The organism is Micromonospora sp. NPDC049175 (assembly GCF_043197345.1).
GTDB lineage: Bacteria > Actinomycetota > Actinomycetes > Mycobacteriales > Micromonosporaceae > Micromonospora.
This window is the reverse complement of record NZ_JBICSY010000001.1, coordinates 115,343-230,685: the sequence shown is the minus strand read 5'-3', so window position 1 is coordinate 230,685 and position 115,343 is coordinate 115,343. Positions and strand designations below refer to the sequence as shown.

The 115,343-nt window shown below is 71.6% G+C and carries 95 protein-coding genes and 1 riboswitch (2 of these 96 running past the window's edge); of the genes, 58 read left to right on the top strand and 37 right to left on the bottom strand.

Annotation, left to right across the window (positions count from 1 at the left end):
• From ACGFH8_RS00945 to ACGFH8_RS00920, 6 genes are all read left to right on the top strand, one after another.
• Positions 1-652: the 3' portion of a carbohydrate ABC transporter permease gene (locus tag ACGFH8_RS00945; RefSeq protein WP_393361405.1), read on the top strand. It extends 296 nt beyond the left edge of the window; the window shows 652 of its 948 coding nt (coding positions 297-948); the start codon falls outside the window, past its left edge; its stop codon occupies positions 650-652.
• Positions 649-1,479, top strand: coding sequence for a carbohydrate ABC transporter permease (locus tag ACGFH8_RS00940; RefSeq protein WP_357369443.1), 831 nt, complete (start codon positions 649-651; stop codon positions 1,477-1,479). The genes ACGFH8_RS00945 and ACGFH8_RS00940 overlap by 4 nt, the downstream gene beginning before the upstream one ends.
• Before the next feature lie 8 nt (positions 1,480-1,487).
• Positions 1,488-2,669, top strand: coding sequence for a mandelate racemase/muconate lactonizing enzyme family protein (locus tag ACGFH8_RS00935; protein ID WP_393361401.1), 1,182 nt, complete (start codon positions 1,488-1,490; stop codon positions 2,667-2,669).
• Positions 2,666-3,877: a fumarylacetoacetate hydrolase family protein gene (locus tag ACGFH8_RS00930; RefSeq protein ID WP_393361398.1), complete on the top strand. Its 1,212-nt coding sequence runs from the start codon at positions 2,666-2,668 to the stop codon at positions 3,875-3,877. Before ACGFH8_RS00935 ends, ACGFH8_RS00930 begins: the two co-directional genes overlap by 4 nt.
• Before the next feature lie 2 nt (positions 3,878-3,879).
• On the top strand, positions 3,880-5,391 hold the full coding sequence (locus tag ACGFH8_RS00925) for an aldehyde dehydrogenase (NADP(+)) (protein WP_393364411.1): 1,512 nt from the start codon (positions 3,880-3,882) through the stop codon (positions 5,389-5,391).
• A gap of 87 nt (positions 5,392-5,478) precedes the next feature.
• Positions 5,479-7,053, top strand: a complete 1,575-nt coding sequence (locus ACGFH8_RS00920; protein WP_393361395.1) for an alpha/beta hydrolase-fold protein — start codon at positions 5,479-5,481, stop codon at positions 7,051-7,053.
• Positions 7,054-7,148: 95 nt separating this feature from the next.
• Here the strand turns inward: ACGFH8_RS00920 and ACGFH8_RS00915 are convergent, their stop codons facing one another.
• Positions 7,149-8,672: an alpha-N-arabinofuranosidase gene (locus ACGFH8_RS00915; RefSeq protein WP_393361392.1), complete on the bottom strand. Its 1,524-nt coding sequence runs from the start codon at positions 8,670-8,672 to the stop codon at positions 7,149-7,151.
• 691 nt (positions 8,673-9,363) lie between these two features.
• Here ACGFH8_RS00915 and ACGFH8_RS00910 point away from each other — a divergent pair.
• The 6 genes from ACGFH8_RS00910 to ACGFH8_RS00885 all read left to right on the top strand — a co-directional run bounded on the left by ACGFH8_RS00910 (position 9,364) and on the right by ACGFH8_RS00885 (position 17,855).
• Complete coding sequence (locus ACGFH8_RS00910; protein WP_393361389.1) at positions 9,364-10,386, top strand: LacI family DNA-binding transcriptional regulator; 1,023 nt, start codon at positions 9,364-9,366, stop codon at positions 10,384-10,386.
• Positions 10,387-10,534: 148 nt separating this feature from the next.
• Entirely contained in the window at positions 10,535-12,718 is a 2,184-nt protein-coding gene (locus tag ACGFH8_RS00905; RefSeq protein WP_393361386.1) for an alpha/beta hydrolase, read from the top strand.
• A gap of 102 nt (positions 12,719-12,820) precedes the next feature.
• On the top strand, positions 12,821-14,161 hold the full coding sequence (locus ACGFH8_RS00900) for an ABC transporter substrate-binding protein (RefSeq protein WP_393361383.1): 1,341 nt from the start codon (positions 12,821-12,823) through the stop codon (positions 14,159-14,161).
• Positions 14,162-14,240: 79 nt separating this feature from the next.
• Complete coding sequence (locus tag ACGFH8_RS00895; protein WP_393361380.1) at positions 14,241-15,182, top strand: carbohydrate ABC transporter permease; 942 nt, start codon at positions 14,241-14,243, stop codon at positions 15,180-15,182.
• On the top strand, positions 15,182-16,066 hold the full coding sequence (locus ACGFH8_RS00890) for a carbohydrate ABC transporter permease (protein WP_393361377.1): 885 nt from the start codon (positions 15,182-15,184) through the stop codon (positions 16,064-16,066). The genes ACGFH8_RS00895 and ACGFH8_RS00890 overlap by 1 nt, the downstream gene beginning before the upstream one ends.
• Before the next feature lie 61 nt (positions 16,067-16,127).
• Complete coding sequence (locus tag ACGFH8_RS00885) at positions 16,128-17,855, top strand: IlvD/Edd family dehydratase (RefSeq protein WP_393361374.1); 1,728 nt, start codon at positions 16,128-16,130, stop codon at positions 17,853-17,855.
• A 46-nt stretch (positions 17,856-17,901) separates the two neighbouring features.
• Here ACGFH8_RS00885 and ACGFH8_RS00880 read toward each other — a convergent pair whose 3' ends face one another.
• The 3 genes from ACGFH8_RS00880 to ACGFH8_RS00870 all read right to left on the bottom strand — a co-directional run bounded on the left by ACGFH8_RS00880 (position 17,902) and on the right by ACGFH8_RS00870 (position 22,944).
• A complete protein-coding gene (locus tag ACGFH8_RS00880) occupies positions 17,902-18,333 on the bottom strand; it encodes a hypothetical protein (RefSeq protein WP_393361371.1) in 432 nt (143 codons plus the stop codon).
• A gap of 171 nt (positions 18,334-18,504) precedes the next feature.
• A complete protein-coding gene (locus tag ACGFH8_RS00875; protein WP_393361368.1) occupies positions 18,505-20,073 on the bottom strand; it encodes an alpha/beta hydrolase in 1,569 nt (522 codons plus the stop codon).
• Positions 20,074-20,151: 78 nt separating this feature from the next.
• Complete coding sequence (locus ACGFH8_RS00870) at positions 20,152-22,944, bottom strand: BTAD domain-containing putative transcriptional regulator (protein WP_393361365.1); 2,793 nt, start codon at positions 22,942-22,944, stop codon at positions 20,152-20,154.
• 261 nt (positions 22,945-23,205) lie between these two features.
• On the opposite strand from ACGFH8_RS00870, the gene ACGFH8_RS00865 reads away from it, so the two are divergent.
• The 3 genes from ACGFH8_RS00865 to ACGFH8_RS00855 are packed head-to-tail and all read left to right on the top strand — an operon-like array spanning position 23,206 to position 25,320.
• Positions 23,206-24,024, top strand: a complete 819-nt coding sequence (locus ACGFH8_RS00865; RefSeq protein ID WP_393364408.1) for an SAM-dependent methyltransferase — start codon at positions 23,206-23,208, stop codon at positions 24,022-24,024.
• A 52-nt stretch (positions 24,025-24,076) separates the two neighbouring features.
• Positions 24,077-24,400 carry a divalent-cation tolerance protein CutA gene (gene cutA / locus ACGFH8_RS00860; RefSeq protein ID WP_393361362.1) on the top strand — a complete coding sequence of 108 codons (324 nt, stop codon included), beginning with the start codon at positions 24,077-24,079 and terminating at the stop codon, positions 24,398-24,400.
• Positions 24,401-24,435: 35 nt separating this feature from the next.
• Positions 24,436-25,320 carry a pyridoxal-phosphate dependent enzyme gene (locus ACGFH8_RS00855; protein ID WP_393361359.1) on the top strand — a complete coding sequence of 295 codons (885 nt, stop codon included), beginning with the start codon at positions 24,436-24,438 and terminating at the stop codon, positions 25,318-25,320.
• Positions 25,321-25,383: 63 nt separating this feature from the next.
• On the opposite strand, the gene ACGFH8_RS00850 is transcribed toward ACGFH8_RS00855, so the two are convergent.
• A complete protein-coding gene (locus tag ACGFH8_RS00850) occupies positions 25,384-26,229 on the bottom strand; it encodes an NAD(P)H-binding protein (RefSeq protein WP_393361356.1) in 846 nt (281 codons plus the stop codon).
• 98 nt (positions 26,230-26,327) lie between these two features.
• On the opposite strand from ACGFH8_RS00850, the gene ACGFH8_RS00845 reads away from it, so the two are divergent.
• From ACGFH8_RS00845 to ACGFH8_RS00800, 10 genes are all read left to right on the top strand, one after another.
• Positions 26,328-26,795, top strand: coding sequence for a MarR family winged helix-turn-helix transcriptional regulator (locus ACGFH8_RS00845; RefSeq protein ID WP_393361353.1), 468 nt, complete (start codon positions 26,328-26,330; stop codon positions 26,793-26,795).
• A 99-nt stretch (positions 26,796-26,894) separates the two neighbouring features.
• Positions 26,895-28,082: an MFS transporter gene (locus tag ACGFH8_RS00840; protein ID WP_393361350.1), complete on the top strand. Its 1,188-nt coding sequence runs from the start codon at positions 26,895-26,897 to the stop codon at positions 28,080-28,082.
• 63 nt (positions 28,083-28,145) lie between these two features.
• Entirely contained in the window at positions 28,146-28,775 is a 630-nt protein-coding gene (locus ACGFH8_RS00835) for a VOC family protein (protein WP_393361347.1), read from the top strand.
• A 303-nt stretch (positions 28,776-29,078) separates the two neighbouring features.
• Entirely contained in the window at positions 29,079-29,903 is an 825-nt protein-coding gene (locus tag ACGFH8_RS00830) for a BTAD domain-containing putative transcriptional regulator (protein ID WP_393361344.1), read from the top strand.
• 33 nt (positions 29,904-29,936) lie between these two features.
• Positions 29,937-33,326: a type 2 lanthipeptide synthetase LanM family protein gene (locus tag ACGFH8_RS00825; protein WP_393361341.1), complete on the top strand. Its 3,390-nt coding sequence runs from the start codon at positions 29,937-29,939 to the stop codon at positions 33,324-33,326.
• Positions 33,327-33,399: 73 nt separating this feature from the next.
• Positions 33,400-33,651 (top strand): mersacidin/lichenicidin family type 2 lantibiotic, encoded by a 252-nt coding sequence (locus tag ACGFH8_RS00820; protein ID WP_357177187.1) that lies wholly within the window; start codon positions 33,400-33,402, stop codon positions 33,649-33,651.
• A gap of 89 nt (positions 33,652-33,740) precedes the next feature.
• Positions 33,741-34,019 carry a mersacidin/lichenicidin family type 2 lantibiotic gene (locus tag ACGFH8_RS00815; RefSeq protein WP_393361338.1) on the top strand — a complete coding sequence of 93 codons (279 nt, stop codon included), beginning with the start codon at positions 33,741-33,743 and terminating at the stop codon, positions 34,017-34,019.
• Between the two features lie 92 nt (positions 34,020-34,111).
• The gene (locus tag ACGFH8_RS00810) at positions 34,112-37,450 is read left to right on the top strand and encodes a type 2 lanthipeptide synthetase LanM family protein (protein WP_393361335.1); all 3,339 of its coding nucleotides are present in this window, start codon (positions 34,112-34,114) and stop codon (positions 37,448-37,450) included.
• Positions 37,443-37,937 carry a hypothetical protein gene (locus tag ACGFH8_RS00805; RefSeq protein ID WP_393361332.1) on the top strand — a complete coding sequence of 165 codons (495 nt, stop codon included), beginning with the start codon at positions 37,443-37,445 and terminating at the stop codon, positions 37,935-37,937. Before ACGFH8_RS00810 ends, ACGFH8_RS00805 begins: the two co-directional genes overlap by 8 nt.
• Positions 37,934-40,108, top strand: coding sequence for a peptidase domain-containing ABC transporter (locus tag ACGFH8_RS00800; protein WP_393361329.1), 2,175 nt, complete (start codon positions 37,934-37,936; stop codon positions 40,106-40,108). Before ACGFH8_RS00805 ends, ACGFH8_RS00800 begins: the two co-directional genes overlap by 4 nt.
• 15 nt (positions 40,109-40,123) lie before the next feature.
• Here ACGFH8_RS00800 and ACGFH8_RS00795 read toward each other — a convergent pair whose 3' ends face one another.
• The gene (locus ACGFH8_RS00795) at positions 40,124-42,934 is read right to left on the bottom strand and encodes a BTAD domain-containing putative transcriptional regulator (protein WP_393364405.1); all 2,811 of its coding nucleotides are present in this window, start codon (positions 42,932-42,934) and stop codon (positions 40,124-40,126) included.
• Positions 42,935-43,162: 228 nt separating this feature from the next.
• Between ACGFH8_RS00795 and ACGFH8_RS00790 the strand changes: the two genes are divergently transcribed.
• Genes ACGFH8_RS00790 through ACGFH8_RS00775 form a run of 4 tightly spaced genes read left to right on the top strand, consistent with a single transcriptional unit; the run spans position 43,163 to position 46,772 of the window.
• Positions 43,163-44,029: an ABC transporter permease gene (locus tag ACGFH8_RS00790; RefSeq protein WP_393361326.1), complete on the top strand. Its 867-nt coding sequence runs from the start codon at positions 43,163-43,165 to the stop codon at positions 44,027-44,029.
• Positions 44,030-44,064: 35 nt separating this feature from the next.
• Positions 44,065-45,111 (top strand): ABC transporter substrate-binding protein, encoded by a 1,047-nt coding sequence (locus tag ACGFH8_RS00785; protein ID WP_393361323.1) that lies wholly within the window; start codon positions 44,065-44,067, stop codon positions 45,109-45,111.
• Positions 45,095-45,874 carry an ABC transporter ATP-binding protein gene (locus ACGFH8_RS00780; protein ID WP_393361320.1) on the top strand — a complete coding sequence of 260 codons (780 nt, stop codon included), beginning with the start codon at positions 45,095-45,097 and terminating at the stop codon, positions 45,872-45,874. The genes ACGFH8_RS00785 and ACGFH8_RS00780 overlap by 17 nt, the downstream gene beginning before the upstream one ends.
• A gap of 16 nt (positions 45,875-45,890) precedes the next feature.
• Complete coding sequence (locus tag ACGFH8_RS00775) at positions 45,891-46,772, top strand: TauD/TfdA dioxygenase family protein (RefSeq protein ID WP_393361317.1); 882 nt, start codon at positions 45,891-45,893, stop codon at positions 46,770-46,772.
• Positions 46,773-46,847: 75 nt separating this feature from the next.
• Here the strand turns inward: ACGFH8_RS00775 and ACGFH8_RS00770 are convergent, their stop codons facing one another.
• Complete coding sequence (locus tag ACGFH8_RS00770; protein ID WP_393361314.1) at positions 46,848-47,456, bottom strand: TetR-like C-terminal domain-containing protein; 609 nt, start codon at positions 47,454-47,456, stop codon at positions 46,848-46,850.
• A gap of 115 nt (positions 47,457-47,571) precedes the next feature.
• Here ACGFH8_RS00770 and ACGFH8_RS00765 point away from each other — a divergent pair, with 115 nt between their 5' ends.
• Positions 47,572-48,582: an aldo/keto reductase gene (locus ACGFH8_RS00765; RefSeq protein ID WP_393361311.1), complete on the top strand. Its 1,011-nt coding sequence runs from the start codon at positions 47,572-47,574 to the stop codon at positions 48,580-48,582.
• An 8-nt stretch (positions 48,583-48,590) separates the two neighbouring features.
• On the opposite strand, the gene ACGFH8_RS00760 is transcribed toward ACGFH8_RS00765, so the two are convergent.
• Complete coding sequence (locus ACGFH8_RS00760) at positions 48,591-49,418, bottom strand: hypothetical protein (RefSeq protein ID WP_393361308.1); 828 nt, start codon at positions 49,416-49,418, stop codon at positions 48,591-48,593.
• The gene (locus ACGFH8_RS00755; protein ID WP_393361305.1) at positions 49,418-51,010 is read right to left on the bottom strand and encodes a LuxR C-terminal-related transcriptional regulator; all 1,593 of its coding nucleotides are present in this window, start codon (positions 51,008-51,010) and stop codon (positions 49,418-49,420) included. The genes ACGFH8_RS00760 and ACGFH8_RS00755 overlap by 1 nt, the downstream gene beginning before the upstream one ends.
• 199 nt (positions 51,011-51,209) lie before the next feature.
• Between ACGFH8_RS00755 and ACGFH8_RS00750 the strand changes: the two genes are divergently transcribed.
• The gene (locus tag ACGFH8_RS00750) at positions 51,210-51,470 is read left to right on the top strand and encodes a hypothetical protein (RefSeq protein ID WP_393361302.1); all 261 of its coding nucleotides are present in this window, start codon (positions 51,210-51,212) and stop codon (positions 51,468-51,470) included.
• Between the two features lie 13 nt (positions 51,471-51,483).
• Entirely contained in the window at positions 51,484-52,617 is a 1,134-nt protein-coding gene (locus ACGFH8_RS00745; protein WP_393361299.1) for a cupin domain-containing protein, read from the top strand.
• A gap of 9 nt (positions 52,618-52,626) precedes the next feature.
• Here the strand turns inward: ACGFH8_RS00745 and ACGFH8_RS00740 are convergent, their stop codons facing one another.
• The 5 genes from ACGFH8_RS00740 to ACGFH8_RS00720 all read right to left on the bottom strand — a co-directional run bounded on the left by ACGFH8_RS00740 (position 52,627) and on the right by ACGFH8_RS00720 (position 58,863).
• Positions 52,627-54,090, bottom strand: a complete 1,464-nt coding sequence (locus ACGFH8_RS00740; RefSeq protein WP_393361296.1) for a PepSY-associated TM helix domain-containing protein — start codon at positions 54,088-54,090, stop codon at positions 52,627-52,629.
• A gap of 201 nt (positions 54,091-54,291) precedes the next feature.
• A complete protein-coding gene (locus ACGFH8_RS00735; RefSeq protein WP_393361293.1) occupies positions 54,292-54,888 on the bottom strand; it encodes a copper resistance protein CopC in 597 nt (198 codons plus the stop codon).
• A complete protein-coding gene (locus tag ACGFH8_RS00730) occupies positions 54,885-56,099 on the bottom strand; it encodes a Dyp-type peroxidase (RefSeq protein WP_393364402.1) in 1,215 nt (404 codons plus the stop codon). Before ACGFH8_RS00730 ends, ACGFH8_RS00735 begins: the two co-directional genes overlap by 4 nt.
• Before the next feature lie 23 nt (positions 56,100-56,122).
• Positions 56,123-56,722, bottom strand: a complete 600-nt coding sequence (locus tag ACGFH8_RS00725) for a copper chaperone PCu(A)C (RefSeq protein WP_393361290.1) — start codon at positions 56,720-56,722, stop codon at positions 56,123-56,125.
• Positions 56,723-56,787: 65 nt separating this feature from the next.
• Entirely contained in the window at positions 56,788-58,863 is a 2,076-nt protein-coding gene (locus ACGFH8_RS00720; RefSeq protein WP_393361287.1) for a copper resistance protein CopC, read from the bottom strand.
• Between the two features lie 130 nt (positions 58,864-58,993).
• Positions 58,994-59,208: riboswitch (cobalamin riboswitch) on the top strand.
• 195 nt (positions 59,209-59,403) lie between these two features.
• On the opposite strand from ACGFH8_RS00720, the gene ACGFH8_RS00715 reads away from it, so the two are divergent.
• Together ACGFH8_RS00715 and ACGFH8_RS00710 are read left to right on the top strand one after the other, a co-directional pair.
• Positions 59,404-59,850 (top strand): acyl-CoA thioesterase, encoded by a 447-nt coding sequence (locus ACGFH8_RS00715; RefSeq protein WP_231396807.1) that lies wholly within the window; start codon positions 59,404-59,406, stop codon positions 59,848-59,850.
• A gap of 106 nt (positions 59,851-59,956) precedes the next feature.
• Entirely contained in the window at positions 59,957-60,949 is a 993-nt protein-coding gene (locus ACGFH8_RS00710; protein ID WP_393361284.1) for a zinc-dependent alcohol dehydrogenase family protein, read from the top strand.
• A gap of 28 nt (positions 60,950-60,977) precedes the next feature.
• Here the strand turns inward: ACGFH8_RS00710 and ACGFH8_RS00705 are convergent, their stop codons facing one another.
• Together ACGFH8_RS00705 and ACGFH8_RS00700 are read right to left on the bottom strand one after the other, a co-directional pair.
• Complete coding sequence (locus ACGFH8_RS00705; RefSeq protein ID WP_393361281.1) at positions 60,978-62,201, bottom strand: MFS transporter; 1,224 nt, start codon at positions 62,199-62,201, stop codon at positions 60,978-60,980.
• Between the two features lie 22 nt (positions 62,202-62,223).
• Positions 62,224-62,790, bottom strand: a complete 567-nt coding sequence (locus tag ACGFH8_RS00700) for a helix-turn-helix domain-containing protein (RefSeq protein ID WP_393361278.1) — start codon at positions 62,788-62,790, stop codon at positions 62,224-62,226.
• A 93-nt stretch (positions 62,791-62,883) separates the two neighbouring features.
• Here ACGFH8_RS00700 and ACGFH8_RS00695 point away from each other — a divergent pair, with 93 nt between their 5' ends.
• The 3 genes from ACGFH8_RS00695 (at position 62,884) to ACGFH8_RS00685 (ending at position 68,256) form a co-directional block, all read left to right on the top strand.
• Positions 62,884-63,798: an alpha/beta hydrolase gene (locus tag ACGFH8_RS00695; protein ID WP_393361275.1), complete on the top strand. Its 915-nt coding sequence runs from the start codon at positions 62,884-62,886 to the stop codon at positions 63,796-63,798.
• A 72-nt stretch (positions 63,799-63,870) separates the two neighbouring features.
• Positions 63,871-64,722: a CPBP family intramembrane glutamic endopeptidase gene (locus tag ACGFH8_RS00690; protein ID WP_393361272.1), complete on the top strand. Its 852-nt coding sequence runs from the start codon at positions 63,871-63,873 to the stop codon at positions 64,720-64,722.
• 360 nt (positions 64,723-65,082) lie between these two features.
• A complete protein-coding gene (locus tag ACGFH8_RS00685) occupies positions 65,083-68,256 on the top strand; it encodes a BTAD domain-containing putative transcriptional regulator (RefSeq protein WP_393361269.1) in 3,174 nt (1,057 codons plus the stop codon).
• 25 nt (positions 68,257-68,281) lie between these two features.
• Here the strand turns inward: ACGFH8_RS00685 and ACGFH8_RS00680 are convergent, their stop codons facing one another.
• The 3 genes from ACGFH8_RS00680 to ACGFH8_RS00670 all read right to left on the bottom strand — a co-directional run bounded on the left by ACGFH8_RS00680 (position 68,282) and on the right by ACGFH8_RS00670 (position 70,551).
• Positions 68,282-69,265: a TauD/TfdA family dioxygenase gene (locus tag ACGFH8_RS00680; protein WP_393361266.1), complete on the bottom strand. Its 984-nt coding sequence runs from the start codon at positions 69,263-69,265 to the stop codon at positions 68,282-68,284.
• 115 nt (positions 69,266-69,380) lie between these two features.
• The gene (locus ACGFH8_RS00675) at positions 69,381-70,154 is read right to left on the bottom strand and encodes a TSUP family transporter (protein WP_393361263.1); all 774 of its coding nucleotides are present in this window, start codon (positions 70,152-70,154) and stop codon (positions 69,381-69,383) included.
• Between the two features lie 85 nt (positions 70,155-70,239).
• Entirely contained in the window at positions 70,240-70,551 is a 312-nt protein-coding gene (locus ACGFH8_RS00670) for a hypothetical protein (protein ID WP_393361260.1), read from the bottom strand.
• A gap of 302 nt (positions 70,552-70,853) precedes the next feature.
• On the opposite strand from ACGFH8_RS00670, the gene ACGFH8_RS00665 reads away from it, so the two are divergent.
• The 7 genes from ACGFH8_RS00665 to ACGFH8_RS00635 all read left to right on the top strand — a co-directional run bounded on the left by ACGFH8_RS00665 (position 70,854) and on the right by ACGFH8_RS00635 (position 79,506).
• Complete coding sequence (locus tag ACGFH8_RS00665; RefSeq protein ID WP_393364398.1) at positions 70,854-71,690, top strand: alpha/beta fold hydrolase; 837 nt, start codon at positions 70,854-70,856, stop codon at positions 71,688-71,690.
• Positions 71,683-72,297, top strand: a complete 615-nt coding sequence (locus ACGFH8_RS00660) for a TetR/AcrR family transcriptional regulator (RefSeq protein WP_393361257.1) — start codon at positions 71,683-71,685, stop codon at positions 72,295-72,297. Before ACGFH8_RS00665 ends, ACGFH8_RS00660 begins: the two co-directional genes overlap by 8 nt.
• Positions 72,297-73,520: a low temperature requirement protein A gene (locus ACGFH8_RS00655; protein WP_393361254.1), complete on the top strand. Its 1,224-nt coding sequence runs from the start codon at positions 72,297-72,299 to the stop codon at positions 73,518-73,520. The genes ACGFH8_RS00660 and ACGFH8_RS00655 overlap by 1 nt, the downstream gene beginning before the upstream one ends.
• A gap of 74 nt (positions 73,521-73,594) precedes the next feature.
• The gene (locus ACGFH8_RS00650; RefSeq protein ID WP_393361251.1) at positions 73,595-74,311 is read left to right on the top strand and encodes a DUF998 domain-containing protein; all 717 of its coding nucleotides are present in this window, start codon (positions 73,595-73,597) and stop codon (positions 74,309-74,311) included.
• A gap of 385 nt (positions 74,312-74,696) precedes the next feature.
• Positions 74,697-77,786, top strand: a complete 3,090-nt coding sequence (locus ACGFH8_RS00645; protein WP_393361248.1) for a S8 family serine peptidase — start codon at positions 74,697-74,699, stop codon at positions 77,784-77,786.
• A gap of 185 nt (positions 77,787-77,971) precedes the next feature.
• The gene (locus ACGFH8_RS00640) at positions 77,972-78,904 is read left to right on the top strand and encodes a helix-turn-helix transcriptional regulator (protein WP_393361245.1); all 933 of its coding nucleotides are present in this window, start codon (positions 77,972-77,974) and stop codon (positions 78,902-78,904) included.
• Complete coding sequence (locus ACGFH8_RS00635) at positions 78,901-79,506, top strand: short chain dehydrogenase (RefSeq protein ID WP_393361242.1); 606 nt, start codon at positions 78,901-78,903, stop codon at positions 79,504-79,506. The genes ACGFH8_RS00640 and ACGFH8_RS00635 overlap by 4 nt, the downstream gene beginning before the upstream one ends.
• Before the next feature lie 26 nt (positions 79,507-79,532).
• Here the strand turns inward: ACGFH8_RS00635 and ACGFH8_RS00630 are convergent, their stop codons facing one another.
• Together ACGFH8_RS00630 and ACGFH8_RS00625 are read right to left on the bottom strand one after the other, a co-directional pair.
• Positions 79,533-79,973 carry a hypothetical protein gene (locus ACGFH8_RS00630; RefSeq protein ID WP_393361239.1) on the bottom strand — a complete coding sequence of 147 codons (441 nt, stop codon included), beginning with the start codon at positions 79,971-79,973 and terminating at the stop codon, positions 79,533-79,535.
• A gap of 128 nt (positions 79,974-80,101) precedes the next feature.
• Positions 80,102-80,584: an SUKH-3 domain-containing protein gene (locus tag ACGFH8_RS00625; RefSeq protein WP_393361236.1), complete on the bottom strand. Its 483-nt coding sequence runs from the start codon at positions 80,582-80,584 to the stop codon at positions 80,102-80,104.
• A gap of 103 nt (positions 80,585-80,687) precedes the next feature.
• Here ACGFH8_RS00625 and ACGFH8_RS00620 point away from each other — a divergent pair, with 103 nt between their 5' ends.
• Positions 80,688-81,647 carry a GNAT family N-acetyltransferase gene (locus ACGFH8_RS00620; RefSeq protein ID WP_393361233.1) on the top strand — a complete coding sequence of 320 codons (960 nt, stop codon included), beginning with the start codon at positions 80,688-80,690 and terminating at the stop codon, positions 81,645-81,647.
• Positions 81,648-81,711: 64 nt separating this feature from the next.
• On the opposite strand, the gene ACGFH8_RS00615 is transcribed toward ACGFH8_RS00620, so the two are convergent.
• The 4 genes from ACGFH8_RS00615 to ACGFH8_RS00600 form a co-directional block, all read right to left on the bottom strand.
• Entirely contained in the window at positions 81,712-82,422 is a 711-nt protein-coding gene (locus tag ACGFH8_RS00615) for a siderophore-interacting protein (RefSeq protein WP_393361230.1), read from the bottom strand.
• Between the two features lie 120 nt (positions 82,423-82,542).
• Entirely contained in the window at positions 82,543-83,151 is a 609-nt protein-coding gene (locus ACGFH8_RS00610) for a lactate utilization protein C (protein ID WP_393361227.1), read from the bottom strand.
• Positions 83,148-84,527 carry a LutB/LldF family L-lactate oxidation iron-sulfur protein gene (locus ACGFH8_RS00605; protein WP_393361224.1) on the bottom strand — a complete coding sequence of 460 codons (1,380 nt, stop codon included), beginning with the start codon at positions 84,525-84,527 and terminating at the stop codon, positions 83,148-83,150. Before ACGFH8_RS00605 ends, ACGFH8_RS00610 begins: the two co-directional genes overlap by 4 nt.
• A 62-nt stretch (positions 84,528-84,589) precedes the next feature.
• Complete coding sequence (locus ACGFH8_RS00600) at positions 84,590-85,300, bottom strand: (Fe-S)-binding protein (protein ID WP_393361221.1); 711 nt, start codon at positions 85,298-85,300, stop codon at positions 84,590-84,592.
• 107 nt (positions 85,301-85,407) lie between these two features.
• On the opposite strand from ACGFH8_RS00600, the gene ACGFH8_RS00595 reads away from it, so the two are divergent.
• The 4 genes from ACGFH8_RS00595 (at position 85,408) to ACGFH8_RS00580 (ending at position 89,182) form a co-directional block, all read left to right on the top strand.
• Complete coding sequence (locus ACGFH8_RS00595) at positions 85,408-86,247, top strand: fumarylacetoacetate hydrolase family protein (RefSeq protein ID WP_393361217.1); 840 nt, start codon at positions 85,408-85,410, stop codon at positions 86,245-86,247.
• Positions 86,248-86,295: 48 nt separating this feature from the next.
• Positions 86,296-87,093, top strand: coding sequence for an SDR family NAD(P)-dependent oxidoreductase (locus ACGFH8_RS00590; RefSeq protein ID WP_393361214.1), 798 nt, complete (start codon positions 86,296-86,298; stop codon positions 87,091-87,093).
• Between the two features lie 31 nt (positions 87,094-87,124).
• Entirely contained in the window at positions 87,125-88,033 is a 909-nt protein-coding gene (locus tag ACGFH8_RS00585; protein ID WP_393361211.1) for a hypothetical protein, read from the top strand.
• Between the two features lie 201 nt (positions 88,034-88,234).
• On the top strand, positions 88,235-89,182 hold the full coding sequence (locus tag ACGFH8_RS00580; protein ID WP_393361208.1) for a metallophosphoesterase: 948 nt from the start codon (positions 88,235-88,237) through the stop codon (positions 89,180-89,182).
• Between the two features lie 53 nt (positions 89,183-89,235).
• Here ACGFH8_RS00580 and ACGFH8_RS00575 read toward each other — a convergent pair whose 3' ends face one another.
• From ACGFH8_RS00575 to ACGFH8_RS00550, 6 genes are all read right to left on the bottom strand, one after another.
• On the bottom strand, positions 89,236-91,059 hold the full coding sequence (locus tag ACGFH8_RS00575; RefSeq protein WP_393361205.1) for a sensor histidine kinase: 1,824 nt from the start codon (positions 91,057-91,059) through the stop codon (positions 89,236-89,238).
• Entirely contained in the window at positions 91,056-91,757 is a 702-nt protein-coding gene (locus ACGFH8_RS00570; protein WP_393361203.1) for a response regulator, read from the bottom strand. Before ACGFH8_RS00570 ends, ACGFH8_RS00575 begins: the two co-directional genes overlap by 4 nt.
• A gap of 73 nt (positions 91,758-91,830) precedes the next feature.
• A complete protein-coding gene (locus ACGFH8_RS00565) occupies positions 91,831-93,060 on the bottom strand; it encodes an ABC transporter permease (protein WP_393361200.1) in 1,230 nt (409 codons plus the stop codon).
• Entirely contained in the window at positions 93,057-93,746 is a 690-nt protein-coding gene (locus ACGFH8_RS00560; protein WP_393361197.1) for an ABC transporter ATP-binding protein, read from the bottom strand. Before ACGFH8_RS00560 ends, ACGFH8_RS00565 begins: the two co-directional genes overlap by 4 nt.
• The gene (locus ACGFH8_RS00555; RefSeq protein WP_393361194.1) at positions 93,743-94,975 is read right to left on the bottom strand and encodes an efflux RND transporter periplasmic adaptor subunit; all 1,233 of its coding nucleotides are present in this window, start codon (positions 94,973-94,975) and stop codon (positions 93,743-93,745) included. Before ACGFH8_RS00555 ends, ACGFH8_RS00560 begins: the two co-directional genes overlap by 4 nt.
• A gap of 6 nt (positions 94,976-94,981) precedes the next feature.
• Positions 94,982-95,566, bottom strand: coding sequence for a hypothetical protein (locus ACGFH8_RS00550; RefSeq protein WP_393361191.1), 585 nt, complete (start codon positions 95,564-95,566; stop codon positions 94,982-94,984).
• A gap of 186 nt (positions 95,567-95,752) precedes the next feature.
• Between ACGFH8_RS00550 and ACGFH8_RS00545 the strand changes: the two genes are divergently transcribed.
• Positions 95,753-96,331, top strand: coding sequence for a sigma-70 family RNA polymerase sigma factor (locus ACGFH8_RS00545; RefSeq protein ID WP_393361189.1), 579 nt, complete (start codon positions 95,753-95,755; stop codon positions 96,329-96,331).
• A 47-nt stretch (positions 96,332-96,378) separates the two neighbouring features.
• Here the strand turns inward: ACGFH8_RS00545 and ACGFH8_RS00540 are convergent, their stop codons facing one another.
• From ACGFH8_RS00540 to ACGFH8_RS00530, 3 genes are all read right to left on the bottom strand, one after another.
• On the bottom strand, positions 96,379-99,738 hold the full coding sequence (locus ACGFH8_RS00540) for a hypothetical protein (RefSeq protein WP_393361186.1): 3,360 nt from the start codon (positions 99,736-99,738) through the stop codon (positions 96,379-96,381).
• A gap of 70 nt (positions 99,739-99,808) precedes the next feature.
• The gene (locus ACGFH8_RS00535; RefSeq protein WP_393361183.1) at positions 99,809-100,657 is read right to left on the bottom strand and encodes a hypothetical protein; all 849 of its coding nucleotides are present in this window, start codon (positions 100,655-100,657) and stop codon (positions 99,809-99,811) included.
• On the bottom strand, positions 100,654-101,169 hold the full coding sequence (locus ACGFH8_RS00530) for an RNA polymerase sigma factor (protein WP_393361181.1): 516 nt from the start codon (positions 101,167-101,169) through the stop codon (positions 100,654-100,656). Before ACGFH8_RS00530 ends, ACGFH8_RS00535 begins: the two co-directional genes overlap by 4 nt.
• A 141-nt stretch (positions 101,170-101,310) precedes the next feature.
• Between ACGFH8_RS00530 and ACGFH8_RS00525 the strand changes: the two genes are divergently transcribed.
• A complete protein-coding gene (locus ACGFH8_RS00525; protein WP_393361178.1) occupies positions 101,311-101,433 on the top strand; it encodes a hypothetical protein in 123 nt (40 codons plus the stop codon).
• Positions 101,434-101,466: 33 nt separating this feature from the next.
• Here ACGFH8_RS00525 and ACGFH8_RS00520 read toward each other — a convergent pair whose 3' ends face one another.
• Positions 101,467-106,929 carry a carboxyl transferase domain-containing protein gene (locus ACGFH8_RS00520; RefSeq protein ID WP_393361175.1) on the bottom strand — a complete coding sequence of 1,821 codons (5,463 nt, stop codon included), beginning with the start codon at positions 106,927-106,929 and terminating at the stop codon, positions 101,467-101,469.
• Between the two features lie 328 nt (positions 106,930-107,257).
• Between ACGFH8_RS00520 and ACGFH8_RS00515 the strand changes: the two genes are divergently transcribed.
• On the top strand, positions 107,258-108,508 hold the full coding sequence (locus ACGFH8_RS00515; protein WP_393361172.1) for a phosphodiester glycosidase family protein: 1,251 nt from the start codon (positions 107,258-107,260) through the stop codon (positions 108,506-108,508).
• 94 nt (positions 108,509-108,602) lie between these two features.
• Complete coding sequence (locus ACGFH8_RS00510) at positions 108,603-108,872, top strand: hypothetical protein (protein WP_393361168.1); 270 nt, start codon at positions 108,603-108,605, stop codon at positions 108,870-108,872.
• Here the strand turns inward: ACGFH8_RS00510 and ACGFH8_RS00505 are convergent.
• Complete coding sequence (locus ACGFH8_RS00505; RefSeq protein WP_393361165.1) at positions 108,800-109,873, bottom strand: hypothetical protein; 1,074 nt, start codon at positions 109,871-109,873, stop codon at positions 108,800-108,802. The two genes, ACGFH8_RS00510 and ACGFH8_RS00505, sit on opposite strands and share 73 nt — an antisense overlap.
• 317 nt (positions 109,874-110,190) lie before the next feature.
• On the opposite strand from ACGFH8_RS00505, the gene ACGFH8_RS00500 reads away from it, so the two are divergent.
• On the top strand, positions 110,191-111,012 hold the full coding sequence (locus ACGFH8_RS00500) for a cellulose binding domain-containing protein (protein ID WP_393361162.1): 822 nt from the start codon (positions 110,191-110,193) through the stop codon (positions 111,010-111,012).
• 55 nt (positions 111,013-111,067) lie between these two features.
• Here the strand turns inward: ACGFH8_RS00500 and ACGFH8_RS00495 are convergent, their stop codons facing one another.
• Entirely contained in the window at positions 111,068-111,865 is a 798-nt protein-coding gene (locus tag ACGFH8_RS00495) for an SAM-dependent methyltransferase (protein ID WP_393361159.1), read from the bottom strand.
• A gap of 371 nt (positions 111,866-112,236) precedes the next feature.
• Here ACGFH8_RS00495 and ACGFH8_RS00490 point away from each other — a divergent pair, with 371 nt between their 5' ends.
• The 4 genes from ACGFH8_RS00490 to ACGFH8_RS00475 all read left to right on the top strand — a co-directional run.
• Positions 112,237-113,091, top strand: coding sequence for a DUF1684 domain-containing protein (locus tag ACGFH8_RS00490; RefSeq protein ID WP_393361156.1), 855 nt, complete (start codon positions 112,237-112,239; stop codon positions 113,089-113,091).
• A 34-nt stretch (positions 113,092-113,125) separates the two neighbouring features.
• On the top strand, positions 113,126-113,659 hold the full coding sequence (locus ACGFH8_RS00485; RefSeq protein ID WP_393361153.1) for a flavin reductase family protein: 534 nt from the start codon (positions 113,126-113,128) through the stop codon (positions 113,657-113,659).
• Between the two features lie 35 nt (positions 113,660-113,694).
• Positions 113,695-114,603: a zinc-binding dehydrogenase gene (locus tag ACGFH8_RS00480; RefSeq protein WP_393361150.1), complete on the top strand. Its 909-nt coding sequence runs from the start codon at positions 113,695-113,697 to the stop codon at positions 114,601-114,603.
• A gap of 395 nt (positions 114,604-114,998) precedes the next feature.
• On the top strand, positions 114,999-115,343 hold the start of the coding sequence (locus ACGFH8_RS00475; RefSeq protein WP_393361147.1) for an ABC transporter substrate-binding protein. 1,299 nt of this gene lie beyond the right edge of the window; only the first 345 of its 1,644 coding nucleotides appear in the window; it begins with the start codon at positions 114,999-115,001; its stop codon lies beyond the right edge, outside the window.

Here is a 115,343-nt window from a genome sequence, read left to right as displayed (position 1 = left end):
CGTGGTCGCGATCGGCGCCGGGCTCGGCGTCGCGCTCCTGCTCAACGGGAAGTTCCGGGGCCGTGGTGTGGCGCGGGCGCTGATCACCGTCCCGTGGGCCGCTCCCGGCATCGCCGTCGCGCTCATCGCCACCTGGATGCTCAACGCCCAGTACGGGATCGTGAACCGGTTCCTCGACGCGGTGGGACTCGGTGTCCCGGGCGGCGCGATCCTGGACAGCTCGCGCTACGCGCTCCCGGCGGTGCTCGCGACGACCATCTGGCAGCTGTTCCCGTTCACCTCGGTGGTGCTGCTCTCCGCGCTGCAGTCCGTACCGCAGGATCTCAACGAGGCCGCGACCGTGGACGGCGCGGGGCGATGGGCCACCTTCCGCGCCGTCACCTGGCAGGTCATCAAGCCCACCGTGGGGCTCCTGGCGCTGCTGATGACGATCTGGTCGCTGCGGCGGTTCGAGCTGATCTGGCTGATGACCAAGGGCGGGCCGGTCGGCGCCACCGAGACGCTCGTCATCGACCTCTACTCACAGGCGTTCGACTCGAAGGAACTCGGCTCGGCGGCCGCCATCGGGATGGTCGGCGTCGTCATCTCACTCATCGTCGTCATCGGCAGCCGACTGGTCGCCCGTGCCGTGGAGAAGGAGCACGCCCGATGAGGCGCTTCCGTTTCGGTGTCACCGCACGGATCGTCGCCGTGCTCGTCGTACTCGGTGTCGCGGTGTTCCCGCTGTACTGGATGTTCGTCACGGCGCTGTCGAGCAACAGCGACCTCTTCGCCGAGCAGCCCCGGCTCACGCCGGACCTCGGCCAGTTCGGGGTGTTCGTCGACGCGCTGGCCGAGGGCAAGGCGGCCGGGTGGCTGTTGAACAGCCTGATCATCGCCGTGGGCACGATGGTCCTCTCGGTCGGCCTGGGCATCCCGCTCGGCTACGCGCTGTCCCGGTTCTCGTTCGGGGGCAAGGCCGTGCTGACCGTCGTGCTGCTGTTCACCCAGATGTTGCCCGAGGCGCTCATGGTCGTGCCGCTGTTCGCGCTGTTCCGCCGGTTCGAGTTGCTCGACTCGTTGACCGGCCTCATCCTCGTGAACTCCGCCTTCGTCCTGCCGATCGTGGCGCTGATTCTCAAGGGGGCGATCGACGGCATCCCGAAGGAGTTGGAGGAGGCGGCGCGCGCCGACGGCGCGCGGCCCTTCACCACCCTGACCCGGATCAACGTGCCGCTGATCGCGCCGTCGATCGCGGCGACCGCGGTCATCGCGTTCTTCCACGCCTGGAACGAGTACGTGTTCGCGGTGACGTTCATCTTCAACCCGGACCTGCAGCCGGCCTCCGTGGGCATCGCGAACTTCATCGGTGAGCTGGGTACGCCGATCCAGACGGTGATGGCCGTCGCCTTCCTGTTCACGCTGCCCGCCGTCGCCTTCTACCTGCTGGTGCAGAAGTACGTGGTGTCCGGCATGACCGCCGGCGCGGTGAAGGGTTGAGCCGAAAAATGAAGATCGTCTCCATCGACACGCTTGTGGTCGACTTCTACCGCACGAACCTCGTCATCGTGCGCGTGCACACCGACGCGGGGATCATCGGGCTCGGTGAGGCCACCCTGGAAGGGAAGGAACGGGCCGTCCAGGGCGCCATCGCCGAGCTGGCCGAGGCGGTCGTGGGTCTGGACCCCACCCGAATCTCGAAGATCCTCTACGACCTGGCGCGGGACTGGTACTGGCGTGGCGGGCCGGTCATCATGACCGCGTTGAGCTCGCTGGAGATGGCCCTGTGGGACATCTCGGCGCGCGACCTCGGCGTCCCGGTCTCGCGGCTGCTTGGCGGTGCGACCCGCGACCGGGTGCGCGCGTACGCCAACGGCTGGTTCTCCGGCGCCGTCACGCCGGAGGACTACGCGGCCGCCGCGCGCCGGACCGTGGAATCCGGCTTCCGCGGCCTCAAGTGGGACCCGTTCGAAAACTACGACCTCACCATCAGCACCGCGCAGTTGGATCGGGTGCTCGCCCAGATCGACGCCGTCCGGGGCGCGGTGGGCCGGGACGTCGAGCTGTTCGTCGAGGGGCACGGCCGCTTCGACGTCCGCCACGCGATAAAGGTCGCGAAGGAGATCGCCCAGTTCGACCCGGTGTGGTTCGAGGAGCCGTGCCCGCCGGACAACCTCGACGCGCTCGTCGACATCCGTCGCGCGTCGCCGGTACCGATCGCGGCGGGGGAGCGGTGGTACGGCCGACAGGGCTTCGCGCCCGCGCTGGCCCGCCAGGCCGTCGACTTCGTCCAACCCGATGTGACACACGCCGGCGGGATCGCCGAGTTGGCCTTCATCGCGACGCTCGCGGCGACCAGCTACGTGGGGTTCGCGCCGCACAACCCGAGCGGCCCCCTCAGCACGGCCGCGACGCTGCAACTCGGGGCGACGCTGCCCAGCTTCCGGTACCTGGAGATCATGGCGACGGACGTGCCGTGGCGACCCGAGATCACCAACGAGCGGCTGGTGCTGACCGCCGACGGCGACGTGCTCATCCCGACCGGGGTCGGACTGGGCATCGAGCTGGACCTCGCCGCGATCGAGAGGCACCCGTTCACACCGCACCCGCTCCGGATGTTCCAGGACGCCGTGTACGACATCCGTCCGCGCGACGAGCGATCCTTCTTCAACCTGGAGAGCGGCTCATGACGGTGCCCCAGCCCCGGCGACAGCCCGACGGCGCGGACTGGTGCGGGACCGCCGCCGAGGCGCTGCCGGACGACGTCGACGACAGTGTCCTCATCGGCCGGATCTGGGACCCGGTCGGCGACGGCCCGTCACCCGTGACCGTCCGCGACGGTCAGGTCATCGACCTCAGCCAGCGGTTCCCCACCGTCCGGGACATCTGCGAGCTGCCCGACCCGGCCGCGACGGTGGCCGGGCTCGACGGTCCGCGGCTGGGCGACTTCGCCGAGATACTCGCCAACACGGCTGCCGTGACCCGCGACCGCACCCGGCCCTGGTTGCTCGCCCCGGTCGACCTTCAGGCGCTCAAGGCCGCCGGCGTGACATTCGCCGTCTCGCTCGTCGAACGCGTCATCGAGGAACGGGCCCGCGGCGACCTGGCGCTCGCGGCCGACATCCGGCAGCGGATGCTCGCCGACATCGGTGCCGACCTGGACAGCCTGACCCCGGGCTCGGCCGAGGCCGACCGGCTCAAGAGCCTGCTCGTCGCCGAGGGCATCTGGAGCCAGTACCTGGAGGTGGGGATCGGACCGGACGCCGAGATCTTCACCAAGGGCCAGGTGCTCTCCGCCGTCGGCACCGCCGTCCCGGTAGGGGTGCTCGCCGCGTCGACCTGGAACAACCCGGAACCCGAGGTCACGCTGATAATCCAGTCCAGCGGCCGGATCGTCGGCGCCACCCTCGGAAACGACGTGAACCTGCGGGACGTCGAGGGCCGCTCGGCGCTCCTGCTTCCCCTGGCGAAGGACAACAACGCCTCGTGCGCCCTCGGTCCCCTGATCCGGCTGTTCGACGAACGGTTCGACCTGGAACGGGTGCGCGAGCTCGAGGTGAGCCTGGACATCAGCGGCGTGGACGGCTTCCACCTGGAGGCGGTCTCGGAGATGACGCGGATGTCGCGCGACCCGGCGGAACTGGTGCGGCAGTTGATCGGCCCACACCACAGCTATCCCGACGGCGCCGCCCTGATGCTCGGCACGATGTTCGCGCCCACCCAGGACCGGGACCGCCCCGGCGAGGGCTTCACCCACAAGATCGACGATGTGGTACGGATCGGCTGCCCGGCTCTGGGCACCCTTGTCAACCGGGTGCGCCACGCCCAGGAGTGTGAGCCCTGGCAGTTCGGCGTCCGGGATCTGATGGGCAATCTGGTGAGGAGAGGACTGCTGTGAACATGGTCAGCACTGTCGACCCGCGCGACGGCCGAACTCGTACGACGGATCTCATCGAGACCGACGAGCCGCGGCTGGAGGCGATCACCGACCAGGCGTCGCAGGCGGCGCGGTGGCTGTCCGACCTGGGCAGACTCGGCAGAGCGGATCTGCTGGACGCGATCGCCGCGTCGCTGGAGGCCCGTCGCGGGGACCTGGTCGCGGCGGCGGAGGCGGAGACCGGTCTCGGTAACGCGCGACTCGACGGGGAACTCAACCGGGCGGCGATCCAGTTCCGGATGTTCGGTGCCGTGCTGCGCGACGGGGGCTACCTCGAGGCCGCCATCGACCACGCCGCCGACACACCGCTCGGGCGCGGCCCGGACCTGCGGCGGATGCTCGTACCCCTCGGGCCGGTGGCCGTCTTCGGCGCCAGCAACTTCCCGTTCGCCTTCTCCGTCGCGGGAGGGGACACCGCCGCGGCGCTCGCCGCGGGATGTCCCACGGTCCTGAAGGCCCACCCGTCGCACCCGTTGACCTCACACGCCTCGGCCGAGGCCATCGCGGCGGCCGTCCGCGACCTGGGCGGGCCCGACGGTGTGATCGCGACCGTGTACGGCGAGCAGGCCGGCCGCTCACTGGTACGCCACCCCGCGATCCGTGCCGCCGCGTTGACGGGCTCCGTCGGCGCCGCCCGTGGCATCCAGGCGGCCATCGACGAGCGACCTGACCCCATCCCCCTGTACGCCGAGCTGAGCAGCGTGAACCCGATCGTCGTCCTGCCCGGCGCGGCCGCCGACCGGGGGGAGCAGATCGCCGAGGGGTTGTTCGCCTCCTTCACCAACTCCGGCGGCCAACTGTGCACGAAGCCCGGGCTGGCCTTCGTCCCGTCCGATCCGAGCGGTGCGCGCCTGGTCGACTCGTTGCGGGAGAGGGTCGCCGGCACCGACGGTGCGGTCCTGCTCAACGACCGCATCCGGGCCGCGTACGAGCAGCAGGCGTCGGCGTTCGAGCAGGCCGGCGCTCGTGTCTCGGCGCGGCCGAAGATCGACGCCGAAGCGGGTTTCCGCGTCGCGCCGACGCTCCTGGAGGTCGATCTGTCGGGCCTCACCGCCGCGCTCACCGACGAGTGCTTCGGCCCGCTCCTGGTCGTGGTCCGCTACGACGACGTCGCCGACCTCGACGCGGTGTTGGCGACCGTCCCACCGTCGCTGACCGGCTCGATCCACAGTGGACCGGACGACGACGCGGACGCCGTACGCCGGCTTGTCGACGGGTTCGCCGGCCGGTCGGGTCGCATCGTCTTCGACGGCTACCCCACCGGCGTCCGGGTGTCGTGGGCCCAGCACCACGGCGGGCCCTGGCCCTCGACGAACGCCGTGCACACCTCCGTCGGCGCCACCTCGATCCGGCGCTTCCTGCGCCCGCTGGCCTGGCAGGACGCCCCGGTCTGGATCCTTCCCGAGGAACTACAGGACGGCTATACCGCCATTCCCCGGCGAGTCGACGGGAGGTTGGAGCCAGCGGTGGAATAGCCGCGCCGGTATTCGTTCACCACACCCGTCGAATCGTCGGCCGGCCGCTCGCCGCGGTCTGCCACACGCCGAAGAGGGAGTAGGAACATGCCCGTCGCAGTCCCCCGTCCCCTGCCGACGCCGCCGAGGCGCCGGCCGCTGCTCGCACTGCTCGCCGCCGTCGCCGTCGCGGCCACGACAGTCGTCGCCCCGGCGGCGTCGGCCGCGCCACCGGCGCGGCTGGGCCCGACCGTCACCCGCACCGACACACCACCGACCGGGTACGAGGTCACCTTCCGGTACCGGGCGCCCGAGGACGTCCAGCAGGTCCACATCTACGGCGACTGGTTCTACTCCCGGCCGGAGAGCATCTCCTGCCAGGACTGCGGCGACGCCCGGCCACCCGCCGAGTGGCAGCCCGGCGACGTCGCGGCGACCCCGTGGCACATCCTGCCCCTGCGCAAGGGTTCCGACGGGGTGTGGACCGTCACCACGCCGCTGCCCGCCGGCACGTTCCGCTACGCGTTCACCCACGACTGCGCCAACGAGCTGGCCACCGGCTGCACCCTGCACGACGACCCGGCGAACCGGTGGCAGATCCAGCCGCAGTACCCGGGCGCGCCGGGCGCCGTCCGCAGCACGATCTACGTCCCGGCCAGCAGGAAGTTCCCGACGTACGACACCGGCTACCAGGCGCCGGTGGCCAGGATCGGCCGGTTGGAGTCGCGGCGGTACACCTCGCCGCTGTCGACGAACCCGCCCGGCGTGCACGACATCGTCGTCTACCTGCCGCACGGCTACGACCCCCACCGGGCCACGCCGTACCCGACCCTGTATCTGAGTCACGGCAGCGGTGACCACTCGACCGCCTGGACGATGCAGGGCGTGGCCCACCTGATCCTGGAGAACGCGATCCGAGATCGCGCCGTGGAGCCGATGGTGATCGTGTCCACCGACTTCAACGGCCTGCCCGGCGGCAACGAGGGCTACGTCGACGAGCTGCGGAACAACATCTTCCCGTTCGTCGAGCAGAACTACCGCGTCTCCACCCGCGCGCAGGACCGCGCCTTCGCCGGCTTCTCGGCGGGTGGCAGCCGGGCCTACACCCTCATGTACGACCACACCGACCTGTTCGGCTACCACGCGGCCTGGAGCGCGGGCGGGCCGGCCGCCACCCCGGCACAGGTCGACCGGATGAGGGCGGTGGCCGGCGGCATCATGATCGGCACCGGTCTCCAGGACCGCCTGGGCAACATCGCCGAGAACTCGCAGCGCAACGCGGCGGCCCTGCGGGCTGCCGGCGTCGACCTCGACGAGTACAACGTGCCGGGCGTGCACACCTGGCACGTCTGGCGTCCGCTGCTGGACCACTACCTGCGTACCCTGACGTTCCGCGCCACCACGACCGGCCTCGACGTCACGTCGGCACCCGCCGGCGCCTCGCACCACACCAGGGTCACCGCCACCGCGACGGTCGCCGCCGTCAGCGCCACCACCAGGGCGCCCTCCGGCCGCGTCGACTTCTACGCGGGTGACACCCGCCTCGGGTCGGCCCCGGTGCACAAGGGTGTCGCCCGCCTGACGAAGACCGTCCACGGTGGACCCGATGCTCCGGTGGTCGCCCACTATCGGGGTGACAAGCTTTTCAACGCCTCGCCGAGCGCACCGGTCGACGTCCGGTAACACCGGGCTCGACGCCTCCCCGGTGCGGTGGGAAAAACCCCGGCCGCCACCCCTGTTGACAGGAGTGGCGGCCGGGGCGCGTCCGGCTCAGCCGGTCACGGTGTCGCTTCCTCGGCACGCATCCGCAGCATGGTCCAGGACGCGGGCGGCAGCGTCAGCCGGACGGTGGCAGCGTCGCTCTGCGCGGTGTCGTTCGGTCGCGGTGCGGCGTGGTCCGGGCCGTCGGCGGTGTTCTTGGCGTCCAGGTCGGTGCCGCCGACGGTGACGCACTCGACGATCCCGGTCAGGTGGGCGCCGCTGACGTCGACGGTCACCTCGGCCGGGGTGTCGGTGACGCGGTTGACGAGGAACACGGTCATCTCTCCGGTGCTGTCGTCCCAGGTGGAGACCGCGTCGACGGCCGCCACGGCGCCGTAGCGGTCGGTGGTCGTCGTGCTGCCGTGGCGGAGCACGTCGAGCACCGCTCCCCGGGCGTGCCGGGCGGTGCGGGCGAACGGGTGGAAGATGGTCTGCCGCCAGGCCGATCCGCCGGGCTCGGTCATGATCGGTGCGATGACGTTCACCAACTGGGCCTGGCAGGCCGCCGTCACCCGGTCGCTGTGCCGGAGCAGGCTGATCAGCAGGCCACCGACGACGACGGCGTCGGCCACGCTGTAGTGATCCTCCAACAGCCGCGGCGCGACCGGCCAGTCCTCGCCGCTGGGCGGGGTGGACGGGGTGGCGGACTGGTACCAGACGTTCCACTCGTCGAACGCGATCATGATCTTCTTGGTGGAGCGGCGGATCGCCCCGACCGAGTCGGCGATGGCGGTGACGGCGTCGATGTATCTGTCCATGTCCTCGGCGGAGGCGAGGAAGCTGGGCAGGTCGTCGTCAACCGGCTGGTAGTAGGCGTGCAGCGAGATCAGGTCGACGTCGTCGTACGCCTCGGTGAGCACGTCGCGTTCCCAACTGCCGAACGTGGGCATGCCGAGGTGTGACGAGCCGCAGGCGACGAGTTCGAGATCGGGATCGAAGCGGCGCATGGCCTTCGCGGTCTGCGCCGCGAGGCGCCCGTACTCGGTCGCGCTCCGCTGGCCCACCTGCCACGGGCCGTCCATCTCGTTGCCCAGGCACCACAGCCGGATGCCGTACGGGTCGGTCGCCCCGTTGGCGCGACGCCTGTCGGCGAGGTGACTGCCGCCGCGGTGATTGGCGTACTCCAGCAGGTCGACAGCCTCGGCGGTGCCGCGTGTGCCGAGGTTGACCGCCATGATCGGTTCGACGTCGGCCTTGCCGAGCCAGCGCATGAACTCGTCCAGCCCGAACGCGTTCGTCTCCAGGCTGTGCCAGGCGAGGTCGAGGCGCGCCGGTCGCTTGTCGACGGGTCCGACGCCGTCCTCCCACCGGTAGGAGGAGACGAAGTTGCCACCCGGATAGCGGATCGTCGTCACGCCCAGCTCCCGGACGAGAGCCAGGACGTCGCCCCGGAAGCCGTCGGCATCGGCCGTCGGGTGTCCCGGCTCGTAGATGCCCGTGTAGACACTGCGACCGAGGTGCTCCACGAACGAGCCGAAGAGCCGGGGTGGCACCGTGGCCACGCGTCGACGCGGGTCCAGGCTCAGGTGTGCGGTGTTCACGACGCCTCCCCGGTGTGCGTCGGCCCGATCGCGGCAGGCCGGTCGGGCGAGGCGTAACGGTGGGGGAGTGGACGTCCGGCGCCGGCCAGGTGCGCCGGCGTCGTGCCGAGGTGGGGGTTCAGGACGGGCTCCCTTCGTGCGAGGTCCCGACGCCGGGGATCGCTGCCGCGGCGCGGAACCGAGGGTGGTGGGGTCCGTGTGCGGTCTGGACATCGCGGTGGTGGTGGACTACGTTCTCGATCTATGTAAACGTTACCGATTACGTTTACGGTAGGGAACAGCCGGCTGCGATCAATGTTCGACGATCCGGGTGGCCGCCGCCGCCGAGCCGGCGACGCCCGGCCGAACGCGACGGGCGTGGGTGCGTCCCGGCCGCCGCGCATTGTGTCGGTTATCGGGTCAAGCGCATTCCGTGCTGCGGTGTGAAATGGAATCCGACGGTCCTTTGCGCCCCGTTCTGCCGGCCGCTCACCGCAGATATCGGCAGTTCTCCTCGGGCACCGAGAGTGACAGGTGTCTGCTTATCCGTGCGCGTCTCCGGCGGCTCGCCGCGTCCGTCCAACTGTCCTGGTAGGACGGTATTCCAGGCGTCGTGCAAGGCGCGGAGGTCTTGTGCTCGAAACCCCTGTCGGTTACGTTGGCAACACCCTGGAAACGTAACCGATAACGATTGCAGTCCAGAGGGAGCGGCATGATTGAGGTCAATGCGCCGGCCACAATGAGTGATGTCGCGCGGGTGGCCGGTGTTTCCACGGCCACCGTCTCGCGGGTGGTCAACGGACACTACGGCGTCAGTGCCCGCACGATCGCTCAGGTCCGCTCGGCCATCGAGCAACTCGGCTACGAGTCGAGTCTGGTGGCCAGCAGCCTCCGGCGCAGCCGCACGAACGTCCTGGGCCTCGTGACGCACAGCTTCCAGTCGTACACGGCCGAGGTGCTCAAGGGAGCGATGAAGGCGTTGAGCCGCTCCGGCTTCGACCTGATCATCTACGCCAACAGCGACCTCTACGGATCGTATTCGGAGGGGTGGGAGAAGCGGCACGTCACCCGCCTGTCCGGCACCCTCACCGACGGATGCATCGTCGTCACGCCGTGGGGCGAGGTGCAGAGCCGTACGCCGATCGTGGCCATCGACCCGGTGCGCGGCTCGACGGCGCCCTCGGTGACGGCCGACAACCTCGCGGGCGCCACCACCGCGGTCGAGCACCTGCTGGGCCTGGGTCACCGGCGCATCGGGTTCATCGCGGGCCGCTCCAGCCTGGCGGCGGCGTGGTCGCGGGAGGAGGGCTACCGGGCGGCGCTTGCCGACGCCGGCATCCCGGTCGATCCGACGCTCATCGGCGAGGGGGATTTCAACCCCGAGTCGGCCACCCCGTTGGCGCGTGCGTTGTTGGACCGGACGGACCCGCCGACGGCGATCTTCGCGGCGAGCGACGGGATGGCGCTCAAGGTGCTGGAGGTCGCCGCGGAGTTGGGGCTCTCGGTCCCCGGGGACCTGTCCGTCGTCGGGTTCGACAACATCCCGGAGTCGGCGCTGACCGAGCCGGGCCTGACCACCGTGGACCAGTCGATGTACCAGCTCGGGTACGAGGCCGCGCGCATGTTGAAGTCGCTGGTGACCGGCGAGTGGGAGGGGCCGCGCCAGGTCGTGCTGCCGACAAACCTCGTCGTCCGCGGCTCGAGCGCGCCACCACGAGGCACGGCATGGGCGTGACAGACACCAGGCGCGCCGCGCGATCCGCTCGGGTGCGGTGGTGGCAGGACCGCGAAGGAGGTGTGTACGCAGCCCCACGGCGAGATCCGCCGACGAGTTGAGCCGGCCGCGGGTCGCATCCGCTGTCGGCGCAGGAAAGGAGTGGAGCGTGACAACCGCAACGTACCACTGGCGTCTACGCCGACCGGGCGTGCGTCGGCTCTCGGCGGTCCTCACCGCCGGAGTCCTGGCGGCCGCGGCCGTCCTGTTCGTGCCGCAACCGGCGGCGGCGGCGGAAACACCGTGGCTGCAGGTCTCCCCGGACCGCTACGCCTCGTTCACCGTCCCGGCCGCGTACGTCCAGGAGCGCCTGGGCTCGGTGTCGCAGGTCGTCGTCGAAGGCAACCTCGGCCCCTCCGCGGCCTGGGCGGAGTTCGGGCTGACCCGGCGCGGCGACGTCTGGTCGGGCATCCTCGGCCCGCTCAAGCCGGGGCTCTACCAGTACCAGCTCACCGCCGACGACACCTTGAGCCTCAAGGACCCGACGAACAGCACAACCGTGGCGTCCGATCCGCTCCTGAGCACCTTCCTCGTCGCGGGTGACTCGGCGCGGTGGCTGGCCGACGCGCCGCCGGGCAGCGGCGGCACAGTGGAGACTCTCAGCTACCCGACCAGGAGCGGGCAGCGGTCGGCCCTGGTGTGGACACCACCGGGGTACGCGGCCAAGGGTCCGAAGGGTTACCCGGTGCTCTACCTCCAGTCGGGCGACGGCGCGACCGCCACCGACTGGCTCGACCTCGGCCGCACCAGGCAGATTCTCGACAACCTCTCGGCCGAGGGCGTCATCACGCCGATGGTGGTCGTGATCAACGATGCCAACGGCGCGGACGGCAGGGAGTTGAAGGATCTCCGGAAGGCGGTCGCCGACAGCTACCGGATCCTCCGCGATCCGGCGCACCAGGCGATCGCGGGAGTGTCCGACGGCGCGACGACGGCGGTCGGGGCGGCGTTGGCCAAGCCCGGTCAGTTCGGCCACGTCGGCTGGTTCTCGGGCCGGTCGGTCCCCCGGATCGACCGCAAGGACGCCACGACTGTCAACCGCACCGTGAAGATGCTGCGGCTCTACACGGGGAACGTGACGGATCCCGCGTACAACACCACCTATCGACTGATGAGGGCGTTGGACCGAGCCGACGTCAGGTTCGAGTTCGACGGGGTCGACCCGGACGGCGGCGCGAACTGGACGACGTGGCAGGACAGTCTCGTCGACTTCGCGCCGCGGCTGTTCCAGCCCGTGTCGGACCACGGTCCGAGCCCCGGTCACCGGCCGCTGAGGGGGGAGTTCGCTCCGCCGCCGGCCGGCACCACGCCGACGCCCTTCGTCACCAAGGACGGGTTCGTCACGTTCGAGACCGGCCCGGACTTCACCGACGCCCAGCACGTCACGGTGTGGGCGAACATCGCGCCGGGCGGCAGTTGGCTGCGCGTGCCGCTGAGCCGCGACGGTGACCGGTGGCGGGCGACGGTGGGCCCCCTGAAGCCCTGGTTCTACTACTACCGGCTGATCGTGGACCGGGTCGCGGTCAAGGACACCTCGAACCCGACCACTGTGACCACGGAACCGACGTGGAGCACCTTCCTCGTCCCCGGGCCGGGCGCCCGTCTGCTGACCGACGTGCCCGCCGGGCGGGGCGGGACCGTCGAGAGCATGACCTATCCCAGCACGGTGGCCGGCCAGGACCGCACGGCTCTGGTGTGGACACCACCCGGGTACGACCCGGATCGGGCCGAGCCGTACCCCGTTCTCTATCTCCAGCACGGCGGCGGTCAGAACTACACCGACTGGGTCGAGATGGGGCGCGCCAAGCAGATCCTCGACCACCAGTTCCTCGACGGTGACCTGACGCCCATGGTCGTCGTGATGGGCAACGGCAACTCGTCCAACTTCAACCGGGAGTTGTTGGAGAACATCGTGCCGGCGGCCCGCGCCCGCTACCACATCTCCAGTGAGTCGTCCCAGCAGGCCATCGCCGGGTTGTCGATGGGCGGTGGGCAGGCGCTGGGCGTGCTGCGGGCCTACCCGGGCGAGTTCGCCTACGTCGCGGCGCTCTCGGCCGGGTTCGGCAGCGGCACCGGCGTCGACGTCGAGGCGATCAACAGCGGCACGAAGATGCTGCGCCTGTACGTCGGCGACCAGACCGACTTCGTCTACCCGAGCTTCATGGCGTCCCTGACCACGCTCGACAACCTCGGTATCCGCTACGAGTTCGACGGGGTGACCCCCGGGCCGCACGGCTGGGACGTGTGGCAGAAGAACCTCATCGACCTGGCGCCGCGGCTGTTCAAGCGCTAGGAGCACGTCTTCGGCGGCGTCACCGGGGGAGGGCCTCCTGCCCCGGTGGCGCCCGCCGAGCAGGAAACTGTCGCACCGCCATCGCCGAAGGGAAGAACGTCTTTGAAGACGATACGAATACTCGCCACGGTAACCATGCTCGCGGCCGGGGCCGGGCTCGTCGGCTGTTCCTCCGACGAGGGGGGTAGCGACGCGAGCAACTGCACGAACACCATCACCAAGAAGGACGTGCCGGTGGTGACGATGTGGGGTTGGTACCCCAACACCCAGCTCGTCGTCGACAACTTCAACAAGCAGCACGACGATGTGCAGGTCTGCTGGACGAACGTCGGGCAGGGCGGCGACGAGTACGACAAGTTCCAGACGGCCATCTCGGCGGGCACCGGCGCGCCCGACGTGATCATGGTCGAGGCGGACCGGATCCCGACCTTCCAGATCCAGGGCGCGCTCGTCGACATCAAGAAGTACGGCTTCGACGCGGTCAAGGCCAACTACGGCGAGGGCGCCTGGAAGGACGTGTCGGTCGGCGACGCGGTCTACGGCGTCCCGGTCGACGGTGGCCCGATGGGCATGATCTACCGGAAGGACGTCTTCGACAAGTACAAGATCACCCCACCGAAGACCTGGGCCGAGTACGAGCAGGCCGCGCAGAAGGTGAAGGACGCCGGTGGCCCGCTGTTCGGGGACTTCGGCGCGAACGTCCCGGCGGTCCTGATGGCGCTGCAGATCCAGAAGGGCGCCGTGCCCTTCACCTTCGATCCGGCGCAGCCGAAGTCGATCGGTGTGAAGCTCAACGACCAGGCGTCCAAGGACGTGCTGGACTACTGGGGTGGCCTCGCCAAGAAGGGCCTGGTCGGGACGCAGGACCAGTTCGTCCCGGAGTACATCTCCGGCGTGATCAACGGCAACTACGCGACGTACATCTCGGCGGCGTGGGCGCCGGGCTATCTCACCGGCGCGGGCGTCGGCAAGGGTCAGGACACCGGCAAGTTCGCGGTGGCGCCGCTGCCGCAGTGGGACGCGAACAACCCGGTGCAGGTCAACTGGGGCGGGTCGGCCTTCTCGGTGACCAAGCAGGCGAAGAAGCCGGAGTTGGCGGCGAAGGTCGCCTACGGGCTCTACGCCGACAAGGAGTCGCTCACCGACGGCTGGACCAACCAGATCATCTTCCCGCTGAACCTCACGGCGCTCAAGGATCCCGCGTTCGTCGACCTGAAGGTGGCGTTCTTCGACGGCCAGCAGGCGAACAAGGAGGTCTACCTTCCCGCCGCCGAGGCCTACAAGGGCGTGGCCTACGCACCCTTCGGTCAGTACTACCTCGATGCCATGACCAAGCAGATCAGCGAGATCATCAAGGGCTCCGTCACCGGTTCGCAGGCCGCCGACAGGCTCCAGGAGGACGTGGCGAAGTACGCCAAGGAGCAGGGCTTCACCGTTCAGTGACCGGACGGGTGGGCCGTGCCGCCGCTCGACGGCCGGCCCACCCGCGACTCCCGCAGCGTCCACGTCCCGGAGACCAAAGATGACACTCCTGACCGAGCAGCGCACACCGCGTACCCGCACCGAGAAGCGCAAGATCCGTGGCAAGGTGCACCTCCGCGAACACCTGATGGGGTGGCTCTTCGTCGGGCCGTTCGCGGTCGTCTTCCTGGCGTTCCTCATCGCGCCGCTGGGCTACGCGCTCTACCTCAGCCTCTTTCAGAAGAAGCTGATCGGCGGCACCAGCTTCGTCCTCTTCGACAACTACGTGAAGGCGTTCACCGACCCGAGCTTCCTGTCCGGGGCGTGGTTCGTCATCCGCTTCTCCCTTGTCGCCATCCCGGTGCAGATCGCCATCGCGCTGGCGATGGCGCTCATCCTGGATTCGGTGACGTCCCTGTTCGCGCGCTTCTCCCGCCTCATGATCTTCCTGCCGTACGCGATCCCCACGGTGATCGGCGCGGTGATGTGGGGGTTCCTCTACAGCAAGGGCTTCGGCCCGCTCACCGACATCTTCGGGTTGTTCGGGGCCACCGCACCCGACTTCCTGAGCAGCAACCTGATCTTCTACGGCCTGCTCAACGTCGTGACCTGGCAGTGGGTCGGCTACTACATGATCATCCTGTACGCGGCGTTGCAGGGCGTCGACCCGACGCTCTACGAGGCCGCCCGGATGGACGGCGCCGGGCGATGGCAGGTCGCGCTGCGGATCAAGATCCCGCTGATCGCGCCCGCGCTGATCCTCATCCTGGTCTTCGCGCTCATCGGCACCCTGCAGTTCTTCAACGAACCGCAGATCCTGCGGTACCTCGCCGCCGGCACGATCGGGACGGACTTCACCCCCAACATGTACGCGTACCAGCAGGCATTCGCGCTCGCCAACTTCAACTACGGATCGGCGATCTCGTTCGCCCTCGGCGGCATCGTGTTCATCTGCGTGTACGCGTTCCTGTTCTTCACCCGCAAGCGGAGGAGCTTCCTCTGATGGCCAACCGCACAAGCGTCAGCGCCGGCCCCCGCCGACCGCAGCGCTACCTGCCTCTGCAGATCCTCCTCGGCTTCATGGTGATCTACTTCCTCGTACCCTTCTGGTGGGTCGTCGTCAACAGCTCCAAGGACGCACCGGGCCTGTTCGGCGGCGGCAACACCATGTGGTTCTCCGACCAGATCGACTATGTCGGCAACCTCCGGCAGCTCTTCACCTACGACGGCGGCATCTACCTGCGGTGGATCCTCAACTCCACGTTGTACGCGATAGCCGGCGGAATCGGCGCCACCGTCCTGTCGGTGATGGCCGGCTACGGCTTCGCCAAGTACCGTTTCGCCGCCCGGCGCTTCAGCTTCGCCGTCGTGCTCGGCGCGTTGATGGTGCCCGCGACCGCCCTGGTCATCCCGACCTTCATCATGTTCTCCCGGCTGGGCCTGACCAACACGGTCTGGGCGGTGATCCTCCCGTCGCTGCTCAATCCGTTCGGCGTCTACCTGATGCACGTGTACGCGCGCGACGCCGTGCCCGACGAGCTGCTGGACGCGGCGCGTGTCGACGGCGCGGGGGAGGTGCGTACCTTCGTCCAGATCGCTCTCCCGCTGATGCGCCCCGCGGTGGTCACCGTGCTCCTGCTGTCGGCCGTGGCGTCCTGGAACAACTACTTCCTGCCACTGGCCATGCTCTCCGACAACCGGCTGTTCCCGGTGACCGTCGGCCTCGGCCTCTGGCAGGGGATCGCCTCCGCCAACAATTCGGGAGGCACCTCGCTGTGGAGCCTGATCATCCTGGGCTCGCTGGTCTCCGTGATCCCACTGATCATCGCGTTCTTCAGCCTGCAACGGCACTGGCGCGGCGGCCTGTCCGTCGGCGGCCTCCGGTAGGTGCCACCCCTCGATCGCCGCGCACCCCACGCGGCCGCACGGATGACAGGAAGGTGAGCTGATGTCGACGACGGATCGTCCGCTGCGCAGCGGGCAGTGGTTCGGTGCGGAGGGCCGCAACGGGTTCATCCATCGCTCCTGGATGCGCAACCAGGGTTTCGCGGACGACGTCTTCGACGGTCGTCCGGTCATCGGCATCGCCACCACCTGGTCGGAGCTGACACCCTGCAACGCCCACCTGCGCGACCTGGCCGAATCGGTGAAGCGCGGCGTGTGGGAGAGCGGCGGCCTGCCGCTGGAGTTCCCCGCCATGAGCCTGGGCGAGCCCCTGATGCGGCCCACGACAATGCTCTACCGCAACCTGCTGGCCATGGAGTTGGAGGAGTCGGTCCGCGCCAACCCCCTCGACGGGGTGGTGCTGCTCTCCGGCTGCGACAAGACCACCCCCGGCCTGCTGATGGGCGCGGCGAGCGTCGACCTGCCCACCCTGATGATCACCGGCGGTCCGATGCTGAACGGCAAGTTCCGGGGTCAGGACATCGGGTCGGGGACCGTCGTCTGGCGCTTCACCGAGGAGCAGCGCGCCGGCCGGATGACAGCGGCCGACTGCGCGGAGGCGGAGGTCGGCATGTCCCGCAGTCGGGGCCACTGCATGACCATGGGCACCGCCTCCACGATGGCCTGCGTGACCGAGGCGCTCGGCGTGCAACTGCCGGGAGCGGCGGCCGTGCCGGCTGTCGACTCGCGCAGGTACGCGCTCGCCCAGGCCGCCGGCCGCCGGATCGTCGACATGGTCGCGCAGGACCAACGGCTGTCCACGGTGCTGACCCGGCAGGCGTTCGAGAACGCGATCCGGGTGAACGCCGCGATCGGCGGTTCCACGAACGCCGTCGTCCACCTGCTGGCGATCGCCGGACGCCTCGGCGTCCCGCTGACCCTGGAGGACTTCGACACCCTCACCGCCGACGTGCCCATGCTCGTCAACCTGATGCCGTCCGGGGCGTACCTGATGGAGGACTTCGCCTACGCCGGCGGCGTTCCCGCGGTGATGAACGAGATCGCCGCCCTGCTCAACATGGACCACGTCACCGTCAGCGGCAAGAGCGTCGCCGACAACATCAGCGGCGTGCGGTGTTGGAACCGGCAGGTCATCGGCACCCTGGCGGAGCCGTTCCAACCCGCCGGCTCGGGCACCGTGGTGCTGCGTGGGTCACTCGCGCCGTCCGGGGCCGTGCTGAAGGTCTCCGCCGCCTCCGCGCACCTTCTCCAACACACCGGGCCTGCGCTCGTCTTCGACCGGATCGAGGACTACGTCGTCGCCGCCGACGATCCCGACCTCGACGTCACCCCGGACACGGTGATCGTGGTCCGCAACGCCGGCCCACGCGGCTATCCCGGTTTCCCGGAGGTGGGCAACGTGCCCATGCCACGACGGTTGCTCGCCGCCGGCATCACGGACATGGTGCGGATCTCCGACGCCCGGATGAGCGGCACCGGGTACGGCACCTGTGTCCTGCACGTGGCCCCGGAGGCCGCCGTGGGTGGTCCGCTCGCGCTGGTGCGCACCGGCGACCTGGTCCGCGTCGACGTCCCGACGCGGCGACTGGACCTCCTGGTCGACGACGCGACACTCACCCAACGCCGGGCCGCCTGGCAGCCGCCACCGCGCCCGGCCGACCGGGGGTGGTCACGGCTCTACAGCGAGCACGTTCTCCAGGCCGACCAGGGCGCGGACCTCGACTTTCTGGTCGGTGGCAGCGGCAGCGCCGTACCCCGCCACTCGCACTGACCGTTGCAGGCGAAACGGGAGCCCCGGCGCGCGGCCGGGGCTCCCGTCACCGTCCGCAGGCCGCACACGCCCCGCGGGTACGCAGGTGGTAGTCGCCGGACGCCACGACGAGACCGAGCCCCAGGACCCAGTACGCCGACATCGCCACCCAGAGGAACGTGTCGGAGAACTCGCTGGCCGAGCCGGACACCAACTGCACAAGCCCCATGCCGAAGTACGCCACGATGCCCGCCCCCAGCCCGAAGCCGGGCACCAGCAGCAGCAGACGGGGGATCGTGCGGCCGGCGAGCAGCGGCACCCACCCCGGCCAGACCTCACCCCAGCGGTGGACGAGCGCCAGCAGGTCCGAGCCGAACTGCCGGAACTCCGGCGTCTCGCCGACGGCCCAGGCCAGACGCACGCCCCCGTATGCCACAGCCCAGCCGAGCACCGCGTACGTCAGGCCGTGGCCCGTCCTGCGGGCGAGTGATGTCGCCATGCGTCCGATCCTGCCGCTGCCACGGCGGGGGAGAACCCCGCCGACAGGGGAGGGTGCTCCCTCGCCAGAGGGAGCCGCCCCGGACGCACCGGGTCGGCGCCGAGGCCCGCAGCCTCGACGCCGACCCTGGTGTCACGTCGTCGGCGACACTCGCCCGGACGACCCGACGTGTCAGGCCGGGGCGGCCGGACAGCTCGCGCCGACCGGCGGCAGGACTCGATCGACAAGGTACCTGTCGACGCTCCTGCGGGTGCACTCCGTGCGTGGGTAGCTGGCGTGGCCCGACCCCTCGTAGGTGAGGAGGCGGCCGTGCGCGCCGAGTTGGCGCGCCACCCGCTGCGCCCCGTCGTACGGGGTGGCCGGATCGTAGCGCCCGTTGAGCAGCAGCACCGGGGTGCTCGTCCGCACCCGCAGCGGATGTTGCGGGTTGACCGCCGTCCAGCCCAGGCAGATCGCGGCGAAGCGGACGGCCAGCGGGGAGGCCCGCAGGTGCGGCGCCTCGGCACGGGACAGCCCGAGATACCGGTTCCACTCGGCGAACCCGTCGACGGGCAGCGACCAGTCCTGGCAGAACGCGGGTAGCGCGTACTCGGTCAGGCCCTCGCCCTCGGCCGGCACCATCGGGGACGCGAGTGCGGCGGGCTCGCCCCGCTCCAACGCGAGAAGCATGTTCGCGAGGTCCGTCCAGGTCGCGTCGAAGAAGTTGACGAACGTCGCGAACCCGAGCTCGAACCAGGTGAGCGTGTCGCCGGTGCCCGCGTCGACGAGCGTGCCGGCGTCGGCGCGACGCATCAGTCGGTCGTACAGCGCCGGCACGTCGCGGCCGTGCAGCGCGCAGCTCGGGGTCCGTTCGCACCAGCTCACGAACTCGTGGAACAGGGCCTCGTTACTGGCTGCCCCGCCGCGGAAGTACTCCCGGACCCCCTGGCTGTGGTCCATCACGCTGTCCATGGCCAGTGCGCGGACGCGGTCGGGAAACAGCTCGGCGTAGGCCTGCCCGATCAGGGTGCCGTAGGACCACTCGTAGAAGCTGAGCTGGCGCTCACCGAGTGCCGCCCGGATGGCGTCCGTGTCGCGGGCGACGCTCACGCTGTCGAGGTGGTCGAACAGTGGGCCACTCTGCGCGCGGCAGTCCTCGCGCAACTGACGGTTGTAGGCGCGGAGTCGCTCGAACTCCACCGCGGTGGCGGGCGCCAGGGAGGGGTGCCGGGCCAGCAACGCCGACGAGCAGCGCACCGGCGCGCTACGGACCGTACCCCTGGGGTCGAAGCCGATGATGTCGAAGCGGCGCAGCACGTCCGGCCCGAGCTGGCCGGCGGCCGTCAGCGCCACGTCCACCCCGGACAGGCCGGGGCCACCGGGGTTGAAGACCAGGGCGCCGATGCGGGCGGCCGGGTCGGCGGCGGGACGGCGGGCCAGGGCCAGCTCGAAGGTCTCCCCTTCCGGCCGCGCCCAGTCGACAGGCAGGCGCAGGGTTCCGCATCGCGTACCCGGATCGTCGGCGGGGTCCGCGCACACCCGCCAGTCGATGCGGCCGTTCCACCCGCCGGTGGTGCTGCCGACGACCGAACCGGTGGCCGGGCCGGTGCCGCCGGACGACGCGGGCGTGGCGACCGCGAACGCCGGTGGGGCGTTCAGCGACAGGGCGACGAGGACCGCGACGGCGGCCGACAGGCGACGGACACGTGGTGGGCGTCGATTGTCGACCCCGCCGCGTCGCCAGAGGATTGGTCTCTTCATGGTCAGCATTCGCCCAGCCTGCCGACGACCGATCCATGCCGGATCCATGCCGGTCCGGATGCGGTCCACGGGGGACGCTCAGCGCGCGGTCGCCAACCGCTCGGACAGCTCCTCGGCGTCCGGGTGACCGAGCCGGTCGAAGATCGCCAGCGCCTGGCCCCAGAGGTCTACCGACGTGTCGTGGTCACCCACCGCCCGATGGCTGTCGCCGAGCCGCACGAGTGTCTCGGCCCGTCCGCACTGGTCCTGAGCGTCGGAATACAGCGCGAGGGCACGTCGATAGCAGGCCGCCGCCGTCGGGTGCGCCCCGAGACCCTGATGGGCGAAGCCGAGACTGTCCCAGGTGTGGGCCTCGCCCACCCGGTCCTGCACCTCGGCGTGGAGTGCCAGCGCCTGCTCACAGTAGGCGATGGCGCGGACGTGCTCGTCCAGCCGGGCGTGGCCCCACCCGATCGCGTTGAGCGCGGCGGCCGCGCCGCGTTTGTCGTCGCCGTCGCTGGACAGCGCCAGCGCCGCCTCGGCGTGCGCCAGCGATTCCCGCGGGTTGCCCTCGATGTCGTACACCCAGGCGAGGTAAAGGTGGATGCTCGCCTGCCCGGGCCGGTCACCGATCGTGTCGTACCGCGCCATCGCGCTGCGCAGGTGGCGGCGGGCGGCAGCGTACCGGCGGAGCTGGAGGTGTGCCAGCGCGAGGTCCCGGTGCGCCACCGCCTCGGCGCGCGGCTCGCCCCGGCGTCGGGCGACGGCGACCGCGACCGTCTGTACGACGCTCAGGTCGTGCCACCGCGACAACCGGCTGAGCAGGGGGGTGAGGGCCTGGGCGAGCTGCCCCGCGTGGGCGTCGAAGCGGTGGGCGCCCGCTTCGTCGACGGCGGCCAGCAGCACCTCCTGCTCGATGGTGAACCAGGCCAGCGCCGACCGGTGGTCGGTGAACGCCGGCGGCGCCACGTCGGCGGGCAGCGGATCGGTCGGCTGGTGGCTGGCATCGACAAGGCTCGCCGCGGCACGGACGGCGCGCAGGTAGTGGTCGAACACGCGCGTGCGGGCGGCTCTGCGGCCGGTCGCGGAGTCGTGGGTGTCCGTCAGTTCCTCGCCGTAGGCCCGGAGCAGATCGTGACAGCGGAAGCGGCCGGGGGACTGCTCGGACAGCAGGTTCGCGCGGGTCAGCTCGTCGAGCGCCGGCCGGATCCGGTGCGGCGGCTCCCCGGCGAGGCTGGCCGCCGCCGCCGCGCTGAGGTCCGCCGTAGGGTGCAGGCTGAGCTGCCGGAACAGCCGGGCCGCGTCCGGACCGAGCAGACGGTACGACCAGGAGAGCACCGTACGCAGATCGGTGGCGGCGTCGTCGGTGGCCAGGGCCGTGAGCCCGCCCCTGGGCGCGGCCAGATCATCCGCGATGGCCTGGAGTGGGAACGTGGGGCGGGCGGCGGCCCGCGCCGCCACGATGGACAGCGCGAGGGGCAACCGCGCGGTACGGCTGACCAGCTCGTCCACGGCGGCCGGCTGGGCGGCGGCCCGCGCACCCAGCCGCCGCACGAGCAACTGGCGTGCTTCGGAGGTGCTGGGCAGGTCCAGTGCGACGGTGTGGGCGCCCTCGGCGGCGACCAGGCCGGGCAGCGTGTGGCGGCTCGTCACGATCACGCCGCAGCGGCGGGACCCGGGAAGCAGTGGCCGGACCTGTTCGGCGTCGCGCGCGTTGTCGAGCAGCACGAGCAGCCGCCGGTCCGCGGTCAGGCTCCGGTACAGGGCGAACTGGGCCGCCGGTTCGGCGGGTATCTCCAGGGGTTTGACGCCCAGGGCGGGCAGCAGCGACCGGACGACGACGGCGGACGGTGCGGCCTCCCGTGTCGCCGTGCCGAAACCGCCCAGGTCGACGTGGAGTTGGCCGTCCGGATAGTGGTGCAGGCTGTCGTGCGCCCAGCGCAGCGCCAGCCAGGTCTTTCCGACGCCGCCGGTGCCGGTGACGACGACGGTGCCGGCCGGGTCGGCGTCGTCGAGCAGCAGCGTCGTGAGTCGGGCCAGCTCGCGGGTCCGGCCGGTGAACAACGTCGGCGGGGCGGGCAACTGCCGGGGAACGATCCGTGGCGGCTGTCTCTCCGGCGGCCGTGCCCCGGAGGTGGACACCTCCCGGTCGGCCCGCAGGATGCTCGTGTGCAGCCGTTGCAGATCGGCGCCGGGCTCGACTCCCACCTCCTCGGCCAGGAGCCGGCGTAACCGCCGGTACGTCGTCAGCGCGTCCGCCCGCCGTCCGGCCCGGGCCAGGGCCACCATGAGCTGCCCCCAGGGGCGCTCGCGCAGCGGATCCGCGTCGATCTGCCTGCGGAGCGGCTCGATCAGCTCGTTGTGCCGGCCGGCGCGCAGGTGGAGGTCCGCGACCTCCTCCAACAGACTCGACCGCTGCTCCTCGAGCCGGGTCCGGACGGAGAGCAACACGCCCGTGCCGGGGAGGCCCGCGAACGGTTCGCCCCGCCACAGCGCCAGCGCCGCCTCGAACGCCCGCAGGGCATCCGCGCAGCGGTCCTGCCGCAACGCGTGATAGCCGCGCTGGGCCAGGTCGTCGAAGGCGACGCTGTCCAACGTCTGTTCCTCGAGGACGAGACGGTAACCGGTGGCTCCGGCCTCGATGGCGGGGTCCGGTGCGCCCGGGGACCGCAACGCGCGGCGTAACGCCCAGACGTAGGTCTTCACGTTGCCGGCTGCCGTCTTCGGCGGACGGCCCTGCCACAGCTCGTCGACGAGTTGGTCGATGGACCACGCGCTGCCCGGCTGCGACAGCAGGACGGCCAGTAGGCGCACCTGCATCGGCGTGCCGAGCGCCAGCCGTTGCCCGGCAGGGGAGCACACCTCGACCGACCCGAGCAGGTGATATCGCATCGCTGGCCTCCCCCCGTCACGCCGGGCCATCACCCCACCGTACGGCCTGACCGGGGTCCACTGCCTCCCGACGAGGTCTGCGGAGCCGATGCCGCCTCGACCGCAGCGGTCCTGGCCGGCTCCCGTGTGGCTCCGCCTCGGGGTGGCATCGATTCGTTGCCTTATATACGGTGGCACGGTCGCGGGGCGACCGTGTCCTCGACGAGGCTGTCCCCGCTACGACATCGCGCCCGCGATTCGGAAGAGGGATTCGTCGTGACCATGGACTCGCAGGCGACCGACCGGCCCGAGGCCGGAGCGGTGCAGAAGATCGACACGTCGGTGCCGCATTCGGCCCGGATCTGGAACTACTGGCTCGGCGGCAAGGACAACTTCGCGGTCGACCGCGAAGCCGGCGACCAGTACCGGCAGGTCTTCCCCGGCGTCGTCGACGTCGCCCGCGCCTCCCGGCAGTTCCTGGTCCGCTCGATCATGTTCCTCGCCGGCGAGGCGGGCGTCCGGCAGTTCCTCGACGTCGGCACGGGGTTGCCGACGGCCGACAACACCCACGAGGTGGCGCAGCGGATCGCACCGGACGCGCGGATCGTCTACGTGGACAGCGATCCACTGGTGTTGGCCCACGCCCGTGCGTTGCTCGTCGGCACGGCCGAGGGCAGGACCGCGTACATCGACGGCGACCTGCACGACCCGGCCGCGGTCGTCGCCGAGGCCGGCAAGACGCTCGACTTCCAGCAACCGATCGGCCTCATCCTCAGCGGGGTGCTGGGCCACGTGCCCGACTACGAGGCGGCCCGCGCGATCACGCGGCAGTTGCTGGCGTCGCTGCCCAGCGGCAGCTACCTCTCCCTCAACGACGGCACGAGCCTGATCAGCGCCGAGATACAGCAGGCGCAGGACGACTACAACGACAGCGGGGCGGTTCCGTACACGCTCCGCTCGCCGGACCAGATCGCCGGCTTCTTCGACGGCCTGGAGCTGGTGGAGCCGGGCGTCGTGCCGTGCCCGCAGTGGCGACCCGACAACGGGGTCGACACGCCCGCCGACATCGACGCCTTCGGCGGGGTGGGCCGCAAGCGCTAGCACCTTACTGTCCGTACCCGTCCTCGGACACCCGTCTCGTTAGCCTGGGCGGGTGAGCGAACACGTCCAGGTGTCAACAGCCACGCCGACCCGCGAAGCGGCGATGACGCTAGCCGCAGGGGCAACAGCGGCACGCCTGGCGGCGGGCGCTCAGGTGGCCGGGCCGTTGGCGTCCGTGTTCTGGCACCTCGGCGAGCAGGGCACAAGCGAAGAGTGGCAGGTGCTGCTCTACACCACCGCCGACCGGTACCCGCAACTGGAGACGTACCTCATTGACGCCCACCCGTGGGACAACCCGCAGGTCACCGCCGTACCGATCGTTCACGGCTCGGCCGCCTACCTGGCGTGGGTCAGGCGGACAGTCGAGGGCGAGTAGACATCTCGGCGGCAGCGGCGTGATTAGCTGCACGGGTGATCACTCCCGTTTCCCTCGGCACGTGGCCGACACCCCTGGAGGCCGCGCCCCGGCTCGCGGCCCGGCTGGGGTTGGCCGAGCTCTGGTTCAAGCGCGACGACCTCGGCGGCCTCGGGGGAGGCGGCAACAAGATCCGCAAGCTGGAATACACCTGCGCCCAGGCGATCGCCGCCGGCGCCACGACGCTTGTCACCTCGGGTGCGCCGCAGAGCAACCACGCGCGGCTCACCGCGGCGGCGGCCGCGCGGCTCGGCCTCTCCTGCGTACTGGTGCTCGCCGGCTCGCGCCCGGAGAGCCGGCGAGGCAACCTGCTGCTCGACGGGCTCGCCGGCGCGGAGATCGTCTGGAGTGATGATCGTCCGCTCGCCGAGGTGGTGGCGGCCGAGGCGGAGCGACGATCGGCCTACCTCATCCCGTTCGGCGGCACCTCACTCGCGTCGGTCCACGGCTACGTGGACTGTGGTCGGGAGTTGCGGGCCCAGGTGCCGGACCTCGACGGGACCGACGTCGTGGTGGCGCTCGGCTCGGGTGGCACGATGGCCGGCCTGGTGCGGGAGTTGGGTGCCGAGCGGGTGGTCGGCGTGGACGTCGGTGCCCTGCCGGACCCTCGGACGACAGTGGCCGGGCTGCTCGACGGCGAGGTCGAGGCGGACGCGCTGCGGATCGACGGTTCCCAGGTGGGCGCCGGGTACCGCACGCTCACCGACGGCGCTCGGGCGGCGCTGGAGACGACCGCGCGCGAGGAGGGCGTCTTCCTGGATCCGACGTACACCGGTCGGGCGATGGCGGGGCTGCTGGCCGGCAGCTTCCCGCGCGGCGACAAGGTCGTCTTCCTGCACAGCGGGGGACTGCCGGGACTCTTCGGCCACCCGGAGCTGTAGGGCGAGCGGCAGCGCCCTCCGGCGAGATCGCACCGGAGGGCGCCGAGCCGGGCTGTCGACGGATCAGACAGAGGCGAAGTGCTCGCGGTGATCGCGGACGAACTCGGCGAAGGTCCGCGGCTGCCGGCCGACGATCCGCTCGACATGGTCGTTTGTGAAGTCACCCCATCCGGAGCCGTAGGCGACCCGGTACTCGGCGAGGACCTCGGCCGACCACTCGTCGAGGCCGGCCTGGAGCAGGCCCTCGCGTGCCTGTTCCGCGCTCTGCGGCACGTAGCGCACCGGCTGGCCGAGCGTACGGGCGATCTCGTCGGCCGCCTGGTCCAGGCTGATGCTCTCCGGGCCGGTGGGCGTGTAGATCATGCCCTCGTGCCGCTGCGGTGCGGTGAGGATCGCCGCCCCGGCGGCGGCGATGTCCCGGGCGTCGATCAGGCCGACCTTCGCGTCACCGAAGAGGCCGTAGAGGTGCTCACCGGCCTTGGCGCCGAGCAGGTTCTGCATGAAGTAACTGGGTCGCAGGATCGTCCAGGGGATGCCCGAATCCCGCAGCTCGGCGTCGGAGAGCGCGTGCAGTCGGCCGTTGCGGGTGGGAGCGTCGTGCGCGGCACCGATCGCGGAGAGCCGGACGATGTGCCGCACGCCGGCCTGCCGGGCCGCCCACACGGCGTTCATGCTCTGGCTCGGTGCCTGCGGGCCCATCGGCATCAGCAGCCACAGTGTCGTCACGCCCTCGAATGCCGGGGTCAGCGTGGTGGGGCGGTCCAGGTCGCCGACGACGTACTCGACCCCGTCGAGCCCGGGCGTGCGGGAGGCGTCCCGGACGAGGGCGCGGACCGGCTGCCTGCCGGCCAGCTCCCGCAGCACCTCCCGCGACACAGTGCCATTTGCCCCGGTTATCAGAATGGTCATGGTCATCCTCTCGGTCTGGCGGACCGAGGTCGGGCCACCGGTCGCCGCCAGCGACGATATAGTCCATAACTTGTACAGTCCAATGATTGGACCAAAATATGAAGCGCAGCACACTGAAGGAGCAGAACCCCGACCTCGGGATCCTGGCCGTGCAGCTCTCCGCGCGCGTCCAGCGGGAGATCTTCCGACGTTCGGCGGAGCAGGGATTCGACGACGTCCGGCCCCGCCACGGCGCGGTCCTCGCGTACCTGGACGCCGAGGGCACCCGCCCCGGCGAGCTGGCCCGGCTGGCCGGGCGCAACAAACAGACGATGGGCGCGATCCTCGATGAGCTGGAACGGCTGGGCTACGTCCGGCGTACGCCCGACCCGGCCGACCGCCGGGCAAAGTTGATCGTGCCGACGGATCGGGGCCTCAGCCTCATGGCGGCCTCCGACGGCTTCGTGCACCTGATCGAGCAGAAACTCGCCGACACGCTCGGACCCGACGGGTACCGCGACTTCAGGGACGCGCTGGCCCGGGGCGTGGCGAGCCTCCCGGCGACCGGTCTGGACACCGAGGGCTGAGCTGGCATGTGCCGGCGTCAACCGGGTAGGCCGTCGTGGCCCCAGGGGCCGGCGGAACGCCCAGGCTGACCGCTTTCCACGCAGCCGAGGAGCACCGACATGCCGGTGGGACGGGCCCGACTCGCACCGTCCGTCTCCCTGGTGCTGCTGGCGTCGATCCTCGTCTCGTTCCTGGCCGCGTCGGCGGCACCGACCCCGCTCTACGGTGTGTACCAGGAACGCTGGCACTTCTCCCCGGTCACGACCACAGTGGTGTTCGCCGTCTACGCGCTCGCGGTGCTGGTATCGCTGCTCACGTTCGGTAGGTTGTCCGACCACGTCGGTCGGCGGCCGGTCCTGGCCGTCGCGATCGCGGTGCAGATGCTCGCGCTTGTCGTCTTCATCGTCGCCAACGGCGTTCCCGCCCTGCTGGTCGCCCGTCTCGTGCAGGGGTTGGCCGCCGGTGCCGCCACCGGCGCCGTGGGCGCCGCCATGCTCGACATCGACCGTGCCCGGGGCACGCTCGCGAACTCGATCGCACCCGGTATCGGAACCGGAAGCGGAGCCCTGCTCTCGGCGCTGCTCATCCAGTTCCTGCCCGCGCCGACGCGACTGGTGTACGTCGTACTGCTCGTGATCCTGCTGATCCAGGCCGTCGGGGTCGCGCTGATGCCGGAGACGGTCACGCCGATGGCCGGTGCCCGACGCAGCCTGCGGCCGGACATCACACTGCCCCGCTCGGTGCGCCAACCGGTCCTGGTCGTCATCCCGGTGCTCTTCGCGGTCTGGGCGCTCGCCGGGTTCTTCGGCGCGCTCGGCCCGGCGCTGGTCCGCAGCCTCATGAACACGTCGATCGTGGTCGGCGGTCTGGTCCTCTTCGTCTTCGCCGTCTTCGGCTCGGTCGCCGTTCTGCTCCAGCGCGACACCGCCGCCCGAACCGTGATCCTGACCGGGATCGTCACGCTCATCCTCGGCATGATCGTCACGTTGGTGGCGGTCACGGCGCAGTCCATCCCGGTCTTCTTCGTCGGCCTCGCGCTCGGGGGTGTCGGCTTCGGCAGCGGCTTCCAGGGCAGCCTCAAGACGGTCCTGCCACTTGTCGAGGCGCACCAACGCGCCAGCGTGCTGTCCGTGCTCTACGTCGTCTGCTACGTCGGCTTCGGTCTCCCCACGGTGATCGCCGGCTTCCTCGTGGTCTACGCCGGCGGCCTGCCGCGGACCGCGGACGAGTACTCCGTCGCCGTCATCCTCCTCGCCCTGGTCGCCCTGCTGGGGCTGCGCGGGGCCACCAGGACCACGCCGGGCTGATGCCGGAAAGCCGGGTCGAGCAGGGGCCCAACCAGTAGCGTGCTGATCAGGAAGGGGGCGGCGATGAGCCCGAAGGTTGCCCAGGGCGACGCGAGCACGACCTCGCGCGTCGAGAGCCTGGACCTGAAGCTTGAGGTGATCGTCATCCCGGTGTCGGATGTCGACCGGGCGAAGGCGTTCTACGAGCGCCTCGGGTGGCGGCTCGACCAGACGCCGCCCGGCATCGTCCAACTCACCCCGCACGGCTCCGACTGCTCGGTGCAGTTCGGCGCCGGGCTCACGTCGGCGGCGCCCGGCTCGGCCTCGGCGTACCTGGTCGTCTCCGACATCGAGGCGGCCCACGACGCCCTGGTCTCCGCGGGCGTCGAGGTCGGCGACGTCTTCCACGTCACCCCGGACGGACCGGTCGACGGGCTGGACCCCGAGCGGCGCAGCTACGTCTCGCGCGCCACGCTGCGTGATCCGGACGGCAACACCTGGCTGATGCAGGAGATCACCACCAGGCTTCCCGGGCGCATCGAGGGCGGCCTCACGTCGTTCGGCTCCGCGAGCGACCTGGCGAGCGCGCTGCGGCGCGCGGCCGCCGCGCACGGCGAGCACGAGAAACGTACGGGCGAGCATGACGACAACTGGCCCGACTGGTACGCGGCGTACCTGGTGAGCGAGCAGTCCGGGGCCACGCCGCCCGATTGAGCCCGCGGTAGGCCCAGCCCGCTGCCGGTGAGTCCTCGTGACGACTCACCGGCAGCACCGTCTCCGCTGCGCGGTGAGCGGGGGCCTCCCGCTGCGCGCGGTTCGTACGGGCGATGTACGCGGGTTGTACGCCGAGCGCCCTACCATCCCCCCGACACGATGATCTTCTTCGATCCAAGCGGCACCGCCGGCCTCAGAGCCGACTCCGGCGGCGTGCCGTGCCTCGTCGCCTGTGCGCGGTTCCCCGGCCGCCGGTAGGGAGGAGACCTCGATGACGAGTCCTGGTGCGGGCGGTGCGATGCCGTGACGCGGGTACGGTTCCTCGCCCTGGGCCCGCTGCACGCCGAGGTGGGCAGCGAGTGGCTCGACCTCGGGCCCGTCCGGCAACAGGCGGTCTTCGCGATCCTGCTGTTCAACGCGGACCGCGTGGTCACACCGGCGTCGATCCTGCAGGGAGTCTGGGGCGGCCGGGCCCCGGCGACCGGCACGAAGCTGATTCCGCCGTACATCTATCGACTGCGACGCACACTCCAGGCGGCGTGCGTCGGCCACGACGGCCCCTCGATCGACAGCTCCCGGATCGGCTACCGGCTGCGCCTCGGTTCGGCCCGGACCGACGTCGCGGACTTCGACGAGGCGGTGGAACGGGCGGCTGCCGCCGAGACGGCCGGCGACCTCGCCGGGGCCGTGGCGCTCCTGGCCGAGGCCGAGCGGAGTTGGGCGGGCGAACCGTTGGCGGGCCTGACCGGTCCGTACGCGGAGAGCCGGCGTCAGCACCTGCTCGAACGCCGCGTCGTCTGCCTGGAACACCGACTGGAGCTGCACCTGCGGCTGGGCGACTGCCACCGGGCGATCCCCGCGCTCATCGCGTTGCAGACGGAGTATCCCCTGCGGGAACGGCTGACGATCATGCTGATGACCGCCCTGTACCAGACCGGCAGGCAGGGCGAGGCGATGGACGTGTACGGCGCGTTCCGTACCCGCCTGGCGACCGAGTTGGGCGTCGAGCCGACCCCCGCGCTGCTCGCCGCGTACACCTCGATGTTGCGCGGCGACCTGGGCCCGCCTGCGGCGCCCGGCCCTCTTCCCGAAGGACCCGCCCGGGCACGGGCGGCCACCACCACGTGATGCGCGGCGACGCCGCGCGGTGAGGCGGAGCAGATGGACGACGGCCTTGCCCCGGTGCGGCCGGGGGACGCCGGATGGTTTCTGGGTCACTCCCTGCGGGAGCGGCTGACCGGCGCGGTGCCGACCGGCCCCGCCGACGAGGATCTCGGCCGGGCCCGGCTGAAGATGTGGCAGAACGAGCCGGTCCACGCGAGGCGGCCCGACCTGATCCCGCGGCGGCTGGCCGAGCACGGGCTCGACGAGGCCGGTCTGATCCGGATCCTGGGCGAGCCACCCGAGGCGGTTCGCGCCCGGTTCGACAGCGTGCCGGACTACGCCCGCCGGCTGGTCGAGGCCGCGCGGCGAGATCCGGCCGCCGCGGTGGCACCCGGCCACGGCACGGCGGGACACGATGGGGCCGCGGGATTCGCGGTGCTCGTCGCGCCACTGATCGCCGCCGCGGTGGAACGGACGGGCGCGCTGGTGGCGGCGCTTGTCGACGGCCACCCGCACCTGTCGGCCGAGGCGCTGACCACGCGGCTGGGTCCGGGCCCGATCGACACCGTCAACATGCTCGTGGCCCGGACGATGGCGTTGGAGCTCAACGTCCTGCGGATCCTGGGCGAGCTGTCCGGGAGCAGCCCGCACGAGCGCTTCCACGACTTCCTGCACCGGTTGGGGCAGCCGCAGCACGCGCTGCGGCTGCTGCGCGAATATCCGGTGCTGGCCCGGGACCTGGTGCGGGTCGTCGACAACTGGGAGGCCAGCCGCCTGGAGTTCGCCGAGCGCCTCGTCGCCGACTACGCCGACCTGGCCGACAGGTGCGGCGGGCCGGACGCGCTCGGGGACCTGGCCGAGGTGAGCTTCGGGGCGGGCGACAACCACCGGGGTGGACGCTCGGTGGCGGTCGTCCGCTTCGCGACCGGCGTGCGGGTGATGTACAAACCCCGGCGTCTCCAGGTCGACGGCCACTTCCAACACCTGTTGGCCTGGCTCAACGAGCGCGGCGCGCACCCCACGCTGCGGACGTTCTGGGTGCTCGACCGCGAGGTGTACGGGTGGACCGAGTTCGTCGAGAGTGGACCCTGCGCCGACCGGGACGCCCTCGACAGGTTCTATCAGCGGCAGGGCGCGCTGCTGGCCCTGCTACAGACCCTCGGCGCGACGGACTTCCACCTGGAGAACGTGATCGCCTCCGGTGAGCACCCGATGCTCATCGATCTGGAGGCGATGCTGCACCACTGGCAGTGGGAACGGCCGGTCGGCGACCAGGCGGGCTACCTGCAAAGCGTCGGCGTCGAGCTGATGAGCAGGTCCGTCCTCACGGTGGGGCTGCTGCCCGCGCCCGTGGTCTGGACCGAGGGCAACCAGGTCAACCAGTTCGACATGAGCGGGATGTCCGGGGCCGGCGGACAGTTGACGGCTCGGCCGGTCACGGTCTGGAACGGGTTCGGCACCGACGAGATGCGCCTGGACCGGCGACGGGTGCCGCTGCCCGGCTCGGGGAACCTCCCCACCCTGGGCGAGCAGCGCCTGGACGTGACGGAGTTCGCGTCCGAGATCGGCGACGGATACCGCACGCTCTACCGGATCCTGCTGCGACACCGGGACGAGTTGCTGGAGCCGTCCGGCCCGTTGGCCGCGTTCGCGCACGACGAGGTGCGGGTGGTCCTGCGCGCCACCGAGTCGTACGTTCGGCTGCTCGCCGAGGCGCAGCACCCGGACCTGCTGCGAGACGCGTTGGACCGGGACCGGTACTTCGAGAACCTGTGGACAGGGCACGAGCACCGCGAGCACCGCGACGCCCTGATCGCCGCGGAGCTGGCCCAGATGTACGCCGGTGACGTGCCGATCTTCGTGACCACGCCGTCGTCGACCGACCTCACCGGGGGCGACGGCACCGTGTTGCCGGGCGTGCTGCGCCAGAGCGGTCTGGACGCGGTGCGCGACCGCCTGGCGGGCATGTCCGAGGATCACCTGGCCCAGCAGAGCTGGATCATCGAAGCCTCCCTCACCGCGCTGATCATGGGGGATCCGTCGCGGTGGCGTGCACCGAGCCCGCCGGGCGCGGTGCTGCCGCCGCCGGTCGTGCCCGCGCCCGTCGTGCCCGCGCCCGTCGTGCCCGCGCCTTTCGTGCCCGCGACCGTCGTGCCCGCGACCGTCGTGCCCGCGCCTTTCGTGCCCGCGACGGTTGCGTCCGCGACCGTCGCGCCTGAGCGCTTTGTCGACGCGGCGCGGATCATCGGGGATCGGTTGTTGGCGACCGCGCTCGCCGAGGACGACCGGATCTGCTGGCTGGGTCTGAGCCTGATCGCCGACAAGGTGTGGGTGCTCGGCCCGAGCGCCATGGACCTCTACAACGGCATCAGCGGCATCGCCCTGTTCCTCGCCCGGCTGGCGAGCGTCACCGGCGACGCGGTCTACCGGCAGGCCGCCGACCGGGCCGCCACGATGATGCTCCGCGAGGCGCAGAGCTGGCTCGCCGGCCCGGCCGGGACCGCGGGCATCGGCGGTTTCGACCACCTGGGCGGCTCGGTGTACGCCCTGAGCCACCTCACCGCAGTCCTGGACCGCGCCGACCTGGTCGACACCGCCGTGGGCCTGGCCGCCTCGATGGTCAGGCACGCCACCGACAGCCGCGAGTACGACATCATCAACGGCAGCGCCGGTGGCCTGCTCGCCCTGCTGTCGCTGCACCGGGTCACCGACGACCCGAGCCTGCTCGACGGCGCCCGTACGCTGGCCCGGCACGCGCGCACCGGCGCGCAGCCGGTGGGCGACGGGGTCGGGTGGTGCGGCACCCTCTACACCGAGGCGCCGCTGGCGGGGTTCTCCCACGGGGCGTCGGGCATCGCGACCGCCCTGGCCCGCTGGGACCGGTACGCCGGGGCGCGTGAACACCGCGACACGGTGGACGCCGCGCTGCGCTACGAGCGCACGGTGTACGACGAGGCGACCGGCAACTGGCGCGACCTCCGCCCGGACACGCCGCAGGGCGACTCCATGGTCGCCTGGTGCCACGGCGCGGCCGGCGTCGCGATGGCACGTGCCGAACTGCTGGGCTACGCCACCGACGGCGCGCTGCTGCGCGACGACCTGCGGCGCGCGCTGACGGCGACGCTCGAACCGAGCAACCTGCTGCACAACCACTCGATCTGCCACGGGGACCTCGGCAACGCCGAGGCTGCGCTGGCCGCCGCACGAGCCCTCGGGGACGACGGGGCGGCCCAGCGTGCCGCCGCGATCGCGCTGGCCGCCGTCGCGGACATCGAGAACCGCGACTGGCGGTGCGGTGTGCCCCGGGGCGTGGAGACACCGGGGCTGATGAGCGGCCTGGCCGGCATCGGCTACGCGCTCCTGCGGTGGGCCGATCCGGCGGCCGTGCCGTCGGTGCTGCTGCTGGAGCCGCCGACCGACCATCGCGCTGCCATCGATCTGCCATAGCGCGGACCTACGGTTCCGCCCGTGGAGGCCCATCCACGTAGCACACCCCAGCACCTATAGATCGGAGCTTCACATGGACTACATCAGGGCGTGGAAGGACCCGGTCTACCGGGCGTCGCTCAGCGACGAGGAGCGTGCCAGCCTGCCGGCGAACCCGGCCGGCTTCGTCGAGCTGAACGACCAGGAGCTCGACGGGGCCGACGGCGGCACGTGGACCCCGACTCCCACGATCACCGTGGTCACCGGGGCCGCCGGCTGCTTCTCCTTCAACGGCACCTTCTGCAACGGCACCTGCGCGGCGTTCACCGTCGGCTGCTGCGGCTGACCGCTCCACCCCGGCGAGCGGACGCGCTCCGTCCTCCACACCTGCGTCCACTCGCCAGCGCATCCCCAATCCCCTGAGGAGAGCCCTTCATGGACATTGTGCAAGCCTGGAAGGACCCCGAGTACCGGGCGAGCCTTTCCGCCGAGCAGTTGGCCGCGCTCCCGGAGCACCCCTGCGGCGTGGTCGAACTCGGTGACGACGTCCTCGCGCACATCGCCGGCGCACGCACCGAGGGCATCTGGACCCTCGGCTGCTGTGGCGGCTTCACCGCCCGGGAGACCCCGTGCGGTTCCTGTGGCGCGACGTGCGGCGGAACCACCTGTGGCACCTGCCAGACGCAGTCGACCTGCGGCCTGTGCACCGCCTGATCCACCCGCTGGACCGGCGGTGCCCGGACGCCTGAGGTGTCCGGGCACCGTCCCCGCGAGACCCGACCGCTGCGCGAGAGAGAGCACCCCCGATGACGCAGTCGCACCTGCCCGGCCACGACCCGGTGGACGTTTCGAACCCCTGCTGGTACCTGGCGTACTCCCTGCCGGAGAGGCTCGGCGGTGCGGCGCCGACCGGCGCGGTGGACGAGGACCGGGGGCGGCTCCGGCTCGATCGGTGGAAGAACGAGCCGGTCTTCGCCGGTGACACCGACCTGTTCGAGAGCTGGCTCGACGCCCTCGGCCTCGACGAGCCGACGTTGAGCGGGGTGCTCGGCGAGACGCCGGAGACGGTCCGCCGCCGATTCGCCGACATCCCGGACTACGTGCGCACCATCGAGCGCGCCTGGCGCGACCACCGGCCGGGCGGGACCGGCGACAGTGACCACCACGGGCACGACCACGACCACGAGCACGACCACCACCACGAGCCGCACCCGCACGCCGCGTTCGTCGAGCTGGTGCGGCCGCTCGTGGACGACGGTGTGCGCCGGGTACGCGAGGCGGTGCACGCGGCCTGCGCGCGTACGCCGGGGTCACACGTCGACGCCGACCTGCTCGCCGAGCAGCTCTGCGAGCCGCCCTACGGGGCGATCAACCTGCTCGTCGGGCGGGTGCTCGTGCTGGAACTCAACGTCCTGCGGATGCAGGGGCAGTTGGCGGGGGAGACCTCGCAGCAGCGCTTCCAGGACTTCGCCCGGCGGCTGCGCGACCCGAAGTACACACTCGACGTCCTGATGGAGTACCCGGTGCTGGCCCGGGACGCGACGGTCCTCGTCGACAACTGGGTGGACGCCCGGGTCGAGTTCGCCGAGCGCCTCACCGCGGACGCGACCGCGTTGGCCGCCAGGCTGGGCGACCCGGCGGAGCTGGGCACCGTGACGGATGTGTCGTTCGGTGCCGGCGACTCGCACCGCGGTGGCCGCTCGGTCGGGTTCGTCCGCTTCGCCAACGGCGCCCGCGCCGTCTACAAGCCCCGGGGCCTGCAGGTGGAGCTGCACTTCCAGCACCTGCTGGAGTGGCTCAACGCGCGCGGCGCGCAACCGTCGCTGCGTACCATGTGGGTGCTCGACCGCGGTGACTACGGCTGGTCGGAGTTCGTCACCGCCGGGCCCTGCGCCGACCACGACGCGCTGCGCCGCTTCTACACGCGGCAGGGCAGCTACCTGGCGTTGCTGCACAGCCTCGCGGCCGTCGACTTCCACCTGGAGAACATCATCGCCGCCGGCGAGCACCCGATGCTCGTCGACCTCGAAGCCCTCTTCCACCCGCAGGGTGAGCAGACCGACCAGCAGATCGGCGTCTCGGCGGAGTCGTTCCGGACGATGCGGGAGTCGGTCCTGGAGGTCGGGCTCCTGCCCCGGCCCATCATCTACCAGGACGACGACGGCGTCGGCGGCGTCGATTTCAGCGGCCTCGCCGGCACCGCCGGGCAGCTCACGCCCACCCCGGTCGCCACCTGGGAGGAGTCCGGCACCGACGAGATGCGCCTGGTCCGCAAACGGATCGAGATGGGCGGCGGGCAGAACCTCCCCAGCCTGAGCGACGCGACGCACCACACGCTCGACTTCAGCGCCGACATCATGACCGGGTTCGAGCAGACCTACCGGCTGCTGCACCGCCACCGCGACGCGCTCCTGGCACCGGACGGGCCGGTCGCCGCGTTCGCCGCCGACGAGGTACGCGTGATCCTGCGCGCCACCCGCACCTACGGCAAGCTGCTGCAGGAGAGCCGCCACCCCGACCTGCTGCGCAACGCGCTGGACCGGGAGCGGTTCTTCAGCTTCCTCTGGCTGCAGGAGGAGTGGCCCGGTGCCGAGGCCCGGATCGCCACCGCCGAGCAGGCACAGTTGAGCCGCGGCGACATCCCCTTCTTCAGCACGACGCCCGCCTCGCACGACTTCGTGGCCGGAGACGGCTCGGTGGTCGCCGGTGTGCTGCCCACAAGCGGCCTGGAGCGGTCCCGGCGGCGCATCGGCGCCCTCTCCGACGCGCACCTGGCCCAGCAGACCTGGATCCTGCGCAGCTCGCTCGCTGCGCTGACGATGGGTGTGGAGAGTCAGGGGCAGTGGTCGGAGTACCAGGTCACCGCCGCCACCGCTCCCGCCGGCACGGACCGGTTCGTCGCCGCCGCGTGCGCCGCCGGCGATCGGCTGCTGCTGTCGGCCGACACCGGCGAGGACTCGATCGCCTGGCTCGGGCACACCCTGGTGGCCGACAAGATCTGGCAGTTGGGCCCGGTCGGGATCGACCTCTACAGCGGGCTGTCCGGAATCGCGTTGTTCCTCGGCTACCTCGGCGAGGTCAGCGGCGAGCAGCGCTTCCGCGGCGCGGCCGAGGTCGCCGCCGGCATGCTGGTGCGTCAGGTCGACCTGCTCGACGAGACGCCGACGGAGAGCCTGGAGAACTTCACCGTCGGGGCCTTCAACGAGCTGGGTGGGCCGCTGTACGCGTTGAGCCACCTGGGCTCCCTGTGGCAGCGCGACGACCTGGTGGACGCCGCCGAACGCGTCGTGCCCGTCCTGCTGCACCTCGCACCGCAGGACGAGGCGTACGACGTGATCAGCGGCGCGGCCGGAGCGATCCTCGCGCTGCTGGCGCTGCACGCGGCGCGGCCGTCGGAGCCGGTGCTCGACGCGGCCCGCACGTTCGCCCGGATCCTGGCGGACCGGGCGGAGCCGGCCGGCGACGGGATCGGCTGGGCGGGCGCGGTGAACCCGAGTCGACCGCTCGCGGGTTTCTCGCACGGCGGGTCCGGCATCGCCGTCGCCCTGGCCCGGCTGGACCGGGCGCTCGGCAACCGTGACCACCTGCCGTTGGTGGAGGGCGCGGTGCGCTACGAGCGCTCCGCCTTCGACCCGGAGCACATGTGCTGGCTCGACCTGCGGGACACCACGCCGGAGCGGTACTCGATGGTCGCCTGGTGCCACGGCGGGCCCGGCATCGCGCTCGCCCGCGCCGATCTGGCCGGCTACGTCGACGACCACGACCTGCTCGACCGCGACCTCCGCGACGCCAGCACCGGCATGCTGCGGTTCGGCCTGACCGGCGAGGTCATCACGGGCACCGGCAACCACAGCATCTGCCACGGCGACCTCGGAAACGTCGAGGCCCTGCTGGCCGCCGCACGGGTCCGCGGTGACGAGGACGCCGCCCGGCAGGCCGAGCTGGTGGCCGCCAGCATCCTCGACTACATCGACCGGGACGGGTGGCTGTGCGGGGTTCCCCTCGGCGTGGAGACTCCCGGCCTGATGAGCGGCATCGCCGGCATCGGCTACAACCTGCTCCGCCTGGCGTTGCCGGACCGGGTCCCGTCGATCCTGCTCGTCGAGCCTCCGGTTGCCGTGGTGGGTGGTGACGGGCGTGGCTGAGCAGGTGTGGCCGTACCGCCCGCAGGCGTTGGCCACCTACCGCGGTGGTGTGCACGACGGCCCGGCGCGGAGCCCGATCCGGTCCTCCCGACGGCCACTTGTCGCGCTCGCCGTACTGCTGCTGATCGGCCTGGGCTTCGCGGCGGTCATGCGGGTGCCGCGCACTGTCGACGGCGTCCTGATCGGTGCCGACGGGTCGAATCTGGTCTCCATGTTCGCCGGGCGCCTCGATCCCGAGCCCGCGCAGGGCGCCGAGGTCACGCTCGTGCAGGAGGGCGGGCGCGCGACCCTGCGGGTCGTCCGGGCCGAGGTCGTCGTGGACGACGCCGCCGCCCGGCGCTGGAACCTCCCGGCGGAGGTGGCCCGGCCGGTCACCGTCGTCCTGCTCTCCGGCGGCGCGGAGCAGGCCTTCGGCCGGCTCCGTCTGGTGGTCGCCAGACCCACCCTGCTGGAGCTGGTGCCCGGCATCGAGGGGGTCCTGCGATGACGGTGAGCTGGCCGCGACCGGGCCGCCGGGTGCCGATCATGCTCCAGATGAGCGCCACCGAATGCGGTGCCGCGTGCCTGGCCATGGTCTTCAGCGCCTACCGGCGGTGGACCTCCGTGGCCGAGTGCCGGGAGCAGTTGGGCATCGGCCGCGACGGCGCCACCGCCCTGCAGATGGCCCAACTCGCCCGCAGGACGGGCATGCGGGCCCGCGGGGTCAGCGTCGATCTCGAGGCTCTGTCACAGCTGCGGCTGCCCGCGATCGTGCACTGGAACTTCCGGCACTACGTGGTGCTGGAACGGTGGGACCGACGCGGCGCGGTCGTCGTCGACCCGGGGATGGGCCGGCGGCGGCTGAGCCGCGACGAGTTCGGCGAGGGGTTCACCGGCATCGCCATCGAACTCACCCCGGGCGAGGACTTCGAGCGACGTCCCCGACCGGGGCGGCTGGCCTCCCTGCGGTTCGCCCGCAGCATGCTGACCTTCTCCCGTCCGCTGCTCGCCCTGGTCCTGGTCGTCTCGCTGCTGCTGCAGTTGGCCGTGTTGCTGCCCGCACTGATCACCAAGTTCGCGGTCGACACGGTGATCGGCAAGGGGCAGGTCGAAGCCCTGACCGTCCTCGGCCTCGGCATGCTCCTGCTGTTGGCCACCCAGGGCGTGGGCACCTACGCCCGAGGCGCCGTCCTCAACGTGTTGCACGCCCGCATGGACGACACCATGATGCGGCGCTTCTTCGACCACCTGCTCGCCCTCCCGTACTCCTACTTCCAACTGCGCAGCAGCGGTGACCTGCTGATGCGGATGTCCAGCAACACCGTCATCCGCGACATGGTCACCAGCCAGACGATGTCGCTCGTCCTCGACGGGCTGTTCGTCGTCGTCTACGTCGGCATGCTCCTGGCGATCGCGCCGCTCTACGCCTGGCTGGTGCTGGGCCTGGGTCTGCTGCAACTCGGCGCGATCGTGGCGACGTACCGGGCCATGCGGGAACGTACGCACCGGGACATCGCCGCGCAGGCCGAGGAGCAGAACTACGCGGTCGAGGTGCTGGCCGGGGCCGAGACGGTCAAGGCGATGGGCGCCGAGCAGCAGGTCCTCGGCCGCTGGTCCGGGCTGTTCCAGACCCGGCAGTTCGCCTCGCTGCACCGCCGTCAGTTGGAGACCGGGTTGGAGGCGATGCTCGGGGTGTTCCGGATGGGTTCGCCGCTGCTCCTGCTGTGGGTCGGCGCACACCAGGTCGTCGCCGGCGCGATGTCGCTGGGCACCATGCTGGCGCTCAACGCCCTCGCCGCGGCCGTCCTCACCCCGCTGATGGGACTCGTCAACACGGCCCGCCAACTACAGACCGTCGGCACCCACCTGGAACGGATCCGGGACGTCCTGGACGAGGCCGCCGAGCAGGACCGCTCCACCTCCCAGCCGCCGGGCGACATCTCCGGGCAGGTGACGCTGAGCGGGGTCGGCATGCGCTACAGCGCCAACGCCGCCTGGGCCGTACGCGGGGTCGACCTGTCCATTCCGGCCGGCGCGAAGGTGGCGCTCGTCGGGCGGACCGGTTCGGGCAAGACGACACTCGCCAAGACGATCATCGGGTTGTACGTGCCCAGCGAGGGCGAGGTCCGCTTCGACGGGCGTCTCCTGCAGGACCTCGACTTCCGCGAGCTGCGCCGCTGGTGTGGCATGGTCAACCAGGAGCCGGCCCTGTTCGCCGGATCCGTCCGCGACAACATCTCCCTCGGCCACCCGTCGGCGACCTACGACGAGGTCGTCCTCGCCGCCAGTCGCGCACAGATCCACGACGAGATCATGGCGATGCCGATGGCGTACGAGACACGTCTCACCGAGGGCGGCGGTGGGCTGTCCGGCGGCCAACGGCAACGGCTCGCCCTCGCCCGCGCCCTCGTGCACAACCCGCCGCTGCTGCTGCTCGACGAGGCGACCAGCCACCTGGACGTGGTCACCGAGCGTCGGGTGGACGAGGTCCTCTCCGCGCTGTCGTGCACCCGGATCGTCATCGCGCACCGGTTGAGCACCGTGCTCAACGCGGACCTGATCGGCGTGATGGAGGAGGGCGCCCTGGTGGAGCAGGGCACGCACGAGGAGTTGATCGCGCACGGGCGCTACTACGAGGCGCTGATCCGCGACCAGCTCCAGACGGCCCGGCCGCTGTAGCCGGAGGTCGCCCGTTCACCGACCCGGAGGGCCGGGCGCGACACGTGCCAGCAGCTGCCGCACCACCTCGGCGGCGGGGTTGCCCAGGTCGTCGTAGATTCGTATCGCCCGCTGCCAGGCCTCGGCGGCGGCGGGAGGGTCGGCCATCGCCTCCCGCGCCTCGCCGAGCCGGACGAGGGTCAGCCCCTCGTGATACCGGTTGGCCGACTCCTGGAAGCGCTGGACGGACTGCTCGTAACAGACCGCCGCCCGGGCCGGGTCACCGAGCCGGTGGTACGCGAAGCCCAGACTGTCCAACGTCGCGGCCTGCCCGACGCGATCGTCGATCGCCTCCTGTTGGGTGAGCGCCTCGGCGCAGTCGACGACGGCCTGGTGGTAGTCACCGGTCAGGGCGTGCAGGTAACCCTTGACGTTCAGCGCGCGGGCCTCGGCGTACCTGTTGCCGATGAGCTGCGAGACCCGGAGCGCCTCCGCGCTGTGCTTGAGCGCCTCGTCCAGCCGGCCGTACTGGGTGCAGTGCTCGGTGTACTGGCGCAGGATCAGCGCCAGGCTGTCCAGGTCCTCGAGTTGCTCGTACAGCTCGAGCGCCCGCCGCACGTGCTGCTCGGCCGCGTGCTCGTCGCCGAGCCGCATGAGCGCGCGGGCGAGCATCCGGCTGGCCAGCGCCTGCGCCCGGACGTCGCCGATGCGCTGCGCCGCCGCGAGCGCCGCCTGCTGGGCCGCGAGCTGCTCCTGGAACATGCCCCGGGGCGAGAGGTACGCGGCCAGGGTCCAGGCGAGCTGGCAGGCGTACCGCTCGAAGCCGGTGTCCGCGGCCTGCCGCAGCACCCGCAGCAGGACGGGGTGCTCGGCGTGGAACCAGGCCGCCGCGACGACGCGGTCGGGCATCGGCACGTGCACGTTCGCCGGCATCGGTGGTTCCAGGTCGATGGGTGCCCAGGTCGGCTGGAGCAACACCGCGCCGGGGTGCGCGCTGTGCAGGTAGTGGTCGTACATCCGGCGTGCCGCGGCCTGTCGCTCCTCGGCCAGGTCGGATGCCTGGGCCAGTTCGGCCGCGTACGACCGGAGCAGGTCGTGCAGGGCGTACCGCTGGGGGAGGTGCTCGGTCAACAGGTGCAGACGGGTCAGCTCCTGCAGGAGCGGCGTGACGGCCGTGCGGGGGCGGCCGAGCAGCGCGGCGGCGGCGTCTCCGGTGAGGTCGGGGCCCGGGTGCAGGCCGAGCAGGCGCAGGAGGCGGGCTGCCTCGGTGCTCAACGTCCGGTACGACCAGGAGAAGACCCGGCGGACGTCTCCGTCGGCCAGTTGCTCCAACCGGGATTCGGACGGGCGTAGTTGGGCCGCGACGGCGTCGATCGGGAAGGTGGGCCGGGCGGTCAACCGGGCCGCCACGATGGACAGGGCGAGCGGGAGGCGGCCCGTCGATTCGATCATCTCGCTGGTCGCCGCCGGTTCCGCGGCCACCCGGTCGGCGCCCAGCCGGGTGCGGAGCAGCCTCGTCGACTCGGCGGCCGTCAGCACCTCGAGCGTCAGCGGTCGGGCGCCCTGGGCCACGGCGAGGCTGCTGAGCTGGTCGCGGCTGGTCACCAGGACCGCGCACTGGCCCACGCCGGGCAGCAACGGCCGTACCTGGTCGGCGTCGCGCGAGTTGTCGAGCACGACGAGCATCCGGCGCGAGGCCAGCAGGCTGCGGTACAGCCCGGCCCGAGCGTCGACACTGCTGGGGATACGGCCGACCGGCACGCCGAGCGCATCGAGGAAGTCGACAAGGGCGTCGGCGGGGGAGACCGCGTCCGCGTCGTCGTAGCCGCGGAGGTTGACGTACAACTGGCCGTCGGGGAAGCGGTCGACAGCCCGATGGGCCCAGTGCAGCGCGAGCGTCGTCTTGCCCACGCCGGCCATGCCGCTGATGGTGATGATGTCCACGGTGGCGGCCCGCTCGGGCCGGGCGCCGAGGGCCGCGTCGAGGAGGTCGAGCTCGGCGTTGCGCCCGACGAAGCCGGGCAGGGCGAGTGGCAGTTGCCGAGGGCGGCCCGGTGCCGTGTCGTCCGCCGGCCCGGTCGTCGTGGACCGCTGCCCGAGACGGTGGTGCAGGATGTCGTCGTGCAGCCGCGTCAGCTCGGGGCCGGGGTCCATGCCGGTCTCCTCGGCCAGCGCCCGTCTGGCCTGCTGAAACGCCGCCAACGCCCCGGAGATGTCGCCGATCTCGTAGAGACCTGTCATGAGCTGGGCCCAGGCCCGCTGGCGCAGCGGGTGACGGTCGAGTAGCGCGCGCAGCCGGGGGATCACCTGGGCCGCCTCGCCGAGCGCGAGCCGCGCCGCGGCGTGGTTTTCCTCGGTCAGCAGCCGCCGCTCGGTGATCCGCGCGACCCGGCTGGTGAGGAGCCGAGGCAGGGGCAGCCCGGCGAAGACGGACCCCCGCCACATGCCGAGCGCGACGGCCAGTTCCGGCTGCGCCGCCGCCGGGTCACCGGCTGCCAGCGCCGCCCGTCCGCGTTCCGCCGCCGCGTCGAACCGGTCCAGGTCCCGCTCGTCCGGCTCGATGCGAAGCAGGTAGCCGCCAGGTGTGGTGAGGATTCGACGGCTCTCGTCCGGAGCGCGGTCGAGTGCCTGGCGCAGCCCCCGCAGGTAGCTGCGCAGGTTCGCGGCGGCCGAGGCGGGGGGCTGGTCGCCCCACACCATCGTCATCAGCTCGTGGGCGGAGATCGCCTCGCCGGGGCGGAGCAGCAGAGCGGCCAGCACCACCTGCTGTTTCGTCGATCCGAGGGCGACCGGTCGGCCGTCCCGTGACACCGTCAGCGGCCCGAGCAGGTCGAAGTGGAGGAGCATCGTCACCTCAGCCCGCGGCGCCGGCCGCCCGAGACTGGCGATCGTATAAGCATCGATCAATGACGTTAGCACCGATTGAACATGGTCTTCATATTTGGCCGGGTGGGCTCCGGCCAATGGTCGGCCGAGTGGCCCGGACCGAGGCGGAGATTCCACGCAGTGGGCGATCCCTTGTGGATACCCCACTAAAACTGTAGGAATAGTGGGTCATCGTGATCGGGAGAGGCCATGACTGTTGTGACCGCAGCGCAGACCGTGGGCTCCGAGGTCGGTGCTCCACCACCGGCACGTCCCCCGCGCGCGGCCGAGCGGGCCGGGTGGTGGCGACGCATCGCGCTGCGCGCCGTCTCCCTGGTGGTCCTGCTGGCGATCTGGCAGATCCTCGCGCTGCTGACCGACAACCCCACCTTCATCCCCCCGCCGGGCGCCGTGTGGGACCGCCTCGTGCAGACCTCGACCACGCACGACGGTGTGCGGGGCTACAGCGGTCACCTGCTGATCGAGCACCTCGGCGTGAGTCTGCGGCGCATCCTCATCGGTTCGGTGGTGGGCGTGGCGGCCGGCCTGGTGCTCGGCCTGGTGATGGGCACTGTCACCTGGGTGCGGGTCGCGACCGAGCCGGTCGTTACCTTCGTCCGCGCGCTGCCGCCGCTGGCGTACTTCAGCCTGTTCATCATCTGGTTCGGCATCGACGAGACCCCGAAGCTGTGGCTGCTGTCCATCGCCGCGCTGCCCCCGGTCGCGGTTGCCACCGCCTCCGCCGTCCGGGCCGCGCCCGCCACCCTCGTCGAGGCCGCCCGTGCGCTGGGCGGCGGTCGCTGGGCGGTCACCCGCGACGTGGTGCTGCCCCACGCGCTTCCGGAGATCTTCACCGGCATCCGCCTCGCCGTGGGCATCGCCTACTCGTCGGTGGTCGCCGCCGAGACCATCAACGGCGTACCGGGCATCGGCGGGATGGTCCGCGACGCGCAGCGCTACTCGCAGACCGACGTCGTGGTGCTCGGCCTGTTCGCCATCGGCCTGTCCGGCCTCCTCATCGACGCGCTGCTGCGCACCGCGGAGGACCGGCTCGTTCCCTGGCGCGGTCGAAGCTGACCCGCGCCCTCCCCACCTCGCAGAACGGACGTCCCGTGCGCAGACCACGTGTCGGAACCCTCCTCGCGGCCACCCTGCTGCTGGCCGCCGCCCCACTCGCCGGCTGCGGCAACGGCGCCGCCAGCGGCGGCGGCGACCCACAGCGCAAGAGCATCCGGCTCGCCTACCAGGCGTTCCCCAGCGGCGACCTGATCGTGAAGAACCAGCGGCTGTTGGAGGAGGCGCTGCCGGACTACGCGATCACCTGGACCAAGTTCGACTCGGGCGCGAGCATCAACACCGCGTTCGCGGCCGGCAGTGTGGACATCGCCGCGATCGGCTCCAGCCCGGTCGCGCGCGGGTTGTCGGCGCCACTGAACCTTCCCTACCGGGTGGCCTTCGTCCTCGACGTCGCCGGTGACAACGAGGCGCTGGTGGCCCGCAACGGCGCGAACGTCGCCACCATCACCGACCTGCGGGGCAAGAAGATCGGCACCCCGTTCGCCTCGACCGCGCACTTCAGCCTGCTCGCCGCCCTGGCACGCGCCGGGGTCAAGGAGAGCGAGGTCACCCTCGTCGACCTGGAGCCGCAGGACATCCTCGCCGCCTGGACCCGCGGCGACCTCGACGCCGCGTACTCCTGGCTGCCCTCGCTCGACGACCTCAAGAAGAGCGGCAAGGTGCTCGTCACGAGCCGCGAGCTGGCCGCCGCCGGCAAGCCCACACTTGACCTCGGGGTGGTCTCCTCCGCGTTCGCCGACGCGCACCCCGAGGCCGTCGACGCGTGGCGCAAGGCGGAGGCGAAGGCCCTCGACCTCATCGCGAGCGACCCGACCGCCGCGGCGACAGCCGTGGGTCGGGAGCTGAACCTGGACGCCGCCGCGGCGCAGCACCAGTTGAGCCAGGGCGTGTTCCTCAAGCCCGCCGACCTGTCCAGCCCGGAGTGGCTGGGCTCGCCGGAGAAGGTCGGCGCGCTCGCCGACAACCTGTACAACGCGGCGGTCTTCCTCAAGGCGCAGAAGAAGATCGACGCGATACCGGACCGGTCGGTGTTCGAAGCGGCCATCTACACAAAGGGCCTGCCGAGTGTCCTCCAACCCTGACGCCGCGGTCGAGGTCCGCGACGTCACCCACACGTACGGGACCGGGTCGGCGGCGGTCACCGCCCTCGGCCCGGTCGACCTCCGCGTCCCGCCGGGCGCCTTCCTGGTCCTCGTGGGCGCCTCCGGATGCGGCAAGACGACGCTTCTGCGGTTGGTCGCCGGCTTCGAACGGCCGACGACGGGCACGGTGACCGCCGCCGGCCGGCCGCCGGTGCCGGGCCGAAACGCCGGTCTGGTCTTCCAGCAACCGCGGCTGCTGCCGTGGAAGACGGTCGGCGGCAACGTCGGTCTCGCGCTGCGCTACGCCGGCGTGCCACGGCCCGAGCGGACGCCCCGGGTGACCGCGCTGCTGGACCGGGTCGGCCTGCCGCACGTCGCGCACCGCCGTACCTGGCAGCTCTCCGGCGGCCAGCAGCAGCGGGTGGCCATCGCGCGGGCGCTGGCCGTGGACAACCCGTTGCTGCTGCTCGACGAGCCGTTCGCCGCCCTCGACGCGCTCACCCGGGAGCGGTTGCAGGAGGACCTGCGCCGGGTCAGCGCCGAAACCGGCCGTACGTGTGTGTTCGTCACGCACAGCGTGGACGAGGCCGTCTTCCTGGGCAGTCGGGTGATCGTCCTGACCCGCCGGCCCGGCCGGGTGGCCCTCGACCTGGACGTCGACCTTCCGCGCAGCGGCGTCGAACCCGACGAGTTGCGCGGCTCACCGGAGTACGCCGCCCTGCGCGCCACCATCGGCCACGCCGTGCGTGCCGCAGCCGCCTGATCGAAAGGGGCACACCGTGACCGACACCCTCGTGAAGCTGACCCTGGATCCACTCGGGCCGCACTTCGGCGCCGAGGTGCGTGGCCTCGACCTGCACGGCGCGACGGATGACGAACTCGCGGCGGTGCGCGCCGCGCTCGTGGACCGCAAGGTGCTGTTCTTCGCCGACCAGCGCCTCGACGACGACGGCCAGGTACGCCTCGGTCGCCGGCTCGGGGAGCTGACCGCCTCCCACCCCGTGGTCGGCGGGGTGGACGAGAGTCATCCCGAGGTGTACGCCCTGGACAGCGCCGACAACGGCTTCGCCGACGTGTGGCACACCGACGTCACATTCGTTTCCCGTCCACCCCTCGGTTCGATCCTGCGCGCCGTGACGCTGCCGCCCAGCGGCGGAGACACGACCTGGGCGGACAGCCAACTCGCGTACGACTCGCTCGCCGAGCCGGTACGCCGCCTTGTCGACACGTTGGTGACCGTGCACGACGGCAACCGGGAGTTCGGCTACTACCTCGCCCAACGCCGCGGTGGTCGGGGCAGCGTGTGGGACGGCGAGGTGGTCACCCGACTGGACCCGGTGGAACACCCGGTGGTGCGCGTCCATCCGGAGACCGGACGCCGGGGCATCTTCGTCAACCCCGGCTTCACCTCACACATCGTCGGAGTGTCGGAGGCCGAGAGCCGGGCGATCCTGGACCTGCTCTACGCACACCTCACCAAGCCGGAGCACCTGGTGCGCCACCGGTGGCGCACCGGCGACGTGGCGATGTGGGACAACCGCAGCACCGCCCACTACGCCAACCGTGACTACGGCGGCGCACGCCGGGTCGTCCATCGCATCACCCTGCGCGGCGACCGGCCCCAGGGTCCGGCCGAGCCCTGGCGCGGCCAGGTGCGGTAACCGCCGACCCGGCAGCGCGGTCCGGGAGTGCCGCCCGGCAGCGCGACCCGTCGGCGCGGTCCGGGAGGTCGCCGGTCAGCGCAGCCCGCGTACGAGGTTGTCGACGAGGGTGCGGGCGAAGTCCTCGGTCAGCGGCAGGTCGGGGACCAGGAGCCGGTGGTAGCAGGCGCCCCAGAGCTGGTCGACGACGGATTCCGGGTCGATGTCGGCGCGGAGCTGCCCGCGGGTCATGGCTCTGGTGAGGGTCTCCACGGCGAGCGCGCGCCGGGGGCCGGAGTAGCGCTCCCGGTAGGCGGCGGCCAGCTCCGGGTCGGTCTGCGCCTGGCCGATGAGTTGGCTGATGACCCGCCCGGCGGAGGTGTCCCGCACGAGGTGGACGAAGGCGACGAGCTGGTTGGTCAGGTCGGCGACGATGTCCGCGGTGTCGGGAAAGGCAAGCGTGGGCGCGACCACTGTGAAGTAGCCGTCCAGGGCGAGCGCTCCCCTGGACGGCCACCACTTGTAGATCGTCATCCGGCTGGCCCCCGCCTGGGCCGCGACCTTCTCGATGGTGAAACCGGCCATGCCCTCGGCCAGCAGGAGAGCGCCGGCCGCCGTGAGGATCTCCGCGCGTACCTGGTCGGCGGGGCGACGGCCGCGACCACGGCGCGGTGGGGTGGGGGCGTCCGGCGTGAGCTGGGCCACTGGTCCTCCCGGTTATATGGACAGCGTGTCTACAGGATGTTTATATGGACACAGCGTACACAGCGGTGCCCGACCGGGGAACGCGCCGCTACCGCGACCGAAGGAGACGAGGACCATGACGGCTCTACCACGGCGACGGCTGGGTGCCTCCGGGCCGGAGGTGTCGCTCATCGGGCTGGGCGCGATGGGCATGTCGGACCTGTACGGACCATCCGACGAGGCGGAGAGCCTGGCGACGCTGCACGCGGCGATCGACGCCGGCGTGAACCTGGTCGACACCGCCGACTTCTACGGCTCGGGCCACAACGAGATGCTGATCGGTCGGGTGCTGCGCGAGCGCCGGCGGGACGAGGTGGTGCTCAGTGTGAAGTTCGGTGCGCGCCGGACACCTGACGGCGGGTTCCAGGCAGCACCGTACGACGTGTCGGCGGCGGCGGTGAAGGACCGGTTGGCGTACTCGCTGCGCCGGTTGGGCACCGACCACATCGACATCTACCGGCCCTCCCGGTTGAACCCGCAGGTGCCGATCGAGGAGACCGTGGGCGCGCTGCTGGAGATGCGGCAGGCCGGCTACATCCGGCACATCGGGCTCTCCGAGATGGGCGCGGACACCATCCGCCGGGCGGCGGCGGTCGCGCCGATCAGTGACGTCCAGATCGAGTACTCGCTGCTGTCCCGTGGCCCGGAGGCCGCGATCCTGCCGGCGTTGCGCGAGTTGGGCATCGGGCTGACCGCGTACGGGGTGCTGTCCCGAGGTCTGCTCAGCGGGCACTGGTCGGCCGACCGCGAGCTGACCGGCACGGACTTCCGGGCGAACAGCCCCCGTTTCCAGGGCGAACACCTGACCGCGAACCTGCGCCTCGTGGACGCGCTGGGCCGGGTCGCGCGGCGGCTGGGCGCGACCACCAGCCAGGTGGCGATCGCCTGGGTGGCGGCGCAGGGCGAGCAGATCGTGCCGCTTGTCGGTGCGCGGCGGCGAGACCGGCTGACCGAGTCGCTGGCCGCCGCCCACCTGGTGCTGGACCGGGAGGCGCTGGACGAGATCGAGCGTGCCGTGCCGGCCGGCGCCGCCTCCGGCCAGCGGTACGCCGCGCCGATGATGGACCTGCTCGACAGCGAGAAGTGACGGCGACGTCAGGGAGTTGACCGCCAGACCCAGTTGCGGCGCTCGTAGAGCGGCACCAGCCCGGCCCGGCGCAGGTTGTCCAGCGACGGGTTCCGCGTACCGGGTGCGGGCTTCCCGGTCTCGGCGAACAGCCACCGGCATCCGGCCTCCGCCGCGGCTCGCGCGCGGGCGGCGATCAACGCCGACTGCGCACCGAGGCCGCGGTGACCGAGTGCCGTCGCGGCGGCGTTGAGCGAGGCCGACTCGCCGTGTAGGAACAGGTTGCCGCCGGCCACGACCTCGTCGCCGTCCCACGCCGCGTGTGGCCTCCAGGCCGGCTCGCCGACGGTCGCGGCCAGCATGTCGGTGAGCCCACCGGCCGGCATGCCGAAGCCGGCGAGCAGCACGTCGGCCCAGCGCCGCGCCTCGGCCGCCGGCACCGGGCCGACCCGCAGGCGGGTCTGCGCCGCGGCGACGTCGCCCGCCCGGGCGGCGAGCTTGACCCAGGTGCTGCCCGCCTCGAGCCCGCGCGCCGCGGCGATCTCGTCGAAGCCGTCGGGCAGCACCGCCGGGACGAGCTGGAGGACGGCCTGGCCGACGCCCTGCTCCCGGTAGAAGTCGAGGACACGATCCAGGACCCGCACGGTGAACGGCTCGGTGACGCCGAAGCCGAGCGCCTTGCTCCAGTAACCGCCGGAGGGGTCGTTGCGCATCGCGAGGGCGACACCGCCGCCGATGCGCGCGGTGACGACCCCGAGATCGGTGTACGCGGGCTCGGGCGCCCGCGACTCGTAGGCGTACATGAACTCGCACTCCACGCCCTCGGCGAGCGGGGTCAGGTCGGTCGTGTCGGTCATCAGCCGATTCTCGCCTTGTACCGATCCCAGGCCCGCACCAACTGCATTCGGTTGTGGATACCCAGCTTCTGGTAGATGGACCGGAGTTGGGTGTCCACCGTGTGGAAGGAGACGAAGAGGGTGCCGGCCGCCTCCTTCTTCGTGGCGCCGCCCGCCAGCACCTCGGCCACCCGCTCCTCGGCCGGGGTGAGCGCGCCGACACCGGTCCGCGGCGGACCGTCGACCGGCGGCCGGTGCCGCGGGGTGGCGGCGAGTTCGACACACCGCCGGTCGGCTGTCGCCTGGTCGCCCGGCGCGCCGATCCGGGCGTAGAGGGCTGCCGCCTCGTGCGCGGCGTCCCACGCCTCGGTCGGGCGTAGTCGAGGGCTGTTCGCGAGGTCGAGCAACGCGTCGGCCAGCGCCGGTCGGGCGGCGGTGGTCCGCAGCCCGTCGACAGCCGAGCGCAGCGCGTCCGGGTCGCGATCGCGCAGACCCCTGGTCTGGGCGGCCAGCGCGTGCCACAGCGGAACCGGGGTACGGGTGGCCACCAGCTCGACCAGTTCGGTGACCCGGCGGGCCGCCCGGTCGTCGCCGACGACCATCGCCGCGCGCACCAGTCGAGGGCCGAACTGTGGCACGGGCAACAGCGACCGAACCGACCGGTGCAGGTCAGCGACCACTCTGTCGAGCAGGCGCGCCGGCTCGCGGAGAGCCGGGTCGCGGACCGCGACACAGAACGCCGGAGTCCACATCGTACTGTCGGGCCATCGTCCCTCCCGCAGGCATCCGCGCAGGACGGCGCGGGCGGCGTCGTGGTCGCCGCGGCGGTAGTGGACCTCGGCGACCACCGCGACCAGCAGGGCACGCACCTCTGCGCCGAGATCCGTCGAGGCCGACCCGAGCGCCGTGACCGCCAGCGCGCCAGCCTCGGGCAGCTCTCCCACCGCGACCATCCGTAGGCAGTCCAGGGCGGTCAGTCTGCCGCTCGTCGGGGTCTCGGGGGAGGCCGCCTCGTCCGCCGCCGTCGCGCTCCGCGCGTCCTGGTGCCGGCCCAGGCCGAGTTGGACGAGGATGCGTTCGGCCCGGATCGACGTGGCGTCCGGTCGTGCCACCCAGGCATCGGGGTCCAGGGCCGCCAACACGGCGTCCGCGCCCGGTAGATCGCCGTGCGACAGCGAGCGAGCGGCCCGAGCGAGCGCGAGGTGGCGAGCGGACGAATCGTCGCCCGCGGCGGCGTGCGCGGTGCCCGCGTCGCGGAGCAGGGCATCGGCGTCCGGATGGCCGGTGCGCGCCGCGATCGCGGCGACCATGGCGAGCAGTGTGCTCCGGCTCCGGTCGTCCAGGCCCTGGTCGAGCGCCTCCCGCAGGCCGGCGAGGGCGATCGACGGCTGCTCCCGCGCCGCGAGCCGGGTCAGGTGCCCGAGCACCTGGGCCCGACGGCGCTCGCCGTGCCGGTGCTCGCCAGTCTCGGCCGCCACGGCGTACGGTGCCGCCGTCCCGCCTCCGGCGAACCGGAGTTGGTCCGCCGCGGCGAACAGCGAACGCCGTCGGTGCTCGGCGTGGGCGAGGTCGTCAGCCGGAGATGTTCCGGCGTCGAGGGATGATTCGGACAATGGCGTTCTCCCCGGTGGTTACCCGGCGCGTCGACATGCCGTCCTGCGACCGAGCCTAGCCACGGCGTCCGGAGCGGGCGACCAGATCGACGAACCGGCCCGATTGCGCTTGATGGCCCACGCCGTCCCCTATCTGACCTGCGGTAATGGCGCGATCACGGGATGCGACGGCGACGGCTGGGCCTCGATCATCGACTGTATGACCCCATCGACTGAGCTGCCCGGCCGGTACCGACTCCGGGTCGTACTGCTGGCTCTCGTCCTCTTCGCCACCACCGGGGCGGGTGGTCACGCTCCGCCGTGGACCCGCCTGGTGCTGGCGGCGACCGCGGCAGCGGTTCCCGCCGCGATCGCGGTGACGTACGGCTGGCCGGCGGTGCGCGCCTTCCTGGGGCTGCCGTCCCGGCCACGCCTGCGAGGTGGATCCCTTTCCGCGCCCAGTCCGGGCCAACCGGAGTAAGGAGACAGCGATCATGGCGAACAGCGATCCTCAGCCGCGCCGCGGCGACCAGGGGGCTCCGCCCTTCGCGGGCCGTAACGTCGAGGTCGAGCGGCAGAACCCCGATCTGCTGGTGCCGCCCACGACCGACAGCCGGCTGGTGCCCAACCTCAAGTTCTCGTTCTCCCAGGCGCACACCCGGGTGGAGAAGGGTGGCTGGACCCGCGAGGTCACCACTCGCGACCTGCCCATCGCCACGCAGTTGGCAGGTGTCCAGTTCGGCCTGGAGCCGGGCGCGTACCGGGAGATCCACTGGCATCAGCAGTCGGAGTGGGCGTACATGCTCAGCGGCAGTTGCCGGATCAGCGCGGTCGACCACGAGGGACGCAACTTCATCGAGGACGTCAAGGCCGGTGACCTGTGGTTCTTTCCGCAGGGCGTGCCGCACAACATCCAGGCGCTCGCCGACGGCGCGCAGTTCCTCCTGGTCTTCAACGACGGCGCCTTCTCGGAGAACAACACGTTCCTGCTCAGCGACTTCTTCGCCCACACACCTCGGCACGTCCTCGCGAAGAACTTCGGCTGGACCATGGAGCAGATGGAGAACCTGCCCGAACGGGAGAAGTACATCTTCCAGGGCGACGTCCCACCGTCCTTGCAACAGGACCGGGTTATCAGCCCTACCGGCGACATCCCGCGCAGCTTCAAACACCGGATGACGGCACAGACGCCGCAGCGTTTCCGGGGCGGGACGGTCCGGGTCACCGACTCGACGAACTTCGCCGCGTCCGTGACCACCGCTGCCGCCCTCGTCGAGGTCGAGCCCGGTGGGATGCGCGAGTTGCACTGGCATCCGACCACCGACGAGTGGCAGTACTACATCTCCGGGACCGGCCGGATGGGAGTCTTCGCCTCGCAGGCAGCCGCCCGGACGTTCGACTTCCAGGCCGGCGACGTCGGCTACGTGCCGTTCGCGTACGGGCACTACATCGAGAACACCGGTGACGAGCCGTTGGTGTTCCTGGAGATGTTCCGGCATCCGCGCTTCGAGGACATCTCGGTGATGCAGTGGATGGCCAACACACCCCACGAGATCATCGCGGACACGATAAACGTGCCGAAGTCGATTGTCGACGAGTTGCCGACCACCAAACAGGTGGTGCTCTGACCCGGCGGATCACCTCCCGACGGGTGCCGGCGAGATGGGCGCCTGGACGGGTCGTCGGCGTCGGGACACCGCGCCGGCGACGACGTCGATGACGAGGAAGGCGAGCAGGGTGAGCCCGAACAGGGGGAGCGCCCAGCCAATCGCCACGGTCACCGGTACGCCGATCAGCAGCGCCCAGAGCGGCAGGCCCCGTACGCCGCCACGGGCCGGCGGGGTGCCGGCGAGGGTGCGTCGGTCGGTGCGGGTGGGTCGGCGTTGCCACCACATGCGGTAACCCCAGACGATGACGCAGAGCAGCCCGAGGGCCAGCGCGGCGAGCAGGATCTGGTTGGCCAGGCCGAAGAGCAGTCCCATGTGGGCCTGGATGCCCAGGCCGCTGAGTTGGGCCAGCAGGGGCCAGTCGGCGAAGTCACTGCGGGCGGTCACCGTGCTGGCGGCCGGGTCGACGGCGATGCGGTCCTTGGCGACCGGCCAGGTGTTGTCGATCTGCGTGACGGTCCAGGCCAAACCCGGCTCCGCCGCCGGGATGATCTCGACCGGCCCGGAGAGTCCCGCGTCGCGCGCGACGGTCAGGACCCGGTCGAAGGCCGCCGACTCGACTGTCCCGCCCTCCCCGGCGTCACCGTGGTGGTGACCACCGCCCGGCTCGGCGGGGACGGCGGTGAGGCTTGTGGAGATCTCCGGCGTGCGGGCATCGAGCGCGTCGAGACCGGAGGCGAAGTTCGCGCCCGCGTAGCGCGACCAGGTCAGGCCGGTGGCCGACAGGAAGAGCAGACCGACGGCCAGCCAGACACCTGTGGTGGCGTGCCAACCCCGGGTGCGGCGAACACCCCTGCCCGTGGACAGGTCCGGCACGAGCAGGTGCCGGGCGGTGGCCCGGGCCGCGCCGCGTCGACGCCACCAGAGGATCACCCCGCCGAGCGCCAACACCCACAGCCAGCTCGCGGCCAGCTCGGAGTAGTGCTCGCCCACCGTGCCCAGGTGCAGGTGGCGGTGCAGGTCGTCCAGCCACGTCGCGGCCGGCGTCGAGCCGAACCAGGTGGTGAGCTGCCCCTGGGACTCGGCGGTGTACGGGTTGACGTAGACGGTGTGCTGGTTCTCGCCGAGCTCCGGCAGGGAGAACACCACTTTTGTGGTCCGCTCGCCGTCGCCGGGCTGCACGGCGGTGATGCTGCCGGCGGGGTGCGCGTTTCGGGCGGCCCCCACCTGCTCGGCCAGCGGGAGCTGACGGTCACCCACCTGGGCGACGGTCAGCTTGTCGCCGTAGAGGATCGAGTCGAGTTGCGGGGTGGTGGTGTAGGCCAGGCCGGTCAGCGCGGCGACCACCAGGAACGGGGCGACGAGGAGGCCGGCGTAGAAGTGCAGCCGCAGCAGCAGCGCGCCGAACGGCGACGGGCGCCGGGACGGCCGGGCGGGTTTCTCGGGTACCGGGGATGCTGGCGTCGGCGTGCCGGACAACTCGGTAAGAGACATGGTGATCCGATCGGAAGAGTCGGGATGCACCCGAAGGCGTCTCCCGTACTGGTCTGGTCGCCCGGTGGTGTGTCGTGTCGGCTCTGGTCTGGTAGTCGGCTCGCCGGCGCCGCCGGTTCCCGGCGATGTGGAAGGTCGATTCGCCGAGGTCAGCGCCCGGCGTCGCGGCGCGGCACCGGGACCGCGCGAGAGCGGGTCGGCTCAGCGGCGGGCGGCCCGCCGCCGCCACAGCAGCCCGGCCGCCACCACGACGAGGGCGGCCAGCACGGCGCCCGCGACGAGCACGCCGACACCCGGGCCGCGGTCGGTCTCCACAGCGGCGGCGGCGGACGGGGTTGCCGCCGGCGTACCGGCGTCGGGGACCGGCGCGGCACTGGACGCGGGGTCGGCCACCGTGAACGGGTACGACCCCTGCACCGGATGCCCATCGGCGGAGACGACCCGGTAGGCGACCGTGTATTTGCCGTTCGGCAGCGTGTCGGTCACCTGGACCGTGCTCGTCGCCCCGGCGACCACCGGCTCGCCGGTGGTGATCCTCCGCTTGGCGGCGTCGGTGAGCACGATCGTGGTGAACGTGGGGTCGAGCCGCTGCATGAATTCGAGGGTGACCTCGGTCGGAGCGCTCGGGAGGGTCGCGTCCCGAGCCGGCGTCGACGACGTGAGCGAGTTGTGCGCCCAGGCCGGGGCGGCCGGAATGAACAGCGCCACGAGGACGGCGAGCGCCGCCGCGCCGAGCCGGACGGCGGTGGGGCGGGGCAGCGGCACGGGCCTCGTGGAGTCTGAAGTCGGCGGGGTCATCCGAGCACCTGCTCGCCGATCCAGCCATCCGGCGCGCATCCGGGTGGGATGGCGAAGACGGCGGACCCGATCGGTGTGGTCCATTCGTTGAGCAGGTCCCGGTCGGCCAGCCGGCGTTGGATCGGCAGGTACTGCCGGGCGATGTCGGCCTGGTACGAGGTGAAGATCAACCCGCTGTCGGCGTGGCCCTCGGCCGTCGGCGCACCGTCGTAGTTGTAGGGCCGGCGCAGGATCTTCAGCCGGTCGTCGGTGACCCGGGCCCGGGTGAGGTGGGAAAAGTCGGGGATGACGGTGAGTCCGTCGGGGCCGGTGGCGGCGAAGTCGGGCTCGTCGTGTTCGGCGGTGCCGGTGAGGGGTGCGCCGGTGTCGAGCCGCCGCCCGATGGCGAGTTCGCGATCGGTGCGGCCGAGCAGGTCCCAGGTCTCCATGTTCATGCTGATGCGTCGCACCACGAGTGTGGTGCTGTCGCGAAGCCACGCCGGGCCGTCCGGCACCCAGAGGGCGGTGTCCAACGGGGTGCCGGGCCGCGGGTTCGCCGTGCCGTCGAGCTGGCCGAACAGGTTGCGCTGCGTGTGGCCGCCCGGCTCGACGCCGGGGCTGCGCCGGAAGCCCTGCTGGACCCACCGGACGACGGCGAAGGGCCGGCTGTCCTTGACCAGGACTCGTTGGGCGTGGGCGACGGTGACCGCGTCGTCCGCGCAGATCTGCACCAGCAGGTCACCCCCGGACCAGGCCGGTTGGAGCCGATCGACGCGGAACGGGGGCAGGTCGCGGACCGAGGCCGGCCGCCGATCGTCGACACCGGCGGCCCGGTACAGGCCGGGCCCGAAGCCGAAGGTCACGGTCAGCCGTGCCGGCAGCAGCCCGAGTTCGGCCTCGGTGTCGGCCAACGCGGGTTGGCCCTGGGTGAGTCGGGCGGCGTCGTCGGTGAGCAGCCGCAGCATCCGACCCAGCGCGGCCCGGTCGGTGCCGGCCCGCAGGGTCAGCGCGACGAACGCCGCGTGCGCCTGCGGTTCGGTGGCGACCCCGGCCTGCCGGGCACCGTGAAACGGCTCGACCAGGCCGCCCACGCTCGCCGCGAGCGTCGTCTCGGCGGCGGTCATCGACTGCGGTCCGGGCTGCCCGGCGCGGGTCGCGGCGATCGTGGCCCCGCCGGCCACGGCGCCGCCGACGGCGAGCGCCCCGCCGGTGAGCAGGCCACGCCTGCTCACCGGCCGGACCTGTGACGTCTCGGTCACGACGCCGGGCTCATGCTCATCCCCGGCGTGGCGCTCATCCCGGGCATGGGCTCGCCGTGCCCGGGGGCGTAGCTCTCCTGCGCGCCGGTGAACGGCTTGGCCACCGCGCTGAACTGCTGGGTCCGGCCGTCGGCGAAGGTCAGGGTGAAGGTCACCTCGTCACCGGCCTGGACGGGCTTGGTGAGGTTCATCAGCATCAGGTGATCGCCACCGGGCTCCAGCGCGTGCGTGCCCCTGGCCTTGACGACGATGCCGCCCTGCTTCTGCCGCATGACCATCGTGCCGTCCTTCATGGCCATCTCGTGCAGCTCCATCGACGACACAGTGGTCGTGGCACCGGTCACCGTGACATCGCTGTCGCCGTCGTTGACCAGGGTCCCGAAGGCCGCCGTCATGCCCTTGTCGGCGGCCTTCACCCACGGGTCGCGAATGCCGAGCACCCCGGCGTCCGGGTTGGCCGAGGCCGACGCGGACGGGCGCGACTGCGCCGACGACGGAGCGTCGGACGAGTCGCAACCGGCGGCGCCCAGCGCCAGGACGGCGGCGGCGAGGACGGTGGCCGAGCGGCGTGAACCGAGCGGGCTGGTGGTGCGCATGTGTTCTTCCTCCGATGATTGCTGCTGGCTGGATGGTCGGCCGCAGCGGGGAGAAAGTTCCAGCCTCAGGGCACGTTGATCGTGTACTCGGCGGTGTGCACCTTGCCGGCGACCTGGAAGTCGAAGAACGCCCGGTACCGGCCCGAGCTCGGGGCGGTCAGCCAGAACTTGACCGACCCGTCGACAAGTTCCGGCTCGGGGTGGACGTGCACGTACCCCAGGTCGCCCTCGCGGACGACGACCAGGTGCCCGTACGCGCCCAGGTACGGCTCCAACTGCGCGGGGATGGTCGGGTCGGCGCTGACCTGGAAGTGCATCGGCGCCGTCACCCCCACCGTGGGGGTGCCGTTCATCGACACCGTGTACGGCCCGGCCGTCGCCTGGGCCCGCACCGGTGGCAGCGGGGTCGGGGTGTGCGCGCCGGGCACGGTGTGGTCGACGCCCAGCACGAGTGGGATCTGCGTGTCGTTGGCCGCGGTGACGGAGAAGTCGGCGTAGACGCGGTAGCCGCCGGGTCGGGCCAACGTCAGCGGGACGCTCCAGGTGCCGTCGGGCGCCATCGTCGGGTGCAGATGCTGGTAGCCGGACAGGTCACGGCCGACCACGATCAGGTGCAACGGCTTGTCGTGGACGACCGCGAAGCGGGTCGCCGGTTGCCTGTCGGTCCCGACGATGCGGAACCGGTAGTCCGCGCGTACACCTGGGGGTTGGGTTCGCTCCAGTGGTTGCAGGGTGTACCCGCCGGCGCTGACCGTCGTGCCGGTCGCCAGCGTCTCGCCCGTCGCGCCGTCACCCCGGTGCGTGTGCGGACCGGTGCCCGCCGGGTGTTGGTGCCCGTCGTTCGCGGCGCCCTCCTGGCCCGGGGCGGGCGGAGCGCCGGCGGGCTGCCGGGCGCTGCGGTCCGCCGGGTTCCCGTCGCCGGTCCCGATGCGGGCCAGCCCGAACCCGGCCAGCAGAGCGATCACCAGCCCGCCGACGAGCAGCGCCAGGTGGGTGTTGGTCAGCCGGGACCCCGGGGTCGCGGCCGCGAGGTCCGTGTCGGGCCGTGGTCCGGGCTCGACCGTCGGCTCGCCGTCCGTACCGCCGCCGGTCTGATCGATCGGCGTCGGATCGGCCGCGACGCCCGTGCGGGCCGTGACGACCGTGTTGCTCTTGCGCGCCGCCGGCACGGTGGCGGGTTGCCCCCTGTCGCCCGTGACCGGCGCGACGACGCCGACCTTGCCACCGACGGTCTTGCCGCCGACAGCCCGGCCCCCGCTGGTCTTGCCCCCGCTGGTCTTGCCCCCGACAGCCTTGGCCCCGACGGTCCGGCCCGCGCCGGCCTTGGTCGTAGAACGGGCACCACCGCCGCGTCGACCGGAGGTCGCCGCCGAGGTACGGCGCCGGCCGGTGGATGTGCCGGCGGAGGCCGATCGGCGACGCCAGACGACGTACCCGGCCACCGCCAGGGCCGCCGCGACCACCACCGCCCAGCCGGCCAGGGCCACCGTTCCGCGGCCGCTCTCCTCGGTGGACCCGGTCGACGGAGCTGCCGCAGCCGGCGGGCTCGACGGATCGTCCGCGGTGGTCGGCACCGCCGAGGCCTGCCCGCTGTTGTGCTGCTCGGCGGCGGCCACCAGGGCCGGGTCCGGCTGGGTCGACGGCGGGCTCCATCCCTTCGGCGCCGCCGTCACCCGCCCGTCGTAGCGGAAGGTCAGGGTGCCCCGCACGGTGTCGCCGTCCGAGGCGACCGACAGATAGCTCACCGAGTACTGGCCCTTGGCGGGCAGGTGGGCGACGCTCACCACCGCGGGGAACCCCGTCGTGTACTCCCGCGGCTCGAACTGCCCGTTGACCAGGAAGTACTCCCGTACCGGCTTCTCCAGCGGTTTGGGTTCCCCCTGCGACCAGCCGTTGTCGACCCGGGTGCCACCCGGGGCGGTGACCGTGAAGAACGCGTTGGCGGCGGCCTTCTCGGTGAAGGAGAGCCGCACCTCCGTGAACGGCTCGCGCACGGTGGTCCCGCTCGCCGGCGTGGACGCGGCGAGGGTCCCGTGCGCCGCGGCGGGTTGGGCGGACGCGAGGAGGGCGACCGCCGAGGCGAGGAGGAACGCGAGGAGGCCCGAGACCACCCGGCCGCAAGTCTGGGGGAGACGACGCATCTGGATATCCTCACCCTCGCGAGACTTTTTTCAAGAGGTGGCGATCTTCTTCCTCGAACGACAAAAGTTGACGACGAGCACGCGGGCCGCTGCGGCACGATGCCCCCGGTGGACAGATTCCCTGGCCAGCTATGCTGCCGACGGCGCTGGTTCGCCCCGTCCTGACCGGCTGGGCGTCGTAAGAGGGAACCCGGTGGAAATCCGGGGCTGCCCCGCAGCGGTGAGTGGGAACGACAGCCGTCATCAGCACTGGGCCAGCGGCCTGGGAAGCGACGGCCAGTAGGGGACCGGCACGACCGGTCAGGCCCGCGAGTCCGAAGACCTGCCGGCGCCGCGTACACAACCGTGTGCGCTGCCGTCGGCCTCGCGGGTGGGCTGAGCCGGTGACGGGCCGTGCGTGTGGCGCACGGCCAGGTCCTCGTCAGCGTGTGTCCGCGACCGGCGGCGTGGTTTCCCGAGGGACGGACTACCGCTGTGCACGACACCACCACGATCGCCGGCCGAGCGCCGTCGGCGTCGCACCTGACCCTGTCGCAGATCATGGACCAGCACCACACGAACCTGATGGGTACGGTGCACGGCGGCCGGATCCTCAACCTCATCGACTCCGTCGCCGGTGTGGTCGCCGCCCGGCACTCCGACGGGCCGGCGGTGACCGCCGCCATCGACGAGACCGCGTTCCTGCGCGCGGTACGGGTCGGCGACGTCGTGCACGTCGACGCCCGGATCACCTGGGCCGGCCGCAGTTCGATGGAGGTGGCCGTCAAGGTGACCGCCGACCGATGGGACCGGGCGGTGCCACCCACCGACGTGGCCACCGCCCACCTGGTCATGGTCGCCATCGACGACGACGGCCAGCCCCGTACGGTGCCGCCGCTGCTGCCCGAGACCGACGGGGACCGGCGACGGTACCGGGAGGCGGAGATCCGCCGCGAGCACCGGCTGGCGCTGCGACGCGCGCTGCTCGACGGCGCCGACGACGGCTGACCCGCGTTCGGCCCCCCGTCGCGGTGCTGGCCGGTCCGAGGAACCCGCCCCGCCGTCGATCTGGTCGGATAGCGTCCACGTGAAGACTCGGTCACGGAGAGTGTGGATGGTTATGCGCGCTGCGGTGCTGCGGGAGTTCGACGTTCCGCTCCTGGTCGAGGAGATCGACAGACCCATCCCCGAGCGCGGGCAGGTGCTGGTGCGGATCGTCGCCAGCGGGGTCAACCCGCTCGACACGAAGATCCAGGCGGGAAAGGCCGCGCACGCGCGCGTCCAGCCTCCGGCGGTGCTCGGCCTGGACCTCGCCGGCGTCGTCGCGGCGGCCGGTGCCGACGTGACCGACTTCGCGCCGGGGGACGAGGTGTACGGGCTGTGCGGGGGAGTGGGCGACCTCCAGGGGTCGCTTGCCGAATACGCCGCCGTGGACGCGCGGCTCCTGGCCCGCAAGCCGAAAACCCTCTCGATGCGGGAGGCCGCCGCGTTGCCCCTGGCGGCGATCACCTCCTGGGAGGGGCTTGTCGACCGGGCCGGAGTCCGTGCCGGGCAGAAGGTGCTTGTGCACGGCGGCGCCGGCGGTGTCGGATACGTGAGCGTCCAACTCGCCCAGGCTCGCGGCGCGGAGGCGTACGCCACGGGTGGGCCGGCGAGCATTAGTCTGATCGAGAGCCTGGGCGCGGTGGCGATCGACTACACCTCGACAAGCGTCGAGGAGTACGTGCAGAGATACACCGACGGGGCGGGGTTCGACATCATCGCCGACAACGTGGGCGGCTCGACCCTCGACGTGTCCTTCGCGGCGGTGCGCACCTATCACGGACACGTGGTCAGCGCGCTGGGCTGGGGGACCCACTCGCTCGCCCCGCTGTCGTTCCGGGGAGCCACCTACTCCGGCGTGTTCACCCTGCTGCCGATGCTGACCGGGCGCGGGCGCGAACACCAGGGCGACATTCTGCGCGAGATCGCGACGCTTGCCGACGCCGGCGCCCTGCGCCCGCGACTGGATCCGCGCACGTTCACGCTCGACACGGTCCTGGACGCCCACCGACTGGTCGCCAGCGGCACCGCCAACGGCAAGGTGGTCGTGGACATCGCCGGTTGAGCGGAGCCGTTCGTGACGGGCGACGTGGTCAGGTGGCGCGCGGTCCGTCCGGGCGAAGCCCGATCACGAGTGGACCGCGACGTCCCAACGCCCAGACGGTGAGCGCGAAACAGCACAGTGCCGCTCCCGTGATCGTTACCGCTGCCCAGCCGCCGGCGGACCAGAGCATGGTCCCGGCGGCGGAGCCGATCGCGCCGCCGATGAAGTTGCCGGTGGCCAACGCCGTGTTGAGCCGGCTGCGGGCTTCGGGGGAGAGGGCGAACAGCCGCGCCCGGTTGAGGAGGGCCTGCGTCTGGAGGGCGACATCGATCACGATGATCACGATGATGATCAGTGTGACCGACCGGCCGGCGAATGTCGCGACGACGAAGGCGCCGAGGGCAAGGACCCAGGCCGCGCCGGTGGCCGGAAGCGACAAGCCCCGGTCGTGCAGACGACCACCGTGCAGGCCGGAAAGGACACCAGCGAGGCCGGCCAACCCGAACAACCCGACCACCGCTACCGGGTAGCGGAACGGCGGGCCGCTGAGGAGGAACGTCAGCGCCGTCCAGAACAGCGAGAACGCGGCGAACCCGGTGGCGGCGAGAACCAGCGTCCATCGGGCTGCCCGCTCGCGTCTGACCACCGTGCCGACCGAGGCGATGAGCTGCGGGTACGACAGGCGCGTGCGCGGCGGCAGCGGCGGAATCGCGCGGTGGAGCAGGGCCGCGAGCAGGACGGCGACGACCGAGGCGAGGACGAAGACCGTCCGCCAACCGGCGGCGCTGGCGACGAACCCGCTGATCGTGCGGGACGCCAGGATGCCGGTGAGAGTCCCGGACCCGACAACGCCGACGACCCGACCGCGGTGGGTGTCGCCGGCCAGGTCCCCGGCGAGCGGCGTGAGGACCTGCCCGGAAATCGTCGTCACGCCGAGCACGCCGAGTGCGAGCAGGAGTACGCCGATCGTCGGCGCCAGCGCGCACAACAGCAGCGCGGCGGCCGAGGCCAGCAGCATCACCGGCACGAAACGGCTGCGGTCGAGGACATCGCCGAGCGGCACGAGCAGCAGCACGCCGACGGCGTAACCGACCTGCGTCGCGGTGACGAGCCATCCGGCCGTCGCGGTCGCCGTGCGCAGGTCACCCGCGATGAAGCTGAGCAGCGGCTGCGCCCAGTACAGGTTGCCGGTGGCCACTCCCGCCGCCACCGCGAACAGGAACGTGATGTGGCCGCTCATTCCCGACGGCGATGCCCTGCGGGATGCTGCCATCCCGCCACGCTAAGGCGCGGAATCAAGGCACCGGGGCCGAGCCTGTGGCCGATCCAGGTGGTGTCGATGGCGTGTCCGGTACGACGACGAGGCTGACGACGCGGCGCCTCCGTCCGTCGCGGGTGTTGCCGGTCCGACTGACGACGGCGTGTTCGATCTCGGCGACCATCGCGGTGAACTCTTCGTCGGTGAGCCAGACCGCCGCCTGTCGGTAGACCACGCCGTCGCGGTGGGGGTCGGCGTGTTCGTGGGCGAGGTAGCGGTCGAAGTCGCCAAGCAGTGACGCCGCGAACGTGGTGTAGGCGCGTCGGTGATCGTCGCGGGTCATGGCGGCCCGGGCGGCGGGGCTGATCGTGCCCTGGTCCTGGCGTACCCGGTAGCTGCGCTCCACCGTGCCGCGTACTCGCCGCTCGTCGACCACCTCCAGCACGCCCGCCTCGGCCAACACGGCGATGTGCCGGTACATCGTCGCCGGGGGGATGTCGGGTAGGCGATCGCGGAGCTGGGTGGTGGTCAGCGGGTCGGTGTCGAACAGCATCTGCAGGATGCGCATCCGGACGGGGTGCAGGAGAAGGTCTGCGGTTGCCATGAGCCCATCTTCCCACATACGATAATGTTCCCAAGGCTGATAATGTTCGCGGTTGTTGAGAATAATCGGAGATGGCGTATGCGCGATGTCGACATGACGGTTGTCGCGGACGACGGGCTTCCCCTGGTCGGCACGCTGACCCTGCCCGTCGGCCCTGGACCACACCCGGCCGTCCTGCTCCTGCACGGCTCCGGGCGACTGGATCGCGACTCCAACACCGCGCGCCTCCGGATGGAGCTCGGGCCACCACTGGCCAGAAGGCTGGCAGACGTCGGGATCGCCACGTTGCGTTACGACCGGCGCGGTGTCGGCGCCACGGGCGGCGACTGGCGCGCGACCGGATTCGCCGCCGGTCGGGACGACGCCGCCGCCGCGCTACGCGCCCTCGCCGTGCGACCCGACATCCGGGCGGACGCCGTTGGCGTGCTCGGGCACAGCGAGGGCGCGGTTCACACCATGTCCCTCGGGGCACGCCCGGAGGTGGCGGCGGTGGTGCTGCTGGCCGGGTTCGCCCGCCCAGGGGAGGACGCGTTGCGCTGGCAGGCCGCAATGATCGCCCGCGACCTCCCCGCTCCCGTGCGACCGCTGCTACCGATCCTGCGTTCCCTGGCCAACCGGCAACTCGCCCGAATCAAGGCGTCCAGCACGGACGTGGTGCGCGTCCTCGGCAGGCCGACCAACGCCCGGTGGCTGCGGGAGCTGCTCGACCACGACCCGCGCTCCGACCTGGCGAACATCAAGGCTCCCGTCCTGGCCATCACCGGCGGCAAGGACATCCAGGTCGACCCGGCGGACCTGGACGAGATGCGCCGCCTGGTGCCCGGCGACGTCACGGTCCACCTGATTCCCGACCTCACCCATGTGCTGCGTCGCGACGTCGGCCGTCCGTCGGTGCGCTCCTACCGGCGGCTGCTCCGCCAGCCGGTCGACCCCGACCTGCTCGCGTTGGTGGTCGGCTGGCTCGCCCACCGACTACACGGGACGCCCGACACGGTTCGTGCCGGATAACCGATGGCTCACCCCCGGACAGCGAGCCACCCCGCGACAACCCCTGCTCCTCACCCCCCGAAGGGAAATGGCGTGACCACCGCAACCTCTGCTCGCCAACACGACGGCCTCACCACCTTCTGGATCGTCACGTTCGCCTGGACCTTCGCCTTCTGGCTCTTCGCGATCACCCTCGACGAACCGGCGATGACGTCCCCCACCCTCGTTCCGTACCTTCTCGGTGGATTCGGGCCGGCGATCGGCGCGATCGCCGTCCGGATACGGCGCTCTCGCCGTCGTCAGCCGATCCCCGCCCACACGGTGCGACTTCGGCTGCGCCCACGGCTGTTCTGGGCGCTGCCCATGCTGGCCCTGGCAGCGGGGACCGTGCTGGCGGCCGCACTGCTCGCGGAGTTCCTGGGCGGCCCCGCGATGAGCCTGACGGAAGGGCGCGAGTTGATCGCGACGGCGGGCGGAACCGTACCGTTCCTGATCAGCATGCTGATCGGCGGTCCGCTGGCCGAGGAGCCCGGTTGGCGTGGCACGGCGTACCCACGCCTGCGCGCGTCGATGAGCCGCCTGCGCGCCGGTCTGTTGCTGGGCGCCGCCTGGGCGGTATGGCACCTGCCGCTGTTCTTCATCGACGGGACTCTTCAGTCCGAGTTCGGCCTGGTCAGCTGGAGTGGCCTGTTGTTCACGCTCAGCGTCTTCCCGATGGCACTGCTCACCGGCTACGCCTACGAACTCGCCGGGGTCGCGGCATCGGTCGCGGTCCACTTCGGCGTGAACACCACCATCGCGCTGCTCACCCTCAAGGCGCCTGCCGCCCAGGCGCTCGTCCTGGCGGTACAGATCATCGTGGCGGCCGCGTTGCTCGCCGCACAACGCAACCGTGGCCAGGACCGACCCGCGCTGGACCACCGCGAAATGGCTGATCTGCGGTGAGCGGGTGGCAGCGTGTCAGATCTACGCGGGCCCTATCTGCGCGCTGCCAAGTCACCCAGTGTAACTACATGACAACATTCAATGATCTTCTGTAGTGTGCGTGACGGCTGTCGCAGCGGCCGGTAACACGTACGGGGGTAGAGCATTGTCATCGCTGTTTCGAACGGATGATCGCCGTCGCCGACAGACACGCGTCCGTGCCAGTGAACCCCGGCCCAAGAAGACGCTGAACCCGCCGCGTACGCGTTGCCTCCTCACAACCCCCGGACCAACCGTACGACGGGGGCGGTGAGTCATACCCAGCCGAGCGACTGAGGAGTGCTCGGCTGGGAAGGATCAGGAAGTAACGGGGGCACGCTCATGGGCAACACGTGTGAATTCTTGCTGCTTGGCCCGTTGGAGGTACGGGCCTTTGGTCGGCTCGTACCGATCACCGCCGCCAGGCAGCAGATAACGCTCGCGATGCTGCTACTCAACCCTGGCCAGGTTGTCTCCGTGCAGCGACTGACGGAGGCGTTGTGGGCAGACCAGCCACCCGGTCGACCGGAGAACCAGATCGCCATCTGCGTGTCGGCGCTGAGACGCAGCTTCGTCGACGCGGGAATCGACCGCGGCCTCCTGGTGACCCGGTCACCGGGGTATCTCATCAGAGTCGACGACGACGGCCTGGACACCCGGCGCGTGCTGGCATTACAGAGCGCGGCGCGGGAGGCCGCGGCGGCGGGACAACCGGCGACGGCGGCCGACCGGTTGCGGGAGGCGCTAGCGATCTGGCGCGGGCCGGCGCTATCCGGTCTGACCAGCCGGCTCCTCGAGCCGGAGGCCGTGCGGTGGGAGGAGCTGCGGCTCGGTCTGGTCGAGGAGTGCGTCGAACTCGAATTCGAGCTGGGGATGTACCGCGAGCTGATCGGCGAGCTGACCATCCTGGTCGCCGCACATCCGTTACGGGAGCGACCGCGCCGGCAGCTCATGCTGGCCCTTTACCATGCCGGCCGGCAGGCGGAGGCGCTCGCTGTCTACCAGGACGCCCGCCTGGTGTTCGAGCGGGAGTTGGGCTTGGAGCCGGGCGCCGAGCTGCGGGGACTCCACGACGCCATGCTCCGCGGCACCATCGCCCCGCGGCAGCCACGCCGCCCCCGGGTGGCGGTGGGCCCGAGGCCGGACACACCGGCCGTCGGGTGGTCCGGCGACGGTAGGGCACACCCGGTCAGCGTGCCGGCGCCGCGACACCCGGCCGGGCCGGGCGGGAACGCCGCGCCCGTGGCCGCGGACCGGACGGCCAAACCACACCGTCCGCAGCTCGAGCCGGCCTCGGCGACAGCCCCGGACACCTCTGAGGTAGCCGGCGGCCCACCCCGGCCGCTTCATCAGCAACCACGGATGCTGCCCGCCCAGGTGGCCGACTTCACCGGGCGCGAAGCCGACCTGGCGTTCCTGGTCGAGGCGCTCACCCCTACGCCCGATGGCAACGACCACGCGGTGCGGATCGCGGCGGTCGCCGGGCCGGGCGGGATCGGCAAGACGACCCTGGCGGTGGCCGCAGCGCACCGGCTGCGGGACGTCTTTCCCGATGGTCAGCTGTACGTGAACCTCAACGGCGCCGAGCACCGACAGCTCGAACCACTGGAGGTGCTCGCGGTGTTCCTGCGCGAATTGGGCGTCGACAACAACGCGATCCCCGACGACGTCGAGCAGCGGGCGGCGATGTACCGCAGCATCCTGGCGGAGCGGCGGATCCTTGTGGTCCTTGACAACGCCGCCGACGAGGTGCAGGTGCAGCCGCTGCTGCCCGGGGCGGAGTCGTGTGCCGCTCTCGTGACCAGCCGTTCGCGGCTCACCGGTCTGAGCGGGGTCCGGCTGATGGACCTCGACGTGCTGCACGACGCCGAGGCCGTTGAGCTGGTGCGACGGATCGTCGGCGACCCCCGGGTGGACGCCGAATCGAAGGCCGTCGCCGAGCTGGTCCGCTACTGCGGCGGCCTGCCGCTCGCGGTCCGCATCGTCAGCGCCCGATTGGCGGCGCGGTCGCACCAACGGCTCGGCACGTTCGTGCGACGCCTCGCCGACCAGAGCCGCCGCCTCGACGAACTGGCCCACGGCTCGCTGGAGGTCCGCACCAGCGTTGGCCTGTCCTATCTGGGACTGAAGCCGCGCACGCGGCGGCTGTTCCGACGGCTCGGGCTACTCGCGACACCCGACTTCGCCGCCTGGGTCGGCGCGCCGCTGATGGAGACTGGAATCGCCGACGCCGAGGAGCACCTCGAACGGCTCGTCGACGCTCAGTTGCTCGACGTCGTCGGCCGGGACCAGGCGGGCCAGCTGCGCTACCGCTTCCACGACCTGGTCCGGCTCTACGCCCAGGAACAGGCCGATCGGGAGGATCCGCCGGCCGAACGCGAGCAGGCGGTAGCACGGATTCTCGGTGCCTGGCTCGCTCTGGTCGAACGGGCGCACGTCGACCTCCTCGGCGGCGACTACGCCGTCGTGCACAGCTCGGCGCAGCGGTGGCCGCTGGAGCCGGAGGCGGCCGAGGAGCTTCTCGCCGACCCGGCCGGATGGTACGAGTCGGAACGACGAAACGTCGTCTCCGCTGTCGAGCAGGCCGCCCAGTACGGGCTGCTCGACCACTGCTGGGACCTGGCTGTCTCGGCGGTCTCCCTGTTCGGTACCCGCAGCCACTACGACGAGTGGCGCAGCACGCACGAGGTCGCGCTGCTGGCCACGCGGGCCGCAGGCAACGCCCGCGGCGAGGCGGCTGTGCTGACCGGCCTCGGCGACCTGTACGTCACCCAGCACCGTTATGACGCCGCCGTCGAGCACCTGGAACCAGCTCTGACGATCTTCTCGGAACTTGGCGATCGGCACGGTTACGCGGTGGCGCTGAGGAAGGCCGGGTACGCCGACAGCGTCAACGGTAATCCCGAACGTGCGATACGCCGGTACGAGGAGGCGTTGGAGCTGCTCCGGGAGGCCGGGGACCGGGGTGCCGAGGAGCACGTCCTGCGGTGGATGGGCCAGTTCTACCTGGAAGCAGACCTGCCGGACCGCGCGGAGCCGTACCTGCTGCGCGCGATGGAGATGTCGCACGGGTCGCGGCGGGCCAGCGCCCAGGCTCGGTACCGCCTCGGCGAGCTGGACCTGGCCCGCGGCCGCCTGGCTGCGGCCGAGCGCGCCTTCACCGAGGTGCTGGGGGTCGTTGAAGGGCTGCGGGATCGGCGCGGCCAGGCTTACGCGCTGCACGGACTCGGCCGCACCTGGCTGGGTCAGGGCCGGGCCGAGGAGGCGGCGGCGCTGCTCTACCGGGCCCGCGACACGGCGGCGGAGATCGGTGACCGCCTGATCGAGATCCCCACGCTGCTGGCCCTAGCCCAGTACGAGCGCGACGCCGGCCGTCCGGAACCGGCGCGGGAGCTGATCGACAGCGCGGCGCGCCTGTGCCGACAGATCCACGCACCGATCTGGCTGGCACGGTGCCACCAGGCGATGGCCGACCTGGATCGGGTGCCCCACCGCGGGGCCCGGGCTGCGGGTTGACCGCAGCCCGGGCCCCGCAGTGCCGTCACAGCACGCCGCGGATGCCGGCCAGCGACGGCAGCACCCGCGGCCGCGCCATCATCTCCTCCGCCCACCGCGGCACGGAACGCAGCGAGTAGCAGCGGCGCAGCCAGCGGTCGTGGCCGTCGTAGCGGGCGGTGAATCCCGCCCGGCCGTGCGCGGCGACGTGGTTGTCCACGACGACGAGGTCGCCGGGTGCCAGGACCAGGTCATGACTGACGTTCTCCAGTGCCTCGGCGAGTGCGCGCAGCGCGGCCCGCCCGGCGTCGTCGACCGCCTGGGTGTTGTGTGAGTTGAAGCGCATGAACAGCCGGTCATCAGCGCCGAAGAGGACCGGGTGCGGGCCGGAGGCCGGCCGCTCGCCGTGGATGCCGCGGGTGAACGACGTGGGGTACAGACTATGGAACTCGGGGCGGCGCAGGATCGCAACATGCCGCGGATCGAGGTGCGTGGCGGCCTCGCGTACGGAGGCGACCCGGGTGGCCGCCATGCCCGCGTGATCCCGCCGCAGGCAGAGCAGGCCCAGGAAGTCCGGACGCAGCGGATGGTGAACGTTCTCGGTATGGAAGTCGAACGCCACCGAACCAGTGTTCTCGATCCGCTGCTCCTCGCCGCGGACGGGGTGCACTTCGTGCACAAGTGCGCCGTCCTTCTCGTCGGCGTACCCGATCAGCGAGCCGAGCAGCTCGGCGACGAGCATCAGGACACCTGTCGTGGTGTGCTCCCGCAGCACCGTGTCCTCGTGCTGCTGTGGGGTCGGCGGAAGCTGCCCGAGCGGCAGGCGCCGGACGAGAAGGTGCCCCGACTGTGCCCCTCGCTCGAAACTGAGAAGCGCGCGCCGCAGCCCGTCCGGGAGGTCCAGCAGGTATTCGGCGATCGCGTCGGGGCCGTCGTGGAGGCGGTGCGCTGCCCGGTCGGCGAGGGTAGCGAGGGCCCGGCTCTCATCCTCGTCGAGCGTGTAGGCGCTGAGGTTGGCAACGGTGTTCACGGTGGTGATCCTCCCCAAATGGTGGTGCCCGAGGCGTCGGGCACGGACGTGGCCGCGAGGCTGAAGCGACCCGTGTGCGGGCGATGTGGTTGCGATGTCGGCCGAACCGGCCGGGCTACTGCGGCCAGACGTAGAGGGCGGCGAGCCGGCCGACCATGCCGAGGACGACGACGACCAACACGACTCGGACGAAGCCGGCGCCCCGACGCAGGGCGGTGCGGGCGCCCAGCTGAGCGCCGAGGATGTTGCAGACGGCCATCGCCAGCCCCACCTTCCACAGCACCTGGTCGTGGACCGCGAAGACGATCAGGGCCCCGAGGTTGGTGCCGGCGTTGACGATCTTGGCGGTCGCCGAGCTGGCCACGAAGTCCAGGCTCAGCAGCGCGGTGAAGCTGATGATGAGGAAGGTGCCGGTGCCCGGCCCGAAGATTCCGTCGTAGAACCCGATCAACACTCCGGCCAGCAGCACGATGCCCAACCGGCGCCGAACGGTCACGGCCGTCTCCGCGGCGATCGTGCCAAAGGAGGGGCGCGCCACCACGAATGCCAGTACCAGCAGCAGCAGCACCATGGTGACCGGGCGGAAGTAGGCGCTTGGCACGCTGGCGGCGGCTGCGGCGCCGAGCCCCGCGAAGACCACGGCGGTACCGGCGGCCGGAGCCGCGATCCGCCAGTCGATCTTCGCTCGTCGGGCGTAGGAGTACGCCGCGGACGAGGTGCCGGCGATCGCCGCCAGCTTGTTGGTACCGAGCGCCGTGGCCGGTGACAGCCCTGGGAAAGCGATCATCAGGGCGGGGATCTGGATCAGTCCACCGCCCCCCACCACGGCGTCGACCCAGCCGGCGGCCGCCGCGACGAGGAGGAGCATTGCGAGTTCGTGCAGGTCCATCGAGGTTCCCGGAGTCGGAGGGAGCGCCGTCGCAGGGGCGCGGCGGGCGCTCCCGTCGTCCGAGGGAGCGCCCGCCGCGGCGGTGTCAGCAGATGACGGTCTTGCCGTAGCTGCCGAGGGCGAACGAGTGGTCGACGGCTTGGCCGCTCGCGAGCGAGTAGCAATTGCTGTCCGGGCCCCAGTCGACAACGACCTTGACCCGCTTGTTGTCGCTGCAGTTGTTGCGCAGGTGGACGGTGTAGACCGTGCCAGCCTCCGTGCCCCGTTCGGTCACCGGGCGGGCCACACAGGCGGGCGCCGTCGCGCCTGGGGTGTCGGCGAACGCGGGCTCGGCCGCGACCGCGAGCGGAGTGACGACGCCGAGTGCGAGCGCGGCGAGGACGCGAATTGCGGGCATTGCTCTACCTCCAAGGCAGCGGCGCTCCGGGAGCCGTGGCGGCGACTCCAGAAGCGGGATCGGGCCGATCCGCGCGACGTCGGCGGACCGTGCCACGAACCGTATGGACCAGCGCTTTCGAAGGGATGTCGTCGCGGTGTCGACCGGTTGGGCGCGGCGATGTGCTTCCAGTGCCCGTGCGGTAGCGAGCATCAGTCGGGGCCGCCGTGATCGGCGGAACCGTCGATGAAGATCACTTGACGCATTTGGTTAACGCCATTAACCTACGGGAAGTTCCGTTAACCAGTCCCGTGGAGGCCGTCATCACCGAGTACCTGAGCATCGCCGGTAACAACCTCGCCTACGAGGTGTCCGGGCAGGGCCCTCTCGTGGTCCTGGCGCACGGTATCGGCGACAGCCGGCACTCCTACCGTTTCCTCGTTCCGGCCCTGGTCGGCGCCGGGTACCGGGTCGCCAACGTCGACATCCGCGGCTGCGGCGACTCGAGCCTCGGCTGGGATGCCTACAGCCGCACCGACATCGCGGGTGACCTCGTCGCCCTCGTGCGCCACCTCGGCGGCCCCGCCGTGATCATCGGCCAGTCGATCAGCGGCGGCGCGGCGACCATCGCGGCGGCCACCGCGCCCGATCTGATCAACGGCATCATCGAGCTGGCGCCGTTCACCCGCGTACAACCCTTCGATCTTGGCGGGCTGATCCGGGTGAAGCGCTTCCGAACCGGTTACAGCCAGATGGCCCAGGTCATGGTCGGAGGACGTCTGGCGAGCTGGAAGAAGTACCTCGACGCGGCGTATCCGGTCAAGCCCGCCGACTGGGACGCCGAACTGACGCGTATCGAGGCGAAGCTGACGGAGCCCGGCCGGATGAAGGTCCTGCAGGCCATGTGCAAGACCAGCCCGACCGACGCCGGCGCGCAGCTGGCCAATGTCGCCTGTCCGGTCCTGATCATCGAGGGCAGCCTCGACCCCGACTGGGCCGACCCCCGCGCCGAAGGCGAGAAGATCATCGCTGATCTGCCCAGAGGGCTCGGTGAGCTGGCGGTCATCGAGGGTGCCGGTCACTACCCGCACGCGCAGACACCGGATCAGGTACTCGCGCTGGCCCGGCCTTTCCTCGACAAGACGCTGGCGAATGCCTAGGGCCCGTCTCACCCCACTGACGGTCACCGAGGCCGGCGCCGCCCTGATCGACGAGATCGGCTTGGAGAACTTCAGCATGGGCCTGCTCGCGGAACGGCTCGGAGTCAAAACCCCCGCGCTCTACAAACACGTCGCCAGCCAGGCCGATCTGGCCCACCGCATCGCCATCCTGTCCATGGCCGAGTTCGCTGACGCCATTCGTGACGCCATCCAGGGCCGGGCCGGCAGTGACGCCCTCGCCGCCGGCGCGCAGGCGATGCGGACCTACGTGCTGGAGCACCCCGGCCGGTACGCGGCCGGCGACGCTGCTGCTGCCCGCCCGACCGGACCCGACGACCCGATCATCCCCGCCGTCAAACGGGTGGTCGCCTCCTGGGCGGCCATGCTGCGCGGCTACCACCTGGACTCCAGCCAGGAGATTCACGCCCTGCGGATGCTCCGTAGCGCCCTGCACGGGTTCTCGACCCAGGAGGCAGCCGGCGGGTTCCGGTTCGACGCATCCGTCGACGACAGCTTCACCTGGATGATCGACTTTCTCGACCGCGGGCTGCGGGCCACCACCAGCGCACCCACGATCACCGGGACACCACCACCCGGCGGCCACTGATGGTGACCATCGACGAAGAACCCACAGGCGCCAGGGTCGAGCGGCACGCGAGCTGGGCCGAACTCTTCTTCGATCTGGTGGCGGTGGCCGGAGTGGCCGCCCTGGCACACGTGCTCGGACCTGAGCTGGACGCCGCGGCGCTCGGTCTCTACGCACTGCTGTTCCTGGCTCTGTGGCTGTCCTGGACGACGTTCATGCTCTACGGCAACGTCGCCGCCGGCCAGACCCGCGTGCTGCGGCTGATGGTCGGCATGTTCGGCCTGGGGACCATGGCCGCGTCTGTGCCGGGCGTGGCACACACCGTGCTCGGGCACAGCAGCGACGTCCGTCCGCTCAACGTCTTCGCGATCGCCTACATCGCCACGCGCGTCTACGGGTCCAAGTCGTGGCAGCGCGGCGCGGTATTGCTGGACTTCCCGGTGGTGCAGTATTCGGTAGGACTGCTGCCCTGGTTCGCGTCGCTCTGGGTCGACGAACACTGGAAGCTCGCGCTCTGGGCAGCAGGAGTCGGCCTCGACCTGCTGCTGATCCTGGTCCTGTCCGGCAGCAGGATCCTCCAGCGCGTCCAGTCGTACCTCACCGCGCCAGAACGTACTCGGCGTCGGCCACGATCAGGAGGCCGCCCCGACGGCACGGGACCGGTCATCCACGGGGTGTCGGTCGATCCGGCCCACCTCTCCGAGCGGCTGGGACTCTTCGTCATCATCGTGCTGGGCGAATCGGTGGTGCAGATCGTCGCCGCCGCAAGCGAGACGCGGTACGACATCGGCCTGCTGGCCACCGCAATCGCGTCCTTCGTTCTGCTGGCCGGCATGTTCGGCCTGTCCGTCGTCTTCGGATACGCCGGCCTGCCGCACCTGCGCGCCGGCCGGATCCCCACCCGCGCCGCCCTCGGCCTGCACTGCCTGGTCACCGGCGTCGTCGCCACCATCGCCGTACCGCTCTCCCTGGTGGTCAAGCACGGCTCCGACCCACTGCCCGAGCACGGTCGCTGGCTGCTGTGCGGCGCGGTCGCTGCCTACTTCACCCTCGGCGTGGTCACCGGCGTCGCCAGCCACAGTTCCGACCTGCCGAGAACGATCTCACGGGTCACCACGGGCATCGCGGCCCCACTGCTGCTTGGCCTGCTCGCCACCGCCGTCAGTGGCCGAACGCTCGTGGTCTACCTGGCCCTGATCGTCCTGGCCCACCTCTGGTTCGAACGACGACTGGGGCCACGATGACCGCATCCGCCACCCCTGGAACCGCCGCCACTTTCCCTCCACACGCGACTGACCGATCAGTCATCCAAACGGAAATGGAAGACATCATGAGCAAGCTCCGGCCCCTCGCCGCTGCCGCCTTCCTGCTGGGCTCGGTGATCTATCTCGCCGCCGAAGCGATCACGGCCGCGGCGTGGAAATCGCCCAGCTACAGCTACGCCGACAACTGGATCAGCGACCTCGGATCCGCGACCGCCGGGGTGTTCCAAGGCCGCGAACTCGACTCGCCGCTGCACGTCGTCATGAACTCCGGATTCATCATTCAGGGCGTCCTCTTCGGGATCGCCGCGGTGCTGCTGTCGCGGATGATCAGCGGGCGGCGAACCTTCACCGCCGTGACGGGGATCGTGACCATGATCGGCTACATCCTTGTCGGAACCTTCCACGGTTCCCTGCAGGCGCAGCAGAACGGCACGCTTCCCCTGCACTTCACCGGAGCAACGCTGGCGATCCTCGGCGGCAACGTGCTTGCCCTCGTCCTGGGCATCCACTGGCGAAAGACTCCCCAGACGCGGCTGCTCGGCCTCATCAGCATCGTCGTGGGAGTATTCGGCCTGGTCTCCGTAACCGCTCTCTTCCTCACCTTCGATGCCGGCCTGCCCTCGGGCGCGATCGAACGCGGCTCCGTCTACACCATCGTCATCTGGCAACTCGCCGTCGCCGTCGCACTGCTCCGCGGCCGGGCCGACTCTGGCGCACCCCGCGTCGCCGCGACCAGTGCATCCACCACCACGGCATCCACAGGCAACTGACCTCCAGCTCCACCACCCCGATCACCGACCGGAAACACGCCCGAGGTCCGAAGCCCTCATCACCTCGGTGATCAGTCTCACTTCGTACCCAGGCAGCCTGTCGCTCGTCCAACCTCGACTTACCGGCGGACGGATACCTCACGGAGGGCGCTGGGTGACGATGGGGAAACGAGTGCGAGGAATAGGGGCGGCTGCGCTCAGTGCGGCGCTGGCCGTCGCGGGTGTGGGGCAGGCGGGGGCCGCCGAGTCCACCGGTACGGCGGTCCCCGGGAGCACCGGAGTCGACGCGGCGGAATCGCTGCGTACGGTGACTCTGGTTTCCGGCGACCGGGTTCGAGTGCGGTCCGGCACGTACGAGATCCAGCCTGGTCCCGGTCGCGAGCGGATGGTTTTCGCACAGCACCGGATTGGTGGCCACGACTACGTCATTCCGGCCGATGCGATGTCCATGATCGGTGCGCGGCGCGTCGACCGCCGACTGTTCGACATCACCGAGTTGCTGGCATCGAGGTACGACGACGCCGCGCAGACGGAGCTGCCGCTGCTGGTACGCGCGGCGGACCAGACCGCTGCCAGGCAGCGCGCTTCCGGCTACGCGGTGGTACGTGACCTGCCGGGGTTAGGGGCTCAGGCGGTCCGGGTCCCCAAGAAGCGGGCCGGAGAGTTCTGGAGGTCGCTCGACACGCAGGCTGCCGGCAAGACCGCGAGCGCGGCCGTGGAACGGGTGTGGTTGGACGGGCAGCGTCAGATCAGCCTGGACCGCAGTGTCCCGCAGATCGGTGCGCCAGCGGTGTGGCAGGCGGGCCGCACCGGCCGGGGCGTCACCGTCGCGGTGCTGGACACGGGCATCGACGCCAGGCACCCGGACTTCACCGGTCGGCTGGCGCAGGTACGCAACTTCACCGACGACCCGGACGCCGATGACCATTTGGGTCACGGCACCCACGTCGCCTCGACCATCGCCGGTTCGGGTGCCGCCTCCGGTGGCCGGTACAAGGGTGTGGCGCCGGACGCGACGTTGCTGGTCGGCAAGGTCTGCACCGATGATGGCTGCCCCGACTCCGCGATCCTCGCCGGGATGGAGTGGGCCGTCGCCAATGGCGCGGCGGTGGTGAACCTCAGCCTCGGCGGCGCCGACACCACCGAGACGGACCCGCTGAAGGAGGCGGTGGAGACGCTGACCGCGCGTGCGGGCACGCTCTTCGTCGTGGCCGCCGGCAACAGCGGGCCCCAGGCCCGAAGCATCAGTTCGCCGGCCAGCGCCGACTCCGCGTTGGCCGTGGGCGCGGTGGATGGCGCCGACACACTCGCCGAATACTCCAGCCGTGGCCCGCGGCTGACCGGTGGTGCGATCAAGCCGGAGATCACCGCACCGGGCGTGGACATCGTCGCCGCCCGGGCGCGCAATTTCGAGGCGGACGACCCGGTTGACGAGTCGTACACCCGAATGTCGGGAACCTCGATGGCGACGCCACACGTCGCCGGTTCCGCCGCGTTGCTCGCCCAACAGCACCCGAGCTTCCGGGCGGCGGATCTGAAGGCGACCCTGATGGGCACGGCCCGGCCCGCCGCGACGTACCGGCTGACCGAGCAGGGCGCGGGACGCGTCGATGTGGCGGCGGCGTCGGGCTCGACGGTGCGGGCGGACCCACCGGCGGTGGATCTCGGCATCGCGAGATGGCCCCACCAGGACGACCGGGCGGCCAGCCGTACCGTCGCCTTCCGCAATGACGGCGCGACGGCGGCAACGCTGTCGCTGACGGTCTCCCTGACCGGGCCGGACGGCGCCCACGCGCCGGAGGGCATGTTCCGCATCGAACCAGCGCAGCTCACCGTCGCGGCCGGTGGTTCGGCGTCGGCGACCATCACCGCCAGGACCGCCATTCCCGGCTCGGAAGGGGTGTACGAGGGGCGGGTGGTCGCCAGCGGCCCCGCTGGGGTCGTGCGGGTCCCGGTGACCATCGACCGGGAACCGGAGAGCTATGACCTGAAGCTCACGCACCTGGACCGGACGGGCAGCCTGACCGACAGCTACACCACCTCGCTGGACGGTCTCTCCGCCTCCGGCACCGTCGTGCCCTACGAGCCGGACGGGACGGCCAGCATCCGGCTCAGGGCCGGCAACTACCACCTCACCAGCATCCTCTCGGAGGAACACGGCGATGATCGCCTCGTGTCCCTGCTCACCCAGCCGCAGCTCGAACTGACGGCGGACACCACAGTCGTGCTGGACGCCCGGCTCGCCAAGTCCAACACGGTGACCGTGCCCAGGCCGGCGGCAACGCCAAACGGATCGGTCGTCGGGTACTACCGCCACCTTCCGGACGGTGGTCTGAACTCCGCGTCGGTGGTTTCGCTCGACGGCATGGCACCGCTGTTCGCCGCACAGCTCGGTCCCGCGCTCGCCGGGCACGTGATGCGGGGACGTCTGCAGACGGTCTTCACCGAGCCAGGCCCGGACGGCCAGTTCGGGTCCGGGTCGCACCGCTACCACCTGGCCTGGTTCCCGTCCGGACAGGTGCCGTCCGGGATCCGCAAGGAGGTGCGGCCCACGGATCTGGCGCAGGTGACCGCGACGTATCCCGCGAGCGGGTCGGGCACGATCGGTGAGAAGGTGGTCACGGCGTCACGTCCGGACTACACCGAAGCGGTGTCCTTCGGCGGCCTTGTTCCCCTGCCGGGCACGCGCACCGAGTACTACTCCCGAGCGGACGACACCCGATGGTCGGCCGATGTCAGGATGGGGGAGGTCGAACAGATGTCGGCGCCCACCGCCTATCCCGCCGGCCGGCAGACCGAATCGTGGCAGGCGGGCCCGCTGGGCCCGGGCTTCCCGGCACTCCCGTCCATCATCGCGGTCTATTCCGACGGTCACTGGGTCACCCGACAGGGAAATCGGATCGTCGCCGCCGTTCCGCTCTTCTCCGACCGGGATATCCGGCACGCCGGCTTCGCCGACACCACGTCCTACACACGGCAACTGTTCCGCGACGGGAAGCTGGTGCCCTCGATCGACGGTTTCGACTACGAGGTGCCCGCGGCGGCGGCGAACTACCGCTACAGCGTCACCGCAACCCGAGACGCCGAACTCTCCACCCGCGTGCAGGCCGAGTGGACGTTCCGCTCCGAGAAGTCGGAGCAGTTCACCCAACTGCCGGTCATGGCGGTGCGCTTCGCACCCGCGCTCGACGGCGACAACGCGGCGCCGGCCGGCAGAGCACTCCGCATCCCGGTCACCGTGCAGCGGCAGGCCGGTGCGACGCCAGCACAGGTACGGTCGCTGACCGTCGAGGTGTCGTACGACGACGGCCGGACCTGGCAGTCCGCATCGGTCCGCGAGTCCGGTGCTGGCTGGCTCGCCGACGTGCGTCATCCGGCCGGCGCTGGCTACGCCACGCTCCGCGCGTACGCGGTGGACCAGAGCGGCAACACGGTGCGCCAGACCATCACCCGCGCGTACCGCATCAAGGGCTGACCTCGGCGCACGCCCGCAGCTGAGATGACCGACGCCCTGCTGGCCCCGATTCCACGTCGGGGCCAGCAGGGTCAGCCCGCAGCGCGGTGTAGCCGCTCGCCTCGACCTACTACCCTCGGGGCTTTTGATATCTGGCCTGGCGGATGGAGCAGGTAACCCACGGAGGTCCGCGAAGGTGTCCCTGTTTGGGGCAGGCGGAAATCGGCGATCGGCGCGACGATGGGCCGGTGGTCAACAAAGGGGCGAACGATCTCGGCGGCTTTCTGCGGAGCCGACGCGAACGCCTGACGCCAGACGTTGCGGGTATCGAGCCCGGCGCTACTCATCGGCGAGTCCCGGGACTGCGCAGGGAAGAGCTGGCCGAACTCGCGGGGGTCAGTATCGGCTACTACACGCGACTGGAGCAGGGGGCCAGCGGTAGCGCTTCTGGCGCCGTCATCGACGCGCTGGCCGCGGCGTTGCAGCTCTCTCCGGCTGAGCACGAACACCTGCGGATCCTTGCCGCTCCGCGACGACCGACCCGTCCTCGTGCGCGTAGAAGCAAGCTGAGGCCCTCGGTACGTGAACTGCTCGCCGCCATGCCTGGAACACCAGCGGTCGTGATCGATCACCGCGCCGACGTCCTCGCGTGGAACGATCTCGGGCACGCTCTGCTGGCCGGCCATGTCGACGTCGACGCCCCGGACACGCGGATTCGGCCGAACATCGCCCGAATGCTGTTCCTCGACCCGCACCACCGCGCGTTGTATTGCGACTGGCACGCCAAGGCGCAGGTCACCGTCGCGGCGCTGCATCAGGCGGTCGCGCGGCACCCGGCCGACCCAGATCTCGAACAGATCGTCGGCCAACTCGCCGTCGACAGCCCGGAGTTCGCGCGAATGTGGGCGCGACGCCCCGTCCGAACGTGCTCGTACTACCTACGAGAACTCGACCATCCTGTCGTCGGGCGAGTGACTCTGGCGAACGAGACGGTCACCCTGCCCGACGATGACCAGCAAATCGGCCTGTTCTACGCGCGTCCCGGCGCATCTGACGCCGACGCGCTCACCTTGCTGGCACAGAGCCTCGAACCACGCGTCGCGCCAGGAACCCCTTCCCGGAAGGAGAGAGCACGATGAGGATCGTCGTCGTCGGCGGCGCCGGCACCATCGGACGACGTTTGGTGCCCGCACTGCGATCGCGCGGCCACGACGTTGTCGTGGCCGGGCGCACCTCGGGTGACGTCCACGTCGACCTGACCTCGCACTCGACCATCGAGGCCATGTACCGCGAGGTCGGGGCGGTCGACAGCGTCGTGAGCATCGCAGCGCACGGTGCGCTCGACGAGTTCACGACGCTGACATCCGACGCGCTGCGTGACAACATGCGAGCCAAGTTCTTCGGGCAGGCAGATCTGGTTCTCACCGGCCAGCACCACTGCGCCGACGGCGCCTCCTTCACCCTGACCTCCGGTATCTTCGCCGACCAGGCATGGCCACACGTCACCGGCGGCGGCGTCATCAGCGGCGCCCTGCACAGCTTCGGCCTGTCGGCCGCGATCGAGCTGCCACGGGGTATGCGGATCAACGTGGTCAGCCCCACGATGATCGGCGACTCCGTCGACGCCTTCGCCGAACACTTCCCCGGCATGCGTCCGGTGCCGATGGGCGAACTAGTCGGCCACTACCTGCGCTGCGTCGAAGGTGGCGACACCGGCCGCATCATCCGGGCGTACGGCTGACCGCATGCACCATCCGGCCTGGGGCATCACCGCGTTCGGAAGGGTGAGGCGGTCGGAGTCGACGCCGGGTCGTAGTTGGCGTCGGATTGAAATAGGACGATTCCGCTCGCCGAGTCCAGCAAGTATGAGACTGACACGGCCGAACCTTCCTCGCCGTCGCTCCAATCGAGGCCGGTCCCGCCGCGCCATTTCGGCTCGGTGGGCAGCCAGGACGACAGCCGGGGGTGTGGCGCGGCATCGTCGGGAATGTCCACGTCCAAGGCTGTCGTCAGTTCGGTCAGCCTGGCAACGTCCGCCGGCCCAACCCGGACCGCGCCCTCACGCACCAGGAAGAGGTCGCCGACGTTGAAGTCGCAGCGGCCGTTCTCTGTCCACTGCCACCAATGGACCTCCAGGACCTGACCCAGCGGCTGCAACTCGGGCTCGATCGGCGCGCTCTCGGTGTGCACGGATGCGTCGACCGTCACCTCCGGCTCCGGGCAGCTGAACGGCATGGAACAGCCACTCTGGGACGTCGATAGCGCGACCAGGGCAAGAACGGCCACCACGCGGCGCCTCACGTCACTTTTTCGCCAGGAGGCAACTCGGCCGTGTTTCAGGGGCCAGAATATCGGTCGATCTGGCCGCCGGCTTGGAGCTGCGTGGGCATCGTTCCCTCGCACAACGCAATCAGGCCCTGGTCGCCTGGCCCGAAAGCGGCAACCCAGGTCTCGACCAGGAGAATCACGCCCCGATCGTCCATCCCGAGGAAGAACCGACCCTGGTCCAACTCGCCCAACGGGTAGAGCGACCGTCCGATCTTGCCACCCCACGCGAGGAACCGACCCTCCTCACCGACGCAGAGCGAAGGATTCAGCTCGAACGGGACGGGCGCCGTCGTCCGTCCCGGTCCATGAACATCAACGACGAGGTCGCCGAACTCGCTGAGGAATGCCTCTGCTGCCGGGTGCATGTCGAGCCCAAGCAGCTCCGCTCGCCATCGCGCCGTTTCCACCCGCCGCCCCAAGAACCACCCGGCGCGCTGCAACGGCCAGCCGAACCGAGCCGAGAGGCCCGCCAACGGGCCGTCTGACCTCACTTCACGCAACAATGCGAGTAGCGGCCCGTAGCGCGGGTGCGGCGGTCGTCGCGATGACCGGGCGTGCGGTCCTGCGAGAAACTGGCACGGAGAAGGCGGGACAGTGGCGGTGGAGCAGTTCGGTTCTCTGGCGGAGGCCGGCGTCACGATGCGTCCCTATGCGGGTGCCAGTGACATCGCTGGCGTCCAGGCCGTCCGTGCCGAGGTGCACCGGGCCGACGGCGATCTCTGGCTGCCCGGTCCCGATACCAGCGAGGACCCCAAGGGCGTACACCCGTTCTGTCTGATCGCCCAAGCCGGCTCCGGGCGAACCGTGGGTTTCACCTGGATGGACTGGTGGTCCGAAGGGGCCGATACCCGGGTCTACCTGCTGAGCGGATGTGTGGAACCAGGGTGGCGCCGACGGGGCATCGGCACCGCGATGCTGCGGTGGCAGGAGGCACAGGCCATCGAGTTCGACCGCGGCGGGCCGGTCGACGGCCGGAGCGTCTTCGCCGCGAACGTGGGCGAGCACCAACCGGGCAATCTGGCACTGCTGACAGCTCACGGCTACCGGGTCGCGTTCACGGCCGTCGACATGGCCCACGACCTGCACGGTCTACCGGACGGCGACGTTCGGCTGCCCGAAGGGCTCATCCAGCGTCCGGTGGAGGCTGCCCACCACCCCCGGATCCACCAGGTGATCGAGGAGTGCTTCGCGGGGGCACGCGACGGCTACCGGCCCAGGACCTACGAGGAGTACCTCCGCGACGTCCAGGACGTCGACATCTGGTGCGTCGTGTGGGCGGGGGACGACATCGCAGCGGTAGTGGTGACCGAGTTGCAGGCCGACGGCACGGCGCTGACGCCGTGGGTTGCCGTGGGCACCGCCTGGCGCCGGCGGGGCGTCGGTCTTGCGGTGCTGAGGCGCACGCTGCGCACGTTGGCGGAAGCGGGAGTCTCGACGGCCCGACTCAGCACGGTCGCGGAGAATCCGAACAACAGCGTTCGGTTGTACGAGAAGGCGGGATACCGGGTGACCGCGTGGCAACCCCGTTACCGCAAACCAGTCGAGGCGTGCTGAGCGGAGGCGGGCCAACCCTGCTCGGGGGCGGCGATCGCCGTCCGGCGTGACGCTTGGTCGGTGCTCAGTCCAGGCCGGTGCGGCCCTCGGCCCAATATGCCTTGCCCATGACCTGCCGGGGTTTGCGCGTCCACCCACGGCTGTCTCGCCGTACGGCGTGCACGGTCGCGGCGTCGCCGGTGACGACGAGGGTGTACGGCGCCTGGATGGCCGCCGCACGGCAGTGGTGGAGAAGCGCGACCGGGTCGGCGTCCTTCGTGACAACCGTCAGTCGTTCGGTGATCCCCAGTTGGGCGAGCACGTCGGTGAGCGCGACGGGATCGCGTGCCTCGAAGACGTAGAACGTCTCGGCGGGAAGGGTGCCCAACGCGCGGGCGAGCGCCACGCTTGTCTCGTCCCCGACGAAGAGCACGGGGCCCGTGGCCGCGCGCAGGTCGATCGAGCGCCGTGGCCCGAGGACCTCGCAGGTCTGGCCCTCTGTCACCCGCTCGAACCACTGCCTCGCCGGACCGTTGCCGTGCGTGTAGACGACCAGCTCCGTCACGCCCCGGGCGGCGTCCCAACTCGTGGGTGTGTAGGTGCGTAGGCTCATCGAGCCGCGCCGTGGCCGGAGCTGGAGTTTCGCCCCGGGCACCCAGGTCGCCTTCCGGAACGCCTCGGCCGACAGCGTCATCCGAACGAACTCGGGTGAGAGCTGGCGGAGGCCTGTGACGTGGGCGTTGTCCAAGATGGCACCACTGGCGAGGTCGGCCAGGCGTCCGGCGAGTCCGGTCATCGTTCCTCACTTCAGGCTTCGTTGTGGTGTGGCCGCGTGTCCGAACCCGCGGACATGCTGGCACAAGCCGAGACATCGCTTCGCCAGCTCACCCGACCGGTCGTGGCGCGGCGGGTGCCGTCACGCTCGGGAGGTGTCGCCGACGAGCACGACCTCCAGTCGGCGTGGGCCGTGCACGCCCTCGACCCGGTCGAGTTCGATGTCGCTTGTCGCGGACGGGCCCGAGATCCAGGTCTGGGGCGCGCGTGGGTCGAGCCGGGTCAGCGCCTCCGGCAGCAGGCCGACGACCTGGTCGGTGCGGACGACGCAGATGTGCCGGTCGGGCACCAGGGTGAGCGCTCGCCGCCCCTGGGTCGGGCCGGCGTCGAGGATGATGGTGCCGGTGTCGGCGACCGCCACGGCACAACCGGTCAGGACCGCGTCCATCGTGTCGAGCTCGGCCGGTGTCAGCGGGGGAGCGTCGCGGCGCGCCCGCCCGACGTGGCCGGTCAACCAGTCGGCGGGCACGTCGGTGGGGACGGCGAGCCGGTCGACCTCGGCCAGCAGCCCGGCCAGGGCGTCGATGCCGCGATGGACGGTCGCCCGGTAGTCCACCAGCCGGTCGACGAAGACCTCGACCAGGTCGGGGCGGTCGTCGGCCCGGCGGTATCGGCGGGGCACCCGTACCGGGGGCGGGTTGTCGGCCAGGGCCGTCCGCAGCCGCGCCAGGATCTCGTCGCGGGCGGTCACTGCTGCTCCCACCACTCGCGGAAGGTCTGCGGCGCGGGCAGCGGCAGGTCCCGGGACCGGGTCCACGCCGAGGCGGGCCAGGGCAGCCGGCGCAGCGTCCGAGCGCCGGTGCGCCATTCGCGGTACGCGCCGAGCGGCCCCGCGCCCCGGCGGGCCAGCCGCAGGGCGGCGGCCCAGCGCCGGGGGCTGCGCATCACCCAGGACAGGACGCGCATGGCGGCCCGTTCCGCACGTGGATGCGGTGCCTGCTGGCGGAGGTGGACGAGGATCTCCGGGATGTTGATCTTCACTGGGCACACGTCGTAGCAGGCGCCGCAGAGCGTCGACGCGTACGGCAGGGAGGCGTTGTCGGCCACCCCGGTCAACTGGGGCGACAGGATCGCCCCGATCGGCCCCGGATACACCGAGCCGTACGCGTGTCCGCCGGCCCGCTCGTACACCGGGCAGACGTTGAGACACGCGGAGCAGCGGATGCAGGACAGCGCCGGCCGCCCGACCGGGTCGGCGAGCACCGCGGACCGGCCATTGTCGACGAGCACGACATGCACGTCCTGCGGGCCGTCCCCGGGGGTGACGCCGGTCCACATCGAGGTGTACGGGTTCATCCGCTCACCGGTCGAGGACCGCGGCAGCAGTTGCAGGAAGACCTCCAGGTCGGTGAAGGTCGGCAGCAGCTTCTCGACGCCCACGACGCTGATCAGCGTCCCCGGCAGCGTGAGGCACATCCGCCCGTTGCCCTCGGACTCCACCACCACGAGCGTGCCGGTGTCGGCGATGGCGAAGTTCGCGCCGGACACGGCGACCCGGGCCGCGAGGAAACGTCGCCGCAGGTGGGCGCGGGCCACCTCGGCCAGGGCGGCCGGCTCGTCGCTGAGGTCGGCCGGCGCGTCCGGCATGCGACGCTGGAAGATGTCCCGGATCTGGGTCCGGTTCTTGTGGATCGCCGGCACCAGGATGTGCGACGGGGTGTCGTCGCCGAGCTGCACGATCAGCTCCGCGAGGTCGGTCTCGTACGCGGCGATCCCGGCCGCCTCCAGGGCCTCGTTGAGCTCGATCTCCTGCGTGGCCATCGACTTGACCTTCACGACCTCGTCGGCGCCGGTGGCCCGGGTCAGCTCGACGACGATCCGGCAGGCCTCGGCCGCGTCCCGGGCCCAGTGCACGGTGGCGCCGGCGGCGGTGGCGGACGCCTCGAACTGCTCCAGCAGCTCCGGCAACCGGCGTTGGACGTCCGCCTTGATCGCGGCGCCGGCGTCGCGCAGAGCCTCCCAGTCGGGCACCTCGTCGACGACCCGGGCGCGCTTGGCGCGGATGGTGCGGGTGGCCCGGTGCAGGTTGGCCCGAAGCTGCGTGTCGGCGACGGCCGGCTTCGCCATCGTGGGAAAGGGCAGTGGGACGCGGATCCGCCCGCTCCCGGTGGCCGGTGCGACCGGCCCGTTCACGAGGTGGCCCCCGTCGCGGCGAGGATCTCGGCGTAGTGCAGGGCCCGCACGCCCGACCGGTGGCGGTCCAGGCCGCCACCGATGTGGGCCAGGCAGGAGTTGTCGGCGGCGGCGAGCACCCGTGCTCCGGTCTCGCCGACCCGGGCGCACTTGTCGGTGAGCATCGCGGTGGAGACGTCCGGGTTCTTCAGGGCGAACGTGCCGCCGAAGCCGCAGCACTCCTCGGCGTCGGCCAGCTCGACCAACCGGATGCCGCGCACCTGACGCAGCAGTCGCAGCGGCCGGTCACCCAGCCGCAGCAGTCGCAGCCCGTGGCAGGTGGGGTGGTAGGTCACCGTTTCCGGGAACTCGGCGCCGACGTCGGTGACGCCGAGGACGTCGACGAGCAGCTCGGACAGCTCGTAGGTGCGCTCGGCCACCGACGCGGCGGGCGGGTGCAGCCGTGGGTACTGGTCGCGGATCATCGCGGTGCACGACCCGGACGGCACGACGACGGCGTCGTAGGCGTCGAAGACGTCGACGTAGTTGCGCACCATCGGCATCGCCTCAGCCCGGTAGCCGGTGTTGGCGTGCATCTGCCCGCAGCAGGTCTGGCCCGTCGGGAAGTCGACGGTGTGGCCGAGCCGGCGCAGGATGCGGGTGACCGCGATGCCGGTGCCCGGATAGGCGATGTCGTTGACGCAGGTGATGAAGAGGGCTATCCGCATGGCGGCGTCGACCCGCCTTGACTGTGTTGGTGTGAGCGAGTACACACTGGCGAAGCAAGATCCTATCGGAAACGACTCTGCCGCCACCAGGCACCGGAGGATGGTTCGTGAGATTCATGCGCGTCGGGCCCGTCGGGCGGGAACGCCCCGTCCTGTCCGTCGACGGCCGGCACTTCGACCTCTCGTCGCTGACCGCCGACATCGACGCGGAGTTCCTCGGCGCGGACGGCGTCCGGCGCGTCCGCGAGGCCACCGACCTGCCCGAGATCGACGTCACCGGGCAGCGGGTCGGCGCACCGATCGCCCGTCCCGGTGTGGTCCTCTGCGTCGGGCAGAACTACGCCGCGCACGCCGCCGAGTCGGGCGCCGAGCCACCCACCGCCCCGATCATCTTCTACAAGGCGCCCAACACCGTCGTCGGCCCCTACGACGACGTCCTGATCCCACGGGGCTCGACGAAGACCGACTGGGAGGTGGAGCTGGCGGTGGTGATCGGCCGGCAGGCCCGCTACCTCGCCTCGCCGGCCGACGCTCTCGGGCACATCGCCGGGTACGCGCTGTCCAACGACGTCTCCGAGCGCGACTTCCAGCTCGCCGTGTCCGGTGGGCAGTGGTCGAAGGGCAAGTCCTGCGAGACGTTCCAACCGCTCGGCCCCTGGCTGGTCACCCCGGACGAGATCGACGACCCGCAGGCGCTGCGGCTGCGCTCCTGGGTCAACGGCGAGCCCCGGCAGGACTCCACGACGAAGGACATGATCTTCGACGTGGCGTACCTGATCTGGCACCTGTCCCAGTACACCGTCCTGGACCCGGGCGACGTCATCAACACCGGCACCCCGCAGGGCGTGGCGCTCTCCGGCCGGTTCCCGTACCTGGCCGCCGGCGACGTGATGGAGGTCGAAATCGAGGGCCTCGGCCGGCAGCGAAACACGCTGGAAGCCGCCTGAACGGCGGTGGGTGTCGACTCGGAGGACGGCTCGGGAGGGGAGCGAGGCATGCGGTGTGACGGTCTGGTGGCGGTGGTGACCGGAGGTGGCTCGGGGATCGGCCACGCCTGTGTGCGGGCGTTCCTGGCCGCCGGCGCCCGGGTGGGAGTGCTGGACCTGGACGTGTCGGGTCTCCCCGAGGACCCGCGCGTGCACGGCGTCCGGGCGGACGTGGCCGACAGGTCCTCCCTCGCCTCGGCCGTCGCCTCGGTCGCCGACACCTTCGGCGGCATCGATATCCTGGTCAACAACGCCGCCATCTCCGCCGTGGGCACGGTGGAGGACAACGACGACGAGGCGTGGAGCCGGGTACTCGACGTCAACGTCGCCGGTGTGGCCCGGATGAGCGCCGTCGCCCTTCCGTACCTGCGCCGGTCGTCGTCCGCGGCGATCGTCAACATCTCCTCGATCGCGGCGACCGTCGGCCTGCCCCAGCGCGCCCTCTACTCGGCGTCGAAGGGCGCCGTGCACGCCCTCACCCTCGCCATGGCCGCCGACCTGGTCACCGAGGGGGTCCGGGTCAACTGTGTCGCCCCCGGCACCGTGGACACGCCCTGGGTGGCCCGCCTGCTCGCCGGCGCGGCCGACCCGACGGCGGAGAAGCGGCAACTCGCGTCCCGCCAGCCGACGGGGCGGTTGGTGACCGCCGACGAGGTGGCCGCCGCCGTCGTCTATCTCGCGTCGCCGGCGACCGGGTCGGTGACCGGGTCGTCGCTTCCGGTGGACGGCGGCATGTCCGGCCTGCGGCTACCCGCCCGGGCCGCCTCCGCGCCGGCCCCGGCGCAGCCGGGAGCGGTCGCCTCCTGAGGGGGCCGGCGGCGCGTGACATGATTGCGCCATGGGGAAACAGCAGGACGTCGGCGAGCCCGACCGTCACAGCGGGTCCGACGTCGCCGACCACCGTCCGATCGGTGGCAGCGCTGACGCCCGGCTCGCCCTGGCCCAGGACCCCACCACGCCACAGATGACACTTATCGACCTGGCGTCCGATCCGTCGGCGGTGGTCCGCAAGGCGGTCGCCGCTCGGGCCGACGCGCCGGCGCAGGCACTGCGGCCGCTGACCCGCGACCATGACCGGCAGGTACGCGAGGCCGTGGCGAGCAACCCCTCGGCCTCGATCGCCAACCTCATGCGTCTCGTCAAGGACGCCGACCGGTGGATCCGCTGGGCGGTCGGCAGCAACCCCGCCTGTGACGAGTCGATCCGCCGGGTCATGTCCGAGGCATCGGACAAGGAGCTTCGCGGTCTCCTCGCGGAGCGCCGGGACCTGGAGCCGGAGCTGGCCGCCAAGCTTGTCGACGACGTCTCACCCGAGGTACGGGAGCGACTCGCCAGCCACACCCACGACCCGGACGTGCTCACCGCCCTGCTTGCCGATCGCACCGCACGCGTCCGCAAGGGGTTGGCCCGTAACCCGCGGACCACCGCCGCGCAGCGCAGCGCGCTCGCCGCGGACCCGGTGGTCGACGTCCGCGTCGCGCTCGTGCGTGCCGTCGAGGTGGACGAGGCGGACCTGACGCGCCTGCTCGACGATCGCTCGGTGCAGGTCCGCCTGGCGATGGCGACCTCCGAGATCGTTCCGGCGCACATCCGGCAGGCCCTCACCCGCGATCCCGACGAGATGGTGGCCAGCGCGGCCCGGGACTTCCGCCCGGGGTCCGGCAACTCCTCGGCGGTGCGGGCTCCCCGCATCGCCCACCGGCCCTCCACCGCCGGCGCGGGTCGCCGCGGCGGCACGTCCCGGTAGGGGGGAGTCGGTCGCCTCGCCGCCGCGGCGGAGGTGGATCACCCTCGCGGAGGAAGCGACCCATGTACTCAGGACCGTTTCCAGACATTTACATCTGCCGTACCAATCCTCTCTAGGCTGCGAATACCCAGTTCCTGGGCGTATCTCGGCAGGAGAGGACCAGCGGTGCGTATCAGGAGATCCAGGTCAAGGTTCGTGGCGATGGCGATGGCGGTCGTCGTCGCGGGGGGCACAGTTGGTGGCGGTGCGATTCGTACGGCGGCCGCCGACGCCACCGACACGAAGTTCAGCTTCGCCGTCCTGCCGGACACCCAGCAGGAGGTGATCAACAGCAGCGACACCCGCTTCCTCAACCGCACCAACTGGCTGGTGCGGAACCGGTCCGCGCTGGACCTGCGCTTCGTGACCTCCTCCGGTGACGTGGTCAACTGGGACACCCCGGACCACGCGCAGTACGTCACCGCCCGCAGCGCGATGCGCCCGATCGAAAACGCCGCCATCCCGTACGCCCTGGCCCTCGGCAACCACGACACCCAGGCCCCCGGCGTCGGCGGCCCGGTCCGCGACCCCGCCCGCGAACTCATCCGCGACACCACGGTGTTCAACCAGTACTTCACCGTCAGCCAGTACCGCGCGGTCAAGGGGCAGTTCGAGGCCGGCAAGGTCGACAACTCGTACTCGACATTCGAGGCCGGCGGCGCGCAGTGGTTGGTGCTGACCCTGGAACTCTGGCCCCGGGTCGCGGCCGTCAACTGGGCCAGGAACGTCGTCGCGGCAAACCCCCGGCACAACGTCATCGTGGTCACCCACGACTACATCGACGGCAACGGCGCCATCGAGCAGAGCGCCGGGTTCGGCGCGACCAGCCCGCAGTATCTCTTCGACAACCTGGTCAAGCAGTACGCCAACATCCGGTTCGTCTTCTCCGGTCACACCGGCATCGCCGGCAACCGGGTCGACACCGGAGTCAACGGCAACAAGATCTATTCGTTCCTCCAGACGTTCCACTCCAACTCCACGAACCCGGTCCGCCTGGTCGAGATCGACACCGCCGCCAACTCGCTGCGGACCTGGATCTACGCGCCGCACACCAACAGATCCTTCACCGAGTACGACAGGTCGTTCTCGGGTATCGGGGTGGTCCGCTGACGCGTACCCCGGTCAGTGTCGTGGTCCCGGCGGTTGGCGGCGGAACCGCCGCGTCAACCGCCGAGGCCCGGCAGTCGGACGGTGCAGAGCGTGCCCCGGCCCGGTTCGCTCTGCACCTCGATCGTGCCGCCGTGGGCCTCGGTCAGGTGGCGCGCGATCGCCAGGCCGAGCCCGCTGCCGCCCGTCACCCGGCTGCGCGACTCGTCGGCCCGCCAGAAACGGTCGAAGATCCTCGGCAGGTCGGCCGCGGCGATGCCGCTGCCGGTGTCCCGGACGGAGATGGTCGTGCCGCTCGCGCCGACCGTGACCGAGCCGCCGGACGGGGTGTGACGGATGGCGTTCGAGATCAGGTTGCCGACCACCTGTCGTAGGCGCACCTGATCGGCGTGCACCACCGGATCGCCCACGACGCCGAGTTCCAGGCGTACCCCGGCCGCGAGCGCGCTGCCCCGTTGGCTGTCGACCACGTGGGTGAGCACGTCCCGCAGGTCGGTCGGCTCCAGGTCGATCCGCAGCGTGCCCGCGTCGGCGGCTGCCAGGTCGCCGAGGTCGTCGATGATGTGCTGGAGCAGCAGCGCCTCCTCGTGCAGTAGCGCCAGCAGGTGGGCGTCGGTCGGGGCCAGGTCGTCCTGGGCCGCCTCCAGCCAGATACGGATGTTGCTCAGTGGGGTACGCAGCTCGTGCGCCACGTCGTTGACCATGGTGCGGCGTTGCGCCTCGGCCCGGTCCCGACGTCGCGCGGAGTCGTTCAGGGCGCGCGCCAACCGGCCGATCTCGTCGCGGCCGGCCACCGGTGCGGGCGTGCGCAGTTCGGCCGCGACGGCGAGGTCGCGCAGCGGTCGCACCAGGCGTCGCCCGACGAGTACGGTCGCCGCGACGGTGGCGAGCAGGATCGCGCCGGTGACCGCCACGATCCGTCCGATGCTGCCACCGGACAGGCTCAGCGTGGTGCGGCCGGTGCCGGGCGCGGTGACGAACAGCAGCGCGCGGGGCGCCACGTACGGTCGGAGTTGGGTCCGACGCGCTGATTCGACGCAGCCCTGCACGACGCCGACCGGCCCGGCCGGCTTGAGCAGTGACGGCGGCTTCACCTCGATGTCGTCGTGCGCGGTCCGGACGACAGCCGAATCGCTCAGATACGCCGTGAAGGTCGGCGTGATGCGTAACTGGGAGGCGCGGTCGCCCAGGCCGAGACAGCGGGCGGTCAGGGTGGCCAGCGTCTCGAGTGCCTTCTTCTCGGCGGCACTGACCAGGCTGTCGAGCGCGAACCCGCAGCTCTCGGTCACGGACCGGGTCAGGGGCCGCTCGGCCTCGGCGCGGACGGTGGTGAGCACGACACTCGGGCGGCCGGTCTTCGCGATCTCGATGGCACCGTCGTAGCCCACCTTGTTGAAGCAGGTCAGGGTGTTCTTGGCCACCTCGTTCAGCACGTACCGGTCGTCGGACGGCACGACGTAGGGCCCGACGGCCCGCTCGTCGATGTGTGCGTCGCCGCCGGTCAGGCCCAGGTCGACCGAGAGCGGGTCCACCACGGCCGAGGGGCGGGTGTTCCGCAGCGACGGCCCGGCCTGCGAGTCGAGGATGACCCGGTGGTCGTCGGTGGTCAGCGTGATGCGGCGACCCAGCTCGGCGGCGCGCGCGTGCACCAGGTCGGCGGCCCCCGACCAGTCGTGGTGGGTGGCCGCGTAACCGACGAGCGCCTGGTAGACGGCCTTGTCGTCGGCGACCGCGCCGCCCTGCTCGTGGTTGATCGCGCGGGTGGTCGTGGTCGCCGCCAGCCAGGCGGTGGCCGAGATCGCGGCCAGCGCGATCACCACGGAGGCGACCAGCAGCCGGGTCACCAGGCTGTGCCGCAGCGGCACCCGGTCCTTGCTCACGGCGTCGGGCCCGGAGTCAGCTTGTAACCCACACCGTGCACGGTGAGCAACTGCTGGGGACGTCTCGGGTCATGTTCGATCTTGCGGCGCAGATTCACCACGTGCACGTCGATGGTGCGTTCGGTCGAGCTGCGGTCGAGGCCACGGGTGTGGTGCAGCAACTGGGCCCGGGTGAAGACCCGGTCCGGTTGCTCCGACATGGCGGCCAGGATGGCGAACTCGCCACGGGTGCACTCGACCCGCTCACCGTCGACGGTCACGTGGTGCCCGACCGGGTCGACGCTGATCCGACCGGTCTGCCGGATACCGCGGGCGGCGGGCTCGGGCGCGCCCCGGGACGCGCGGCGCAGCAGCGTACGGGTGCGGGCCACCAACTCCCGTGGGCTGAACGGCTTGGTCAGGTAGTCGTCGGCGCCGAGGTCCAGGCCGAGCAGCAGGTCACTCTCGGCGCTGCGCGCGGTGAGCATGAGCACCAGGACGTCCGACTCCCGCCGCAGCGTGCGGCATACCTGTAAGCCGTCCATTCCTGGCATCATCACGTCCAGGATCAGCAGTTCGGGCCGGTCCCGGCGGGCGGCGTCCAGCGCCGCCCGCCCGTCGTGAACCACGATCGTCTCGTGGCCGGCGGCCACCAGATAGCGGCGGATCCCCTCCGCGTGCCGCAGATCGTCGTCAGCAACCAGGACCATCGCACACATGCCGGCGATGATAGGTCGCCGCTGCGGCGCCGAACCGATTGCCGGCCCGACCTGACAGATTCCTAACGGCAGCTCAGACACTCGACAGTGACTCGGTGGGATCGAGCGAGGCCGCCCGCATGGCCGGGTAGACCCCCGCCAACACCCCGATGATCAGCGCGCCTCCCAGCCCGACGGCGGCGGCCGCCGCCGGGATGGTCACCGGCCAGTCCTGCAGGGTCGCGTAGCCGGCGACGGCCACCGCGCCGGCCAGCACTCCGGCCGCTCCGCCAAGGGCCGACAGCACGATCGACTCGGTCACGAACTGGATGCGCACCTGGCCCCGATTCGCGCCCAGGGCCCGGCGCAGGCCGATCTCGCGGCGTCGCTCCAGCACCGAGATGTACATCGTGTTGGCCACGCCGATGCCGCCGACGAGCAACGCGATCCCGGCCAGCCCCAACAGCAGCGAGTTGAAGGTCTGCCGCACCGCCTGCTTGGCGGCGAGCCCGTCGGAGGGACGACTGACGAGAACGTCGCTCGGATGCTCCGGGTTGGCCGTGGCGGCCAGCACCGAACGCACCGCCACGACCTGGGCGTCGGTGGTCTGCACGTAGATCCGGGTCGGGTGCCCGTCGAAGCGCAGCCAGCGGTTGGCCGCCTCCCAGCCGATCATCGCGGAGCGGTCGATCTCGGGCGCGAGTGGCACCGCGTCGAGGATGCCGATCACGCTGAACCGCTGCCCGCCGAGGTGGACCTGCAGCGGCTGGGCGAGGTCGACGGCGGCGAAGCCGAGCCGCTGGGCGGCCACCGAGCCGAGGACCACGGTCGGCAGGCGTTCCATCGCGGCATCCAGGAAGCGGCCGGAGCGTACCCGGCCGTCGATCGCCGCGAGCAGGTTGGCCCTGGTGGCGACGACCGCGATGGCGTTGTAGTCGCCGGCGCCGGTCCGGTCCGAGCGGGCGACGTTCAGCCCGAAGTCGGCGGTCGCGCTCGCCACCGTCACCGGCGCGATCCGGGACACCATGTCCACCGACTCGACGGGCAGCTGCACCGGTGGCTCGCGGTTGGGCGCCGGTGTGACCTGCAGCCGGTTGGTGCCCAGGGCGGCCAGCTTCTCCTCGAGCGCCCGCTGGCTCGACGCGGGAATCCCGGTGACCAGGACCAGGGTGGCGATGCCGATCGCGATGCCGAGCGCCGACAGCGCGGCCCGCGCCGGCCGCGTGCGGAGACCGAGCAGGCCCAGACCGACCAGGTCGGCAGGGGCCAACCGGACCGGTGCGGCGTCCCGGTCCACTCTCGCCGCTCGACGGGTACGCCTCATGCCGGCGCACCGCCGGCCGCGGAGTCGGACACCAGGCGGCCGTCCAGGATGCGGAGCTGTCGGGGCACCCGGGCGGCCACCTCGTGATCGTGGGTGATCAGCGCGATCGTGGTCCCCTCCCGGTTCAACTCGGTCAGCAGGTCCAGCACGGCCGAGCCGGTGGCCGCGTCGAGCGCCCCGGTCGGTTCGTCGGCCAACACGAGCGCGGGACGGTTGACGAGCGCCCGGGCAATCGCCACCCGTTGGCGTTCGCCACCCGAGAGCGCCTGGGGACGGTGGTCGGCGCGGTGGGCCAGACCGACCCGCTCCAGTGCCGTCACGGCCAGCGCCCGGCGGTGCCGGCGGTGTACGCCGGCGTAGAGCAGGCCGGTCGCGACGTTCTCGGTCGCGCTCAGCCCGTCGGTGAGATGGAACTGCTGGAACACGAAACCCAGCCAGCGGCCACGCAGGCTGGACAACTGCCGGTCGGACATGGTGGTGAGGTCCCGCCCGCCGATCAGCACCCGGCCCTCGGTGGGCCGGTCCAGCGTGCCCATGATGTTGAGCAGGGTGGACTTTCCCGACCCGGACGGCCCCAGGATGGCCACGAACTCGCCCGCGTCGATCCGCAACGAGACGTCGCACAGCGCCGTCACGTCCCTGCCGTAGCGCCGGCTGGCGCCATCGATCTCCAGCACCGTCGTCACGACGTCGTCACCACCCGGGTGCCGGCGGTGATGCCCGTACCGGTGATCTGCACCATGCCGTCGGCGAACAGGCCCACCTTCACCGCGACCAGAGCGCCGTCGGAGATCTGGACGCCGTAGCCGCCGCCGCTGAGCGCGAGCAGCGCGCCGACCGGGACGGCGAGCACGTCGCGCTCGGTGGTGCCGGTGAACCGGACCTCGACGGTGGCCGAGCTGATGTTCTGGATCGCCGCGGCATCGTCCACCGCGATCACGACCTGCACCTTCGGACCCTCCGAGCCCGGATTGTCGCCGTCCGACGAGCTGGCCTGGACGTTGCTGCTCACCGAGGTGATGGTGCCGCTGGTGTGCGAGCTGTCCGGAAGGGTGATCTGCACCTTCTGGCCCGCACCGAGGTCGTCGGCCCGACTGGCGTCGATCTCGACGGAGACCGCCTTGGCCTGGTCGCTGATCGCCATCAGGTTGCCGGTGGCGTCGTCGCCGAGTTGGGCCGAAGCCACGCCCACCCGCACCGCACCGGGCAGCACCAGGACGTCGCCGAGGGTCACGGTGCCGGTCGCCGGACGTACGCCCTTGGCCGTCTGCCAGCGTTTCACGGCGTCCTTGAGCGATCGGGTGAAGACGGCGTCCTGGCTGGTCACGACGGTCTGGTACGCCCCCGTGCCGGAGGCCGCCGGCGTCGAACCCGGCTTGTTCGCCTCCCCGTTCGCGCCCTGGTCGCCGGTGGCCGGGCTCGACAGGCCCTGGTCGCCGGCGGCCGGTGTCGACAGGCCCTGGACGGTCACCCGGGTGCCCGGCGCGGGTTGGGACCCGATCCGGTAGCCGAGCGCCCGCAGGTTGTCGGCCAGCACCTTGACGTCGCGGCCGACCATGCCGATCACGTCGATGTCGCGGAACATCGGCGACGACCCGTAGAAGAGGATCACCGGCCGGTCACCGGAGCGATACATGATGTCACCGCGGGCGATCGTGGCGCCGGGCTTCGGCAGCCAGGTGAGCACCCCGGGCGCGACACCCCGCAGGGTGCGCTGCTTGCGGTAGCCGACCGTGCCGCTCTCGGCCCAGTAGTCGGAGAGGTCGGTCCGGACCACCTCGACCGTGGCCACCTTGGCCGCGGCCGGCTGCGCGGCCGGAGAGTCGTCGCCGGCGCTGGCGTGGACGGCGTAGCCCGCGCCGCCCAGCGCGAGCACGCCGCACGTGATGGTGATGATGAGGGGTTTCGTTCGCATGATCGGCTACCGCTGCGTGAAGGCCGAGATCTCACACTGACGCTGGATCTCCATGCCCGCGTCGCTGTTCGCCTTCTCGAGGTTGGCCTTGGTCTCCGGCGCGACCCAGATGTCGGCGTTGTCGGTGCCCCCTTGTCGGATCTCCATCGACAGGCCGTGCTCCCGGACGCACTGCAGTTTCTCGCGGAGGTCGTCGGCGAAGTTCGGGTTCTGGTGCGGGTCGAGCTCGGGAGCGCCCAGCGGCTCCTTGTCGGCGCACGCGTCCACGGCCGGCTGATACTTCTTCTCGTCCATCTTGTAGCTGAGCAGCGGGCCGCCGTTGCCGTCCTTCGCCGGTGCCGAGGGCACGCCGTGCTGCGTCCAGCAGGCGTAATAGGCGCCGTAGAGGCGGTCGATCTCCTGCTTGCTCGCGCCTAGGGGGAGCTGGCGGTCGGCGTTGCTTGTCGAACCGGCCGGGCCGGCGCTCGCCGACGTGGTCGCGCCCGGGATCGCGGCCACCTCCGGCCCCGACCCCAACGAGTCGCCGCCGCAGGCCGCGAGCGACAACAGCAGACCCACCAAACCGATCATCTTCACGTTCGTTGTGCGCATGCCGGTCAGCCTGGTCGCCGCATGTCAGCAATGTGTTAGGTGCGCACACCGTTTTCACAGGCGCGGTCAGGTCCCGGGAACTTTCCCGGGCCCGCCGCCGACCACCAGAGTGCGCGGCTGAGCGGCGCGATCCGATGACGGCATCTCGGCATGGAGGAGCGCCCGTGGCACCCAGGACGGTGGTCTGTGCGCAACGGCGCCGCTGACGACGAGCAGGTGACCCGGTGGGCGCAGGAGGCGGGCCGGGGCGACCGGCAGGCCGCCACGGCGTTCGTCCGCGCACTGCAGGACCAGGTCTGGCGGTTCCTGTCGCACCTGGCCGGGCCGGGTGAGGCCGACGACCTGACCCAGGAGACGTTCCTGCGGGCGTTTCGCAACCTGCCCGGCTTCGCCGGCCGCTCGTCGGCGCGTACCTGGGTGTTCACGATCGCGCGCCGCGTCGCCGTGGATCACGTCCGGACGGCGGTCGTCCGGCCACGATTGGCGTCGGTGCCGGACTGGCAGGCGGCGGCCGAGGCCGCCGGCGCCATCACGGCCGGCGCCGACGAGGGTGTCACCCTCCAGCAGGTGATCGCGGGTCTGAGCCGCGAGCGTCGCGAGGCGTTCGTGGCCACGCACGTGCTCGGCCTGTCCTACGCCGAGGCCGCGGAAGTCTGCCAGTGTCCCGTCGGCACGATCCGCTCTCGCGTCGCCCGGGCCCGCGAGGATCTCGTCGCCGCCTGGCAGGCCGACGGGGGTCCGACCCGTAGTCGGCGAACCGGCTGAGGGCGCATCGAGGCACGGTGCGGCCGGCCGCCGGACCGCGGCACCCGTCAGTCCGCCGCCATGCAGATGCCGAAGGCGCCGTCGCGGACGTCGGCGACCGGGTGCCTCCGCAGCGACCGGAGCAGGTCCCGCCAGGGCTCCGCCCACCCGCGTGCCCGGCCCTCGTGCACCAGGGCCACCGCGAACAGGCCGGTGGTGGCATCGCCGCGCGCGGCGAGGGTGCGGGCCGTGGCGAGCACGAGGTCCGGATCGGGTGCCACCGGGGACCACCGCGCCGTCCGCTGGCTGAGGAGGTCGGCCAGCCGGGCGGCGAGCGCCGGCCGACCGGCGACCAGCTCGGCGATCTCGACCACGTCGGCGGTGAGCTGCTCCGGTGTGGTGCCGCTGAGCCGCAGCAACGCGGTCAGCAGCGTGGCCGCCTCGGCGACGTACGCCGGGTGCTGTCCCAGTTCGCGGGCAGCCGCCTGCGCCGGAGCCCGGTCCCGGTGCGACTCGGCGGACCGCGCCCAGGTCCCCGCCTGGCCCAGGATGGCGTCGACGCGCCGCCGGGCCGGGCGGTCCGCGAAGGGCCCACCGTCGTCCGGGTCGGCCTCGTCCATGCCGAGCAGGGCCCGCAGGGCGGTGGAGAGCACGTCCCGTTCGGGTCGATCGGGGTGGTCGAGCATCGCGCCGACGATCGGATGCGCCGACGGCCAGGCGGAGTGGCCGCCGAGGTCGGTGAGCGCCGCCGTGACCAGGTCGCCGATATCCGGCCCCCAGGGCATCCACCGCGCCATCCGGGGCCAGGCCGACCGGGCGACGTCGTGGTGCGGGCTCGCGCAGGCGAGCGCCACGAGGGCGCCGTAGCGGGGCCGGTCCGGCGCGGCGACCTGCTCCGGCGACGTCGCCAGGACGCTCTGCGCCTCCTCGGGACCGCCGGTGGCCGCCTCTTCGAGGATCACCCAGCTCTCCGGTGCCGGTAGCCGCTGCCGGGCCGCGTCGACGACCGCCACCCGGACGTCGCGGTGCTGGTCGGGTTGCCGCCACGCCGCCAGCAGCACCGGCATCGTCGCCGGCGGGCCGAACTGGCCGAGCAGTCGCAGCGACGCCTTGCGGCTGGTCACCTTGCCCCGGCCGAGGGCCACCCGCGACAGGGGCGTCAGGAGGTCGGTCGGCCGGATGAACCGGGCCGCGCGGCTGGCGGCGTACAGGGCGACCCGGGCCCGATCGTCGTCGGCGTGCGCCAGCAGCAGCGGCAGCGCCTCGTCCGGTCGGTCGGTCCACGGCAGCGCGCCCAGCGCCGCCTCGGCCAGGGTGACGTCCGCGGACTCGGTGTACCGCAGCACCAGGTCCCGACCCGCGCCGGGGATCGGCGCGGCGGCCCGGATGGCGGCGGCGCGGCCATGCCGCGGCGTGCCGGCATCGGCGGCGACCTGCGCCAGCAGGCGTACGTAGGCCTGCTGCTGCCGGGGCAGCCACCGCTCGGCGTGCTCGGGTGGGCCGGGAACCCAGCGGGCGCCGGCGGTCAGGAACGCCCCGCTGGGCGGTGGGCCGAGCAGCACCCGGTCGAGCAGGTCGGTACGCCGTGTGCTGACCGTCCGCCACACCGTGGGGAACGTGATGGTGGACAGGTCGCGGGCCAGCACCTGCTCGACCCGCTGCGCCCGGGTCGTCGGGTCGGCCAGCCACAGCTCGACGGCTTGGCGGACGACCCCGGCGACAGTGCCCGGCGTGCCCGCCCGGCGCAGCAACTCCTGGAGCTGGGGCAACCGCCAGGCCCGCCGTCCGAGGGCCCGGGTCACCGCGAACAGCTCGGTGCGCTGCCCACGGGTCATGCCCGCCTCGATCCAGGGCCGCAGCCGGGCGAAGACCATCTCCTCCTGGCCGTGGCGCAGCGTCTTGTCGAGCCGGGGCAGCGGGGGAAGCCGGTGGCCGCCGAAGAGTCGGTCGAGGGTCTTCAGTGCCCATCCCAACAGGGCCGGGTCGTCGTGGTGCTGGCCCAGCACTCCGACGGCGAGGCTGCCGAGCGCGGCCAGGGTACGGCTCGACGCGTCGCGCGTGGTCGTCGCGTCGACGGTGAGCTGGGTCAGCGTCTCGACCGAGTCCGCGCGCAGCAACCGGGACAGCTCGGCCAGGGCGGTCAGGGCCGCGGCGCGGACCGGGTCCTGCTCGTTGCGCAGCCGACCCAGCCGGGCCACCGCCTCGGCCACCGCCGCCGGGTCTGCGCTGCGCCGCGCAGCGGCCAGCAGCAGCTCGTACGCGACGGCACGGTCCTGCGCGTCGGCCGCGCCCAGCGCCGGGCCGAGCACCGCGGACGCCTCCGGCCAGGGCAGGAACGCGCTCCACGACCGCACCGCCGCCACGTCGTGGCGGACCCGGTCCAGTGCCAGCACCCGGCGGGCCTCCCGCGCTCGCCAGGCGCGGGGCAGCACCTCGATCAGCGGCGGATCCGGGATCTGGGCGGCGGTCTCCACGCCGTCGTGTACCGCGTCGTAGAGGACGCCCCGCCGAGACGGTGCGACGGCCGCCAACAGCCGGTCCAACGAGTTGTTGTGGCCCCGCACCCGCCGACCCAACTCGACCAGCTCCGCGTCCGGCAGGCGACCCAGCCTGCGCAGCAGCGCCGGAGGTAGCCACTGGTAGGGCACCCAGCCCGCCCGGGAGGGGGCGACCAGCATCGTCAGGACCCGTTCCGGCGACGCGGCGGCGAGCGGGCCGTAGGCGGTCAGGTCGCCGGGGAGGTGATCGGTCGGGGCGTAGCGTTCCAGCAGCGTCAGCACGTGTCGCGGCCGATCCCGGCCGGCCAGCAGGACGCCACTGGAATGCGTCATCCACCAGGTGACGCGCTGGCGCGGGCCGAGGCCTGCCAACACCGCCTCGGCCTGCTCCAGCAGCACGTCGCCGTGGCGACGGGCCAGTGGCGCCCACCCCGGCACCGTGTGCTCGACGACCGGCAGCAGCCGGCGGACCGTGTCCGGACCGCAGGCCGGCAGCAGCGTGGCCACCTCCGCGGCGCCGAAGCGATCCCACACGCCGTCGACCAGCCCGTCGGCGATCGCCGGGCGGCGTAGGCGCCGCAGCGAGCGGTAGACCAGGCTGCGCAGGTCGGCAGGCGCGTCGCGCACGAGCGCCAGCAGGTCGTCGCCGGCGAGCCAACCGGCGCGCAGGCCGGCCTTCACCGCGACGGCCCGGATCACGCGGTCCGGGTCATCGAGCGCCAGCCGCACCGCCGCGTGGTCACCGACGATCTGGCTGGCGGTGACCGCCAGCAACCTGTGGTACGCCGTCCCGGCGCGCAGGTCCGCCAGCACCACCGGAAGGTCACCAGTGGTGGCGAGGTCACCGACTCGACGCGCGAGCGTCGCCATCCGCTGCGGGTACGGCAGCACGTCGAGGTCGTCGAGCAGGTGCTGTGTCGGTCTCTGCACGGCGCCCATTGTGGCCGGTACGACCCCGAACCGTCGCCCCGGTTTCGGCCCGCCGCCCTGACCCGAGGGCTCAACTCTGGACGTAGCGGGTCCCGTTCCAGCGATAGGTGTGATCCACCGGCACCTCGGGCTCGGCGTACTTCTTGAACGAGGAGATGACCAGTCGCCCGCCGGTGATCCGCACGTCGTTGCCCGCCTCGGCCACCGGCCCGACCCAGCTGCCGACCAGTTGACCGGTGCGCCCGGTGACGACCAGCACCTGACCGGAGGCGTCCTCGTCGCCGGCACCGGTTAGACAGGACCCGTACACGACCGCCTCGTCGCGGCCGTCGCCGTTCAGGTCGCCGAACGTCGCGGGGCCCTCGTCGTACGCGGAGGAGATCGAGATGTGCGCGGCGTCGCCCGACGGGCCGCCCCTGCCGTCGACGAATCGGATCCTGCCGGTCAGGCACTCGTCGCCCGTCGACGCCGTCATGGTGATCGTGGCGTTCGCCAGGTCGACACCGCGCACGCTCACCGGCGTCGGAGCGCTACCGGTCGCGCTCGGTGTGGCCGACGGTGACGTCGACCGCGACGGGGTCCGCCGGTCGGGTGGTGCGGAGGGGGACGTCGTCGCCGGTGTGGGCGGCGGCGCGGGCGTGGGGGAGACGCTCACCGACGGCGTCGGGGTGGGCCCGATGATCGGCGGGTCCCGGTCCGGATCGGGCCCGAGCCGGGTGATGGTCGCGATGCTTCCGGCGGCGACCACCACCACCGCGGCGAGGGAGAGCGCGACAGTCGTCCTGGTACGACGCCGGGCCCGGCGCACGATCACGTCGGCCGAGGGCGCGGCGAACGACAGGTGGCCGCTGTCGGCGTACGACCGCAGCAGGGAACCGGTGACGTCGTCTCGACCGGGATCCGGCTCCGGGGCTGTCACGACGTCACCGCCTCTCCGCTCGACGTTTCGCTCAGATGCTCCGCCAGCTTCGCCCGGCCGCGGTGCAACCACGACACCACTGTGCCCTGGGGCACGCCGAGACTGGCGGCTATCTCGGCGGTCGGCAGGTCGGCGATGTAGTGCAGCACGATCACCCGGCGCTGCCGCTCCGGCAGCGTACGCAGGGCGGCGACGAGCGCCACATGGTCCGGCTGGACCGCCGGCACGGGCGCCACGAGGGGTTGGCGGCGTAACGCGCGGGCCGCGACGGTGAGCCGGCGCAGCCGGTTGGTGGCGAGGTTCCAGGCCACCCGGCGTACCCACGCCACCGGATCGTCGTACGAGGAGATGACGCGCCACCTCTGCCAGGCCCGCAGGAACGCCTCCTGGCTGATGTCCTCGGCCTCGGCCCGGTCGCCGAGATAGGCGTGGACCTGGGCGCTGATCCGGCCGTAACAGGTCTGAAAGAACCGTTCGAAGGCGGCACGGTCATCCGGCTGGTCGCCTCGCACGGCACCTCCTGCGGTCGCGGATCTCCCACCACAGACACACCCGGGGCCGCCCGCAGATTGCATCTGACCGGGGTGCAATCGCCGGCAGCGCCACGGCGTGTCCTGGGTGGAGCATTCCCACTCGCCACCCTGGAGGAACCCGTGTCGCGTACCGGCCTCGTCACGACCGTCACCGCACTCACGCTCGGCGCGTCCCGCGACGCCGGCGGGCCGCCGGCCCTCGTGGTCACCGGCTTCGCGGTGGTCGACCGGGGACCAGCCTGATCAGGCTGGTCCCCGGTCGGCGTCACCTCGGCGTCAGCCCAGACGGGTCTCGATGGCCTCGATGATGCGCGGACGCAGTTCGGCGGCCCGGACGACGGCGTCGACCGACCCGACCTCGACGGCGCGCTGGATGTTGTGCACCCGGTCGAACTCCGTGGCCACCTCGCCGAGCTTCTCCGCGCGCACCGACGAACGCAGCTCGTCCAGCTCGGCGGTCAACGCGGCGCGTTCGGTGCCGGCCGCGGCGGCGGCGCGCGCCTCCAGGTCCCGCACCCGCGGGTCGGCCGCCGTGCGGGCATTGACGTCGGCGGAGAACACCACCGCGGCGGCGGGCGCGCCACCGAGCACCGACGCGAACGAACCCTCCAGGGCGAGCACTGTCATGTTCGGGTTCAGCGCCTTCGAGAACACCACGAAGGCACCGCCGTGGTAGCGCGAGATCACACAGAAGACGATCGGCCCCCGGAAGTTGACGATCGCCCGGCCGATCTCGGCGCCGTACTCCAGTTGCAGCTTGCGCATCGACTCCGGTGAGCCGTCGAAGCCGGACAGGTTGGCCAGCACCACGAGGGGCCGGTTGCCGCTGGCCGCGTTGATCGCCCGCGCCGCCTTCTTCGACGAACGGGGGAACAGCGTGCCCGCCGTGTAGGTGTCCGGACCGTCGGTGGGCGGGAAGCCGTGCCGAGGCACCGACCGGGACTCGATGCCGAGCAGGCACACCGGGATGCCACCGAGGTGGATGTCCTGCACGACAGCGGTGTCCGCGTCCGCCATGCCCGCCCAACGCTCCAGCACCGGGTGGTCCTGGTCGGAGAGGGCCCGCATCACCGTACGGATGTCGAACGGCTTCTTACGGTCCGGGTTGTGCGCGACGGAGAAGATCTCCCCGACCGTGGCGAAGGCACTACCCGCCACGTCGTGCGGGAAGTCGGAGATGTCGCGGTCGGTCGGGTCGACGGTGACCGCCCGTCGGGGCGCGTCCTCACCGGGCGCGACGTACGTGTGGTCGTAGTGCGACATCACCACGTCCCGCGCGGCCGTCAGGTTCGGCGCCCAGTACTGCGCCTGCCCGTTCGGCCCCATCACCCGGTCGTAGCCGCCGATGCCGAAGTTGTCCTCGGCGGACACGCCACCGGAGAAGTCGAGCGACTGCTTGCCGGTGAGCACCATCGCCGATTCGGGCGTCATCACCAGGATGCCCTTGGTGTGCATGAGCATCGTCGCCTCGGCGTTCCAGTACGGCTGCGCGCCGACGTTGATGCCCGCGACCACGATGTTGATCTCACCACCGGCCTGGGTGAACTCGACGATCCGCTTCAGCGCCGCGGCCACCCAGTCCATGTTCTCCGTACCGGTGGTCATCGAGATGCGCGCCCCGGCGGACAGCGCCCACCACTCCAGGGGCACGTTCATCCGCTCCGCGAGGTCCAGTGCGGCGATCACGCGCCGGCACTCCGGCTCCGACAGGGCGCCCAACGCCTTTGTCGGGTCGCCGAGCAGCACCACCCGGGTCACGCCCTGCGGGTGCCGCTCGGTGGGCGTGGTGACCACCCCGGCCACGATGGCAGCGCTGTTGCGCCCCTTCGGCCGCCGCACCGGCACCAACACGTGCTGGTCGTCGAGGTCGTGCTCGACGAAGTCACCGAGCCGGCCGGTCAGCTCGTACGGGTACACGGTGTTGCGGCTGCTCGCTCGCAGCACCTTGAGCCGGTACTCGTCGAGCGGCTCGATCGGCTCGACCGGCGGCTCACCGACGGCCAGCTCCGCGCCACCCGCGGCGTCGAACGAGATCCGTACGGCGATCTTGGTCAGCTCGCCGGTCCGACGGTCGCGCTGCCGCGCGATGAACAGGATCTCCTCCAGCCCGGCGCCCACTGTCGTCGGGCGGACGCGCCCGGCGATCATCTCCATCTCCTCGCGGGTCAGCTCGCTCGGCGGCCAGACGTAGACCACGATCCGGTTGGTGTTGAACCGGGTCTTCGACGGTCGCCGTGACTGGGCGCGGCGGATCGAGTCGAGGCAGGCGGCGATGGCGTCCTCGGCCGTCGGCAGCGCCACCAGGCGGCCGTCCTGCTCGCGAAGCTCGGTCAGGTCACGCACCTGCGCGAACGCGACGAGGCGTTCGTCCGCCCGGTTGTCCCGTGCCACGCACTGGAAGAGGTAGACCTCCTCGTCCGACGACGGCAGGCGGGTCAGGTCGAACTTGTGCAGCCGCTCCAGCTGCATCCGCTGCGCGATGTAGGGGTGCAGGCCCCGGATCAACCGGTCCTCGGTCAGCGCGTCGTTCGACGGGCGGAAGGTGAAGTGGTGGTGCATGACCGCCCCGCCGCGACCCGCGACGGTGGTGGTCACCCGCCGGACCTGCGGTGGCAGCGGGTGCGCGGCGATGACCTCCGCCAGTGCCGCCGCCATCGCGTCGAAGTCCTCCGGCTGGTTCTCCCACCCGAGGTAGATGTCGGCGTCGACGGAGTCCTCGTCGGTGGCCAGCTCGGCCAGGCCGCGCAGCGCGCCGCCCAGCGCGTCGAAGCGCACCGCGGCGGAGACCACACTCGAATCGGCGCGCTCGGCCACCACGAACGTGCAGCCCGCGACCTCCTGGGTCCGCACGCCGGTGAGCGCTCGGTTGCCGTAGTAGCGCCGGGTCAGCACCTCCAGCACGACCGCGTTGTCGAGGTGGTCGCGGACGAGCCGCTGGCCGAGCAGCCGGACCAGTGGTTCGGTGCTGCGTACCATCTCGGCGACGCGTTCGGCGCGGTCGGCCGCGTCCGGGTGGGCGTCCAGGTGCCGCAGGTGCCCACGGACCTGGGCGTAGACGCGGGCGCGGTTGCGGCGCAGCAGCGGCTGGGCGAACCAGGCGAACACCACGCCGCGGGCGAGGTCGGCGATCGCGGGGAAACGGACCTGTGTGGCGGCGATCAGCCGTTCCAGCGCGAGACCGGCGGGCTCGCGCAGCGCCTCGTCCGGCGGGGTTTCCCCCAGCCAGGCGCGCAGCAGCGTCGCGACGACGGTGGCGTCGGCGGACGCCCGTTGCTGGGCGAGGAAGATCCGGAAGACGGCGGCTTCGAGCGCGGGGGAGCGCTCCAGGTCGGTGACACCGTAGTGGCCGAGCGCCTTGGCGAGCTTGGTCTGGAAGGCGTCCGGCAGCCCGGCCCGCTCGACGTCGAGGCTCTGCAGGTAGGTGTGGAAGTACTCACGGGCGCTGTGTACGTGCGCGGCGCCGCCGTCCTCGCCCGTCGGCCGGTTGCGGCTCAACTCGGCGAGGTCGGCGAACACCTCGATGAGGTCGAGTTCCGCGGCCAGCTGCCGCGGACCGGCCTCGCTGGCGGCCCGGCGGGCCGTGAGGTAGCCGTCGAGCACCCGACTGTCGTCGTGCGGGTCGACGTCGAAGCCGAGCAGCAGGCCCCGCAGGTCCTCCTGGCCGCGCCTGCTGCGCGCGGACGCCGGAACCTCCCCGGCGGCGGCGGGCAGGTCCAGCTCGACGGCCTCGCTCGTCGGGTCGGCCGCGGTGTCGTCGGCCTCGTCCGCGAGCGGCTCCAGGCGCAGCAGCGGCGCACCCGCCTCGACCTGGCTGCCCACCGAGACGGCGCACTCCTTGAGCCGCGCCTTGAACGGCGCCCGCAGCACCGTCTCCATCTTCATCGCTTCCAGCACCAGCACCGGCGCGCCGGCCTCGACCTCGGCACCGATCTCCAGTGGCGTGGCGACGACGAGCGCCGGCATCGGGGAGCGCAGGACGCCGCCCTCGTCGCGGCTGATCCGGTGGGTCACGCCGTCCACCTCGACCAGGTGGGTCGGCCCGTGGGTGCCGGTGAGCAGGCGGTACCGGATGCCGTTGACGACGATCTGACCGGTGTGCCGGTCGAAGCGGTCCAGCTCGACGTCGGCGGTGCGCACGGCGGCACCCGCCTCGATGCCGACGCGGAACCGGTGCGCGCCGACCCGCGCCACGCGCGTGCGGTAGCCGACACCGCGCAACTTGAGGTCCAACGGTCGACCGCTGGCGTGCTGCACCTGCGGGCGGCCACCGGACGCCGTCGACAGCAGTCGCTGCCGCTCGATGCGCTCGTCCTCCTCGTACGCCTCGATGGCGGCGGCGGCCAACGCGACCGCGGAGTGCCGGTGCGTGACCAGCCGGCCCTCACCGCGGACGCGGTCGATCCAGCCGGTGTCCGCGCTGGCGTCGATCACCTCGGGCTGGTCGAGCAGGTCGAGCACGAAGCTCTTGTTCGTCGCGCCGCCCTCGATGATCACCGTGGTGTTCGCCATCGCCCGACGGAGCTTGCCGAGCGCCTCGTCGCGATCGCGGCCGTACGCGATGATCTTGGCAATCATCGAGTCGAAGTCGGCCGGGATGGTGTCGCCCTCGCTGACGCCGGTGTCCACCCGGATGCCGGGGCCGCTGGGCAGGTCCAGCCGTGCGATCCGGCCCGGCGACGGCGCGAAGTCGCGGTCGGGGTCCTCGGCGTTCAGCCGGGCCTCGATGGCGTGCCCGCGCTCGGCGGGCGGCGCGCCCTCGAGGCGCCCGCCGAAGGCGACGTGCAGTTGCGCCTTGACCAAGTCGAACCCGGTGGTCAACTCGGTGATCGGGTGCTCCACCTGGAGGCGGGTGTTGACCTCGAGGAACGCGAATAGTCGATCGCCGGGGTGGTACAGGAACTCGACTGTCGCCGCGCCCCGGTAACCGACAGCGATGGCCAGTCGCTCGGCCGACGTCTTCAGCTCGGCGGCCTGTGCCGGGTCGAGCACCGGCGACGCCGACTCCTCGATGACCTTCTGGTTGCGCCGCTGCACCGAGCAGTCCCGGACGCCGAGCGCCCAGGCCGTGCCCTGCCCGTCGGCGATCACCTGGACCTCGACGTGCCGAGCGCCGGTGACCAGGCGCTCCAGGAACACGATGCCGCTGCCGAACGCGCGCGCGGCCTCCTGGCTGGTGCGCTCGTACGCGTCGTCGAGTTCGGCCTCGTTGCGGATCACGCGGATGCCGCGCCCGCCGCCGCCCGCGGTCGCCTTCAGCATCAGCGGGTAGCCGACCTCGGCCGCCGAGGCACGTGCGGCGTCCAGGGTCTCGACGGCGCCACGGCTCCACGGCGCGACCGGCACGCCGACCTTCTCCGCGATCAGCTTCGAGCCGATCTTGTCGCCGAGTTGGCGCATGGCGTCCGCGCTCGGCCCGACGAATGTGACGCCGATCTTCTCGCACAGCTCGGCGAACGCCGGATCCTCGGCGACGAAGCCCCAGCCGACCCACGCGGCGTCGGCCCCGGTCTCGGTCAGCGCGCGCTCCAGCAGCGCCAGATTGAGGTACGGGCGGGTGGCTGCCGGACCGAGATCGTAGGCGACGTCCGCTTCGCGGACGAATGTGGCGGTGCGGTCGACGTCGGTGTAGAGAGCAACGGTTTCGATCCGTCTGCCGGTTTCCGCAGCCAGCTCGCGGACCGCGTGGATGAGCCGCATGGCGGCTTCACCTCGGTTGACGATGGCGACACGGTTGAACACCCGACTGACCCCTTAGCTAGACCTCGGACTGCGTGCCGCGAGACGACGGCTCCCAGCAGTGATCACCCTTCCGGCTGGCGGCGGCCAGCGCTATGGCGCAACCACCGAACCCACCGTCCCCCAGTTGTAGGAAGTGCACAAAAGTTTTTGGCGCCCCGGGCCGCCTCCCGCAGTTGATCAAGGCGGTGTGCTGGGTTCACGTCTCCCGCCTCCGCTGTTCACCCTCGCCTGATCGGCTGGTCGAGACGATCATCGCCGGTCCGGTCAAGCGCCGGTCCGGCTCGACCTCCCGGCGTAGGCCAGGAAGACGCACCAAGAAAGGAGCGCAGTGCGGCCCTTCAACCTCGCGCGCCCGAGTCTGGCCCTGCTGCTCGCCGCAGGGCTGAGCGCGCTCGTGACGCCCGCCGGCGCAGCCCCCGCCTCGGCGGCAACCGTATCCGGCACGCCGATCACCGTCACCTCGACCGAGCAACTCGCCCCGGGCGTCACGTACGGCTCGTTCCAGGTCACCACGCCCCGGGGCGTCACCGTCGGCTACCTGCTCACGGCCGACCTGAAGAAGAACAAGGTCTCCCTGGACCTGCTGCACCCCGACGCGGTCGCGCAACGCAAGGTCATCTCATCGATGACCAACGACCAGGGCGCGATCGCCGGCGTGAACGGCGACTTCTTCAACAACAGCGAGACCCACGCCGGCGTCACGCCGACCTACTCGTCGTCCGGTCCGGAGATCGCCGACGGCGAGGGGTTGAAGTTTGCGGTCCCGACCGCGCAGCGCTTCGGCCCCGGTCTCGCCCCCGGCACCTCGACCCGGGACGTGTTCGGCGTGGGCGTCAACGGCAAGGCGCGCGTCGACACCCTGAGCCTGAACGGCGAGGTACGCAGCAGCAAGGGCACGGTCGTCCTCAGCGGGCTCAACCAGTACGCGCTGCCGGTCGGCGGCGTCGGCCTGTTCACCTCCGAGTGGGGTGCCGCCTCCCGAATCCGGTCGACCTGTGGCACCGACACCAGCCGCAGCGACCCGTGCAGCGCCCACACCTACGAGGTGACCGTCCGTGGTGGCGTGGTGACCGCCGTGGGCTCGACTCCCGGCGCGGGCGCGATCCCGGCCGACACCCAGGTGCTGGTCGGCCGCGAGGGTGGCGCGGACACGCTCGACGACCTCGCCGTCGGCGACCGCGTGCAGGTGCGGGAGAAGCTCGACTCCGCCGGCGAGCCGAAGCTGATGTTCGCGGTCGGCGGCGCGCCGATCCTGCGCGACGGTGCGCCGCTGGCCGGCCTGGACGCAAAGACCGCCGCGGTCCGCAGCTCGGCCGGTGTCAGCCCGGACGGCCGGACGGTCTACCTCGTCGTCCTGGCCGGGCGTGCCCCGGCCAGCGCCGGCCTCACGATCGCCGAGCTCGCCGACCTGATGCGCTCGCTCGGCGCCCACGACGCGGTGAACCTGGACGGCGGCGGTTCGAGCACGGTCGCCGTCCGCGAGCCGGGCCAGGCCGCAGCCACCGCCCGCAACAGCCCATCCGACGGTACGGAGCGTCTGGTCGCCAACGGCATCGGGATCTTCGTGGGCAAGCACTGAGCAAAACCCGCACTCGAATGCGCCTCGCCCGGTACCGCCGGACGGGGCGCATTCGCGTCCTGCCCGGAGCAGGTGATCCGCCCTCGCCCGAGACGTGCTCGGGGTCTACCGCGGCGAGCTCGACGGGGTGGACCTCGACGATCTCGCCGCTGCCGCGCGGGCGGTGGTGGCCGACGGTGAGCCGCGCTCGATGCCCGAGATCGGGCGGGCGCTCGGCGAGCGACCGGGTACGGGTCGGCTCGTCTCCCCGGTGACGGGCCAGGACGGTCTGACCCCGGGGAGACGGGAAGATCAGTCGACGATCGGTGGCGCCGTCCTCGCCGCCTCGGCGAGCGCCGCCGCCGCGCCGGCGTACGGGTTGTAGCTGTAGGTGCGCGCCTGGCCAGCCGGCACCGTGAAGTACGCGGCCGACAGTTTCGCCGGGTCGCTGGCGATCTCGCCACGCGCGGGGGCGTCGTTGCCGTCGTCCCAGCCCCAGGGCGCGTTTGCCGAGTTTGTCGAACAGCTCCAGGTGCCGACGCCGCAGTCGCCGGACGTGTCACCGGCGAACGTGCCCAGGCTGGCGAACAGGCTCGCGTTGGACCGCTGCGCCCACAGGCCGCCGGCGGCGAAGATGTCGATCAGCTGATAGCGCACGTCCCGGTCGTTGCTGCTGCTCGGCGTCTCGGCGACGGTCGACGGGTAGTAGACCAGGCCGTCGCCGTTGATGTCGTACTGCGGGTGCGCCTTGAGTCCGTGGCCCTGCGCCTCCTGCGCCGTCACCGGGTGCTGGAACGTGTCGTGCGGCGACGCCTGGAACCGCAGGGTGCCGTCGATGCTCTCCCCGCCGTTGGTCCAGGTGCTGCCGGTCGGCGTGTAGGAGAAGAAGTCACTATGCGCGACCGTGACGGCCGAGCGGAGAATGCCGTACGTGGAGCCGTCGCGCTCGATCGCGAACAGCGCGCCCTCACCGTCGTTCTCGTGCTCGGTCTCGAAGAACGGGTGGTCGGTCCAGTCGCGGGGGTGGAAGAAGAAGTACGTGATGTACCAGTGGGTGCTCGTCTCCACAACGGAGTAGTAGACGTGCGCGGCGAGTGCGGTGCCGGCCTGGCCAGCCCGGTCCCAGTTGTTGCGTCCGTCCAGGTCGCCGTCGAAGTCGACCCGGGCGAGGTAGTCCGACCGACCGCTCAGGGCGTGGCTGCCGGTGGCATCGACGTCCTGGTAGTGGATGGGCGCCCAGCGGAGGGCCAACTCGGCTCGGCTGACGGCGGCGACGGCGGGGGTCGGTGCGGCCAGCGCGGCGGCGGCCAGCGCTGCCGCAGCGCCTGCCGCGATCAGTGCCCGCACCACCCGGGGTCGCCGGGTTGTGCTGCTTGCGTCGAGCATGGTGTGCTCCCGTGCCCGAAGGAATAGACCGTAATGGATCATTCGGGGTTCGGGCACCCGGCGGGTGTCCCTACGGCGACGAGAAAGCGGACGATGCTCGACGAGATCGGGATCGGGTTGTATCGATGCTCGTCGGCTGCCATGCTGGGGGTCGGTCGTGCTCGGGAGCCAGCGCGCACCACACCTTCTCCGGTCCACGGGGCGCACGCGGTGGTCACGTCACCCGTGCCGGGCAGTCCTCGTCGGTGACCGGACACCCGAGCGCGGCACCGGCCACCACCTCGGTCCTCGGTGCCTGCCAAACCACGGAGGCACCGATGCTTCGCACGTTCCTCGCCGTCACGACCATGGCGCTGGCCGCCTGGGCCGGGACCGCCGTCGCCGAGGCGACGCCAGCACCGACACCGTCGGCCACGGCGCTACCCACCGCGGTACCCACGCCCACTCCGATACGCACGCCCACGCCCACCGCGGCACCCACACCCACTGCCGCACCCACGCCCACTCCGATAGCCACGCCCACGCTCGCCTGCCCGCCGGCCCTGCCGATCGGCGCCAGCGTCACCGCCGTCACCACCACGAGCGTGACCATCTCGTACTCGATATTCTTCCGGCCGCCCTGCGGCTACGACCCGCCGCTGACCGTCAGCCTCTTCGCCAGTCGCGAGGACGCCCAGCAGTGGCGGGCGCCGGTGGCGACGGCCGTGTCCGGGCCGGAGCGCTTCGGCGCGGTGACGATCGACGGGCTGACGCCCAACACCGAGTACTGGTACCGGTTCACCGCTCCCGACGGCAAGCGGGATCCGTTCATTCTCTGGTCGGCCCGGACCGCCCCGCTGACGTCGTGCCGTGCGACGGCCTCGATCGACGCCAAATGGGGCAGCGGTTTCCTCGTCACGGCCACCGTGGAGAACACCGGCAGCCAGCCGCTGGACCGGTGGCGTGTCTCCTGGCGGTGGTCCGGCGACGAGCGGGCCGAGCACGTCTGGGGTGGGGTGCTGGAGACGGTCGGCGCCGACATCACGGTCCGCAACGCCACGTTCAACGGGACGCTGGCGCCGGGTGGTGTGGCGAGGTTCGGCCTGCTCGTGTCGACGAGCGTGGTGCCCGACGGGTTGACGCCGACGTGTGACGGGTGAGTGACGTCCGCCCCGCTGCCGCGCCCACGGCGGCGGCGGGGCGGCGTCAGGCCGGTCAGGGCTTGCGGGCCACCGCGCCGTAGGCGTCGATCCCGACCGCGTCGGGATCTTCCGGTCGCCACAGGGGGATCGGCACCAGGCCCGGCTCCACGATCGTCAGCCCGTCGAAGCAACTCGCGAGTTCCTCCGGGCTGCGCAGGATGTACGGGACCCCGCCGCTCTGCGCCAGCCGTTCCGCGCCGGAGACCACCGCCGGGCTGGTGTTGGTGCCGTCCCACAGCACCAGGTGCGAGCCGGAGGGCACCGCGTCCATCGTCCGCCCGACGATGGAACGCACCACGTCCAGGTCCGGCTCGTAGCCGAGCACACCCATGTACATGACGGCGATCGGCTTGTCGAAGTCGAGCGTCTGCGCCGCCTCGGCGAGGATCTTCTCCGGGTCGTGGTAGTCGGCCGGGACGTAGGTGGTGACACCCTCCGAGGTCGTGCTGGCCAGCAGTGCCCGCGCGTGCACCAGCACCATCGGGTCGTTGTCCACGTAGACGATCCGCGACTCGGGCGCGACGCCCTGCGCGACCGCGTGCGTGTTCTGCATGGTGGGCAGGCCGGTGCCGATGTCCAGGAACTGCCGGATGCCCGCCTCGGCCGCGAGGTGACGCACCGCCCGCACCAGGAACACGCGCGACTGCTGCGCCATGAGGACGATCTCCGGGTAGACCTCGGCGACGGCGTCGCCGGCCGCCCGGTCGGACTGGAAGTTGTCCTTGCCGCCCATCCAGTAGTTCCAGATCCGCGCCGCGTGCGGCACGTCGGGCTCGAGTTTCGCGGCGAGTTCGGCGTCCGGACCGGCCATGCCAGCCTCCTATCGAGGGGTCGTCGGCGGAAGATCACCACCGCGGTGCGCAGCGGGATCGTACTCCGCCGACGTCCACAGTCGACGTCGGACCGGATGGACCAACGGTGTCTCGTTCGACCCGGGGACTTGAATTCCTACTGCATTGGTAGGAAACTCGATGGCATGCCGCTGGTTCGGTTGTTCACCTCCCGCCGGGTCGTCGACCTGATGCGGGTCGCCGCACAGCTCTGTCCCGGCGCGCCCATCCCGGCCTGAACGGGCTGCCCAGCCCTCGCCGGCCCCCTCTTGTCGTCGCCGGCGCAGGGTCGCGCCCGGCATCCCCGCATCCCGCACGTGTGGCGGTGCATCTCGTCGAGGAGGACCCTGTCATGACCAACGAGGCTGTCCTGCCGCCCGTCGTGGACCCCCGGCTCGACTTCGAGGCGGCCTGGCGGGAGTGGCACCGACGCCACGAGGAGGTCCGGGCCGACCCGCACGGCTTCCTCGCCGTCACCGGTCTGCACTGGCTGACCTCGGTGCCGCAGCGGTTCCCCGACGTGCCGGGGGAGTGGCACACCGGCGACAACGGCCCGGTGGTGGCTATCGGCGAGGGCGAGTTGCTCGTCGTCGACGGCCGGCAGGGTCGGGGCCGGCATGAGTTCGGGCCGATCGCCGAGCGTGCCGGCGTCACCGTCGGTCTCGACGCCGGGGTGCTGGAGGTGGCCCGCCGAGGTGGGCACGACATTCTCCGTCCCCGTCGGCCGGACCATCCGCTGCGCGTCGGCTACCGGGGCACCTCCAGCTATCCGCCCGATCACCGGTGGGTCGTCAGCGGGCGCTTCGTACCCTTCGACAGCCCGCGCCCCACCACCGTCGGCGCGGCCGTGGAGGGGCTCACGCACGTCTACGACGCACCCGGTCAGATCGAGTTCGCCGTCGACGGCGTGCCGCTGCGCCTGACCGCGTTCAACGGCGTCGCCCCCGGGAGCCTGTCGGTGCTGTTCACCGACGCCACCTCCGGCGTCACGACCTATCCGGCCAACCGGTCCCTGGCCGTCGCCGCTCCGGACGAGCGGGGTCGGGTGACGCTCGACTTCAACCGGGCCACCAATCTGCCGTGCGCGTACACCGACTTCGCGACCTGCCCGCTGCCCCCGGCGGAGAACCGGCTGCCGATCGCCGTCGAGGCCGGCGAGAAGACCCCGTACGAGCGGCTGTCGGCCGATTCCGCCGCCCGCTCGTAGCCCTCTGCGCACCCCACCCCTCGGGAGGATCGTCATGACCCAGTCCACGGACACCCCGATCGACGCCGACAGCGACGCGCTGCGGACGTTGCTGCGCCACCAGGCCAGCACCGTCACGGTGGTCACCGCTCCCGGCTCGCCCGCGGTCGGCTTCACCGCCACCTCGTTCACCTCGGTGTCGCTGGCGCCACCGATCGTCTCCTTCTGCCTGAACCTCGGGTCGTCGAGCTGGCCCGCGGTGGCCCGTGCCCGGCACGTGGCCGTTCATCTGCTCGCCCACCACCAGCAGGAGCTGGCCCGGACCTTCGCGACGAGCGGCATCGACAGGTTCGCCGCTCCCACCCGCTGGCGGAGCGGCCCGGAGGAGGTGCCGATCCTGGACGACACCCTGGCCTGGCTGCTCTGCCGGGTCGTCGAGCGGGTGACCGTCGGCGATCACGCCGTCGTGCTGGCCGAGCCGGAGGTGCTCCGGCACGCCGACGTCGGCTCGCCGCTGCTGTACCACCGGGGGCGCTACGCCGGACTGGCCGGCGACCAGCCCGGGCTGTCCCGCCGTCCCGCCGCCTGAGTGGGCGTACGCCAATCCACACGAAGGAGGATGCCGTGCGCGCGATCGTCGCCGCTCCGGACACCCGCGCGGGGTTCCGGGTGACGGACCTGCCCGATCCCACTCCTGGGCCGGGGCAGGTGCTCGTCGAGGTGCGTCACGTCGGCGTCAACGCCGGCGAGATCCGTCACCTCGACGTCTGGCCGGCCGGGGCCGTGCTCGGGCACGACGCCGCGGGTCACGTGGTGCGGGGCGGCATCGACGGTTCCGGGCCCCGCGAGGGGGACCGGGTGGTCGCCTTCGGGCCGGGGGCCTGGGCCCGCCTAGCGGTGTTCGACGTGGACAGTGTGGCGGTGGTGCCCGCCGCGGCCGACCTGGCGGAGTTGGCCGTGCTGCCCACCGTCGGCCTCACCGCCCTGCGCACACTGCGGACGTCGGGGCCGCTGCTCGGCCGCAAGGTGCTCATCACCGGTGCGTCCGGGGGAGTGGGTCGGGTCGCCGTCCAACTCGCCAGGCACGGCGGCGCGTACGTGGTCGCGGTGGTCGGCTCGCCGGCTCGTGGCGCGGGGCTGGCAGACCTCGGGGCCGACGAGGTCGTGGTTGGCCTCGACGCGGTCACCGACCCGGTCGACGTGGTGCTGGAGACCGTCGGTGGCGCCCACCTGGTGGCCGCCTGGGGCCTGCTGGCCCCGGGTGGGGTGCTGCACAGCATCGGCTGGGCCTCCGGCGAGCCGGCCGTCCTTCCGGTGAACTCCACATTCACGCCGGGCGCGGCACGGACACTGCGGTCCTTCGGCGACGCCAGCGCCCCGGGGTCGGATCTCGGTCTGCTCGCGGACCTGGTGGCGCGGGGAGCCCTGCGCGCGCCGATCGGGTGGCGCGGCTCGTGGCAGCGCCTCGGGGAGGCGGCCGACGCGCTGCGGGAGCGTCGGGTGGCCGGGAAGATCCTGCTCGACCTGGACTGAGCCGGAGTGGCCGGCTGACTCCTCGGTCAGGCAAAATCCCTGCAAACCCTATAGCCTTAGTAGGGTATGCGTCAACGGATCGACGTCCACACGTGCGATAGCCGACATCCGGCGACGGATTCGTTGACACCACCACCGCCCTGAAGGTGGACTCGGCTCATGTCCAGCGAGCTGCGGCTGACGATCCGCGGCCACATCGACTTCGGTCGGGTGTGGTCGAGTTCCTGTCTGGCCTGACCCGGCACCTCGTCCGTGACCCGGCCCGCCACACCGGCCCGCCGGGGTGGGGCGCACCGCCGCGCCACCACCGCACCGACACCGCCACCGGCCCACGCCCACGCGTCGGGCCCGTTGTCGGCACCCCGCTTCCGCCTGCCTGGACAGGAGATCTCCGCATGCCCGCGTACCGTCTGCGTACCCTGGCCGCCGCCTCGCTCGCCGCACTGCTCGCCGTCGTCGCCGGCTGCTCCACCGGCTCCACCCCGGCCGCCGAGGCGGCCGGCCAGCCCCGCTCCGGCGGCACCCTCACCTGGGCCGTGGAGACCGAGCCGGTCACCCTCAACCCGCACCAGTACGCCCAGGCCAAGGCCCGCCTGCTGGTCTGGAACACCTTCGAGTCCCTGCTCACCTACGACCAGCAGGGCAAGCTCGTGCCCTGGCTGGCGACCGGCTGGACTGTCGCACCGGACGGGCTGTCCTACACCCTGACGCTGCGCGACCGGGTCACCTTCACCGACGGC

Coding starts and splice junctions, on each gene's coding strand:
- ACGFH8_RS00940 (WP_357369443.1), top strand. CDS start 649: ATGAGGCGCTTCCGTTTCGGTGTCACCGCACGGATCGTCGCCGTGCTC.
- ACGFH8_RS00935 (WP_393361401.1), top strand. CDS start 1,488: ATGAAGATCGTCTCCATCGACACGCTTGTGGTCGACTTCTACCGCACG.
- ACGFH8_RS00930 (WP_393361398.1), top strand. CDS start 2,666: ATGACGGTGCCCCAGCCCCGGCGACAGCCCGACGGCGCGGACTGGTGC.
- ACGFH8_RS00925 (WP_393364411.1), top strand. CDS start 3,880: ATGGTCAGCACTGTCGACCCGCGCGACGGCCGAACTCGTACGACGGAT.
- ACGFH8_RS00920 (WP_393361395.1), top strand. CDS start 5,479: ATGCCCGTCGCAGTCCCCCGTCCCCTGCCGACGCCGCCGAGGCGCCGG.
- ACGFH8_RS00910 (WP_393361389.1), top strand. CDS start 9,364: ATGATTGAGGTCAATGCGCCGGCCACAATGAGTGATGTCGCGCGGGTG.
- ACGFH8_RS00895 (WP_393361380.1), top strand. CDS start 14,241: ATGACACTCCTGACCGAGCAGCGCACACCGCGTACCCGCACCGAGAAG.
- ACGFH8_RS00890 (WP_393361377.1), top strand. CDS start 15,182: ATGGCCAACCGCACAAGCGTCAGCGCCGGCCCCCGCCGACCGCAGCGC.
- ACGFH8_RS00885 (WP_393361374.1), top strand. CDS start 16,128: ATGTCGACGACGGATCGTCCGCTGCGCAGCGGGCAGTGGTTCGGTGCG.
- ACGFH8_RS00880 (WP_393361371.1), bottom strand. CDS start 18,333: ATGGCGACATCACTCGCCCGCAGGACGGGCCACGGCCTGACGTACGCG.
- ACGFH8_RS00875 (WP_393361368.1), bottom strand. CDS start 20,073: ATGAAGAGACCAATCCTCTGGCGACGCGGCGGGGTCGACAATCGACGC.
- ACGFH8_RS00870 (WP_393361365.1), bottom strand. CDS start 22,944: ATGCGATATCACCTGCTCGGGTCGGTCGAGGTGTGCTCCCCTGCCGGG.
- ACGFH8_RS00865 (WP_393364408.1), top strand. CDS start 23,206: ATGGACTCGCAGGCGACCGACCGGCCCGAGGCCGGAGCGGTGCAGAAG.
- ACGFH8_RS00850 (WP_393361356.1), bottom strand. CDS start 26,229: ATGACCATTCTGATAACCGGGGCAAATGGCACTGTGTCGCGGGAGGTG.
- ACGFH8_RS00845 (WP_393361353.1), top strand. CDS start 26,328: ATGAAGCGCAGCACACTGAAGGAGCAGAACCCCGACCTCGGGATCCTG.
- ACGFH8_RS00840 (WP_393361350.1), top strand. CDS start 26,895: ATGCCGGTGGGACGGGCCCGACTCGCACCGTCCGTCTCCCTGGTGCTG.
- ACGFH8_RS00835 (WP_393361347.1), top strand. CDS start 28,146: ATGAGCCCGAAGGTTGCCCAGGGCGACGCGAGCACGACCTCGCGCGTC.
- ACGFH8_RS00825 (WP_393361341.1), top strand. CDS start 29,937: ATGGACGACGGCCTTGCCCCGGTGCGGCCGGGGGACGCCGGATGGTTT.
- ACGFH8_RS00820 (WP_357177187.1), top strand. CDS start 33,400: ATGGACTACATCAGGGCGTGGAAGGACCCGGTCTACCGGGCGTCGCTC.
- ACGFH8_RS00815 (WP_393361338.1), top strand. CDS start 33,741: ATGGACATTGTGCAAGCCTGGAAGGACCCCGAGTACCGGGCGAGCCTT.
- ACGFH8_RS00810 (WP_393361335.1), top strand. CDS start 34,112: ATGACGCAGTCGCACCTGCCCGGCCACGACCCGGTGGACGTTTCGAAC.
- ACGFH8_RS00800 (WP_393361329.1), top strand. CDS start 37,934: ATGACGGTGAGCTGGCCGCGACCGGGCCGCCGGGTGCCGATCATGCTC.
- ACGFH8_RS00795 (WP_393364405.1), bottom strand. CDS start 42,934: ATGCTCCTCCACTTCGACCTGCTCGGGCCGCTGACGGTGTCACGGGAC.
- ACGFH8_RS00790 (WP_393361326.1), top strand. CDS start 43,163: ATGACTGTTGTGACCGCAGCGCAGACCGTGGGCTCCGAGGTCGGTGCT.
- ACGFH8_RS00765 (WP_393361311.1), top strand. CDS start 47,572: ATGACGGCTCTACCACGGCGACGGCTGGGTGCCTCCGGGCCGGAGGTG.
- ACGFH8_RS00760 (WP_393361308.1), bottom strand. CDS start 49,418: ATGACCGACACGACCGACCTGACCCCGCTCGCCGAGGGCGTGGAGTGC.
- ACGFH8_RS00750 (WP_393361302.1), top strand. CDS start 51,210: ATGACCCCATCGACTGAGCTGCCCGGCCGGTACCGACTCCGGGTCGTA.
- ACGFH8_RS00745 (WP_393361299.1), top strand. CDS start 51,484: ATGGCGAACAGCGATCCTCAGCCGCGCCGCGGCGACCAGGGGGCTCCG.
- ACGFH8_RS00740 (WP_393361296.1), bottom strand. CDS start 54,090: ATGTCTCTTACCGAGTTGTCCGGCACGCCGACGCCAGCATCCCCGGTA.
- ACGFH8_RS00735 (WP_393361293.1), bottom strand. CDS start 54,888: ATGACCCCGCCGACTTCAGACTCCACGAGGCCCGTGCCGCTGCCCCGC.
- ACGFH8_RS00725 (WP_393361290.1), bottom strand. CDS start 56,722: ATGCGCACCACCAGCCCGCTCGGTTCACGCCGCTCGGCCACCGTCCTC.
- ACGFH8_RS00720 (WP_393361287.1), bottom strand. CDS start 58,863: ATGCGTCGTCTCCCCCAGACTTGCGGCCGGGTGGTCTCGGGCCTCCTC.
- ACGFH8_RS00715 (WP_231396807.1), top strand. CDS start 59,404: ATGGACCAGCACCACACGAACCTGATGGGTACGGTGCACGGCGGCCGG.
- ACGFH8_RS00710 (WP_393361284.1), top strand. CDS start 59,957: ATGGTTATGCGCGCTGCGGTGCTGCGGGAGTTCGACGTTCCGCTCCTG.
- ACGFH8_RS00705 (WP_393361281.1), bottom strand. CDS start 62,201: ATGGCAGCATCCCGCAGGGCATCGCCGTCGGGAATGAGCGGCCACATC.
- ACGFH8_RS00700 (WP_393361278.1), bottom strand. CDS start 62,790: ATGGCAACCGCAGACCTTCTCCTGCACCCCGTCCGGATGCGCATCCTG.
- ACGFH8_RS00695 (WP_393361275.1), top strand. CDS start 62,884: ATGACGGTTGTCGCGGACGACGGGCTTCCCCTGGTCGGCACGCTGACC.
- ACGFH8_RS00685 (WP_393361269.1), top strand. CDS start 65,083: ATGGGCAACACGTGTGAATTCTTGCTGCTTGGCCCGTTGGAGGTACGG.
- ACGFH8_RS00675 (WP_393361263.1), bottom strand. CDS start 70,154: ATGGACCTGCACGAACTCGCAATGCTCCTCCTCGTCGCGGCGGCCGCC.
- ACGFH8_RS00670 (WP_393361260.1), bottom strand. CDS start 70,551: ATGCCCGCAATTCGCGTCCTCGCCGCGCTCGCACTCGGCGTCGTCACT.
- ACGFH8_RS00660 (WP_393361257.1), top strand. CDS start 71,683: ATGCCTAGGGCCCGTCTCACCCCACTGACGGTCACCGAGGCCGGCGCC.
- ACGFH8_RS00655 (WP_393361254.1), top strand. CDS start 72,297: ATGGTGACCATCGACGAAGAACCCACAGGCGCCAGGGTCGAGCGGCAC.
- ACGFH8_RS00650 (WP_393361251.1), top strand. CDS start 73,595: ATGGAAGACATCATGAGCAAGCTCCGGCCCCTCGCCGCTGCCGCCTTC.
- ACGFH8_RS00645 (WP_393361248.1), top strand. CDS start 74,697: ATGGTTTTCGCACAGCACCGGATTGGTGGCCACGACTACGTCATTCCG.
- ACGFH8_RS00635 (WP_393361242.1), top strand. CDS start 78,901: ATGAGGATCGTCGTCGTCGGCGGCGCCGGCACCATCGGACGACGTTTG.
- ACGFH8_RS00615 (WP_393361230.1), bottom strand. CDS start 82,422: ATGACCGGACTCGCCGGACGCCTGGCCGACCTCGCCAGTGGTGCCATC.
- ACGFH8_RS00605 (WP_393361224.1), bottom strand. CDS start 84,527: ATGGCGAAGCCGGCCGTCGCCGACACGCAGCTTCGGGCCAACCTGCAC.
- ACGFH8_RS00600 (WP_393361221.1), bottom strand. CDS start 85,300: ATGCGGATAGCCCTCTTCATCACCTGCGTCAACGACATCGCCTATCCG.
- ACGFH8_RS00590 (WP_393361214.1), top strand. CDS start 86,296: ATGCGGTGTGACGGTCTGGTGGCGGTGGTGACCGGAGGTGGCTCGGGG.
- ACGFH8_RS00585 (WP_393361211.1), top strand. CDS start 87,125: ATGGGGAAACAGCAGGACGTCGGCGAGCCCGACCGTCACAGCGGGTCC.
- ACGFH8_RS00580 (WP_393361208.1), top strand. CDS start 88,235: ATGGCGATGGCGGTCGTCGTCGCGGGGGGCACAGTTGGTGGCGGTGCG.
- ACGFH8_RS00570 (WP_393361203.1), bottom strand. CDS start 91,757: ATGTGTGCGATGGTCCTGGTTGCTGACGACGATCTGCGGCACGCGGAG.
- ACGFH8_RS00565 (WP_393361200.1), bottom strand. CDS start 93,060: ATGAGGCGTACCCGTCGAGCGGCGAGAGTGGACCGGGACGCCGCACCG.
- ACGFH8_RS00555 (WP_393361194.1), bottom strand. CDS start 94,975: ATGCGAACGAAACCCCTCATCATCACCATCACGTGCGGCGTGCTCGCG.
- ACGFH8_RS00550 (WP_393361191.1), bottom strand. CDS start 95,566: ATGCGCACAACGAACGTGAAGATGATCGGTTTGGTGGGTCTGCTGTTG.
- ACGFH8_RS00505 (WP_393361165.1), bottom strand. CDS start 109,873: ATGCTCGACGCAAGCAGCACAACCCGGCGACCCCGGGTGGTGCGGGCA.
- ACGFH8_RS00500 (WP_393361162.1), top strand. CDS start 110,191: ATGCTTCGCACGTTCCTCGCCGTCACGACCATGGCGCTGGCCGCCTGG.
- ACGFH8_RS00495 (WP_393361159.1), bottom strand. CDS start 111,865: ATGGCCGGTCCGGACGCCGAACTCGCCGCGAAACTCGAGCCCGACGTG.
- ACGFH8_RS00490 (WP_393361156.1), top strand. CDS start 112,237: ATGACCAACGAGGCTGTCCTGCCGCCCGTCGTGGACCCCCGGCTCGAC.
- ACGFH8_RS00485 (WP_393361153.1), top strand. CDS start 113,126: ATGACCCAGTCCACGGACACCCCGATCGACGCCGACAGCGACGCGCTG.